The organism is Ruegeria sp. CF1, assembly GCF_056537445.1.
Map to the genome: position 1 here is coordinate 1 of NZ_JBQFRN010000011.1, position 112,533 is coordinate 112,533.

111 protein-coding genes, 2 tRNA genes and 1 riboswitch (1 of these 114 only partly in view) are annotated in these 112,533 nt (G+C 58.4%); of the genes, 46 read left to right on the forward strand and 67 right to left on the reverse strand.

What is annotated here, in order from left to right:
* Positions 1–340 precede the first annotated feature (340 nt).
* The 26 genes from ACRZ96_RS16815 to ACRZ96_RS16940 form a co-directional block, all read right to left on the reverse strand.
* Positions 341–1,021 carry a hypothetical protein gene (locus tag ACRZ96_RS16815; protein ID WP_480814859.1) on the reverse strand — a complete coding sequence of 227 codons (681 nt, stop codon included), beginning with the start codon at positions 1,019–1,021 and terminating at the stop codon, positions 341–343.
* Between the two features lie 147 nt (positions 1,022–1,168).
* Positions 1,169–1,579 (reverse strand): hypothetical protein, encoded by a 411-nt coding sequence (locus ACRZ96_RS16820; protein ID WP_480814860.1) that lies wholly within the window; start codon positions 1,577–1,579, stop codon positions 1,169–1,171.
* A gap of 115 nt (positions 1,580–1,694) precedes the next feature.
* Positions 1,695–1,904, reverse strand: coding sequence for a transcriptional coactivator p15/PC4 family protein (locus ACRZ96_RS16825; RefSeq protein WP_480814861.1), 210 nt, complete (start codon positions 1,902–1,904; stop codon positions 1,695–1,697).
* 312 nt (positions 1,905–2,216) lie between these two features.
* Positions 2,217–2,390, reverse strand: coding sequence for an AlpA family phage regulatory protein (locus ACRZ96_RS16830; protein ID WP_170408056.1), 174 nt, complete (start codon positions 2,388–2,390; stop codon positions 2,217–2,219).
* Positions 2,391–2,455: 65 nt separating this feature from the next.
* Complete coding sequence (locus tag ACRZ96_RS16835; protein WP_480814862.1) at positions 2,456–2,938, reverse strand: hypothetical protein; 483 nt, start codon at positions 2,936–2,938, stop codon at positions 2,456–2,458.
* Complete coding sequence (locus ACRZ96_RS16840; protein ID WP_480814863.1) at positions 2,931–4,142, reverse strand: tyrosine-type recombinase/integrase; 1,212 nt, start codon at positions 4,140–4,142, stop codon at positions 2,931–2,933. Before ACRZ96_RS16840 ends, ACRZ96_RS16835 begins: the two co-directional genes overlap by 8 nt.
* Positions 4,143–4,326: 184 nt before the next feature.
* Entirely contained in the window at positions 4,327–5,223 is an 897-nt protein-coding gene (locus ACRZ96_RS16845) for an FAD:protein FMN transferase (RefSeq protein WP_480707456.1), read from the reverse strand.
* The gene (locus ACRZ96_RS16850) at positions 5,220–5,735 is read right to left on the reverse strand and encodes a nitrous oxide reductase accessory protein NosL (protein ID WP_170648283.1); all 516 of its coding nucleotides are present in this window, start codon (positions 5,733–5,735) and stop codon (positions 5,220–5,222) included. The genes ACRZ96_RS16845 and ACRZ96_RS16850 overlap by 4 nt, the downstream gene beginning before the upstream one ends.
* Positions 5,732–6,553 (reverse strand): ABC transporter permease, encoded by an 822-nt coding sequence (locus ACRZ96_RS16855; protein ID WP_170408066.1) that lies wholly within the window; start codon positions 6,551–6,553, stop codon positions 5,732–5,734. Before ACRZ96_RS16855 ends, ACRZ96_RS16850 begins: the two co-directional genes overlap by 4 nt.
* Positions 6,550–7,443: an ABC transporter ATP-binding protein gene (locus ACRZ96_RS16860; RefSeq protein WP_170398101.1), complete on the reverse strand. Its 894-nt coding sequence runs from the start codon at positions 7,441–7,443 to the stop codon at positions 6,550–6,552. The genes ACRZ96_RS16855 and ACRZ96_RS16860 overlap by 4 nt, the downstream gene beginning before the upstream one ends.
* Positions 7,433–8,689, reverse strand: coding sequence for a nitrous oxide reductase family maturation protein NosD (locus ACRZ96_RS16865; protein ID WP_170466503.1), 1,257 nt, complete (start codon positions 8,687–8,689; stop codon positions 7,433–7,435). The genes ACRZ96_RS16860 and ACRZ96_RS16865 overlap by 11 nt, the downstream gene beginning before the upstream one ends.
* 2 nt (positions 8,690–8,691) lie before the next feature.
* Positions 8,692–10,599: a TAT-dependent nitrous-oxide reductase gene (nosZ, locus tag ACRZ96_RS16870; RefSeq protein WP_480571929.1), complete on the reverse strand. Its 1,908-nt coding sequence runs from the start codon at positions 10,597–10,599 to the stop codon at positions 8,692–8,694.
* Positions 10,600–10,614: 15 nt separating this feature from the next.
* Positions 10,615–12,738: a 4Fe-4S binding protein gene (locus tag ACRZ96_RS16875; protein ID WP_480707489.1), complete on the reverse strand. Its 2,124-nt coding sequence runs from the start codon at positions 12,736–12,738 to the stop codon at positions 10,615–10,617.
* A gap of 44 nt (positions 12,739–12,782) precedes the next feature.
* Positions 12,783–13,247: a DUF2946 family protein gene (locus tag ACRZ96_RS16880; protein WP_170737087.1), complete on the reverse strand. Its 465-nt coding sequence runs from the start codon at positions 13,245–13,247 to the stop codon at positions 12,783–12,785.
* Between the two features lie 102 nt (positions 13,248–13,349).
* Positions 13,350–13,613, reverse strand: a complete 264-nt coding sequence (locus ACRZ96_RS16885) for a hypothetical protein (protein WP_170398115.1) — start codon at positions 13,611–13,613, stop codon at positions 13,350–13,352.
* Positions 13,570–15,123: a nitrite reductase gene (locus ACRZ96_RS16890; RefSeq protein WP_170408077.1), complete on the reverse strand. Its 1,554-nt coding sequence runs from the start codon at positions 15,121–15,123 to the stop codon at positions 13,570–13,572. Before ACRZ96_RS16890 ends, ACRZ96_RS16885 begins: the two co-directional genes overlap by 44 nt.
* Positions 15,098–16,312, reverse strand: a complete 1,215-nt coding sequence (nirJ, locus tag ACRZ96_RS16895; RefSeq protein ID WP_480814864.1) for a heme d1 biosynthesis radical SAM protein NirJ — start codon at positions 16,310–16,312, stop codon at positions 15,098–15,100. The genes ACRZ96_RS16890 and nirJ overlap by 26 nt, the downstream gene beginning before the upstream one ends.
* Positions 16,313–16,315: 3 nt before the next feature.
* On the reverse strand, positions 16,316–16,798 hold the full coding sequence (gene ahbB, locus ACRZ96_RS16900; protein ID WP_480571920.1) for a siroheme decarboxylase subunit beta: 483 nt from the start codon (positions 16,796–16,798) through the stop codon (positions 16,316–16,318).
* Positions 16,795–17,244, reverse strand: coding sequence for an Lrp/AsnC family transcriptional regulator (locus ACRZ96_RS16905; protein WP_480814865.1), 450 nt, complete (start codon positions 17,242–17,244; stop codon positions 16,795–16,797). The genes ahbB (ACRZ96_RS16900) and ACRZ96_RS16905 overlap by 4 nt, the downstream gene beginning before the upstream one ends.
* On the reverse strand, positions 17,241–18,230 hold the full coding sequence (gene ahbB, locus ACRZ96_RS16910) for a siroheme decarboxylase subunit beta (RefSeq protein ID WP_480814866.1): 990 nt from the start codon (positions 18,228–18,230) through the stop codon (positions 17,241–17,243). The genes ACRZ96_RS16905 and ahbB (ACRZ96_RS16910) overlap by 4 nt, the downstream gene beginning before the upstream one ends.
* A gap of 1 nt (position 18,231) precedes the next feature.
* Complete coding sequence (locus tag ACRZ96_RS16915; protein ID WP_480814867.1) at positions 18,232–19,377, reverse strand: cytochrome D1 domain-containing protein; 1,146 nt, start codon at positions 19,375–19,377, stop codon at positions 18,232–18,234.
* Entirely contained in the window at positions 19,374–19,745 is a 372-nt protein-coding gene (locus tag ACRZ96_RS16920) for a c-type cytochrome (RefSeq protein WP_480454391.1), read from the reverse strand. The genes ACRZ96_RS16915 and ACRZ96_RS16920 overlap by 4 nt, the downstream gene beginning before the upstream one ends.
* The gene (gene cobA, locus ACRZ96_RS16925; RefSeq protein WP_170408092.1) at positions 19,738–20,499 is read right to left on the reverse strand and encodes a uroporphyrinogen-III C-methyltransferase; all 762 of its coding nucleotides are present in this window, start codon (positions 20,497–20,499) and stop codon (positions 19,738–19,740) included. Before cobA ends, ACRZ96_RS16920 begins: the two co-directional genes overlap by 8 nt.
* 189 nt (positions 20,500–20,688) lie before the next feature.
* Complete coding sequence (locus tag ACRZ96_RS16930) at positions 20,689–21,090, reverse strand: plastocyanin/azurin family copper-binding protein (RefSeq protein ID WP_170408094.1); 402 nt, start codon at positions 21,088–21,090, stop codon at positions 20,689–20,691.
* 54 nt (positions 21,091–21,144) lie between these two features.
* Positions 21,145–22,929 (reverse strand): NapC/NirT family cytochrome c, encoded by a 1,785-nt coding sequence (locus ACRZ96_RS16935; RefSeq protein WP_480772156.1) that lies wholly within the window; start codon positions 22,927–22,929, stop codon positions 21,145–21,147.
* A gap of 125 nt (positions 22,930–23,054) precedes the next feature.
* Complete coding sequence (locus ACRZ96_RS16940) at positions 23,055–24,731, reverse strand: cytochrome D1 domain-containing protein (protein ID WP_480571905.1); 1,677 nt, start codon at positions 24,729–24,731, stop codon at positions 23,055–23,057.
* A gap of 242 nt (positions 24,732–24,973) precedes the next feature.
* Here ACRZ96_RS16940 and ACRZ96_RS16945 point away from each other — a divergent pair, with 242 nt between their 5' ends.
* On the forward strand, positions 24,974–26,164 hold the full coding sequence (locus ACRZ96_RS16945) for an NnrS family protein (RefSeq protein ID WP_480814868.1): 1,191 nt from the start codon (positions 24,974–24,976) through the stop codon (positions 26,162–26,164).
* 15 nt (positions 26,165–26,179) lie between these two features.
* On the opposite strand, the gene ACRZ96_RS16950 is transcribed toward ACRZ96_RS16945, so the two are convergent.
* On the reverse strand, positions 26,180–27,292 hold the full coding sequence (locus ACRZ96_RS16950) for a Hint domain-containing protein (RefSeq protein WP_480707446.1): 1,113 nt from the start codon (positions 27,290–27,292) through the stop codon (positions 26,180–26,182).
* 272 nt (positions 27,293–27,564) lie between these two features.
* Between ACRZ96_RS16950 and ACRZ96_RS16955 the strand changes: the two genes are divergently transcribed.
* Genes ACRZ96_RS16955 through ACRZ96_RS16980 form a run of 6 tightly spaced genes read left to right on the forward strand, consistent with a single transcriptional unit; the run spans position 27,565 to position 32,983 of the window.
* Positions 27,565–28,014: a c-type cytochrome gene (locus ACRZ96_RS16955; RefSeq protein ID WP_170398152.1), complete on the forward strand. Its 450-nt coding sequence runs from the start codon at positions 27,565–27,567 to the stop codon at positions 28,012–28,014.
* Between the two features lie 16 nt (positions 28,015–28,030).
* Positions 28,031–29,398, forward strand: a complete 1,368-nt coding sequence (locus ACRZ96_RS16960) for a cbb3-type cytochrome c oxidase subunit I (protein WP_170398155.1) — start codon at positions 28,031–28,033, stop codon at positions 29,396–29,398.
* 5 nt (positions 29,399–29,403) lie between these two features.
* On the forward strand, positions 29,404–30,213 hold the full coding sequence (locus ACRZ96_RS16965) for a CbbQ/NirQ/NorQ/GpvN family protein (protein WP_170398158.1): 810 nt from the start codon (positions 29,404–29,406) through the stop codon (positions 30,211–30,213).
* Between the two features lie 9 nt (positions 30,214–30,222).
* Positions 30,223–32,145, forward strand: a complete 1,923-nt coding sequence (locus tag ACRZ96_RS16970) for a nitric oxide reductase activation protein NorD (RefSeq protein WP_480571890.1) — start codon at positions 30,223–30,225, stop codon at positions 32,143–32,145.
* Positions 32,142–32,690, forward strand: coding sequence for a cytochrome c oxidase subunit 3 (locus ACRZ96_RS16975; protein ID WP_480588184.1), 549 nt, complete (start codon positions 32,142–32,144; stop codon positions 32,688–32,690). The genes ACRZ96_RS16970 and ACRZ96_RS16975 overlap by 4 nt, the downstream gene beginning before the upstream one ends.
* A gap of 5 nt (positions 32,691–32,695) precedes the next feature.
* On the forward strand, positions 32,696–32,983 hold the full coding sequence (locus ACRZ96_RS16980) for a cytochrome C oxidase subunit IV family protein (protein ID WP_480707445.1): 288 nt from the start codon (positions 32,696–32,698) through the stop codon (positions 32,981–32,983).
* A gap of 60 nt (positions 32,984–33,043) precedes the next feature.
* Here the strand turns inward: ACRZ96_RS16980 and hemA are convergent, their stop codons facing one another.
* Positions 33,044–34,267, reverse strand: a complete 1,224-nt coding sequence (gene hemA, locus ACRZ96_RS16985) for a 5-aminolevulinate synthase (RefSeq protein WP_480707444.1) — start codon at positions 34,265–34,267, stop codon at positions 33,044–33,046.
* A gap of 185 nt (positions 34,268–34,452) precedes the next feature.
* Between hemA and ACRZ96_RS16990 the strand changes: the two genes are divergently transcribed.
* Entirely contained in the window at positions 34,453–35,154 is a 702-nt protein-coding gene (locus tag ACRZ96_RS16990) for a Crp/Fnr family transcriptional regulator (protein ID WP_170648312.1), read from the forward strand.
* Positions 35,155–35,187: 33 nt separating this feature from the next.
* Here the strand turns inward: ACRZ96_RS16990 and ACRZ96_RS16995 are convergent, their stop codons facing one another.
* The 14 genes from ACRZ96_RS16995 to ACRZ96_RS17060 form a co-directional block, all read right to left on the reverse strand.
* Entirely contained in the window at positions 35,188–35,445 is a 258-nt protein-coding gene (locus tag ACRZ96_RS16995) for a hypothetical protein (protein ID WP_170408114.1), read from the reverse strand.
* A 1-nt stretch (position 35,446) separates the two neighbouring features.
* Complete coding sequence (locus ACRZ96_RS17000; protein WP_170398176.1) at positions 35,447–36,151, reverse strand: NapC/NirT family cytochrome c; 705 nt, start codon at positions 36,149–36,151, stop codon at positions 35,447–35,449.
* A gap of 26 nt (positions 36,152–36,177) precedes the next feature.
* Positions 36,178–36,612 (reverse strand): nitrate reductase cytochrome c-type subunit, encoded by a 435-nt coding sequence (locus ACRZ96_RS17005; protein WP_170398181.1) that lies wholly within the window; start codon positions 36,610–36,612, stop codon positions 36,178–36,180.
* Positions 36,613–36,624: 12 nt separating this feature from the next.
* Positions 36,625–37,536: a quinol dehydrogenase ferredoxin subunit NapH gene (napH, locus tag ACRZ96_RS17010; RefSeq protein ID WP_480707443.1), complete on the reverse strand. Its 912-nt coding sequence runs from the start codon at positions 37,534–37,536 to the stop codon at positions 36,625–36,627.
* Complete coding sequence (gene napG / locus ACRZ96_RS17015) at positions 37,533–38,351, reverse strand: ferredoxin-type protein NapG (RefSeq protein ID WP_480707442.1); 819 nt, start codon at positions 38,349–38,351, stop codon at positions 37,533–37,535. Before napG ends, napH begins: the two co-directional genes overlap by 4 nt.
* Before the next feature lie 27 nt (positions 38,352–38,378).
* Positions 38,379–40,871: a nitrate reductase catalytic subunit NapA gene (napA, locus tag ACRZ96_RS17020; protein WP_170625402.1), complete on the reverse strand. Its 2,493-nt coding sequence runs from the start codon at positions 40,869–40,871 to the stop codon at positions 38,379–38,381.
* 17 nt (positions 40,872–40,888) lie between these two features.
* On the reverse strand, positions 40,889–41,161 hold the full coding sequence (locus ACRZ96_RS17025; RefSeq protein ID WP_170425561.1) for a chaperone NapD: 273 nt from the start codon (positions 41,159–41,161) through the stop codon (positions 40,889–40,891).
* Complete coding sequence (gene napF, locus ACRZ96_RS17030) at positions 41,158–41,667, reverse strand: ferredoxin-type protein NapF (RefSeq protein ID WP_170466521.1); 510 nt, start codon at positions 41,665–41,667, stop codon at positions 41,158–41,160. The genes ACRZ96_RS17025 and napF overlap by 4 nt, the downstream gene beginning before the upstream one ends.
* A 140-nt stretch (positions 41,668–41,807) precedes the next feature.
* Complete coding sequence (dxs, locus tag ACRZ96_RS17035) at positions 41,808–43,736, reverse strand: 1-deoxy-D-xylulose-5-phosphate synthase (protein ID WP_170819095.1); 1,929 nt, start codon at positions 43,734–43,736, stop codon at positions 41,808–41,810.
* Between the two features lie 14 nt (positions 43,737–43,750).
* Positions 43,751–44,617, reverse strand: coding sequence for a polyprenyl synthetase family protein (locus tag ACRZ96_RS17040; protein WP_170466527.1), 867 nt, complete (start codon positions 44,615–44,617; stop codon positions 43,751–43,753).
* Entirely contained in the window at positions 44,618–44,860 is a 243-nt protein-coding gene (locus ACRZ96_RS17045) for an exodeoxyribonuclease VII small subunit (RefSeq protein WP_010443127.1), read from the reverse strand. It abuts the gene before it with no gap.
* Entirely contained in the window at positions 44,857–45,783 is a 927-nt protein-coding gene (locus tag ACRZ96_RS17050; protein WP_480707440.1) for a histone deacetylase family protein, read from the reverse strand. Before ACRZ96_RS17050 ends, ACRZ96_RS17045 begins: the two co-directional genes overlap by 4 nt.
* 69 nt (positions 45,784–45,852) lie before the next feature.
* Positions 45,853–46,554 carry a response regulator gene (locus ACRZ96_RS17055; RefSeq protein ID WP_170513633.1) on the reverse strand — a complete coding sequence of 234 codons (702 nt, stop codon included), beginning with the start codon at positions 46,552–46,554 and terminating at the stop codon, positions 45,853–45,855.
* Entirely contained in the window at positions 46,551–47,063 is a 513-nt protein-coding gene (locus ACRZ96_RS17060) for a MarR family winged helix-turn-helix transcriptional regulator (protein ID WP_480707439.1), read from the reverse strand. The genes ACRZ96_RS17055 and ACRZ96_RS17060 overlap by 4 nt, the downstream gene beginning before the upstream one ends.
* A gap of 158 nt (positions 47,064–47,221) precedes the next feature.
* Here ACRZ96_RS17060 and ACRZ96_RS17065 point away from each other — a divergent pair, with 158 nt between their 5' ends.
* The 4 genes from ACRZ96_RS17065 to ACRZ96_RS17080 all read left to right on the forward strand — a co-directional run bounded on the left by ACRZ96_RS17065 (position 47,222) and on the right by ACRZ96_RS17080 (position 50,110).
* Positions 47,222–48,088, forward strand: a complete 867-nt coding sequence (locus tag ACRZ96_RS17065) for a branched-chain amino acid aminotransferase (RefSeq protein WP_170566675.1) — start codon at positions 47,222–47,224, stop codon at positions 48,086–48,088.
* A gap of 116 nt (positions 48,089–48,204) precedes the next feature.
* Positions 48,205–49,155: an AraC family transcriptional regulator gene (locus ACRZ96_RS17070; protein ID WP_480707438.1), complete on the forward strand. Its 951-nt coding sequence runs from the start codon at positions 48,205–48,207 to the stop codon at positions 49,153–49,155.
* 111 nt (positions 49,156–49,266) lie between these two features.
* Complete coding sequence (locus ACRZ96_RS17075; protein ID WP_480707437.1) at positions 49,267–49,632, forward strand: SPW repeat domain-containing protein; 366 nt, start codon at positions 49,267–49,269, stop codon at positions 49,630–49,632.
* Positions 49,633–49,900: 268 nt separating this feature from the next.
* Positions 49,901–50,110, forward strand: a complete 210-nt coding sequence (locus ACRZ96_RS17080; RefSeq protein WP_170398221.1) for a hypothetical protein — start codon at positions 49,901–49,903, stop codon at positions 50,108–50,110.
* Here ACRZ96_RS17080 and cobO read toward each other — a convergent pair.
* The 5 genes from cobO to ACRZ96_RS17105 all read right to left on the reverse strand — a co-directional run bounded on the left by cobO (position 50,107) and on the right by ACRZ96_RS17105 (position 54,053).
* Positions 50,107–50,706 (reverse strand): cob(I)yrinic acid a,c-diamide adenosyltransferase, encoded by a 600-nt coding sequence (cobO, locus tag ACRZ96_RS17085; RefSeq protein ID WP_170625409.1) that lies wholly within the window; start codon positions 50,704–50,706, stop codon positions 50,107–50,109. The genes ACRZ96_RS17080 and cobO overlap by 4 nt on opposite strands.
* A gap of 58 nt (positions 50,707–50,764) precedes the next feature.
* The gene (locus tag ACRZ96_RS17090; protein WP_170398226.1) at positions 50,765–51,700 is read right to left on the reverse strand and encodes a DMT family transporter; all 936 of its coding nucleotides are present in this window, start codon (positions 51,698–51,700) and stop codon (positions 50,765–50,767) included.
* A gap of 54 nt (positions 51,701–51,754) precedes the next feature.
* Complete coding sequence (locus ACRZ96_RS17095; protein ID WP_170613152.1) at positions 51,755–52,417, reverse strand: HD domain-containing protein; 663 nt, start codon at positions 52,415–52,417, stop codon at positions 51,755–51,757.
* The gene (gene aroC / locus ACRZ96_RS17100; protein ID WP_480707436.1) at positions 52,401–53,501 is read right to left on the reverse strand and encodes a chorismate synthase; all 1,101 of its coding nucleotides are present in this window, start codon (positions 53,499–53,501) and stop codon (positions 52,401–52,403) included. Before aroC ends, ACRZ96_RS17095 begins: the two co-directional genes overlap by 17 nt.
* 111 nt (positions 53,502–53,612) lie before the next feature.
* Positions 53,613–54,053: a 6,7-dimethyl-8-ribityllumazine synthase gene (locus ACRZ96_RS17105; protein ID WP_480707435.1), complete on the reverse strand. Its 441-nt coding sequence runs from the start codon at positions 54,051–54,053 to the stop codon at positions 53,613–53,615.
* Between the two features lie 72 nt (positions 54,054–54,125).
* Positions 54,126–54,272: riboswitch (FMN riboswitch) on the reverse strand.
* Positions 54,273–54,327: 55 nt separating this feature from the next.
* Here ACRZ96_RS17105 and ACRZ96_RS17110 point away from each other — a divergent pair.
* Positions 54,328–54,942 carry an FMN-binding negative transcriptional regulator gene (locus tag ACRZ96_RS17110; RefSeq protein WP_480707434.1) on the forward strand — a complete coding sequence of 205 codons (615 nt, stop codon included), beginning with the start codon at positions 54,328–54,330 and terminating at the stop codon, positions 54,940–54,942.
* Positions 54,943–54,964: 22 nt separating this feature from the next.
* Here the strand turns inward: ACRZ96_RS17110 and ACRZ96_RS17115 are convergent, their stop codons facing one another.
* Positions 54,965–55,411: a c-type cytochrome gene (locus tag ACRZ96_RS17115; protein ID WP_480707433.1), complete on the reverse strand. Its 447-nt coding sequence runs from the start codon at positions 55,409–55,411 to the stop codon at positions 54,965–54,967.
* Between the two features lie 484 nt (positions 55,412–55,895).
* Here ACRZ96_RS17115 and petA point away from each other — a divergent pair, with 484 nt between their 5' ends.
* Genes petA through ACRZ96_RS17130 form a run of 3 tightly spaced genes read left to right on the forward strand, consistent with a single transcriptional unit; the run spans position 55,896 to position 58,629 of the window.
* Positions 55,896–56,480 carry a ubiquinol-cytochrome c reductase iron-sulfur subunit gene (gene petA, locus ACRZ96_RS17120; RefSeq protein WP_170398293.1) on the forward strand — a complete coding sequence of 195 codons (585 nt, stop codon included), beginning with the start codon at positions 55,896–55,898 and terminating at the stop codon, positions 56,478–56,480.
* A 14-nt stretch (positions 56,481–56,494) separates the two neighbouring features.
* Positions 56,495–57,826 (forward strand): cytochrome b, encoded by a 1,332-nt coding sequence (gene petB, locus ACRZ96_RS17125; RefSeq protein ID WP_170398296.1) that lies wholly within the window; start codon positions 56,495–56,497, stop codon positions 57,824–57,826.
* Between the two features lie 17 nt (positions 57,827–57,843).
* Positions 57,844–58,629, forward strand: coding sequence for a cytochrome c1 (locus ACRZ96_RS17130; protein ID WP_170398299.1), 786 nt, complete (start codon positions 57,844–57,846; stop codon positions 58,627–58,629).
* A 144-nt stretch (positions 58,630–58,773) separates the two neighbouring features.
* Here ACRZ96_RS17130 and mtaB read toward each other — a convergent pair whose 3' ends face one another.
* Both mtaB and dapF read right to left on the reverse strand, forming a co-directional pair.
* Positions 58,774–60,030 carry a tRNA (N(6)-L-threonylcarbamoyladenosine(37)-C(2))-methylthiotransferase MtaB gene (gene mtaB / locus ACRZ96_RS17135; RefSeq protein WP_170648334.1) on the reverse strand — a complete coding sequence of 419 codons (1,257 nt, stop codon included), beginning with the start codon at positions 60,028–60,030 and terminating at the stop codon, positions 58,774–58,776.
* Positions 60,027–60,869, reverse strand: a complete 843-nt coding sequence (gene dapF / locus ACRZ96_RS17140; RefSeq protein ID WP_480707432.1) for a diaminopimelate epimerase — start codon at positions 60,867–60,869, stop codon at positions 60,027–60,029. The genes mtaB and dapF overlap by 4 nt, the downstream gene beginning before the upstream one ends.
* Before the next feature lie 209 nt (positions 60,870–61,078).
* Here dapF and ACRZ96_RS17145 point away from each other — a divergent pair.
* Positions 61,079–61,154 (forward strand) — tRNA-Lys (locus tag ACRZ96_RS17145).
* 293 nt (positions 61,155–61,447) lie between these two features.
* On the opposite strand, the gene ACRZ96_RS17150 is transcribed toward ACRZ96_RS17145, so the two are convergent.
* Positions 61,448–62,716 (reverse strand): cytochrome-c peroxidase, encoded by a 1,269-nt coding sequence (locus ACRZ96_RS17150; RefSeq protein WP_480707431.1) that lies wholly within the window; start codon positions 62,714–62,716, stop codon positions 61,448–61,450.
* A 15-nt stretch (positions 62,717–62,731) separates the two neighbouring features.
* Between ACRZ96_RS17150 and ACRZ96_RS17155 the strand changes: the two genes are divergently transcribed.
* Complete coding sequence (locus ACRZ96_RS17155) at positions 62,732–63,202, forward strand: tetratricopeptide repeat protein (protein WP_480707430.1); 471 nt, start codon at positions 62,732–62,734, stop codon at positions 63,200–63,202.
* A 30-nt stretch (positions 63,203–63,232) separates the two neighbouring features.
* Here ACRZ96_RS17155 and ACRZ96_RS17160 read toward each other — a convergent pair whose 3' ends face one another.
* Genes ACRZ96_RS17160 through ACRZ96_RS17185 form a run of 6 tightly spaced genes read right to left on the reverse strand, consistent with a single transcriptional unit; the run spans position 63,233 to position 68,810 of the window.
* Positions 63,233–64,294 (reverse strand): TRAP transporter substrate-binding protein, encoded by a 1,062-nt coding sequence (locus ACRZ96_RS17160; protein WP_170408182.1) that lies wholly within the window; start codon positions 64,292–64,294, stop codon positions 63,233–63,235.
* 25 nt (positions 64,295–64,319) lie between these two features.
* The gene (locus ACRZ96_RS17165) at positions 64,320–65,609 is read right to left on the reverse strand and encodes a TRAP transporter large permease (RefSeq protein WP_170398321.1); all 1,290 of its coding nucleotides are present in this window, start codon (positions 65,607–65,609) and stop codon (positions 64,320–64,322) included.
* Positions 65,610–66,197, reverse strand: a complete 588-nt coding sequence (locus tag ACRZ96_RS17170; RefSeq protein ID WP_170398319.1) for a TRAP transporter small permease — start codon at positions 66,195–66,197, stop codon at positions 65,610–65,612. It abuts the gene before it with no gap.
* Positions 66,198–66,250: 53 nt separating this feature from the next.
* A complete protein-coding gene (locus tag ACRZ96_RS17175; RefSeq protein ID WP_170408253.1) occupies positions 66,251–66,766 on the reverse strand; it encodes a flavin reductase family protein in 516 nt (171 codons plus the stop codon).
* Positions 66,766–67,656: an aldo/keto reductase gene (locus ACRZ96_RS17180; RefSeq protein WP_480707429.1), complete on the reverse strand. Its 891-nt coding sequence runs from the start codon at positions 67,654–67,656 to the stop codon at positions 66,766–66,768. The genes ACRZ96_RS17175 and ACRZ96_RS17180 overlap by 1 nt, the downstream gene beginning before the upstream one ends.
* Positions 67,656–68,810: an LLM class flavin-dependent oxidoreductase gene (locus ACRZ96_RS17185; RefSeq protein WP_480814869.1), complete on the reverse strand. Its 1,155-nt coding sequence runs from the start codon at positions 68,808–68,810 to the stop codon at positions 67,656–67,658. Before ACRZ96_RS17185 ends, ACRZ96_RS17180 begins: the two co-directional genes overlap by 1 nt.
* 105 nt (positions 68,811–68,915) lie before the next feature.
* On the opposite strand from ACRZ96_RS17185, the gene ACRZ96_RS17190 reads away from it, so the two are divergent.
* Positions 68,916–69,626 (forward strand): GntR family transcriptional regulator, encoded by a 711-nt coding sequence (locus ACRZ96_RS17190; protein ID WP_170398311.1) that lies wholly within the window; start codon positions 68,916–68,918, stop codon positions 69,624–69,626.
* 12 nt (positions 69,627–69,638) lie between these two features.
* Complete coding sequence (locus tag ACRZ96_RS17195) at positions 69,639–70,739, forward strand: Gfo/Idh/MocA family protein (protein ID WP_170398308.1); 1,101 nt, start codon at positions 69,639–69,641, stop codon at positions 70,737–70,739.
* Positions 70,740–70,748: 9 nt separating this feature from the next.
* On the opposite strand, the gene ACRZ96_RS17200 is transcribed toward ACRZ96_RS17195, so the two are convergent.
* A complete protein-coding gene (locus ACRZ96_RS17200; RefSeq protein ID WP_170398548.1) occupies positions 70,749–72,605 on the reverse strand; it encodes an SLC13 family permease in 1,857 nt (618 codons plus the stop codon).
* Between the two features lie 582 nt (positions 72,606–73,187).
* On the opposite strand from ACRZ96_RS17200, the gene ACRZ96_RS17205 reads away from it, so the two are divergent.
* Together ACRZ96_RS17205 and ACRZ96_RS17210 are read left to right on the forward strand one after the other, a co-directional pair.
* Positions 73,188–74,573 carry a bifunctional enoyl-CoA hydratase/phosphate acetyltransferase gene (locus ACRZ96_RS17205; protein ID WP_170802521.1) on the forward strand — a complete coding sequence of 462 codons (1,386 nt, stop codon included), beginning with the start codon at positions 73,188–73,190 and terminating at the stop codon, positions 74,571–74,573.
* Positions 74,573–75,745, forward strand: a complete 1,173-nt coding sequence (locus ACRZ96_RS17210; RefSeq protein ID WP_480707427.1) for an acetate/propionate family kinase — start codon at positions 74,573–74,575, stop codon at positions 75,743–75,745. Before ACRZ96_RS17205 ends, ACRZ96_RS17210 begins: the two co-directional genes overlap by 1 nt.
* Positions 75,746–75,958: 213 nt before the next feature.
* On the opposite strand, the gene gph is transcribed toward ACRZ96_RS17210, so the two are convergent.
* Positions 75,959–76,621, reverse strand: coding sequence for a phosphoglycolate phosphatase (gph, locus tag ACRZ96_RS17215; RefSeq protein ID WP_480814870.1), 663 nt, complete (start codon positions 76,619–76,621; stop codon positions 75,959–75,961).
* Between the two features lie 225 nt (positions 76,622–76,846).
* On the opposite strand from gph, the gene hemP reads away from it, so the two are divergent.
* Together hemP and ACRZ96_RS17225 are read left to right on the forward strand one after the other, a co-directional pair.
* On the forward strand, positions 76,847–77,014 hold the full coding sequence (gene hemP / locus ACRZ96_RS17220) for a hemin uptake protein HemP (protein ID WP_170398358.1): 168 nt from the start codon (positions 76,847–76,849) through the stop codon (positions 77,012–77,014).
* Positions 77,011–77,487 (forward strand): hypothetical protein, encoded by a 477-nt coding sequence (locus tag ACRZ96_RS17225; protein WP_480814871.1) that lies wholly within the window; start codon positions 77,011–77,013, stop codon positions 77,485–77,487. Before hemP ends, ACRZ96_RS17225 begins: the two co-directional genes overlap by 4 nt.
* A gap of 45 nt (positions 77,488–77,532) precedes the next feature.
* On the opposite strand, the gene ACRZ96_RS17230 is transcribed toward ACRZ96_RS17225, so the two are convergent.
* The 3 genes from ACRZ96_RS17230 to ACRZ96_RS17240 all read right to left on the reverse strand — a co-directional run bounded on the left by ACRZ96_RS17230 (position 77,533) and on the right by ACRZ96_RS17240 (position 82,386).
* The gene (locus tag ACRZ96_RS17230) at positions 77,533–80,598 is read right to left on the reverse strand and encodes an aminotransferase class III-fold pyridoxal phosphate-dependent enzyme (protein ID WP_480814872.1); all 3,066 of its coding nucleotides are present in this window, start codon (positions 80,596–80,598) and stop codon (positions 77,533–77,535) included.
* Between the two features lie 105 nt (positions 80,599–80,703).
* A complete protein-coding gene (locus ACRZ96_RS17235; protein WP_255612153.1) occupies positions 80,704–81,630 on the reverse strand; it encodes an NAD(P)-dependent oxidoreductase in 927 nt (308 codons plus the stop codon).
* 114 nt (positions 81,631–81,744) lie between these two features.
* On the reverse strand, positions 81,745–82,386 hold the full coding sequence (locus ACRZ96_RS17240) for a pyridoxamine 5'-phosphate oxidase family protein (RefSeq protein WP_480814873.1): 642 nt from the start codon (positions 82,384–82,386) through the stop codon (positions 81,745–81,747).
* A gap of 219 nt (positions 82,387–82,605) precedes the next feature.
* Here ACRZ96_RS17240 and ACRZ96_RS17245 point away from each other — a divergent pair, with 219 nt between their 5' ends.
* Together ACRZ96_RS17245 and ACRZ96_RS17250 are read left to right on the forward strand one after the other, a co-directional pair.
* The gene (locus ACRZ96_RS17245) at positions 82,606–83,763 is read left to right on the forward strand and encodes an acyl-CoA dehydrogenase family protein (RefSeq protein ID WP_170425647.1); all 1,158 of its coding nucleotides are present in this window, start codon (positions 82,606–82,608) and stop codon (positions 83,761–83,763) included.
* 217 nt (positions 83,764–83,980) lie between these two features.
* Positions 83,981–84,733 (forward strand): nuclear transport factor 2 family protein, encoded by a 753-nt coding sequence (locus ACRZ96_RS17250; RefSeq protein WP_480814874.1) that lies wholly within the window; start codon positions 83,981–83,983, stop codon positions 84,731–84,733.
* A gap of 7 nt (positions 84,734–84,740) precedes the next feature.
* Here ACRZ96_RS17250 and ACRZ96_RS17255 read toward each other — a convergent pair whose 3' ends face one another.
* Complete coding sequence (locus tag ACRZ96_RS17255; RefSeq protein WP_480707423.1) at positions 84,741–85,640, reverse strand: LysR substrate-binding domain-containing protein; 900 nt, start codon at positions 85,638–85,640, stop codon at positions 84,741–84,743.
* A gap of 217 nt (positions 85,641–85,857) precedes the next feature.
* Here ACRZ96_RS17255 and ACRZ96_RS17260 point away from each other — a divergent pair, with 217 nt between their 5' ends.
* From ACRZ96_RS17260 to ACRZ96_RS17270, 3 genes are read left to right on the forward strand one after another with little or no spacing between them, the layout of a single operon-like run.
* Complete coding sequence (locus tag ACRZ96_RS17260) at positions 85,858–88,050, forward strand: dehydrogenase E1 component subunit alpha/beta (protein ID WP_480814875.1); 2,193 nt, start codon at positions 85,858–85,860, stop codon at positions 88,048–88,050.
* Positions 88,047–89,081 carry an ACP S-malonyltransferase gene (locus tag ACRZ96_RS17265; RefSeq protein ID WP_480772145.1) on the forward strand — a complete coding sequence of 345 codons (1,035 nt, stop codon included), beginning with the start codon at positions 88,047–88,049 and terminating at the stop codon, positions 89,079–89,081. The genes ACRZ96_RS17260 and ACRZ96_RS17265 overlap by 4 nt, the downstream gene beginning before the upstream one ends.
* 41 nt (positions 89,082–89,122) lie before the next feature.
* Entirely contained in the window at positions 89,123–90,394 is a 1,272-nt protein-coding gene (locus tag ACRZ96_RS17270) for an NAD(P)/FAD-dependent oxidoreductase (protein ID WP_480814876.1), read from the forward strand.
* Positions 90,395–90,396: 2 nt separating this feature from the next.
* Here the strand turns inward: ACRZ96_RS17270 and ACRZ96_RS17275 are convergent, their stop codons facing one another.
* Positions 90,397–91,098: an SDR family oxidoreductase gene (locus ACRZ96_RS17275; protein WP_480572295.1), complete on the reverse strand. Its 702-nt coding sequence runs from the start codon at positions 91,096–91,098 to the stop codon at positions 90,397–90,399.
* A gap of 103 nt (positions 91,099–91,201) precedes the next feature.
* Between ACRZ96_RS17275 and ACRZ96_RS17280 the strand changes: the two genes are divergently transcribed.
* The gene (locus tag ACRZ96_RS17280) at positions 91,202–92,053 is read left to right on the forward strand and encodes a LysR substrate-binding domain-containing protein (RefSeq protein ID WP_480707420.1); all 852 of its coding nucleotides are present in this window, start codon (positions 91,202–91,204) and stop codon (positions 92,051–92,053) included.
* On the opposite strand, the gene ACRZ96_RS17285 is transcribed toward ACRZ96_RS17280, so the two are convergent.
* Positions 92,044–92,946 carry a LysR family transcriptional regulator gene (locus ACRZ96_RS17285; RefSeq protein ID WP_480707419.1) on the reverse strand — a complete coding sequence of 301 codons (903 nt, stop codon included), beginning with the start codon at positions 92,944–92,946 and terminating at the stop codon, positions 92,044–92,046. The genes ACRZ96_RS17280 and ACRZ96_RS17285 overlap by 10 nt on opposite strands.
* A 77-nt stretch (positions 92,947–93,023) precedes the next feature.
* Here ACRZ96_RS17285 and ACRZ96_RS17290 point away from each other — a divergent pair, with 77 nt between their 5' ends.
* From ACRZ96_RS17290 to ACRZ96_RS17310, 5 genes are all read left to right on the forward strand, one after another.
* Positions 93,024–96,236: a reductive dehalogenase gene (locus ACRZ96_RS17290; protein ID WP_480814877.1), complete on the forward strand. Its 3,213-nt coding sequence runs from the start codon at positions 93,024–93,026 to the stop codon at positions 96,234–96,236.
* 129 nt (positions 96,237–96,365) lie between these two features.
* On the forward strand, positions 96,366–97,232 hold the full coding sequence (locus ACRZ96_RS17295) for an FAD binding domain-containing protein (protein WP_170398402.1): 867 nt from the start codon (positions 96,366–96,368) through the stop codon (positions 97,230–97,232).
* Complete coding sequence (locus ACRZ96_RS17300) at positions 97,229–97,708, forward strand: (2Fe-2S)-binding protein (RefSeq protein ID WP_170408211.1); 480 nt, start codon at positions 97,229–97,231, stop codon at positions 97,706–97,708. Before ACRZ96_RS17295 ends, ACRZ96_RS17300 begins: the two co-directional genes overlap by 4 nt.
* Positions 97,708–99,963, forward strand: coding sequence for a xanthine dehydrogenase family protein molybdopterin-binding subunit (locus ACRZ96_RS17305; protein ID WP_480814878.1), 2,256 nt, complete (start codon positions 97,708–97,710; stop codon positions 99,961–99,963). The genes ACRZ96_RS17300 and ACRZ96_RS17305 overlap by 1 nt, the downstream gene beginning before the upstream one ends.
* On the forward strand, positions 99,956–100,201 hold the full coding sequence (locus tag ACRZ96_RS17310; RefSeq protein WP_170408213.1) for a MoaD/ThiS family protein: 246 nt from the start codon (positions 99,956–99,958) through the stop codon (positions 100,199–100,201). The genes ACRZ96_RS17305 and ACRZ96_RS17310 overlap by 8 nt, the downstream gene beginning before the upstream one ends.
* Before the next feature lie 28 nt (positions 100,202–100,229).
* On the opposite strand, the gene ACRZ96_RS17315 is transcribed toward ACRZ96_RS17310, so the two are convergent.
* Positions 100,230–101,102 (reverse strand): LysR family transcriptional regulator, encoded by an 873-nt coding sequence (locus tag ACRZ96_RS17315; RefSeq protein ID WP_170648399.1) that lies wholly within the window; start codon positions 101,100–101,102, stop codon positions 100,230–100,232.
* 99 nt (positions 101,103–101,201) lie between these two features.
* Between ACRZ96_RS17315 and ACRZ96_RS17320 the strand changes: the two genes are divergently transcribed.
* From ACRZ96_RS17320 to ACRZ96_RS17345, 6 genes are all read left to right on the forward strand, one after another.
* Positions 101,202–102,644 (forward strand): aldehyde dehydrogenase family protein, encoded by a 1,443-nt coding sequence (locus ACRZ96_RS17320; protein WP_480707415.1) that lies wholly within the window; start codon positions 101,202–101,204, stop codon positions 102,642–102,644.
* Positions 102,644–103,621 carry a membrane dipeptidase gene (locus ACRZ96_RS17325; RefSeq protein ID WP_480707414.1) on the forward strand — a complete coding sequence of 326 codons (978 nt, stop codon included), beginning with the start codon at positions 102,644–102,646 and terminating at the stop codon, positions 103,619–103,621. Before ACRZ96_RS17320 ends, ACRZ96_RS17325 begins: the two co-directional genes overlap by 1 nt.
* Positions 103,621–105,303, forward strand: a complete 1,683-nt coding sequence (locus ACRZ96_RS17330) for a hypothetical protein (protein WP_480814887.1) — start codon at positions 103,621–103,623, stop codon at positions 105,301–105,303. The genes ACRZ96_RS17325 and ACRZ96_RS17330 overlap by 1 nt, the downstream gene beginning before the upstream one ends.
* Entirely contained in the window at positions 105,300–105,929 is a 630-nt protein-coding gene (locus ACRZ96_RS17335; protein WP_170514563.1) for a DUF3726 domain-containing protein, read from the forward strand. The genes ACRZ96_RS17330 and ACRZ96_RS17335 overlap by 4 nt, the downstream gene beginning before the upstream one ends.
* Positions 105,930–105,942: 13 nt before the next feature.
* Complete coding sequence (locus ACRZ96_RS17340) at positions 105,943–106,953, forward strand: Ldh family oxidoreductase (RefSeq protein WP_170514566.1); 1,011 nt, start codon at positions 105,943–105,945, stop codon at positions 106,951–106,953.
* A 77-nt stretch (positions 106,954–107,030) separates the two neighbouring features.
* Entirely contained in the window at positions 107,031–108,848 is a 1,818-nt protein-coding gene (locus tag ACRZ96_RS17345; RefSeq protein ID WP_170664163.1) for a BCCT family transporter, read from the forward strand.
* 147 nt (positions 108,849–108,995) lie between these two features.
* On the opposite strand, the gene ACRZ96_RS17350 is transcribed toward ACRZ96_RS17345, so the two are convergent.
* Positions 108,996–109,070, reverse strand: a tRNA-Thr gene (locus tag ACRZ96_RS17350).
* A gap of 83 nt (positions 109,071–109,153) precedes the next feature.
* On the opposite strand from ACRZ96_RS17350, the gene ACRZ96_RS17355 reads away from it, so the two are divergent.
* The 5 genes in view from ACRZ96_RS17355 to hisD are tightly spaced (at most 60 nt apart) and all read left to right on the forward strand, a layout consistent with a single transcriptional unit that may run on beyond the window.
* Positions 109,154–109,309, forward strand: a complete 156-nt coding sequence (locus ACRZ96_RS17355; protein ID WP_170425679.1) for a hypothetical protein — start codon at positions 109,154–109,156, stop codon at positions 109,307–109,309.
* Positions 109,310–109,315: 6 nt separating this feature from the next.
* Positions 109,316–110,584, forward strand: coding sequence for a UDP-N-acetylglucosamine 1-carboxyvinyltransferase (gene murA, locus ACRZ96_RS17360; RefSeq protein ID WP_480814879.1), 1,269 nt, complete (start codon positions 109,316–109,318; stop codon positions 110,582–110,584).
* Positions 110,581–111,057, forward strand: coding sequence for a DUF2948 family protein (locus tag ACRZ96_RS17365; protein ID WP_480814880.1), 477 nt, complete (start codon positions 110,581–110,583; stop codon positions 111,055–111,057). Before murA ends, ACRZ96_RS17365 begins: the two co-directional genes overlap by 4 nt.
* Complete coding sequence (locus ACRZ96_RS17370) at positions 111,054–111,575, forward strand: GNAT family N-acetyltransferase (RefSeq protein ID WP_480796004.1); 522 nt, start codon at positions 111,054–111,056, stop codon at positions 111,573–111,575. Before ACRZ96_RS17365 ends, ACRZ96_RS17370 begins: the two co-directional genes overlap by 4 nt.
* A gap of 60 nt (positions 111,576–111,635) precedes the next feature.
* Positions 111,636–112,533, forward strand: the 5' portion of a protein-coding gene (gene hisD / locus ACRZ96_RS17375) for a histidinol dehydrogenase (protein WP_480814881.1). Its footprint extends 404 nt past the window's final position; the window shows 898 of its 1,302 coding nt (coding positions 1–898); the start codon lies at positions 111,636–111,638; the stop codon falls past the right edge of the window.

Here is a 112,533-nt window from a genome sequence, read left to right on the forward strand (position 1 = left end):
GAATAATGATTGCGAATTTCTGCCAAGTGCTTCTGCGAAGTCGCCAACTTTCTGTGTGCACAAATCCCGTGCGTTCTATCAGCGTCCATCTAGCAGTCGATCCAGTTCACGAGCCAGACGCACATGCTCGTTGATGTTTTTCCTCATCTCCTGAGCCGCTCTGGTGTACATACCGTGCTTGTAGGCCGGATTGGCCTTGCCAGGACCGTGACCACCGCCGGCACCGTGCATTCGGCAAACTGACCAACCTTTCACCGCAGGGTTTTTGCAAGGAAGGCCGGTGCGCTTAGATGTAGCCGTGCATCGTGGGGCTGCGTGTGCCCTTTCCATGGGGTTGGAGTCACTTTTTTTCATTGCCCCGCCCCCCGTGGTGAACGTCACCAACAATGGCTTGGCCACCTTCTTTCACTTCAACACGCTCTACCCGAACAGTTTGATCCGCTTTGGAGCGATACCGCTTTAACGTCTCGACTTGGCTTGTGAAAGTTCGAGCCAGTTTGTTGAGTGCGCGTTCGGCTGCATCTTGTTGCGGGATATGCTTTGAATGATTCAAGCGCCGCGCCATTACCATTGTGGCTTGGTGGATTGTTCCCATTTGAACCGCCAGCATCGCTTCGATTTGGTCCTTTGGCTGAACATCTGCGACAACAGACAGGACAAAATTCGAAGCAGGGGCCGACACGGTTTTGTCCCCATCCCCAAGCGGGATGATGTGGTTCATGATGCCTTCATAGAAGCGAAGGTCAGAAGTCCCTAGCTCATGCATCGTCATAGCGGTGCCCGACATACCGTCTAAGCCCTCGTGCTCGACAAAGACTTCTCTCGTTTCTTCATCAAAGTCCAAGTTCAAGTTCGGTGCTCTGACTTGAGCTCGCTTGTCGGCACGCACAGCGTTGATGACGGCCAACTCTGCTTCAGTTGCTTCTCTCTTGCCGACTTCCAGATCCGTTCCTGTCGAACTCGTGTCGTCCAAAGCGGGTTCATTCTTGGTATGCGTTCTCTGTTTGCTCTCGCTCTTCATTGCTCATGCCTCGTTGTGCTGGATAGTTGGTGCAGAAGGTGTCCGTTTCCCCCAGACCCCCTGGTAGATTAAGGATGTCATCATTATTGGGACGGGAGACCTGCCGAAATGGGGTGTTCTCGGCACAATTTTTGGGACGGGCCGTCATCATTTTTGTGCCGCCTCTGCTGTCCCCGGCACAAAATTTACGACGGTGTCGTCACGGTTTTGATGACGGGGTTTTTCTTTTCCGTTAGTCCCTTTGGGATTGTGAGTTGGGGCTTTCACAACCGGGAAATCCGCGCCGTCAGACCACTGCTTGTATAGTCTACGACCGCTGTTCCCATTCGCCGTTGGCAAAGAAATCTCTGTAAGTTCGAACTGCGGCGATGACGCTACTCCACTATCTCCCAATTTGGGTGGCTGGGTGACAGCGATAAAACCCTTGGCTTGTAGTTCGCGAAAGGCATTCGAAGTTGTGTTGCGTGTCACACCAAGGCACTCTGCGGCCTGCCGGACACTCATGCTGATCCTACCGTTGTTGTTGCTGTCCGGGCTTTCCATTCCAGCTTGAGCCACGGGTACAGCGCCTGCGCAGTTGATGAGAGAGCCCGCCAAGCGGGCTCCTCCATCATGTTTCGCGCCATCTTGGTCCAGTGCTCTCCGCGCTTCTCGTTGCGTTTATCCCGACCCATCAGTCGCCCCCGTCCTGCACCATCTCAGTCAGTGCGCGCTGAATGTCGGGGAGGAGGGCGGCGTTGAACGCCACTCCCTTTCGTGTGGGGTGTTTTTCTCCGTCTTTCGCGAGATACCAGACGCGAAGGTTTACGACGTCGCGGCCTATGTAATCTCCACGGGATACGTGGATTTCCTCCTGTGCGTTTTTTTGAATAACAATACTCATGACCGACGCCCTCCGTAGTACAGGGCGGCAACGACCCGTGCGGCGGCTTCCGAAAGACCATGTTTGCGACGAATGGTGCGGATTTGGAGGTCAACAGTTCTCATGCCGCCACCTCGTTCACCTGGATCAGCTCTACTTTGCTGACGAGGAAATAGATACCGAACTTCTGGCGTCCGGTGTCTGGTTTCTGCTGAGTACTCATTTTCTGTTCCTTGGTTGTTGCACCAAGGGCGAGAAACGGTTACAATCGCAACTATCCTACTAGCCGCAATTGCGTACCGCCCGCGCCCTACTTCTGGGTGCGGGTTTTGATTAAGCGGCAACCTGTTTCTCGATTGCGGCGTCGATATCGGCCTCATTCCAATAGAGGCGAGAACCGAACTTGATGGGTTTCGGTAGGCGACCAATTTCAATGTCGCGGTAGACGCTGGACCGGCTACGACCGCCGAGCTTGGACTGCAGGTCCGTGAAGGAAAGGAGGTTCATTTGTGCGCTCCATGATTGCTCATGGCACACACACTGAAGGATAGTTATCTATCAGTCATTTGCGGTTAAATGGCATCGATTTTTTCGCAAATCGCGGAATTCCAGTCTCTGTCAATTTCTAGAATTTTCTTTCCTCTAGAAATCGAAGATGCGTAGCTTCCACTTGGTGGAAAAGCTCTTTCTCGCATGGGCAATTTCAAGTGTTCTTCTACAGCAATCACCATGTTTATTAATGAGTTAACAGTGCAATTGAGCCGACTGCCGCTGAAAGTTTGGTTGACCATTTTCCACAGAAGAAACGCTCTTCGGGCGTCTATGGTGTCCAATTTGTTTTTCGGTGGGCGACCTCTCTTCACAGTCAAAGCGGATTTTATGGACCGCTCGATTTCCATGCAGTAACCAATGAAAGCCCATCTGGTCGCTTGTTTGGTTGCGCCAAGACCCATTCCAGGGACGTAGTCGACGCTAGGTTGCTCCCACTCCCATTCGACCCCGTCGTGCTCTGCTTGGACGTGGTCCAGTATTCCGCGAACTTTTCTTTTAGTCATGTCTCGCTCCAAGCTTTACCGGGTTTTGGTCGCCTTGGGTCATGTTCGATAGTAGATGGGCGGCCCATCGTTCCATCAACTCTCGCCGCTGCTCCAAGAAGTCAGTGCGCTTGTAAGACCGCTCGACAGAACCACCTACGACATGGCCCAGACAAGTTTCGGCAACCTCAAATGGCACGTATTGCGTCTCTGCTACCCAATCCCGAAACGACGACCTGAACCCGTGCGGACGCTCACTAAGCTTACGCCGCTTCATGAAAGTTCCCATAGTCATGTCCGATATCACACCGCGCCGAACACCCGGGAACAACAAGCCGTCCCGCGCAATTGGTTTGGCCTTTTCGATGACCGCCATGGCTTCTGTCGATAGAGGTACCCGGAAATCTTCAGTCGCATCCCTGCGCCCTTTCATTGCCTCCGCAGGTATTGTCCAAACATCGCCGTCAATCTGGTCTAGATGCAGGTTGCGCAAGGGATAGGACCGCACTGCAGTGAGTATCAGCAGGCGCAACGCAAATTCGGTCGTCGTACCGCCATCTAAGCTTTGATAAAAGGCCGGAACATCCATCCAAGGCATCGCAGGGATGTTTTGCGGCTTATGCCGTTGTTTGCCCAATAGGGCCTTGGCTTTATCCGTAGCCTGCAGGTCAATATCTAGCCCAAGAGCTGCAGCGTGACGCATCACGATAGACAACCGGTTCATTGCTTTTCGCGCAGTGTCTGCTTTGTCGTGCCAGATAGGGGCCAGCGTGTCCCGAATATCTTTCTGGTCTAATTCCACGACAGGTACTTTGCCCAGCTTCGGGAGAACATGCAGTTCTAGTGGTGTATACCAGCGACCTGCCTTGCCATCACCCTTTAGCTCTGCCTTGCGGCTCTCAAACGCATCCTCTGCGACGTCTTTCAACAGGTGAAGCTTACTGGCTTCCTCACGCTTGAGGCGCTCGCGCTCTTTGATTGGGTCTGTGCCTTTTCGCGCAACAGCCCGCCAGTTCTCGGCTTCCTGACGCACTTCTTTGAGCGACACCTCAGGAAAGGAGCCCAAACCCATCTCACGCCTGCGACCATGCACTGTGACACGCAAGAACCATTGCGCCCCGCCATCCTCTCGCCGATGGAACCACAGACCACCACCGTCGGAGTATTTCCCCGGCGGTACCGCCTTTAGCGTCGATGCGCTGAGCTTGTTCAACGGTCGTGACACTCATCCACCTCTCTATCCACCTTCTATATATAGTATACGGCGGGGCATAGTGGAACATGGTGGTGCAGTTAAATTACTGAAAAACAATCATTCCGTGAAATTCTGGGGCATGGTGAAACACTCTGAAACAAGGATTAGATGCCCTCTTGAGGCACCATCCCCTTACGACAAGCTTTACCCGCGCTCAGATACTCATCTCGACACGCGCGCCCGGAAAACGCGATATCAGCGCGTTTGCTTTGGCACGCGGGGTCAGGCATAGGGCGGTTGAGAGCCCGTCTGCCAATGCTGCCTGCGAGGCTGAGATTGATACAGCCTGATAGGGCGCACCCAACCCTTTCGGGTTCAGGATATGCCCCTGATCGCCCTGCAGCATGGTGCCTTCGGGGGCCGAGGTTGCGACGGCGCGGTCCTGCAGTGTGATCCGTTTAGCGACAGCACCGTCGGGCTTGGCCAGCCCGACGCGCCACGGCTCGCCATTGCTCCGCTGGCCAAGGGTGGCGACCTCGCCCATATCCACCAGCACATCGCGCAGATCGAAGGATCGCATCAAAGCGGCAATCCGGTCAGTGATCGCACCTTGAGCAATCCCGTTCAGGGTAATCGCCGAGCGTCCGGGATGCGGCAGGCGGATCTCACCGGCGCTTACGTGAACCTTGTCCCAACCAATCGTCTGGCGCGCACGTTCCACTTGCGACCCCGCCGCGCCACTCGCGAGCGCTAGCCACAGGGGCTGGATCGTCGGATCAAACACCCCGCCCGAAGCGTCGTGAAGCGTGGAACACAGGCTCAGCACCTCCAGCAGCTCAGGCGCCGGGGTGACCAGGTGGCCGATCCGGTTAAGCTGACTGATCTGCGAGTGCGTCCGGTAGAGGCTGAATATATCCTCCAGCCGATTCAGCTCTGCCTCGACCGCAGCAAAGATCGGCGCGGCCTGTGCGTCCGTCGAGCCTTCCAGCCTCAGGCTGGCGGGTGCGCCCAGCGCAATACCGCGCCATTGGGCGACGTTGCCAGCAGCGGCGGGTACGGCGGCGCAGGCGGCTGAGATGGCCAGGAAACGGCGGCGGGTCAGAAGGGTCATGCGGGCGTCTCCAGCGCGAGGTTCAAATCGACGGGGCCCAGCACTTCGGCATCGGGAATATCAGACAGTGGCAGGGCGGCGCCGCCATATTCGGCAATGAACGCCTCTGCCGCGGCGGGGTCGCCAAAGGGCACGACTTCGCGCGCACCCATGCCGCCGGCCACATCGGCGCCAACGACAAAGGTCGCGCCATCGGCTGCGATCCAGTTGGAAATCCCCGGTTGCCGCCAGCTGGGCGCGACGCTCATGTCACTGACATAGGCGGCCGTGATCTTGGCGTCACGTTCGGGGCTTTTCAGATAGGCCAGCATGTCGCGCACCTGCGCAAAGAACAAAGGCGCGGGATAGCCTTCCAGATGGATCTGCCCTTTGGGCCCGCCATGTTCCGCGATGTTCATCTGGCAGAAATAACTCAGCGCATCCGGGGTGAGATCAACCGGGTCGGGGGCCTCGGCCACCTCTTCTTTGCAGGCCGTCAACGCGACCAGAGCGATCAGGGCTAGGTATCTCATGGCTCAACTCTCCGAAATGCGAGACGCGCAAGGGCAAAGCCCAGCACCGGCCAGATCAGCAGCGAGGCGGGCGCGGCCCAGACCGGCAGGGCCTGCGCCGCCCCGGTCATGCCCGAGGCTATCGCGACGCCCTCGGTTGCGGCGATGTTCCACAAACGGAATGCGTCGGCCGGGTTGGCCACCATCACCCACGGAAAGACGGATTGGGTGAAGGTGCCGCCCTTGTCCATGACGACGGCCCCCAACAGGCCCAGATCATAGAGGACGACAAAAACCAGCCAGAGCCCGGCCGACAAACCTGCCGCCGCCGTGGCCCCCTTTGCCAGGGCGGACAGCAAGTATCCAAGCGCCAGAAAGACAGCGCCCAGCAGGATAGATGTGAGGATCAGGCGGACCAGAGCCATCAGGCTTTCCGGACCCGCGCCGCCAAAGAAGGCGGCCACTGCGCCAGCGGTGCCGAAACCGATGGTCATGGCAAAGGCCAGCGCGGCCAGATGGGCGGTGAACTTGCCGAGCAGGATTTCTCCGCGCCCCGCCGGGTAGGACAGCAGCAGCGACAGGCTGCCGCGATCCACGTCGCCGGCGATGGCGTCAAAGGCGATCATCAGCGCCAGCAGCGGCGCAAGATAGACCGACAGCGTGGTCATCGAGGCCACCGAAACGGTCAGCATGTCGACGCCTAAAGTGCCCGTTGGTGCGCTGCCTGCAAAGGTCAGCGCCAAGGCGAACAGAACCATGATCAGTGTTGCGACCAGCAGCCAGCGGTTGCGACGCAGGATCAGCATTTCTGTGCGGGTGATGGCGAGGAAGCGGGTCATTGCAAATCCTCCTGTGCGTAGTGGCGATAGAGGTCTTCCAGCTTGGGCGGGGTCATTTCCACATCCGCCACAGCGTCGCCCAATCCGGCGATCCGGCGCAGCGCCTCCATCTTGTCTTCGGGTGCGCAGAGCAATTCAACGGATGCCCCATTGATCCGGTTGCCACCCAGTTCGGCGGCCAGCACATCAGGATTGGCACTGGCGCGCACCTTCAGGCGGATCGGCAGACCGGCCAGAGCCGACAGATTGTTCAGCGTGTCATCAGCGACCATCCGGCCCTTGCGCATGATGGCGATGCGATCAGTACGGGCCTCGACCTCAGTCAGCGCATGGCTGGCAATTAGAACGGCTGTGCCTTGGGCAGCCAGCTCGTCGATGATGGCATAAAGGTCCTGCCGCGAGATCGGGTCCAGCCCGCTTGTCGGCTCATCCAGCAAAGCCACTTTCGGTTGACCCAACAGCACCTGCGCCAGACCCAGACGTTGCCGCATGCCTTTGGAATAGGTACCGATCCGGCGGTCCAATGCGTCGCTGAGACCAACGCGCTCCAACAGGCCAAGCACGTCGGCCTTTGCGCCTGAAAGCTGCGCAAACAGGGTCAACTGCTCGCGCCCTGTCAAAGCGGGATGAAACGACACCGCTTCGGGCAGATAGGCCGTCTCGCGACGCGCCTGCGCGCTGCCGGGGGTGGCATCTCCGATCCGAATGGCTCCGCCATGGATCGGCGTCAGGCCGAGGATGGATTTGATCAGCGTCGACTTGCCCGCGCCGTTATGGCCCAGCAGCGCAACGCGCTGACCGGGGGCAAGAGAGAGGGTGATATCGTCAAGAACGCGGGTTTTCCCTCGGTCCTTGAGAACATGGTCGATTGACAGGGCCTTATCCGTCATGAGGCACCTTTTTCATAGCTGGGGGTTCAGGGGCTTGCATCAATGGGTTGCTGTCCATCACGCCCCCCGGCAACAACGCCGGGAAGGCCGATTGCGACCAGCGCACCAGTTGCACGGCAGGGGAGCCGAGCAACAATTTGGCTGAGGGTTGGGTCCACAGCACATGGTCCATACTGTCATTGGGGCGATAGGGGGCATCGGCAATGCCGTTGCCATCCACATCATAAGCGGCGAAATCGGACCAGTAGTTGCCGCGTCCGTCTTCGGACCACTCGACCCATTTGGTCGAGACATATTTCACCTGCGTCCGGTTTCCGATGAATGAATTGCCAACGATGCGGTTGCGCTCGCTGCCAGCGGTAAAGTGGATTCCGATGCCGCACCCCTCAAACCAGTTATCAGTGAACTCGTTCTTGTTCGAGTTATAGAGGAAGGTGCATTTCTCTTTCGCACCTTTCACAACGTTTCCGGTGATGGTGCTTTTGTTGGCGTAGTTCAGCATGACGCCATGTTCGCGGTCGCCGATCGAGACGTTATTGGCCACGGTCACATTGGTCGTGAACATCACCGCGTAGCCCAGATCATTGCCGATCGAGACGTTGTCGCTGACCACCGAATTGTCGGCATACATGTAATGCACGGCAAAACGCAGATCGCGAAACAGGTTGCCGGTGAAGGTGTTCTTCTTCGACGAGTTTACAAAGATTCCGTCGCGGCCATAGCGAATATCGTTGTCCTCAACCACCGCACCCGGCGCGTTCCAGACATAGACGCCATTGCCACGCTCGTTCATGCGCTGGTCTTGCCGCCCTTCGATCCGGTTGCGGCGCACGATGCTGTCCTTGGCACCGTGAATATCGACGCCATAGAGATTGCCCAGCAGCACGTTATCCTCAACCACCGGCGCATGGGCCGTTTTGGTCAGCTGGATACCGCTATCGATCCCGTCATGGTCCGAGCCTGAGCCGATCACCGTCAGTCCGCGCACAGTCACGCCCGGCCCGGTCACGGTGATGACGCTGCCTTGGCCTTGGCCGTCGATGGTGGCCTGTCCCAGCCCATCAATTGTGATGGGCCGGTCCAGTACCAGTCGTTCGGCATAAACGCCGGGGCTCAGGCGGAGGGTGTCCCCATCCGCCGCCTGCGCCAGTATCTCGTTGATGGCCCCTGCCCGGTTGGGCACATCCCAATCCGCCGCCCAAAGGGGCGAGCCGAGCAGGAGCGGTATGAGCAGGGACCAACGCATGGTTATGCGCTCCGCGGCTCAACGAACATCCGGCCGCGCATCTCCATGTGCAGCGCGTGGCAGAACCACTGGCAATAGAACCAGTGCACGCCCGGACGGTCGGCAATGAAGGTGACCGAGGCGGTGGCCTGCGGCGCAACCTCCATCGCGATGCCGAAGTTCGACAGACACAAACCGTGGGTCACGTCATCCACGTCATCCAGGTTGGTGACATACAACGTTACCTCGTCACCCTGTTTGACGGTGAACTTCTCAAGGCTGAACACCGGCGCGGTCGAGGTCATGTAGACCCGCACCTTGTTGCCATCGCGGATCGGCTCCTCGGCACCCTCTTCCAGATCGACACCATCAGCCTCGGCCTGTTTGCGGGCATCTTCCCACATCGGGTCGTTGCGATCCCAGACATTGACCGGGTTCACCTTGGACCGGTGCACGAGGATCGAGTCATGCGGTTCCGCAAAGGTCGGCCCGTCATGGACCACCTTCATCTTATCACCCGAGATGTCGATCAACTGCTCGTTTTCCGGCTTCAGCGGCCCGACGTTCAGGAAGCGGTCCTTCGAGAACTTATTCATCGAAATCAGCCACTTGCCATCAGCCTCAGCCGTTTCGCCCATCGAGGTCGAATTGTGGCCCGGCTGATAATGCACATCCACTTTGTCGAGGATCGGATCAACATCCGCACCACTGTAGGCTTCGATGGCCTTGGCGATGTCCCACTTCACCACCTGGCTGTCCAGAAACAGGGTGGTGTAGGCGTTGCCTTTGCCATCAAACGCGGTGTGAAGCGGGCCAAGACCCAGCTGCGGTTCCGCCACGATGGCCGAGCGTGGATCGGCATTGTCGGCAAACAGCGCATCGACCTTTTCCACATCGATCACGGATACGGTCGGGGACAGCTTGCCGTTGATCATGATGTGTTTCTTGTCGGGTGCTGCGTTCACTCCGTGCGGCGAGTTCGGGATCGGGATGTAACGGGTCAGGTTACCGCCCGCCTCTTTGCGCCCGTCCACGACCTTGACGCCGTTCAGCTCCTGATAGTTGCCAGCAGCAATCGCGTCTTCGATGCCTTTCAGGTTGAACACGACCACGTGGTCCAGCTCATTCTCGGTCATCTCGGCCAGGTTCATACCCATTTCCGAGTTATACGAGGTCGAGAATGCGTATTTGCCCTGATAGTCGCAGTCAGTGTTGTCGAGGTTGCCCGACACCATCACCTGCCATGCGATCTCCATCGTATCACCATCAATGGCGGTGAAGATGTTCACATATTGCGACGGATCGTCGAGGATCTCACCATCATTGACCAGCGGGGCCTCGTGTTCGCCATTGGCGAAAATGTAACCGGTGCGCGGGTATTTCTGCGGACGCAGACCGTGGATGTCATGCGCGTTCGGGATTTCGATGATCTTGTCGCATTTCATCACGTCGCAGCGGATGCGCGCGACGCGTGTGTTGGCCTTGTCATTCATGAACAAATAGCGGCCATCATAGGTGCCATCGGTGAAGGACATGTGCGGGTGGTGCAGGTCGCCATTGTCATAGGTGACTTTGCCATTGGCGGCCAGGTACTGCTTGGTCTCGGGTAGCAGCCCTTCGGTCAGGATCTTCAGCGACTCGTTGGTTTGGCCCCAGCCGGTGGCCGAGCAGCGGTTGAATACCGGAATGCGCATCAACTCGCGCATCGACGGCACGCCGAGGATACGCACCTCGCCGGTCTGACCCGAGGACCAGAAGCCGTAATATTCGTCCAACTCGCCGGGCTCCAGCGCGGCATTGGCGGCGGCGCTGGCCTCTTTCGCGGTCATCAGGGTGCTGCCCAGACCGGTTCCGGCCAACACGGCGCCGGTTGCAGATGCACCCAGCAGTCCGCGGCGTGTGACGTTCAGTTTCTTATCGTGTTCCGACATGATCGTTCCTCCTTTTTAGGAAACGGTTTGCGGTTTGGCGTTCGGATGGTTCGCCGGTGGTTGTCCGAGGGGGGTTTTCGGTTGAACCGACCCTGTCTTGGCCCGCCGTTTCAACTGGCGGATAACGACGGGACATTTGTCCTCGGACTGGTAGAGCACCTGACAATGCAGGCAGGTGACGCACTCGTTCGGATTGATCTCACCGGTGGGGTGGATCGCCTGAACGGGGCATTCGTTGGCGCAGGTCTGACAGGGGGTGCCGCAATCCTTGTAGCGGCGCAGCCAGTCGAACATGCGGATACGGGCAGGGATCGCCAGCGCACCACCCAAGGGGCAGAGATAGCGGCAATAGAACCGTTCGATGAACAGCCCGATCCCCAGCAGGGTCAGCGCAAAGACCACGAAGGGCCAGTCGCGCATGAACTTCAGAATGATCGCGGTCTTGAACGGCTCGACCTCGGCATAGGTTTCAGCCAGCGGGATCGAGACAAAACTGATCCCGAACAGCACGAGGAAGATCATGTATTTCGCGGGCCAGAGCCGCTCATTCAGGCCCCAGGGCAGAGTCCATTGCGGCACCTTGAAGGCCCGCGCGATCTTGTTGGTCAGTTCCTGCAGCGCGCCAAACGGGCACAGCCAGCCGCAATAAGCACCCCGACCCCAGAACAGCAGCGCGGCAGCGACAGCGAACCATTGGATGAAGACCAACGGGTCCAGCAAGAAGGCATCCCAGGAGAAGCCGGTGCGCAAGCTGCCTGCCAGCGCCATCAGGTTCACCACGCTCAGCTGCGCATTGGCGTACCAGCCGATGAAGAACAGCGTCATGGTCAGGTATCCGATGCGGAACCAATAGAAGACGCGGGCGTTCATGGTGGCGTGGAACTGGAAGAAGAATGTCGCCGTCAGCACCAAAAGCATGACGCCCAGCACCCCGATCTCAACCGTGCGGTCCTTCCAGATGCGTTTCCAAAGCGCGGCCTTGGCTGCCGCCTCGCCGGTGGCGTCATCGACAACTACTGGCGCTGCAACGGGCAGCAGATACTGCTCGGGCAGTTTGTAGCCCAGATCGAAGGTCAGAAAGGTCTTCTCAACCGCGCCTACAGCCCGCTGCGCCAACAGTTGCAGGCGGAAGGGCTCGGCCGGATCAAACTCGGCCTCAGCGGGGATCTTGAAGATGTCCAATTCCGTGAAGCTTGGGGCATCGGGTGCCGCAACCTTGCCCAACCGGCGCTGCTGCTTGTCGAAGAATCGCACCGAATTGTCGCCTTGGATCAACTGAATCCGGTCGAAAATCCCGCCCCGGACATAGCCCGATCCCTTGAAGCTGTAGGCCCCACGCCCCAGCACCAGAATGGCCTGCTCGCCTTCGTCCAGCCAGTCGACCATGTTTTGATATTCGGCCTCACCCAGCAGCGACTTGCCGATCGACGGCACGGATACCAACGCCATATGCATATCAATATAGGTGTCATCTGGTTCGCCGGGTTCAGGGCGTTTGATGGCGCGCTGATCTCCGGTGGCTTCGAACGCAGCGTTGACCTGCCCGATATCCAACGTTAGTCGCCGGACCGAGCCGTTGCCGGACAGGGTGGTCCAGTCGTATACCGCATCCTGCGCCAGATCGACTTCGCGTTTCGGCCCATCGGCCTGCAGCGGAGACAAACCGCCCAACCCCAGCGCCCGCGCCACCTTGATGCCGCCGCGCACAAGACTGTCATCAATCACCATGATCGTGACGGTGGCCCCCGAGATGATATCGAGGTCATGCCCCTCACCGCCGGTTTCAGCCTCAACCTTCAAGTCCAGACCGGCATAGCCTTCGGTCAGCTCAACCATGCGCGCGTTGGGGATGCCAATCAGAACGATAGGCTCCGAGTGTTTGACCAGTTGCACACCGGTCAGCACCGCTTGATCATCGATGGCGGCGACCACATGGATCGGTTTGCCGGAATAGCCGGTGGTGCCAACGAAGTCAGAGGTTAGGAAGGCCCAGGCAACGGTCTCGCCGGCCTTCAGAACGGGTGCAACCGGAACGTCATCGCGGACCGGCCCAATGGCATCAGCACCGGGGGCCAGATCGGCGGGTTCAATCTCGGGCAGGAAGCTGGCGAGGCTGTCGGCATGGGCACTAATCGCCATCAGGCAGGACAGGGCAAGGGCCAGCACTATATGGATTGCGCGACTTACGACCACGGCGCACCTCCGATACTTAGGGTGGACGCCATGGACGCGCGCAGGGCGCGTTCAGCAGTTTCTTGGGTCGGGCGCGGAGGTCCCCGGGTTTCGGGCCACAGCTTATGCGACTTGTACAACATGGAAGATTTGCTGTTCTGAAGCTGTACAACACGGAAGTTTCCGATTTGCGGTATCTGCACCAGCTCGGGTGCGGGCGCTGCACTGGTGACAGCGCACAGCGCGCAATCGGCGCATTTTGGGCAGTACGCGGTCGGGTCTTCGGTGTCCTCCTCAAGATCAACTTCAACCCAGACCGCGCCGCCTTCCGAGCAGATCTCCATCCAGACACTTTCACCGGGACTCGCCAGCACCGGTCCAAAGGCCTGCAACAACAGAAGGAATATGCCTGCCAACCCACATGCCGCGCGAGTTGCGCGTACAGGGAGATTGTGCAGAGGGATCAGGGCAGGCATGGAGTCTCCGACTCGGAAAGCTATGCCTTTGGGGTATTGGATTCTACCGAGTCGCGACTTGACTTAGGTTAGGTGAAGCAAATTTCTGATTTTCTTTTCAAATCAATCGTCTGCCTCATCCATCAGGCCACGCACCCAGCGCCCTGCCAGCCATGAGGCGGGCACGCCCAAGGGGATGGACCATAAGATCGCAGGTACTGGTTCAATGGCACCAAACCCCGCGCTGTGCAGGATCAGCCCAGCCAGAAACAGGTTGATGGCCACGGTCAGAGCCGTGGCCGGATAAAGCAGGATGGCCAGCTTCCAGACCGGCCATTTGCCTTCAGTGGCTGGTGCCTTCCGAGAAGGTGATTTTGTTCCAGACATTGTACTTCCCAGACGGTTTGCGCATCGGCAGGCGGCGGACCTCTTCCAGCGTTTGCGCGTCATAGACGATCACCGCGCCGTCATCTTCCCAGATCGAAACCAGCGCGTGACTGCCATCCTTGGTGAATTCTACATGCGCCACGGTTTTGCCCGGCGCGGGGCGCAAAGTCTTTACGATTTCAAGGCTTTGCTTGTCGATCACATGCATCGCGTCCTTGTTCGGCCCAAAGAACACATCGGCCCAGACATAAGGCGAATTCTCATGGCTGCGCATGAAAAATCCTGGCCCTTCGGTTTTGATCCGCTTGACGGTTTCCCATGTTCCCATGTCGATCACCGAGACCGTGCCATCGGTCAGATGCGGCGTAGCCATCACGGTGGTGTCGCCCTGCTGCCAGGTGATCCCCGAACCTAAGTGAGGCATCCCCGGCAGGTCCAGATCTGCGATCTTATGACCGATCACCAGATCAATCACCTGCCCGCCCTTGCCATCACGCGAGGCGCCCATAACGTATTCATAACTCTGATCGAAAAAGAAATCGTCCAGGTAATCAGGCGTGGTGATCTTGCGCACGGGGAACGGGTCAGGGTTCTTGAACTGCCCCTCGATGCGGAAATCGTGGCCAATACCGGATTGCGGCGGGTTGGCCCCGTAGAACACCTCCCAAATCTCGGGGACATCCTTCAGCGCCAGAACAAAGCTTTCGCGCGGTGGTGCCTGATAAACGGCGGAAACACGGCTGGGAACGCCCTTTTTGCTTTTGACTTCAATGACTTTCGCGACCGACAAGTCCTCTGTCGACAGCAGGGTCAGCGAGTTCGGTAAATAGTTCGCTACCGCCACCCATTTGCCGTCACCCGACATGGCGATGTTGCGGCTGTTTAACCCCGCGCGCACGCGGCCCACCTGTTTCAGCGCCCAGATATCATATTTCTGCACCCAGCCATCGCGCGACATGATGAAGACATAGCGCCCATCGGGGCTGAACTTCGGCCCACCATGCACGGCGAACGGGGTTTCGAACCGATCCAGAACCTCGAACGTATCGCCGTCCAGCACACTGACATGATGATCGCCTGTTTCCACCACCAGCGTGATGTTCATCGGGTCGCTGTCCCAGACAGGCGCGTCAACCGATACGTACTCATCATCCAGAGTCCGGCTGGCCATGATATCGGCCTCGCCCCATTCGGGATCGGTCTCCAGCGGAGATTTCAACCATCCCGCCAGTTCCTCGATCTGCAACGCGTCCAACTCGTGCGAAAACGCAGGCATCTGGGTGGCCGTACGCCCTTCGGCAATCACCGCCGCCACGCGTGGCCCACGCATCCGTTTCAACGTCTCGGGGATCAGCGCCGGACCGACTCCACCCAGACGGTTTTCACCATGGCATGAGGCACAGAATTCGGCATAATCCGAAGGTGCATCAGCCCAAGCTGCGCCGGTCAGCAGCAGCGAGCAGAATGTGCCGATTTTCAAGGTGTCAAAAGAATTGATGCGCCGGATCATGGCTTTTCCCTCGGAACGGCGTGACCTGCAAACGCTCGCCTGCGCCCTGCACGCCGATTTCTTCGTTTGATAGATAGCAGGCCGGGTCCTCGGCCCACGGGTCGCCGGTCAGTTGCAAGGCACGGATGCGGGTGTTGCCGCCGCAGACATCCTTTAACTGACAAGCCCCGCAACGCCCCTTCAAAGGACGCGGACGGGTACGCAGCATGGCGAGCATCGGGTCATCGCTGGTCCAGAGTTCCGAAAACGATTTGGTCTTCACATTGCCAACAGTGTAATCGGACCAATAGGTATCGGGATGCACGCGGCCGAGGTTGTCGATATTGGCCACGCCCAGCCCGCTCGAGTTCCCACCCCACGCCGCCAGATGCTCGCGCACATGGGCGGCTTTGTCGTCGTCGAAATGCGTCCGGACCCAGTTCAGGAAATACCCGGCATCGGCATCGTTATTGCCAGTCACGATATCCAGCGGACGACCGCCTGAGACGGCTTCCCACGCGCGTTCCAACAACAAATCCAAACCCTTACGGGTGCGCAAATGCTCGGCATCCTCGCCTCGGTTCTTGTCACCGCGCCCGGCATAGACGAGGTGAGACAGGTAGAACTTGTCGACACCCTCGTCGTCGCACAGTTGCAGCAGGTCAGGCAGGTGGTGCTGTGTGCCCTCGGTCAGGCAGAACCGCAGACCCACTTTGATGCCGCGCTTCTTACATTCGCGAACACCGCGCAGGGCGTCGGCAAAGGCGCCTTCGACGCCCCGGAACCAGTCATTCGTGGCCCCGATCCCGTCTAGCGAAATGCCGACATAGTTGAAGCCCACGTCGGCGATCATGTCGGTGGTTTCGTCGTAAATCCGCGTACCGTTGGTCGACAGTGCCAGCATCGGCACCAGATCGCGGGCGCGTTTGGCGATGTCGAAGAAATCGAACCGGTCCAGCGGTTCCCCACCCGAGAGGATCAGGGCCGGGACGCGGAATTGGCCCAGATCCTCAAGGGTTACCATGGCTTGCTCGTGACTGAGCTCACCGGGGAACGGGACATCCGCCGAAACGGTGTAACAGTGGCGGCATTTCAGGTTGCAACGCCGTGTCAGGTTCCAGATCACCACCGGTTTCACCGGGCCGTGGCGGCGTTTGCGCACTGGGGTCGGTTTCACGAGCTGGTGCATGTATTCGGTCAGGCGGAACATGTCTCAGCCTTTCTTTTTCAGGCGCAGCCCGGTCTTTTTCAGGATACGCGTGGAATAGAGGATATCTTTGGCCCGGCAGGCATCGCCGAGGATTGTCGTGATCTGGGCGCGCTTGTCCTCGACCTCTTGCCCGTCCGATCCGTGAACCATGGCAAACAGATTGTAGGGCCAGTCGGGCAGGGCGCGCGGGCGTTCATAGCAATGGGTGACGAAGGGTAGCACACCAATCTGAGCGCCCAATTCAGCGACGCGGTCATCGTCGACATCCCACACAGTCATGCCGTTCGAGGTCATGCCCAGTTTATAGTGGTTGGGGGCAGCAGCGATGCGCCGGATGACACCACGCGATTTCATATCGGCCAGACGGGACATCAGAGTCCCTTCATCCAAACCCAGCGTCTCGGCCACCTGGGCGAAGGGGGCGGGCACAAGGGGCAGGCCGCCTTGCAGCGCCTCGATAATCTCTCTGTCTTTTGCGTCGATCATGCCGCCACCCGGAAGCCGATGAAGAATTCCTGAAGTTTGGGGAATTGCAGGACCGCGATCCCGGTTTCCCGTTCGATAGCCTCGGCTGTGGCTGCGATCCCCTCGGGTGTTTCGGTCGCCAGAACGAACCACATGTTCAGCCGGTGCGTGCGTTCATAATTATGAGCAACCTCGGGATGCGCATTGACTTTGGTCAGGACGGTTTCGAATTCACCCTGCGGCACGGCCATTGCGCACAAACAAAACGCACCCCCCATTGCAGCTGCGTCGAAGAACGGACCAAAGCGGGTGATTAGGCGCGCGTCTTTCATGCGGGTCAGGCGGGCCAACAGGTCGGACTCGGTGATTGCCAATTCCTGGGCAATTGCAGCGTAAGGATGCGCCGTCAGCGGCAGGTCATCCTGCATCCGGTTCAGGATCGCGCGGTCGGTGTCGTCGAGCGTCATGCGGCGGCCTCCTTCGGTTGGATCAATGCACCGGTCTGTTTGAAACAGCGGGTCGAGAACAGGACTTTGCGCTGCGCGCCAAATAGTTCGGGCAGGGCGGCGGCCCCGGCCAAAACCTCCATTGCCTCAGGGCGCGAACGCGCATGGATCATGGAATAGAGACGATAGGGCCAGACATTCTCGACCGGGTTGCGCTCATAGCACAGTGTCACACCTGGATGCGCTGCCAGTGCCGGGCCAGCGCTGCTGACCTGCTCGGCCGGCATATCCCAGACTACCATTGCATTGGCGGACCAGCCCAAAGCGCGGTGGCGTACGATGACCCCCAGGCGAGAGATGATCCCGGCCCGGTGCAAGGCGGCTACGCGATCCATCACGTCGTCTGTGTCGCGGTCCAGGGTTCGGGCCAGCGCCGCATAAGGATCTGAGACCAGCGACAGGCCGGAACTGAGGGCCTGCAACAGGGGGCGGTCGCCTTCTCGCATTGCCGAACGATCCACTTTTCGCGGGCCAGGGGCATTGCGGGTCTCGCCCGACATACGAAAGCCCAGATCAATGTTGAACGGCCGAACCAGCCGCAAATCCAGAACCCGCAGCCCCGAGCGCTGCGAGATCCTTGCGAGGGTGTCGTTCACATGCGCCCGGTCCGGGCCAGTGGCCACAAACCAAAGGTTCCAGTCATCCTCGCGCTGGTAATTGTGGTTCACACCTGGTTCCGCATCGATCAGCGCCGCGACCTCTTCCAGCCGTTCTTCCGGAGCCGCCACAGCCGCCAGCGTACTGGCGGAAACCGCGCCGGGTGCGATAGTCGCACCAACCCGCGTTATGCGCCCGGTTTTGCGCATCCGGGCCAGACGGTCGAGCACCTCTGCCTCTTCCAGCCCAAGGGCGTCGGCCAGAACCTGAAACGGGCGCTCTACGATGGGAAAGCCACGCTGGAAATCGTCCAAAAGACGGCGGTCGATCGGGTCGGTGATATGCTGCATGTCAAAGCCCCATTCTGTGCGCACGGGCGGTGAAGAAAATGCCGGATGGGCTGTCGGCGTCGATCTCGCGCAGTTTTTCAAACGTTTGCGTGTCGTAGACCATAACCTTGTTGGCGTCGCGCACGCTGATCCAGACCTCATGCCCTCGCGGAGTGAACTCCATATGCAGTACGGCAGGGCCGGGTTTGAATTCGTGAATGATCTCCTTGGTCACAGAATCAATAACCTGAATGGTGTCGTTCAGAGGGTGGGCAAAGTTCACCCAAACCTGCCGCCCGTCAGGACGGGCCATGGCAAAGACCGGCTGACCATGGGTCTGCGTACGTCCGGTTTCGGTCAGAGTGTCGGCGTCGATCCACAGCACCTCGTGATGGCCGACGGCGGGCAGCACAAATTCGCGCCCGGTCAGCGCCCAGCCTTCGAGGTGGGGCATCTTGTAGACCGGCATTTCCTCTTGTCCGCGCCCATAGTTGGGCAGCACGCGGATGGGTTCGGGCGTCTCGGCCCAAAGGTCCAGCGCGGTCAGGCCATCCTCGCCAAACAAGCCGGTGATATAGGTGCGGCCATTGGCGGTGATCAGCGCGTCATATGGGTTCTTGCCCATTTCGGGGATCTTGGTGATCGCGGGTGCGCCGTTGGAGAAATCAGCAATCCAGGTCTCGCCCGTGTCCCACATGGTAAAAACAAACCGGCGGCCGGGTGCATCGACCAATCCGATGGTTTTGCTATCGGTAGGAATGTCCGCGACCATCTCTAGCGTTTCCGCATCGAAGACGCGTACACCGCCAGGTTCATAATTCGATACAGCGACCAGCTCGCCGTCATCCGAAATGGCACCGCCAATGGCGTTGCCCGCCTGCACGACCCGGTTCACGATCTGGCGGGTGACGATATCCACCTTAGTCAGGCCGCCGTCTCGTCCAAATACATAGGCAAAGCGCTCATCGGGTGAATAGACCAGCGAGGCATGGGACAGATCGCCCAGACCTTCGATCCGCGCCAGCGCTGCGCGGTCGGATTGGTCCACCAGAAGAACCGAACCCTTGGCGCGTTCGATCACAAGTCCTAGGTCGCCGGTCGCCGTGGGTTCAGCCTGGGCGGTGGTCATGAGCAAAGTGGCGGCGAGGGTAAGGATGAGCTGTTTCATTGTGCCTCCTGTGCCAGCAGGTAACGGGCGATCCATTCGGCCTCTTCTTCGCTGATCAAGGGCCGCCATGGGGGCATCGCGGTGTCGGGGATGCCGTCGAGGATCACGCCGGTCAGTACCTCGGCATCGTAGTGTTCCAGTGTTTTGGACCGCAGATCGGGGCCGAGGCCGCCTTTCAGCGATAACCCATGGCATGAGCCGCAATCCTGATGGACAAGGCGTTTCAGTGCGTTGGGGTCAAGCGTGTCAGCAGCGAAGGCCGTGGTGGCAACAAGCACTGCGGAAGTGAGAACAGCACGTGCTGCCCATCCTTTGCGTCCTCTCACAGCCGGTTGCTGTGCCGGCCTTCCGGAACCGAACTTAGCCATGCGCCTGCTCCAAAAGGTCGGCCACAGGCCGTTCTGCATAAAGTGAAACTACCTTGCCGATGATGAACAGCGTGGGCGCCTTTAGCCCGGCCTTGCGCACATCAGCGGCCAGCCGATCCAGCCGGGATACCATCCGGCGCTCATCAGGTGTGGTCGCTTTGCCAACCGCCAAAACCGGAGTTGAGCCGGGCAGGTTCTCAGTCATCAGTCCCATGGCGATCTGGCCGATATTGGCGACGCCCATATAGACGACTAAGGTCGAGTCCGGGTCGGCCAGACGTTTCCAATCCAGATCCAGCACCTTGTCGGCCTGTCGGTGCCCGGTGACATATTGCACCGATGTCGCCAACCCGCGATGGGTCAGCGGCACGCCGGTGGAACAGGATGCCCCTTGGGCGGCGGTGATGCCCGGCGCGTATTCGACTGGGATGCCGTTTGCCATCAGATGCGCCGCCTCTTCCGAGCCGCGTCCGAAGATCATCGGATCGCCGCCCTTAAGGCGCGCAACGGTGTGACCGGCGCTGGCTTCCTCGACGAGGATTTCGTTGATGCGATCCTGCGGCACGGTATGACACTTGGGGGCCTTCCCAACCGGGATCAGCCGTGCGCCATCAGCGTGCAGATTGAGGATATCGGCCGAGACCAGACGGTCATAGACCACCACGTCCGCCTCTTGCAGCATCCGCAGCGCGCGCAGGGTCATCAGTTCGGGGTCACCGGGGCCTGCGCCAATCAGAAAAACCTTACCGCTCATGTGCAAACTCGCTTGGTCTGAATGTCTTCGGAGCCCGGAATTCCTGTGCGATCAGAGGACGTTGCTGGGTGAGCCGGGCGTGTCATGCGGCCAGACTGGCGTAATCGGAAAGGAACCTCCTTGACTAAAGTTAAGGAGCGCGGGAATTGCCCCGCGCTCCTTTCGGCTTGCCTGTATGATTGCCTCGGCTCAGGGTTCGACGGTGATCATGCCGATCATGTTCTGTGTCTCCCAATGTGGGCCACACAGATAGTCCTGCGGACCCGGGGTGAGGAAGGTCAGGTCAACCGTCTCCTCAGGAAACAAACGGTCGCTTTCGGGCTCGCTGCCGTCTTTCAGCAGGACCGAGTGACTGGTGCGCTTATCGACATTCACCCAGCGCACGGTTGTGCCCGGTTTCACGGTTAGCTCGGCTGGGCAGAACGTGTATTTGTACATCAGCACCACATCGGCATCCTCAACGGCGGAGGAGGGCTGACCGAACAGCTCGACATAGCGCTCTTCGGCTTCGGCACACAGCGCGGCGGTGTCCTCTGCCCATGCGGGCGCGGCCAGAAGCAGCAGCGCAGGGAGAAGGTGTTGGGGTTTCATTGTCCAAGTCTCCTCTTTTGAGCGGAAGGGACCGGATCGCCCGGTCCTTCTTCCTTATTGTTTGACGACGTTGATGAAGGCGTTGTCGTCGTCCAATGCCAGGCTGGTATCCAGCGTCACGTGGTGGAACCGTGCGGCGGCAAAGTCATCGTGGATGGCAAAGCCCACCGTATAGGTCTGACCGGCCTCCAGCGGCACGTCACCGGCTGCGCCCGAGTTCAATGGGCGGGTGAAGACCACGGTCCACATACCTGCATCAAGGCTGGCCGAGGCGGCGATCTCACCGTCATTGACCACGCGCTGTTCCAGCAGATAGCCGTTGGTGGCGCTACCGTCCGCGTAGACGCGCATCAGGTCCAGATAGGTGCCATCGGCCAGATACTGCTCGATCTGATCGGCGGCCTGCAGCTTGTCCCAGCCACCCAGCGCCTTACCGCGGCGGCCTTTGATCTCGACCTCGGTGCGGCTTTCGCTGATGTATTTGGTCACAGTGTCCTGCGTGCTCAGCCGACCCGAGACATCGCCGTTTGCGGCAATCGCCTCGGCACCCGGGTCAAAGGGCATGTAGCTGTTGTCTGCATGGCACGAGGCCCAGCAGCCGACCTGATCGCCCAGCTCAATCCCAGTGCCGGTGATCATCATGGCCACCTTGATCTGGTTGTCCGGGTCCATCTTGCCGCCATCGACAAAGGGGGCGGGGTTGTGGCCCGCATCCGGCCATTGCAGACGGATATACAAGGTCTCATCATCATGAGCGGCTTGCACGGTCGCATCGATCACACCACGTTTGCCCGGGATCGGGGTTGGTTCCAGATCCCCACCGGCCACGATCTTGTTGCCGATCGCGTCCAGTTCGGCAGCGTGACAGGTGGTGCACTTGTCTCCGCCCTTGGTCAAAGGACGTGCTCCTCCGTGGGATCTGCCGTTCTGAACCCATTCAAACGAGGCCTGACCGGGATAGAACAGTTTCATATCTGCACCGGGGACAGCGGCCCAATCGATATTTGTGCCAACATCGCTGCCGCCACCTGCCGGGGCTGCGGCTTCTTCGCCAGAAGCTTTGGCACGCTCTTCCGCGACGGCTGCGTCAACCGCTGCTGCGATCTGGGCCTGTACGGCTTCTTGCTGGGCTACACGCGCGGCTTTCTCAGCCTCGGCATCGGCAGCTTCCTTGGCTTCGATGCGTTCGAGACTGGCCAGGTATTCGGCCGGGATTTCGCGAATGAAATCTGGGTTCGGCGCTTCAAGCTTTTCCAGATACTCTTCGTCGGCCCGATCGCGGGCGTCCGAGTGCGCAATCCCCTTGTGGCAGTCAATACAGGTCTGACCGACGGTCATCGCGTTTAGGTGCTGCTGACGGGCGCGGGGTTTCTGGAACTCGGGCATCATCGACTCGAAGTCATGGCAGTTGCGGCACTCGCGCGAGTCCGTGGATTTCATCCGCTCCCATTCGTTCATAGCCAGATGTACGCGCTTGGCTTCAAACTTTTCGCGGGTGTTGATGGTGCCGACCACCTTGCCATACAGTTCTTTGGACGCCTTGATCTTGCGGATGATCTTGTGGGTCCAGTCCTTGGGCACGTGGCAGTCGGAACAGACCGCGCCCACCCCCGAACGGTTCACGTCGTGGATCGTGCCGGTGTATTCCTCGTAAACGAAATCTCGCATCTCGTGGCACGAGACGCAGAATTCCTTGGTGTTGGTAGCTTCCATAGCGGTGTTGAACCCGCCCCAGAAGATGATGCCGGCGGCAAAGGCCGCAGCGATCCCGGCCACGGGCATTCCCCACAGGAAATACCGGCGCCAGATTGGTTTTTTCTTTTCCGGTTCGGAGGTCATATCCGGTCTCCGTTTTGGCTTCTTTTTCTGGCCCTGGATGTCAGGCCTGTGGATTTGGCTGATGAGTCAAACGAGGAAAGGGCGGGCGAGGGGCCCGCCCTTTCCGGTGCTGAGTACAAAACCCGTCAGGTGACGTGGTTCGAACGGTTGTAGACGTTGAACTTGCCGGTGGGTGCAAACAGTCCCTTCACGCGGCCGATCTCTTCCAGCGTCTTGGCGTCGAAGATCACGATCTCACCATTTGGCTCTTTCGAGGTCGAGCGGTTCCACTTGGACACCCAGACCTCGGATCCGTCTTGGTTGAACTCGAAGTGGACGGCGACGTTTCCTTCCTCTTCTGTGATCTGGATCGTTTTCACGATCTCACCGGTTGCTTTGTCGATGACCTGCACCGATTGCTGGATCTCAGGCTCGGGGTGCTTGGTCTGGTCGGCCCAGATGTAGTCCGAGTTCGGATGGGTCCGGATGAATAGACCGGGTCCGTCGGTTTCCACCTCATAGCAGACCTTCCAGGCATCGTCCGGGCGGCCTTCGGGGTCGTTGCCCCAAACGGTAACCGTGCCTTCGCCCAAGTGGGTCGTACCGGCAACAGGACCGCAATTCGGGTCATCCCAGTTGGCGCCCGGGCCGGGGTGCGGCAGCGGCGCGGTATCGATCATAGCTTCCAGCTTATGAGTCTCGGTATCGACCACGACCATCTTGTTCGACGCGTTTGCGGCGATCTGGAAATAACGGCCGGTCGGATCAAAGAACCCGTCATGCAGGAACTTTGCGCTGTCGATCTTGTCGATACGCAGGTTGTCCAGATCGGAGTAGTCCACCTGCCAAAGCTGACCGAGCTCCTTGACGGCCACGATCCATGTGGGCTCGTTCGGGGTGGTGTAGATGGCGGCCACGCGGGCCTCTTCCACATAATCCCCGTCCACGTTGTAACCCCGGGTCGAGACAACCTTCTTCGGCTCCATGGTTTCGGCGTCGACGATGGCGAAATGAGGGGGCCAATAGGCGCCACCGATGACGTATTTACCATCGCCCGATACGGCCACGTCGCGGGCGTCGTAACCAATGGTAACCTCGGCAACCAGCATGTTTTCAGGCTTCTGCCACAGGTCGATCTTGGTCATCTTGCCGTCACGGCCCATGGTGTACCAGAAGCGGCCCGGATTTTCGGGTTCTTCCAGTTTATGGTGCTCGGACGCTTTCAGGACGTGCACCGCATAACCGGTCGGGATATGCGCCAGCACTTCCTTGGTGTCACCGTCGATCACGGCCACCTTGCCCACGTCACGCTCGATGACCACGAAGAAGTTTTCCCAGTTGCGGCCATGCAGCGGCTCGGTCGGGTAGTCTTCGGGTTCGACATAGACCTTGCGGGTCGCCATCATCTGCTCAAGCGACATTTCTGGCGGTTGGGGTGGCTCCATCTGGATGTAAGTCGCCATATCGCGGATTTCTTCTTCGGACATCACGTCCGAGAAGTTGTTCATCCCGCCTTCGGTGCCCCATGCGATGATTTTTTCCAGCCGCTCCTGCCCCAGTTTCAGGGTGCCCGACTCGGTTACGGTACCATCGTCATTCTTCGTTTCAACCAGAGGCTCAAGGCTTTTGCCGGTTGCCCCTTTGCGCAACACACCGTGACAACCGGCGCAGCGCTCAAAGTAAAGTTGTTTTGATGATTCAAAGGCTTCCTTGCTCAGGGTTGGCTCTTCGGCAAAGACTGGCGCAGCGACGCTGCCCAGCAACATTGCCAAACCGACCCCTAAGGCGCGGCCAGTTCTGTTGTAGCTGATTCCAAGTGACATGATCACTCTCCATTTGCTGGTGAGGCAGGTCCTAGGGTGAAACATCACGGCTTTGTCATCCTTGACGAAAGTCAACGGAAGGGGTGCAAACTGGAAATTGAGGGGCAGGAATGAGCCATAAAACAAAGGGAAAACCTGAGTTTCAGGGACATGTTTTTCGGATGCTTGATTTCGGTTAAGTCCATCGCTGGTCGGCCTTGCTAAACCTGTTCCAACAGCCATTGAGGCCGAGGAGAACAGGCATGTCGGCAGTGATCGCGCGCGTATTGGGCGAGGGGTTTCGCATCTTTTTCCTGTCCGCCGGACTTTTTGGTCTGTTCGCGGGAGGCGCGTGGGGTTTTTGGTTGATGACGCAGACCGGGTTGGTCGGATACGAAGACCCAACCTATTCCATGAGTCCCCCAATGTGGCACGCGCATGAGATGATCTTTGGCTATGCCACAGCAGCTCTGGGCGGGTTTTTTCTGACGGCTGTTCCCAACTGGACCGGGACCCCAGAGGCGCGCGCCCGGTTCATCATGCTGGCTGCAGGTCTCTGGTTGGCCGGGCGGGTAGCGATGTGGTTCTCCGGTGCGCTGCCGCCTGTTCTGGTCGCTGTGTTCGATCTGGTCTTTGTTCCAATTCTGGCGGCAAAGATTGCTACTCAGCTGATCCGACGCCCCAAACCGCAGAACATGGTATTCCTTTTGCTGCTCAGTGCGATCTGGATTGCCAACTTGTTAACCCATTTAGAGTGGATCGGTGCGACCAGCGATACGCTGGACATCGGATTGCGGGCGGGGTTGCTGACGCTTTGCAGCCTAATCGCGATACTTGGTGGGCGCATTACGCCAGCTTTCACCCGAAATGCGATGAAACGCGCGGGAGAGCCCGAATCCAACTGGCCTATTTCGGTAGGAGCGTTTGATAAAGCCGCCATGGGGCTTGCACTGTCACTGCCGCTGAGCGTGCTCGTCTTTGGAATCGGACCTGTATCAGGCGCTATCGCGCTGATGCTTGGCGTTGCTCAGATCCTGCGCATGGCACGTTGGCGCGCACGCTGGGCACTGCGGCAGCCGATCCTGATCGCGTTGCATCTGGGGCTGGGCATGCTGGCGCTGGGCCTGATCCTGTGGGGGCTGGCAGTGCTGGGGTTCGGCAGCGAGATCGGGGCGCTGCATATTTTGGGCATTGGTTGCGTCGGCGGCATGACCCTTGCCGTGATGAGTCGGGCCGCCCTTGGCCATAGTGGCCGTGCCCTCGTGGCCCCGCCACCCATGGCGATCGCTTACGGTTTGATGGCGGCAGCCGCAGTTTTGCGCTGGATCGGGTCGGCGTTTGACCAGGGATATCTGGTTGCGATGCTGGCCTCAGATGGGCTGTGGATCTGCGCCATCGTCTTGTATCTGGTTGCGATGTGGCCCGCGTTGACCGGGCCACGTCTAGCGGCCTGAGCAACGGTTTTTAGATCAAGAAGGTCGGAGCAACGCCCTGTCATTCTTAATATGTCGTTGCAGCAAAGTATGGATTTGTCTTCCGCGTTTTGGAATCTGGCGGGCTGCGATTGGTTGATGGTCTGGCAAAGCTAACTCTGGGAAGAGCGCAACAATTTCGGCCAGCGCCTCGGGCTGTATTCCTTTCAAGGCTTGTTTGCCTGTGAATAGGCTTTCTGACGGCGCGCCTTCCGCCAGCACGATCTCATGCCGGTCGAACAGAATATGGAAATACACCACGCCCTGAGCTGTCTCGTCGACGGTTATGCCGGGTATGCCGACCAGCTTATGGGCTGGGACCAGAACCTCCTCGCTGTCGAACATGCGAACGGCGATACTCGAACGGATCAACATGCGATGCTGCGGCGAGACCAACAGATCACGTCGCGGCAGGTTGCTTCCCAGGCTGCCCGCTGCGATTCGGATCGGGCGCAGCTTGGGATTGAGCGCAAATTCAGACCTATCCAGAGCGCGCGCGCCGATCCAGCGAATTGGTTGTGGTCCATGATCCAAGGTGACAACCTTGTCACCAGCGGAAAGCGTTTCTATCGCGACATCACCATCAGGTGTCGCAATAAGCGTTCCGGCTGAGAAACAAGGAACATCAACGATGGAATCGGGGTCAGTCGTGTCCGGTGCGTTGCTCGGTGTAACGTTGACGACGCTCATCGAATACGTCACCCCGGGATCTAGGGGCTCAGAGGTTATGTAGCCAGCGTTGGTTCCTTCAACCTCGACAAGGTACACAGTGATCGTACCACCACTGGGATTCGTCAGAATGTAGGATTCTTCCAGATAGATGTCGCCGCTCAGAAACGTTGTCGAACCATCAAGGTTTGTTACTGTTCCGGTCTGTGTATCGTCGTCGCCATTTTCGTTGTTGAATCTGTCGCCGTTGAAAACATCCCCGGTATCGGGAACTGGCGGGCCAAACCCATTTCGAATGAAACCACCGGCCTCGTCCTCAACATTGAATACCCTTCGGTCCGTCGCGGGGTCATAGCTTGCGTCCAGGGTGATCGTATCAGGCCCAATTGTATTCACCGTAATGACGCCGGGTGCGTATCCGATGTATGAGTAGTTCGCCATTCTTTAACCACCACGCTTCAGGTGCCATCTAAGCACCTCTATTCACCAATAAATCGAGAACGCTCGCTTCAACTTTTCGAACGTCCGGAAACATGCTGTTCTAAGTACTATTTTTCAAGGCAATCTGAGGGCATTTTAGTGATACTGACGCAATTATGACCACAGGTGTCCAATTCCGCGCTTACTTTGGCATGCTTGACTTTCGTTAAGGCAGCCCTGCGACCCACCCGCCATTGTCATCAGACTAGCTAATCTGCGCAAAGGAGAGCGCAATGCGAGAAGTCATGACAAAGAGCATGGCTCGCAACATATTCTATGGCGGGTCACTGTTCTTCATCCTCATCTTCCTGGCCCTGTCGGCCCACTCGCACTGGTACATCGTCAACTCCGAGAATTCGGCGAAGCTTGATGACAGTGTGGTTCGGGGCAAACATGTCTGGGAAAAACATGCCTGCATCAACTGTCACACGATCCTGGGCGAGGGCGCCTACTACGCGCCGGAAGTCGGGAATGTGATGACCCGCTGGGGTGTGCTGGACGACCCGGAATCGGCCTTTGAAGCGCTCAAGGGCTGGATGGAGGCGCAGCCGACCGGCATTCCCGGTCGTCGGCAGATGCCCAATTTCAACCTCAGCGACGAAGAGATCCGCGATCTGACCAACTTCTTGATCTGGACGGACAACATCGATGCGCAGGGCTGGCCGCCCAACGAGGCAGGCTGAGAAAGGGAACGGAGCAATGAAATACGAATCCCAAAAAATCGCCTACGCCTACTTCGCAGTAGCGATGGCCCTGTTCGCGGTACAGGTAATCGGCGGCCTGCTGGCCGGTTTCATCTATGTATTCCCGAACTTCCTGAGTGAGCTTCTGCCGTTCAATATCGTACGGATGCTGCACACCAACTCTCTGATCGTCTGGCTGCTGCTGGGCTTCTTCGGTGCGGCCTACTTCCTGATCCCCGAAGAGACCGAGCGCGAGATCCATTCGACCAAACTGGCCTATCTGCAGTTGATCATTCTTGTGGTTGGCACGCTGGGCGTGGTCGTGACCTATGTCTTCAACCTGTTCGAAGGCAACTGGCTGCTGGGCAAAGAAGGACGCGAGTTCCTTGAACAACCCAAATGGGTCAAGGCGGGCATCGTCGTGGCCGCGCTGATGTTCCTTTACAACGTGTCACTGACCGTTCTGAAGGGCAAGAAGACGGCGATTTCGAGCATCCTTGTTCTGGGCCTCTGGGGTCTGGCGCTGTTGTTCCTGTTTGCTTTCTACAACCCGGGCAACCTGTCCTTGGACAAGCAATACTGGTGGTATGTCGTCCACCTATGGGTCGAAGGCGTATGGGAGCTGATCATGGCCTCGATCCTGGCCTACCTGATGCTGAAGCTAACGGGCGTTGACCGTGAGGTGGTCGAGAAATGGCTCTATGTCATCGTCGCCGCCGCGCTGTTCTCGGGCATCCTTGGGACAGGCCACCACTACTATTGGATCGGTACACCCGGCTATTGGCAGTGGATCGGTTCGATCTTCTCAAGCCTCGAGGTGATCCCGTTCTTCGCGATGATGGCCTTTGCCTTCGTCATGGTCTGGAAGGGCCGTCGTGACCACCCTAACAAGGCTGCTCTGCTGTGGTCACTGGGCTGTGCAACGCTTGCCTTCTTCGGTGCCGGTGTCTGGGGCTTCCTGCACACGCTGCACGGGGTGAACTACTATACCCATGGCACGCAGATCACCGCAGCCCACGGTCACCTGGCTTTCTACGGTGCTTATGTCTGCCTCAACCTGGCGATCTTCAGCTATGCGATGCCGATCCTGAAGAACCGTGATCCCTACAATCAGGTTCTGAACATGGGCTCGTTCTGGCTTATGACCAGCGGCATGGTCTTCATGACCTTCGTCCTGACCTTCGGTGGTACCGTGCAGACTCACATGCAACGTGTGGTCGGTGACTACTTCATGGACGTGCAGGACCAGATCGCGATCTTCTACTGGATGCGTCTTGGCTCTGGTGTGGTTGTGGTGCTTGGTGCGCTGCTGTTCATCTACTCGATCTGGGTGCCCCGGAAAGAGGTGATTGAACCCGGTGCCTCTGAAACCCCTGCGGAGTAATGGATATGGATGGCTCCATGAAACTGAATGAGGGGGCGGCGAACGCCCCCTTCTACCTCGCCCAAAGCGATGAATGCGATGTGTTCACCGCCGCCTACAACAACGACCTGCCGGTCTTGCTGAAAGGCCCAACAGGTTGCGGCAAGACCCGCTTTGTGGCCCACATGGCCGCCAAGCTTGGCCGGCCGCTTTACACCGTAGCCTGCCACGATGACCTCGCCGCCGCCGACCTGATCGGTCGCTACCTGTTGAAGGGCGGCGAAACCGTCTGGGTTGATGGCCCTCTGACTCGTGCGGTGCGCGAAGGCGCGATCTGCTACCTTGATGAGGTGGTCGAAGCCCGCAAGGACGTCACCGTTGTGCTGCACCCGCTGACCGATGACCGGCGCATCCTGCCGATCGACCGCACCGGTGAAGAGCTTGAGGCCGCACCCGGCTTCATGCTGGTGGCCTCGTACAACCCCGGATACCAGAATATCCTGAAAACCCTGAAACCCTCGACCAGGCAGCGGTTCATCTCGCTGGAATTCGACTTTCCTTCGCCCGAGATGGAGGCCGAAGTCGTCGCGCAAGAAAGCGGTCTGCCGCTTGAACGCTGTAAACCGCTGGTACGCCTTGCAGGTAAGTTGCGCGGGCTTAAGGGTCAGGACCTTGAGGAAGGCGTGTCCACCCGGCTGGTCGTTTATGCCGCGACGCTGATCGCACAGGGCATGTCCACCGACCGCGCCATCCTCGCCGCAATGATCGAACCTCTGACTGATGATGAGGATATCAAACGCGGGCTCCTCGATCTTGTCACGGCTGTCTTTGGGTGAGGCCGGCCGATGGTCAGGATCGATTTTGAGCCATGGGAACCCGAAGAAACGATCGGGAAACTGTGGCACACCCTTGCCAGTCGCCTTGATGCACCTGAAGTGCATGATGGAGCCGCGGTCGACCTCTCAGAGGTCGCAGGGCGGCTGGCAGTCCTCTTTCGAGGACTTGGGGGTAGTCCGGGCGTAGAATTGCGCCCGGTCTCGCCCGAGATTTCGCGCCACCGTCTGGGGTGGCGTCGTCGTCTGGCAACCGAGGCCGAGATGATGCCGCGTGCGTCGTTCGATGGCGAAGTTCTGCGTTTGCCGGATCGGCTGGCGGTGTTTCCCGCGCGTGAAGCCAACGGTGCGCTTTATGTCTGGCTGGCCGCCGCCGCTGCACATGCCGGAACTCGTATCGACGAAGACGACCCGTTGCGCGCCGACCTGCATGCGCTTGTCGCCGCCCGACAGATGGTCGAGGCGGCGTTGCACAACGCCCCCGGCCTGCGCCCGCTTTATACCGAGCTGTGCAAGGGCGTTCTGTATCAACGCGACATTTCCGGGCTGCCACCCGTCGAGGCAGCGGTTGAAGAACTGGTCCGCCACATGCTGGGCGACCCCGCGCCTTTGTCGCCAAAGGCTGAACATCTTCTAGCGTTGGATGACGACCTCACCGCCCCGCGCAGCTATCAGCATTTCCGGCCTGTCCCGCTGTGGCCCGAGTTGCGCCCGGTCGGGTTCTCCGAACATAACGAAGTGGAGAACCCCGAAACCGAAGGACCGCCCGAGGAATCCGGCGAAAAAACCCACCGTGCCCGCCGCCGCAAATCGGATCAGGCCAACCGCAGCGACAGTTTCATCCTGCACAAGTTCGAAGCGATCCTCAGTTGGGCTGAGTTCCTGAACATCAACCGGCGCATCGACGATGACGATCCTGATAACGCCAAGAAAGCCGCCGATGATCAGGAAGAGATTGGCTTGGGTCAGATCTCGAAGGCGCCGCCGACCAAACTGAAACTTCATCTGGACCTCGCTCCGGAGGACGTGAACCGCGAACGCCTGTCGGGACGGGTTTTGTATCCCGAATGGGACGTGCGCATCGGCCAATACTTGCCCGATCATGTCAACGTTCTGACCTCGGATGCCGAGATTCGCGAAGATGCCGCCGAGTTCGGCAAAGACCCCGCCACTGCCCGCCGCATCCGCGCCGTGAAACGCCAGTTCGAGGCGCTGCGCCCGGGCCGCGTGATGACGCGTGGTCATCTGGATGGTGACCAATTGGATATCGAGGCAGCCGTTCGGGCGCAGGTAGACCGTTGTGCCAATGGCGAAGGCACCGAACGCATTTGGATGCAATCGCGCCCCGAGGCGCGCGATCTGGCGGTGTCTATCCTGCTGGATGTCAGCCGCTCGACCGAAAGCGCCGTCACAGGCCGCGCCGTAATCGACATTGAACGCGAGGCTCTTGCGGCACTCGCCTGGGGTCTGAACGCCTGCGGCGACGATTTCGCCATCCACGCCTTCAGCTCGCTGAAACGCCAGCGGGTTTACGTGCAGCGCTGTAAACGCTTCGATGAGCCGATGGGTAGTTTGGTGGAACAGCGCATCGCCTCGCTGCGCCCCGGCCACTATACCCGCCTCGGCGCCGCAATACGCCATTGTTCCGCCGATCTGGCCAGCCAATCGCGCAAACGCCGGTTGCTATTGATCATCACTGACGGCAAACCCAACGACCTGGACCATTACGAGGGTCGCCACGGTATCGAAGACACCTGCATGGCCGTGCGCGAGGCGCGTAGGGCAGGGCAATCGGTCTTTGGCGTTACCATCGACAAAACCGGCAAAAGCTGGTTCCCGCGCATGTTCGGTCAAGGCGGCTTCGCCGTCATCCCCGACCCGCACCGGCTGATCATGGCCCTGCCTCAGATCTACCGCCAACTGGTTGGAGCATGAGCGACGCCTCTTTGATCGATGAGCTTCCGGGCGAGCTGCTGATGTGGGTTCTGATCATCTCGGAATTGCTGGTTTTCGGCGCGGGCCTGATTGCCTTCATGGGCGTGCGCCTGACCGACCCGACAGGATTTGCCGAGGCTCAATCGCACCTTTACCGGACAGGGGCGGCGCTCAACACGGTGGTGCTGGTCACCTCGGGCTATCTGGCGGCTCAGGCGCTGCAGTGGCGAAAAATCGCGCGCCGGGGCGTGGCTCGAATGGCCTTGATCACTGCCGCCGTGCTGGGTGTCGTGTTCTTGATCATCAAAGGTGCGGAATACGCGGGCAAAGCTGCACATGGGATCACCTATGAGACCCACCCATTTTTCCTGTTCTATTATCTGCTGACCGGGTTTCACGCCGCACATGTGTTGGCAGGGGTCGGTATCCTGCTGCTGGTCGCCTGGCGTGACGATCCACGCAACATTGAGGCAGGTGCGCAGTTCTGGCACATGGTCGATCTAGTCTGGATCATGCTTTTCCCCGTGATCTACCTGCTGGGATAATTCCGATGCCTGCAGCACCATCTTTTCCCAAATACTGGCGAAGGGCGCTCCATAGTTCGCTCACACGTGCATGGCTGACCCTTTTGGTGCTCAGCGTCGCATCAGCACTGTTGACTGTGCTGCCCATCCCGCCAGCCGTTCTGGCGGGGTGTATTCTGGTCCTCGCATTGGCGAAATGTCGCGTTATCCTGGCTTGTTATCTTGATCTCGTAAACAGCCCGGCCTGGCTGCGAGGTTTCACCATGGTGCTGACGGGCTTTGCCATCATTGTCTTTGCCCTCTACCTGATCTGACTCAAAAAAACGCCGCCTCCGGGGAGACGGCGAAGTTTTACGCTAGGGGGCGCTTCTTGGTTACTGGGCTGCCATCGGCATGCGCGCAATCTGACAGCGTTGCCAGAGTGTGGACAGCGCGCCAACCAGATGCTCGATATCCTCATCCGTATGTACCGGAGACGGCGTGATCCGCAGACGCTCGGTCCCTTTTGGTACGGTGGGATAATTGATCGGCTGAATGTAGATGCCGAACTCTTCCAGCAGCGTGTCCGAGATAAACTTGCACTTCACCGGATCGCCAACCATCACCGGGATGATGTGGCTGGGGTTAGGAATATGAGGAATACCTTCCGCATCCAAACGAGCCCGAACCTGCGATACACGGGCTTTCTGCAGGTCGCGCTCAGCATTCGATTGTTTCAAATGCCGGATCGAGGCCGCGGCCCCGGCCGCGATCGATGGTGGCAGGGCGGTGGTAAAAATAAACCCGCTGGCGAAGCTGCGCACGAAATCGCACAGCGCAGCCGAGGCAGCAATATACCCGCCCACCACACCGAACGCTTTACCAAGCGTGCCTTCGATCACCGTCAGGCGATCCATAAGGCCTTCTCGTTCAGCGATACCACCGCCGCGTGGCCCATAGAGGCCAACGGCATGAACCTCATCCAGATAGGTCATCGCGCCGTATTTGTCGGCGAGATCGCAAATCTCTTTGATGGGGGCGATGTCACCATCCATCGAATAGACCGACTCGAACGCGATCATCTTCGGCGCATCGGGATCAGCTGCGGCCAGTTTGGCTTCAAGGTCATCCAAATCGTTGTGTTTCCAGATCACCTTCTGCGCCCGCGAGTGGCGGATGCCTTCGATCATCGAGGCATGGTTCAGTGCATCAGAGAATACGATCAGGCCGGGGATTTTCGCGGCGAGAGTGCCAAGGGCTGCCCAATTCGAAACATACCCGGAAGTAAACAGAAGCGCGGCTTCCTTTCCATGCAGATCGGCCAGTTCGGCCTCAAGCAGCACGTGGTCGTGAGTGGTGCCTGATATGTTTCGCGTGCCCCCGGCCCCCGCGCCACAGCGATCCAATGCGTCATGCATTGCATCGATAACTGATGGGTGCTGACCCATGCCAAGATAGTCATTCGAACACCAGATCCGCACATTTCGCTGGACAGATCCATCCGTCTGACACGCGTTCGGGAAAGAACCACAGCGACGTTGCAAGTCTATGAAAACACGATAGTTCCCTTCATCCCGAAGGTCACTGAGGCTTTGACTGAAATAACGCTCGTAGTCCATGTTACGTGCTCCCCGGAATACTGGCTTTGAGCCGAGAATAGGGCAGCGAACCAAGCCGCAACATGACAATAGTCAAGTTTAGGCAACATAAAACTATGGTGCACAACTGCCGGCTCTGGCATAGCGTGGAACAGGGATGGACCGACCGCGCCCATGCGCCGGCAGGAAATAACAGGGGTATTCTCTTGTCTCACGAAGCACAAAAAGCGATCGCACGTCAGTCGCTGCTGCTGCGCAGTTTACCGGAACAGCATGTGGAAACACTGCTGAGCCACGCGATCTGGCGTCAGTATGACCGTGGTGAGACAATATTCCTGCAGGAGGAAAAAGCGCAGGCCATCCACGTCGTGCTTGAGGGTTGGGTCAAGCTGTTCCGCATGACCCCCACCGGGGCCGAAGCCGTCGTGAGCGTCTTCAAACGTGGTGACAGCTTTGGTGAGGCCGTAGCTCTGCGTAACGTTCCCTATCCTGTATCCGCCGAGGCCGTATCGGCCTGTGATGTCATGCATATCCCCAGTCCGATCCTGATCTCATTGATGAGAGAGGACCCTGAGATCGGTATTTCTATTCTGGCCGCGACCTTTACCCATCTTCACTCGTTGGTGGCGCAGCTAGAGCAACTCAAGGCTCAGACCGGAGCGCAACGCGTGGCCGAGTTTTTGTTGAATCTCTGCGACAGCGACAAAGGCGGATGCGAGGTTTTGCTGCCCTACGACAAGATGCTCATCGCAGGCCGTCTGGGGATGAAGCCGGAAAGCCTGAGCCGGGCGTTTTCGCGGCTCAAGGCGGTGGGTGTGAAGATCAACCGCAACCACGCCGAAATCTCGGATATCGCGCGTTTGCGGGACTATGCGGAAAGCGATCCGGCGGAAAACTGGGGGCGGTGACCCCGGAATTGCCGCCGGGCCCGACCAACCACTTCAGACGGTTGCGCCCTTGCGGCGAATGGCGGTGCCCAGACTTCCGGCGCAGAGACCAACGATAATTGCGATCAGCAGCGCTATCGTTCCAACGTGGGAAATCTGCCAACCGGCAAAGAGCAGAGGTGCGATCAGGCCAACCAATCCACCCATCAGTGCGCCCAACCAGTATTGGCGCGTCATCATTCCCAGTGCCAGACCCAGAATGCCGGGCAGACCCAGTACGTTACCGCCGATGGTTCCAAGTATCTCTAACATCTCAGTCCCCACCTTGTTCCGAGCTTTTGTTCAGGAACGCGCGGATGTCGTCCCCTGATGCTGCAGCGTGTTCCTGCAGAACCTCACCATCTACCTCTTTCGCAATCTTCTCATACGTTTCCAAATAGTTGGGTGGGAGACTGTGTGCGATGCCCTGGTGGCAATCGATGCAGGTCATGCCGGTGTCGATTGCGCGCTGGTGTTCGCTGGCTGCGCGGGTTTCCTGAAGGGTGAAGTCCATATAGTCAAAGTTGTGGCAGTTGCGGCATTCCCGGCTGTCGGATTCCTTCATCTTCTTCCATACGGCCGACGCCATGGAAAGACGATGGTCCTCATACTTCTCTTTCGTGCTGATGGTGCCTGCCAGTTCGTGGTAGACGTCCTTCACGGCCATGATCTTGGCCTTGATCTTGTGGTTCCACTCGTCCGGAACGTGGCAATCGGAACAGATGGCCCGCACGCCGGAATCGTTATTGTAATGGACCGTTTCCCGATATTCGCCCAGATTGGTTTCCATCGTGTGGCAGGATACGCAGAACTCTTCCGTGTTGGTCAATTCCAGTGCCCAGTGGAACCCACCCCAGAACAGGATGCCTGCCAGAAACCCGGCCAGTAGTGTAAAGCCGACACTGAGGACGGCGATCGGGCTCCAGAACCAGGTCCAGAGGCGCCGGATGAGTCCTTGTTTTTCTTGGGAGTCGGACATGTCGCGCTCTCCTTTTCGACCTGTGTTCAGTTTCCGGAGGAAGGTTCAAAAGTGTTATCGACCAGAGGCAGCGCATCGGCCTGTGGTACGTGGCACTGATTGCAGAAATACCGTGTGCCGGCGATCTGATCCAACTCTCGCCCTTCGCGGTCCAGATAGTGAGTCATCGACAACGTCGGAGCGTTGCGTTCACCAGCCTTGGTCCAGTCATGGCAGGAGAGGCACTGATTGGTGCGCAGGTCGATCTGGTACTGTTCGATCGAATGTGGGATCAGCGGCGGCTGCTGGCGATAATTACGCTGCATTCGGCCTTCGACTGTCCGATGCACCTGATCCAGGACGGCGGGCTCATCGACTTCGGCACCGCGTAGGCTGTTAACTCCGGCAGACTGCGCGAGGGCCAGGCCACCGAGGAGCAGCGGCGGGATCAGGGCAAGGCCCACTAGGATCGGCTTTTTCATCTTCTCACTCCTTCAAAAAGGTCTTGAGGCGCGCGGCTGGGGCGCGGCGGTTGATTCCGGTGGCGCGACGGTCAGGGCGTCGAACCGATGGGTGAATTTGAAAACGTCTTCAGCGCAGACATCGATGCAGCGTCCGCAATTGGTGCAGTCGGGCGACAGGATCAGCGGGTTGTCTTTGCCTTTCAGCGCCGGAGAGATCACATGGTTTTCCGGGCAAACCGCGTAGCAGTCCATGCAATCGTCACAGGCGTTGCGATTGGCGGCGCTGACCCGCAGCATCGTCTTGCTGCCCACCAGTCCGTAGAATGCGCCTACGGGGCAGACATGGCCGCACCATCCATGGCGCGAGACAAGCAAGTCAAACAGGAAAATCGCGGCGACCATCGTCCAGACGAAGCCCATGCCAAAGATCAGTCCGCGATGCAGCATGGTGATCGGGTTGACCAGTTCCCATGCAATTGCGCCGGTCAGGCCGGACACGACCAGCACGGTGGCCATGATCCACAGCCGCGTTCCGCGTTTGGGCTGCCAGCCTTTTTGCAGGCCCAGCTTGCGGTGCAGCCAGTGCGCGCCGTCGGTTACAGGGTTGATCGGGCAGACCCACGAGCAATAGACGCGGCCTCCGACCAACGCGTAGGTCGCCAGAACGATGACGGCACCAATGGCGGCGGTCAGCTCGGGCCAGTGCCCTGCGATCAGACTTTGCAGCAAGACGAACGGATCGGTCAGGGGCAGTACGCCTAGGGTCAGCGACCCGGCCAGAGTGCCCTGCACGATCCAGAGGCCGAACCACGGGCCCAACAGGAACAGTACCAGGAAGAACACCTGGCTGGCGCGGCGCAGCAGCAGGTATTTATGGGCACTCAGCCAACCTTTGGCGGCGATAGCTTCATGCCCCAGCGGCATGTTTGTGCGGACGGTCATTGAGTGAACTCCGGCAATTTGAAGCTGGGCTCAAACCCGCCCGGTGCGACAAGGTTATCGGTGCCCGGCCCCGGCAGGCGATCAGGCAAATCGATGATACCTTCGACGACGGGCGCGCCTTTGGCTTCTTTCTCTTCCCAGCCCTTGCGGTAGTGATCGGCGCTGCTGCCCCGAGCCAATCGGGCGGGAAGAACTTTGATCGCCGCTTCGGGCAGAACGCAGCTTTTCTCGCAAACGCCGCAGCCGGTGCAATGATCGGCGTGAACGGTTGGAATGAAGATTGCATGACTGCCCGAGCGGGCGTTGTGTTCGGTCTCCAGCGTAATGGCCTCGTCGATGACGGGGCAGACGCGGTAACAGACATCGCAGCGCAGGCCGAAGAAGTTCAGGCAGTTTTCCTGATCGACCAGAACGGCGACACCCATCTTGGCGTCGTCGATATTGTCCAGTCCGGGGTCCAGCGCCCCGGTCGGGCAGGCAGCGACGCAGGGGATGTCGTCACACATTTCGCAAGGGATATCACGGGCGGTGAAATACGGCGTGCCGGTGGCCACCGCATCGACACCCAGCTCGGCCAGTTTCAGCGTGTCATAGGGACACTCTCGTACGCACAGACCACAGCGGATGCAGGCTGACAGAAAGTCTTTTTCCGGCAAGGCACCGGGGGGGCGCAATGCCTCGGCCGGCAACGCCCGTGCGTCCCGCGCCAGCCAGGCCAGCAAGGAACCGGCTGCTACGCAGCCGCCCGCTGCGCGCGCCGAGTCCTGCAGGAACCGGCGCCGCTGCGGCGAAAGGGGAGTGCCAACACGAGACATGGGGACGACCTTTGCCTTGCCAGCCTTTTACGCGCGCTCGACCTTACAGGCGCATTTCTTGAAGTCGGTCTCTTTCGAGAGCGGGCAGGTCGCGTCCAAAGTCAGCTTGTTTGTCAACTGGCCTTCGTCGAACCATGGCATGAACACCAGGCCACGCGGCACTTTGTTCCGGCCTCGGGTTTCGACCCGGCTGTTAACTTCGCCGCGGCGGGTGGAAAGAACGATCTCCTGCCCGCGGCGCAGACCGCGGTCGCGCGCATCATCCGGGTGCATATAGACAACGGCGGCGGGATAGGAGCGGTGCAGTTCGGGCACGCGGCGGGTCATCGAACCTGAATGCCAATGTTCCAGCACACGCCCTGTGCAGAGCCACAGGTTGAATTCCTCATCCGGTACCTCGGGGGCGGGTTCGTATGGCGCGAAGATGATCTTGGCCTTGCCGTCCTTATGACCATAGAATTTCACGTCTTCGCCTTCAGGCACATACGGATCATAGCCTTCTCGGAAGCGGTACAGTGTTTCCTTGCCATCCACGACTGGCCAGCGCAGGCCACGCGCCTGGTGGTAGGTTTCGAATGGGGCCAGATCGTGCGCGTGGCCGCGCCCAAACTCGGCATATTCCTCGAACAGGCCCTTTTGCACGTAGTAGCCAAAGTGCTCGGACTCGTCGTTGTCGAATCCTTCTGCGGTCTCTGACAGCGGGAACTTGTCGATCGTGCCATTGGCGAACAGCACGTCATACATGGTCTTACCACGATGTTCTGGCATGGTGGCCAGCAGTTCCTCGCCCCAAACCTCTTCAACGGTGAAGCGTTTGGAGAACTCCATCAACTGCCACAGATCGGATTTCGCTTCGCCCGGAGCTTTGACCTGTTGCCGCCAGAATTGGGTGCGACGCTCGGCGTTGCCATAGGCGCCTTCCTTCTCGACCCACATGGCGGTAGGCAGGATCAGGTCAGCCGACAGGGCTGTTACAGTAGGATAAGGATCGGAGACGGCAATGAAGTTCTCCGGGTTGCGATAGCCGGGATAGCCTTCTTCGTTGATATTGGGCGCGGCCTGCATGTTGTTGGTGCACTGCACCCAATAGGCATTCAGATCGCCGTCCTTCAGCTTGCGGTGCTGCAAAACGGCGTGGAACCCGGGTTTGGGTGGGATGGTGCCCGCAGGAATTTTCCACGCGGTCTCGCAAATCTCGCGGTGTTTGTCGTTTGCAACAACCATATCAGCTGGCAGACGGTGAGCGAAGGTTCCGACCTCACGTGCCGTACCACAGGCCGAAGGTTGACCGGTGAGCGAGAAGGGCGAGTTTCCGGGTTCGGAAATCTTACCCACCAGCAGGTGCACATTGTACATCAGCGAGTTCACCCACGATCCGCGAGTGTGCTGGTTGAAGCCCATGGTCCACAGACTCATCACTTTGCGGTTGGGGTCGGCATATTGCTGGGCCAGACGCTCAAGCTGAGCGGCAGGAACACCGGAGAGTTCCGATGTGTATTCCAGCGTGTATTCCGATACCGCTTCGGCATATTCTTCGAAGCTGATAGGCTCCATCTTGCCAGAGTTTGGATTCTCTGCCTCTTCCTGCAGCGGGTTGTTATCGCGCAGTCCATAGCCAATATCGGTGGCGGTCTTGGTGATGTTGACGTGTTTGTTGACGAACTCTTCGTTCACCGCGCCGTTCTGGATAATGTAGTTGGCGATATAGTTCAGGATCGCCAGATCGGTCTGCGGCGCAAAGACCATTCCATTGTCGGCCAACTCGAACGAGCGGTGTTCATAGGTCGACAGTACATGCACTTCGGATCCCGGTTTGGTCAGACGTGTGTCGGTCAGGCGTGACCACAGAATCGGGTGCATCTCGGCCATGTTCGAGCCCCAGAGCACGAACGTGTCTGCATGTTCAAAATCGTCATAGCAGCCCATTGGTTCATCAATGCCGAAGGTGCGCATGAAGCCGACAACCGCCGAGGCCATACAGTGGCGCGCGTTCGGGTCGATGTTGTTGGACCGGAAACCAGCCTTCATCAGTTTGGCAGCAGCGTAGCCCTCCCAAACGGTCCACTGGCCCGAACCGAACATGCCAACGCTGGTCGGGCCTTTCTTGGCAAGGGCCTCTTTCCACTTGGCAGCCATGACGTCGAAGGCTTCGTCCCAGCTGACGGGTTCGAACTCACCATTCTTGTCATATTCGCCGTTGGTTTTGCGCAGCATCGGCGTGGTCAGGCGGTCTTTGCCGTACATGATCTTGGACAGGAAATAGCCCTTGATACAGTTCAGACCGCGGTTCACCGGCGCATCCGGATCGCCTTGCGTGGCGACCACGCGCCCGTCTTTGGTGCCAACCAGAACCGAGCATCCGGTGCCGCAGAACCGGCAGGCGGCTTTGTCCCAACGGATATCAGGGTTGCCGACCTGAGCGCTGGCTTGTCCGGTCGCAAGGGGAAGTCCTGCGGCTGATGCTGTCGCAGCGGCGGCGGTTGATTTCAAAAAGGTCCGGCGGGATTCAGAGATGGTCATGACATGGGTCTCCGGCTTTAGATCTGGCGAGAAGCGTTAAGGTGCGGACGGGTCTCCGCGAGGTCTTCGAAATGGTGGTAGGTCAGGGTCAGAGAGATCACACCCGGGATCTGATGCAGATCCATGATCGTCTCAGACGCCATTTTTTCCGGCGTATCCTCGACCACAACAACAATGCGGCCATCCTCGGATGCCGCGTGAACTTCTGCCCCGTTTGTACCTGCAATCGCGGCCTGTGCACTCTGCGTGGTTTCGGGGGTTACATGGACGAGGCATCCACAGATATTCATAAGGCTACCTCCTGAGTGGGCGGGGTGTGGCGTTCAAAGCTGACAGAACCGGCAGGGCAGGCGCTGGCACAAGCGCCACAGCCGGTACAAATATCGGTGTCGAGTTGGGGTTCAGCACGACCACCGGTTTGCAGCCGAAAGCGGATCGCATTGTGGTCGCAGACATCCTGACAGACCCGACAGCTGACACCATTCATCGACAGGCAAGAGGCCGACACCGCAGCGCGCCAAGGCCAATCGGCCACGTGTTCAGGATTCAGCGCCCCGGTCGGGCAAGCGTTGGCGCAATCACCGCAAAAAGTGCAGGGGCCTGCATCCAATTGCACAACAGGCCAGCCTTGCGTGTCGAAACGGATGATATCTTCAGGGCAGGCCTCGCGGCATTCGTCGCATTGGGTGCAAAGCTCAAGAAACTCGTTCACCGCACCCGGTGGGTGGATGGCTGATGTATCCTCGCGCAGCACTTTCCCTTTCAGGAATGCGCGTCGGCTGGCTAGCTTGTTCATTCGCTCGCGACCTTTGAGTGATCGACAGGGGTTGGCCTGCCTGACTCGGGTGTTAGCGTAGCACAGCGTGTAAGGAATTGACCTAGATCATTTTTGAACTGCTTATTTTTTCAGCATCCAGGGGCGGCAACACCCGAATATCAGGCGCGTTTCTCACCGATTGTAGCAACGCCAAGAACCGAAAGCACCTTTGCCTCGATCTGTTCTGCGTTCATTCCTGCGACGGCGTACATATCCGCCGGGCTCGCCTGATCGATGAAGATATCCGGCAGCACCATCGAGCGATACTTCAACCCTTCGTCAAACACGCCCTCATCCGCAAGCAATTGCGCAACATGGCTGCCAAAGCCGCCGATGGCCCCTTCCTCGATGGTGATCAGTGCCTCGTGATTGGCAGCCAGATCAAGGATCAGGTCCCGATCCAGCGGTTTGGCAAAGCGTGCATCGGCGATGGTGGGCTTGATCCCGCGCGCCGACAGCGCCTCTGCCGCTTTCTGCACCTCGGCCAGCCGCGTACCGAAAGACAGCAGCGCCACTCGGGCACCTTTCTGGATCAACCGGCCCTTGCCGATCTCCAATACTTCTCCGCGCTCGGGCAGATCAACGCCCGCTCCTTCGCCGCGAGGATACCGGAAAGCGATCGGGCCATCGTCATGTGCCACCGCAGTGGCGACCATGTGCATCAATTCGGCCTCATCTGCAGCCGCCATGACAACCATACCCGGAAGGTTGGCCATGTAAGCAATATCAAACGACCCCGCATGGGTCGCACCGTCTGCCCCAACCAGACCCGCACGGTCGATGGCAAATCGCACCGGCAGGCGTTGGATCGCCACATCATGCACAACCTGATCATAGCCACGCTGCAGGAAGGTTGAATACATCGCACAGAAAGGCTTCATCCCCCCGGCGGCCAACGCAGCCGAGAAGGTCACGCCATGCTGTTCGGCAATCGCTACGTCGAAACAGCGCGACGGATAGCGCTCGGCAAACAGGTTCAGCCCGGTACCGTCCGGCATCGCGGCTGTAACCGCGACGATCTTGTCATCCCGCGCTGCTTCATCGACCAGTGTCTTGCCAAAGACCGAGGTATAGGAAGGCGCGTTCGAAGGCGCCTTTTTCTGCTCGCCCGTCACCACATCGAACTTGGCGGTCGCGTGACCCTTGTCGCGGGCCTGTTCGGCGGGGGCATACCCCTTGCCTTTCTTGGTCAACACATGGATCAGGATCGGTCCGCTTGCCTTCGCCTTGACCGCACGCAGAACCGGCAGCAACTGGTCCAGATCATGCCCGTCGATCGGGCCAAGATAGGAAAAGCCGAGCTCTTCAAATAGCGTCCCGCCCATGGCCATGCCCTTCAGCATATCCTTGGCGCGCTTTGCCCCTTCGCGGAAGGGTTCCGGCAGCAACGACACCGCACCTTTGGCAGCAGCTTTCAGATCGTGAAATGGTTCTTCGGCATAAATGCGCGATAGATAATTCGATAGGGCACCCACCGGCGGTGCAATGCTCATCTCATTGTCATTGAGAATTACGATCAAGCGTTTCTTCAGGTGGCCTGCGTTGTTCATCGCCTCAAAGGCCATGCCGGCGGACATAGAGCCATCGCCGATCACAGCGATCGCATCGCCCAGCCCTTCAGGCGTAACGCCGCCCAGATCACGCGCGACAGCAAAGCCTAGCGCGGCACTGATCGAGGTACTGGAATGTGCAGCGCCGAATGGATCATAGGCGCTTTCACTGCGCTTGGTGAATCCGCTTAGGCCGTCTTTTGTGCGCAGGGTGCGAATTCGGTCCCGGCGTTCTGTCAGAATCTTGTGCGGATAACACTGGTGACCTACGTCCCAGATGATCTTGTCTCGTGGCGTGTCGAATACCGCGTGCAGCGCCGTGGTCAGCTCGACGACACCCAGACCCGCGCCCAGATGCCCTCCGGTCACCGAAACTGCTGAAATCGTCTCGGCCCGCAACTCATGTGCGACCTGATGCAACTGCGCATCTGAAAACTGCTTCAGATCCGCTGGGCGGCTCACAAGGTCCAACAAGGGCGTATTCGGGCGGTCAGACATTTGGTGTTCCTGGCTTAGCTGTCCCGGGCAATAACGAAGCGGGCAGCCTGCTTCAAGGTTTCTGCAGCGGAGCCATGTTCGTCCAGCGCAGCACAAGCCTGTTCCACAAGCTCAATTGCACGGGATCTGGCGGCGTCCAAACCCAGTAGCGAGACAAAGGTCGCTTTGCCCGCCTCGGCGTCTTTCTGCAGCCGCTTTCCGGCCTTTTCGGCATCTCCTTCGACATCCAAAATGTCATCCGCGATCTGAAAGGCAAGCCCAAGCGCCTGGGCATATTGGCGCAATTGGGTGGGATCGGCCTGCGCCAATCGCGCACCCGCACAGGCGGACCATTCGATCAACGCACCGGTCTTGCCCGCTTGCAGATGTGTAATCTCATCCAGTGTCAGCGGCTCCGCCGCCGTCTCAGCGGCGATATCCAGCGCCTGACCCAGAACCATACCCTGTGCGCCGCTCGCTTTTGCCAGTGTTAGAGCCAGTTCAGCGCGTATTTCAGCATTTCCGACCTCTGGCCGCGTGCAAAGCTCAAACGCAAGTGTCTGCAGCGCATCCCCGGCCAGAACGGCGGTGCCCTCATCCCATTTCACGTGCACCGTCGGGCGTCCACGCCTCAGGTCGTCATCATCCATGCAAGGCAGGTCGTCATGGACCAGAGAGTATGCATGCAGCGCTTCGATACCCGTCGCTGGCCAGATTGCCCGAGCTGTATCGACGCCAAGCAACCGCGCGCTTTCCAATACCAGAAACCCTCGCAGACGCTTGCCGCCCTCGGTGGCATAGGCCATGGCCCGTGTCACATCCAGATCATCCAGCGCGCTCAGAACCAGATCGAAATGGCTCTGAATCAGCGTGGCATCCTGTGCCAGCTTTTCACGAAACATTTACTGACCTTCGACAGGCGTCGTCCCGGTTGGCTGGCCATCTGCGTCCAGAGTGATCGCGGCCACTTTTTCCTCAGCACGCTTCAGCTCATCCTCGCAGCGCTTCTTCAATGCGGCGCCACGTTCGTACAGCGCAATCGATTGATCCAGCGCCACATCACCACGTTCCAACTGGCCAACCACGGCCTCAAGCTCTTTCATCGCTTGTTCGAACGTCATTTGTTCAACTGGGGTATCGGTCATCGTGCTGCCTTTATCAGTTCTTCCACATGGGCGCGTGTCGCCTCGGCCAATGCGTTCAGATCATAACCGCCTTCCAGAGTCGAGACGATACGGCCATCACACACGTCATCGGCAATCTTGCACAGCTCCGCCGTGATCCAGGCGAAATCGCCAGTGGACCAATTGAGATTGGCCAACGGATCATCCTGATGCGCATCAAACCCAGCGGAAATAATGATCAGTTCCGGCCTAAACGCCCGCAGACGCGGAAAGGCTTGCGCTTCATAGGCTGCCCGCATCTCGGCCCCACCCGTGCCCGGAGCCAATGGTATGTTCAAAACGGTTTCATAAGCACCGGTCTCATCCGGGCGGCCCGAGCCGGGCCATAAGGGCATCTGCTGGCTGGTAATCACCAAAGCGCGTTTCTCGTCCCACAGCAGGTCTTGCGTGCCATTGCCATGATGCACGTCGAAATCCACCACTGCCACGCGGTTCAACCCGTGATGATCCAACGCGTGCTTTGCAGCCAGCGCGGCATTCCCAAACAGGCAGAACCCCATGGCCGTCTCGGTCTCGGCATGATGCCCCGGAGGCCGAATAGCGCAAAACGCGTTCGGCGCTTCGCCGGCCAGAACTATATCAACGGCCCGCACGGCGGCACCCGCCGCACGAAAGGCTGCATCAACAGATCCCGGAGACATGAACGTATCCCCATCAATCTGTTTGAACCCATCCGGGGGCCTGTGGTCGAGAATATCGCTGATATGGTTCTGCGGATGCACCCTTAGCAGATCATCATCCGCCGCCAACGGCGCCGTCACACGCTGAAGATCCAGCCCTTCAAGTGCATGTAGGATATGCTCTAACCGCGCCACCCGTTCCGGATGTCCCTCAGGTGTCACATGGTGCAAACAATCTGCATGGGTCAAAAGGGCGGTTTTCATCAGGATCCCATCTTCATCTGGCTAAAAATACCTTCGCCGAAGGCCTAAGATCGCCGCGCAGCGGCAAAATCAATCCGGTGCCAACATATACCCTGCACCCCGTACGGTCTGCAGATACCGGGGTTGCTTCGGATCTTGCTCAAGCTTCCGACGCAAGCGGGTGATCTGTACGTCCACAGCGCGCTCCTGTGCCTGACCTTTGTCACGCCCCAGATCTTCGACCAGCTTGGCTCGGCTGATCGGTTCGCCGGGTTGAGCCGAGAATATTTTCATCAACTGGCTTTCGGTCGCGGTTAGGCGCACCGGGTCTTCGCCCTGCCACATCTCACCGCGTTCGATATCATAGCGAATGGGCCCAAGATGTAGAATCTTCGCCGCCGTGTCCTGTGCAGGTGTCTCTGGCATCCGACGCAGAATGGCGTTGATCCTCAGCAGCAACTCTTTCGGCTCGAATGGCTTGGCCAGATAGTCATCCGCACCCGCCTCAAGCCCGGCAATCCGATGCTCGGTCTCGCCCTTGGCCGTCAACAGCAGGATCGGGGTGGAATGGGTGTCGCGCAGGGATCGGGTCAGGCTAACGCCGTCTTCGCCGGGCATCATCACATCCAGCACAATCAGATCGAAATCCAGCCCCGACAAAACCCGCCGTGCGTGCGCTGCATCCCGCGCCGCGGTTACAAGAAAACCGCTGCGCATCAGGAATTTCTTGAGCAAATCACGAATACGCTCGTCATCGTCGACGATCAGAAGATGGGCGTCCATTTCGCTCATGAAGTCGTATCCCGCAGTTTCGTATATGCACGACGCATATCAGCATCCATCATCGCTTCAAGCACTTTGCGAAACCCGGCCACCGCTTCGGGGCCCGCATCTTTGTAGGCCGCACGCATCCGGGCGCGCTGGGCGTCAGATAGTTTGGCCTCGAGTGCCTTTCCTTTATCCGTCAGAAATAGGTGGCGTTCGCGTTTGTCCACTGTTCCGACCCGGCTTTCGACCAACCCATCTTCAATCAGGCTGCGCAAGACGCGATTCAGCGATTGTTTCGTGACACCCAATATGGCCAGTAAGTTGTTGACGGTTGTACCCGGCGCACGGTTGATGAAGTGGATGGCCCGATGATGAGCACGGCCATAGGCCAATTCAGTCAGGATACGGTCCGGATCAGCGGTAAAGCCGCGATAGGCAAAAAACATGGCCTCGATGCCCTGCCTCAGTTGTTCATCTGTCAGAAACAACAGGCTTTCTCCGCCAAAGACCGGGGCGGGACGGATTTCGGTCATGTTGGGCCTCATTCGCAATATAATCTGACTTTATGTCAGCCTTATTGACATTCCAAGAGCGCACAGGTATCGAATCGCAGTTTTTGCGCAACATTGTGTCCGATACGGACCTAAACGGCGCAACATTCGGAAATATCGACCGGTTCAGGAGGTTTCGCATGGCTGGATATGACGATCGCGACGGTGTCATCTGGATGGATGGCGAATTGGTGCCCTGGCGTGAGGCCAATGTGCACATCCTGTCCCACGCGATGCATTATGCGTCTTCGGTGTTCGAGGGTGAGCGCGCTTACAACGGCAAGATCTTCAAAAGCCGCGAACATTCCGAACGCCTGATCGCGTCGGCAGAGGCGCTGGATATGCCGATGCCATACTCGGTCGATGAGATCGAGGCCGCCAAGGAAGAAGCGCTCAAAGCCAGTGGTCTTCAAGATGCGTATGTACGTGCGCTGGTCTGGCGTGGCTCGGGCGAGGATATGGGTGTGGCGTCCGCCAAGAATCCGGTTCGGATGGCCATCGCTGTTTGGCCTTGGGGTGCCTATTACGGTGACGCTAAGATGCAAGGCGCCAAGTTGGACATCGCCGAGTGGAAACGACCCAGTCCGGAAACCATTCCAGTCCATGCCAAGGCAGCAGGTCTTTACATGATCTGCACCATTTCCAAACACAAAGCTGAGGCCAAAGGCTGCTCGGACGCTTTGTTCATGGATTATAATGGCAACGTCGCCGAGGCGACGGGGGCAAATGTCTTCTTCGTTCAGGATGGCGAAGTGCACACCCCGCTGGCCGATTGCTTCCTCAACGGCATCACTCGTCAGACGGTGATCCAGATGCTGAAAGACAAGGGCATCACTGTTCATGAACGTCGGATCCGTCCCGAGGAGATGGCCGATTTCGAGCAATGCTGGCTGACTGGCACTGCAGCCGAGGTTACACCTGTCGGGCAGATCGGCGATTATACCTTCGAGGTCGGCGATCTGACCCGCGAAATCGCCGAAGATTACGAGAAATTGGTCCGCGCGTAAGTTAACACCGTATTGAACCCCCGCTCAGGCGGGGGTTTTGATTGCAGATCATGCAAATATGCATGCAGATCGTTCGAAGGTATGGACGCTGCCGGGCCAAGCCGTATTGTTGGCTCATGTTAGATCTTCTCAGCGATATCCTTACACGCCTGTCTCTGCGTGGCACATTTTATTTCCGCACATCCTTTACTCCGCCGTTTGGGATACAGGTGCCGGGCTTCGAGAACGTGGCCCGGTTTCACTTTGTGCAACGCGGTGAATTGAAGGTGCACCTGACAACAACCGGCGAGACCTTGCGGTTGCGGCAGGGTGATCTGATCCTTATTCCCCACGGTGCGCCGCATGCGCTGCTGTGTAATGAAGTCAAACCCTATGATGCCTTGCCCCTTGAGCAGGTGTTAGAGCTGTCAGGCTACAAAGGCGATGGTGTCCTGGTTTATGGCGGTGAGGAAGATGAGCGCGATACGCAACTGATTTGCGGACATTTCTCATTCACCGGGCCAGCCGGGCGAAACGGAACCGGTCATATGCTGATCGACCGGTTGCCACCTTTTATACTGATCGAGAATTACGGTGAAGAAGCGGGTGCCTGGATCGAGGCGACATTGCGCATGATCGGATCTGAAGTGTCCGGTGCTCGTATCGGCGGTGACCTGATCGCGCTGAAACTGTCCGAAGTGCTGTTTGCGCAAGCGATCCGGGCATACCTTGAACATCAAAGTCCTCATGATGCCGCGCTTGCCGGATTTGCCGATCCGCGCATCTCGCGGGCGCTGACTGCATTTCACCAGTCTCCGGCGCAGGAGTGGAGCGTTGCGATGCTCGCGCGAGAAGCAGCAATGTCACGCACCGCATTTGCGCAGCTTTTCTCACAAAAGATGGGGACTACCCCGATGCAGTACCTGACGGACTGGCGGATGCAGATCGCGTGCCATGGGTTGACCGAAAATCGCTGGAACGTTGCGGATGCCGCAGCAGAAGTGGGATACGCGTCCGAGGCTGCGTTTTCACGCGTGTTCAAGAAGCAGGTCGGACTGTCGCCCGCCGCGTACCGTGCGATGCACTAATCGTACTGATCAATTGAACGATCTGCAATAAATGCAAAACGAACTGAGATGTTGCGTTCAATCGCGTGCCCCTAATCTTTGATCATCACTGATTGAAGAAAGGAAGTTCACATGTCCCTGCGTTTTGTCACCCGCTCTGTCCATGCCTATCTTGACTACCCGGTTGCGATTGCGCTGATGATTTTGCCTTTTGTACTGGGGTTGGGCCAGTCCAACCCGCTGGCACTCTGGCTGTCCGTTGTGACCGGCATTGCAGCATTCTTACTGACCGTTCTGACAGATCATCACCTTGGGATTTGGCGGGTTCTGCCATACAAGTTTCACTTGGCTGTTGATTTGCTTGTCGGCGTCACCTTCCTTTTGGCACCCAGCCTGTTTGGGTTTTCTGGGCTTGATGCGTTGTTCTACTGGGTGAACGGGGCCGCAGTCGTTGTAGTGATCTCGCTCAGCGCGCCCGAACAGAGCGCTATTGCTTGAAGTGAGTCAGAACCGTAGCGATCAGCTGGGCCATGCGGGCATCCGGATGGCCCTTTTTTGTTTTAGACACTAATAAGGCCAAATTTGCCCAATAGGTCGCCCCTTTTGCATCAGGTTTTCAGGCTTGAATTTTCCGACAAAAACTATCAGATATAACGCAACGCCAGATGACACCATCAAGCAACTGGTTCCGGGGCGATCTGTGGGCTCAGCAAAAGCAGATGTGAAGGCCCGCCATCGCCCCGGGAACGACCAAAGGAGCCCGCGATTGCGTGATCGATTTGAAGAACTGATGGCCGATCCCTGCTGTGCATCGTGTGATTGCGACGCGCTAACCTCAGAAGTCGCGGCCTATCTCGATCACAAGACCTGCAACGCCGAGCGCTGCCGGGCGCTCGAAGAACGCTCAGCCGCAACGATGTACGCAGTCAGGCGCGATTCGATGCGCGCGCTGAATGAGGGTGGTGCGCGGGCCTAGAAATCCACACCACGTTGGGCTTTGATGCCAGCTTGGAACGGGTGTTTTTCTTCGGTCATCTCGGTTACCAGATCCGCATAGTCCCTGAGGGCTTGCGGGGCATCCCGGCCAGTCAGGAACACGCTGGTTTTGTCTGATCGGGTCTGAAGCCCCTCAATAACAGTGTCTACTGAAAGGTATTCGTAGCGCAGGGCGATATTGATCTCGTCGAGAACAACCAGATCGTAGTCGCCGCTTTTCATCAGATCACAGGCCTTGTTGAAGGCCGAAGTCGCTGCCGCGATGTCGCGCTCGCGGTCCTGCGTATCCCAGGTGAACCCTTCGCCCATCGTGTGCCAGGTGACCAGATCGCGTCCCTCAAAGAACCTGCGCTCACCGGTTTTCCACTTGCCCTTGATGAACTGAACCACAGCCACTTTCTGGCCCCAGCCCAATGCCCGGATCACCACGCCAAACGCAGCCGAGGATTTTCCCTTGCCCTTACCTGTATTGATCAGCACCAGTCCCCGGCCGGGATCGACCGCTTCCGAGACTTTCTTGCGGTGCTTGGCTTGCACCTCTTGCATCTTTTCTTTGTGGTTCTGTGCGTCGCTCATCGGGAAACCTCATAGGTGTATCGCGACCCAACCTAGGGAAAGATTGCGAAAGGTAAAGTCAGGCTTTGGGATCCGTTGCTGATCGCGCTTTGGTCCGATCAAGGCCAAGTTGTCGTTCACGCAGGATCACCACGACGTTGCCTGCAATCACCAACGCCGCGCCGCCCAGCATCACCAGGGTTGGCAACTCATCGAACCAGAAATAACCAATGACAATGGCGAACAGCATTGTGGTGTAGTCATAAGGTGCCAGCATTGACGCTTGTCCAAACTTGTAGGACGAGGTCACCAGAATCTGCGCCACTCCGCCGATCAGGCCGATTGTTACCAGCAATGCGGCTTGCTCCCATGTCGGGATAACCCAGCCCCAAAACACTGTGAGACCCGAAAGCAAGGTCGCTGTGAGAGAGAAATAGAACACGATTGCGGCGGGATGATCCACCTGTACCAGTTGTCGAATATGTATCTGCACAAAGGCACGGGCAACGGTTGCAGCCAGCACGCAAAGCGCACCTATTGTTGCGGCGGTTTCGGCAGTGCCTGAACCCAGCCGGGGCCAGATCATGATCAGAACGCCGACGAGGCCAAGCGCGACGGCCCCGATACGAATCATTCGTATCCGCTCGCCCAACATGATTGCAGCCAGAATCAGCGTGAAGATCGGGGTTGCATATCCGATGGCGGTTACCTCGGGCAGCGGCAACAGGCTAAGACCAGTAAAGGTCAGTCCCATGGCCGAGGTTCCCAGAACCCCGCGCCAGAAATGGCCCATCGGCTTCTTGACGACAAAGCCGTGCACCAGCTCTCCTCGCCAGACCAGCCAGGCGATGATAACCGGAATCGCGAAAAGCGAGCGGAAAAACACCATCTCTCCCGGCGGGAAATCATCTGACAAAGCCTTGACCAATGCAGACATCGTCGTGAACAGCACGAGCGCACTGAGCTTGAGCGCCACGGCCAATGCCGGACGATGCGATGTTAAGGATTTCGCCATGGTCGCGAACCTGCGCCTTTGAGGCGGAAAGATCAACTGGCCAAAGTTGCCGTATCAGAGATTGGACCAGTCTAGTGGAAGCTGAGCTCCAATTTCCTCTGACAGGTCCTTTAGAAACCTCATCATCCGCGCGGCTCGGTCCTGCGCGATGGCCCTGCCTTTTTCGGTCAGCATATCATTGGGTAAGCGCAGCAGTTTTATTTGCCAGTGATCGATTGAAAAAATCAGGTCATTAGGTAAACGGTTTTCGGCAAACGGATCTGACGGGTCATAAAGGGTGCGTCCCAGGGCGCCCGAGACTGAAAAGTTGCGGGCAATACCGATAGCACCCAACGCATCCAGACGATCGGCATCCCGTAGTATTCGCGCCTCGGGTGTTTCGGGCGGGATGTTAGCCGAAAAGCTATGGGCGGCAATCGCGTGCTGCACGGCTCCAATTTCAGTGGTGGAATAGCCGAATTCTTCAAGAATAGGCTCTGATTCAGCGGCGGATCGCATCGAGGCCAGATGCCGATCCGGGTCATCTTTTGACAGGTTGATCAGATCATGCAGATAACACGCCGCCAGCAAGACACGCGGGTTGGTTTCATCATCCGCAATCGCCTGCGCATTAACCCAAACCCGATCCAGGTGCGCCAGATCATGCGCCGGATCCGTCTGCATCCGTTGCCTGACGACAGCGCGCAGCGAAGCGCGCAGATCAGCCAATCCGTCCACGGTTCTCGCCGATTTGACCACGATGCAGGAGCAGGTGATCGAGGATCACGCAAGCCATCATTGCCTCACCTACCGGAACGGCGCGGATGCCGACGCAGGGGTCGTGGCGGCCTTTGGTAATGATCTTGGTCTCTTCGCCGGATTTGGTGATGGTCTTGCGGGTGGTCAAAATGGACGAGGTCGGCTTGACCGCAAAGCGCACCACAAGATCCTGGCCGGTCGAAATGCCGCCCAGAATACCGCCAGCGTGGTTCGAGCTGTATTGAGGGCCGTCCTGTCCCATGAATATCTCGTCGGCGTTGGCCTCGCCAGTCAGTTCGGCGGCGCTCATGCCTTCACCGATTTCAACCCCTTTAACGGCGTTTATCGACATCATGGCTGCAGCCAGATCAGTGTCTAACTTGGCATAAACCGGCGCGCCGAGCCCCGCCGGAACGCCGCGCGCGACCACTTCGACCACTGCGCCGACCGAGTTGCCGGATTTGCGCAGGTCGTCCAGATAAACGGCCCAATCTTCGGCTGCTTTGGCGTCGGGCGTCCAGAATGGATTCTGTTCGATCTGCGACCAGTCGAAATTGGCACGGTCGATCTTGTGCGGACCGATCTGGGTCATATAACCGGTGATTTGAACATTCGGAGCGATCTGTTTGATAGCCTCACGCGCGAGTCCTCCGGCCGCCACACGTGATGCCGTTTCCCTCGCCGAACTGCGCCCGCCGCCGCGATAGTCACGGATCCCGTACTTCTGCCAATATGTGATGTCGGCGTGTCCCGGACGAAACTTGTCCATGATGTCGCCGTAGTCTTTCGAGCGCTGATCGGTGTTCTCGATCATCAACTGCACCGGTGTGCCTGTGGTCTGGCCTTCGAAAACACCAGACAGGATTTTGACCTGATCGGGTTCGCGCCGCTGTGTGGTGAATTTGTTCTGACCTGGTTTGCGCTTGTCCAGCCAATGCTGGATCATGCCTTCATCGATCGTGACGCCCGGAGGGCAGCCATCTATGGTCGCACCCAAAGCGGGCCCGTGGCTTTCACCCCAGGTGGTAACGCGGAAGAGGTGGCCAAAACTGTTCATCGACATGGGGCATGCTCCTTTGAGCGATGTGATTAGCGGGGAGTGCCTTGGTCCTCAAGCGGATTTGCATTTGCAGAGAAGCAAGCGCCGCCCTGTGGGCGGCGCGATTGGAATAAATCAGGCGGCTTGAGCCACCGCGGCGCGGGTTGCGTTGATCTTGAGCGCTGCATGAGCTGCCTCGCGCCCTTTCTCGATGAAATGCGCGCGATAGATGGCGTTGTGGTGATCCGTTTCCTGATACTGATGCGGTGTCAGCGAGACCGACAGGACCGGAACACCTGAATCGAGCCCGGCCCGCATCAAGCCATCGACAACCGCTTGTGCGACGAAGTCATGCCGGTAGATGCCGCCATCCACTACAAAGGCAGCGCAGGCTACGGCGGCGTAGCGCCCCGTTTGCGCCAGGTCACGGGCCAGCAGGGGCATCTCGAAAGCGCCCGGAACGTCGAATACATCAACCTGATCGGCTGGAATTAGTTCGAGAAACCCATCCAGCGCGCGATCCACGATATCTGAATGCCAGTTGGCTTTGACAAAAGCATAGCGGGTGTGTGTCATCATGATCTCCTTTCGTAACAGACACGTCACCCAAGGCGATCACGAGCAGGCACACCGCATTACCGGCGTGCTGCACGTTCTCTTTCATCCGGACTGTAACCGTCGGCTCTGGCTTCTCACCAGATCTGCTGACACCCCGGAGACCGGGGCCGCTCGCGGGCTTACGGGTCATGCCCGCATACCGCCGGTGGGGAATTTCGCCCCGCCCTGAGAACGAGTGGGACCTTGCCAAGGAGATATCGCTTCTGCAAGAGAAATTGGCAGGAGGACGAATATGCATCCCAATCCCACCTTTCGCGCCGAGACGCGCGAGCGTCACATCGAGTTTGCGCGTGACCGCGCCTTTGGTGTTCTGGCGGTGTCGACATCGGGTGTACCGTTGTTAAGCCACGTTCCCTTTCTTCTGAACGAGGATGCTTCATCGGCTGACCTGCATCTGGTCCGGTCAAATCCGATTGTTAGGGCGCTGAAACAGCCGCAACCTGCGAAGATCGCTGTGTTGGGGCCGGATGGGTATATCTCGCCTGACTGGTACGAAGTCGATGATCAGGTGCCGACCTGGAACTATGTAGCGGTGCATCTGACTGGAGTGCTTGAGATGCGGCCAACGGACGACCTGCGAAATCTGCTCGACCGGCAGGCGGCAGACTTTGAAAATCGCCTGCTGCCAAAGCCGCCATGGTTGGCGTCTAAGATGACACCAGACGCGCTGGATAGAATGATGCGCATGATCGTTCCCTGCCGACTCATGATCTCGGATATCGACGGCACTTGGAAGCTGAATCAGAACAAGCCCGATGAGGCGCGACATCGCGCGGCTGATCACGTGCACTCAGCAGGACTTGGCAGCGAGGTGGCGCGCTTGGCCTCGTTGATGCGCAAGGCCTGAGGCACGCGTTCTCGCCTTCCATTCATTGAGCGCTGAATGTGGCGAGATAAGCAGCGATGTCATCTGCGCCTTTTTTCAGCTTGACGCTCATGTTCGGGCGGGCGGTGTCATCACCCAGATATTCCTTGATGAACCCGATCGGATCCCGAGAATAGGCGGCGATGTTTTCTTCAGTCCACACAAGCCCTTCTTGCCCGGCGCGGATCATGTCGTCGGTGAACATCCCGATGGGCAAACGTTCACTTCCATAAAGATAATCGTTCTCAGTTCCGGCGGTGCGGCCAACTACGCCAAAGAGATTCGGCCCGGTGATGCCGCCTTTGACCAGAACCTCGCCATTTTTGATGATCGCATGGCACGAAGAGCATCTGTTATAGAGCTGTTCGCCTTTCGCCGGATCGCCGGCTGCGATCGCCTGTACTGAAGTCAGAAACGAAACAAAAACTACGGTTGCTGCTATCTTGAGCATTGAACATCTCCGGCTGGGAATATTGCGCCTGTGGCCTTTCACGCATTCCCGTTTAGAGTGCAATCGAATTCTGGTAGATAATCACGTGTTTGAAATATCTATTTTATATTAATAATTTAAGAGAAATCGTATCGCGCTAAAATAGAAGGAATACAGTGTTCTTAAGGTAGAGCTGCACGTGAAATCGGCGGCGTTCGCATAGGGTGAGGAGATTTCAATTTGGGGATCTACCAGCGCGGGTCGATGTCGAATCACGTCCCATCTGCCTGGCGCAATTCGCCGCTCTGAGGGTTAAAATCTGCATTTGAGATTGAAATTTTGCCCTTTCACCGTGACATGAATGCTTAGATGCGGCGTATTGCGCGTTTAAGAGCGCTGGACGAACTCTATTCTCCCCGATAGATACCCCGTTTAAGACGCCGCACTTGTGCGGTGCGCGAGCTTTATGCCCGTTCGCGGGCGCCAGATAATCGGAGATAACCTCGTGTCCCAAGCTGAAGACCACGAAGGCACCCGCAGAGATTTCCTCTACTACGTCGCTGGCGGCGCAGGTGTCGTTGCCACCGGGGCTGCCGTTTGGCCCCTGGTAAATCAAATGAACCCATCGGCAGACGTTCAGGCGCTGTCCTCGATCCGTGTGGATGTGAGCGGGGTAGAGCCGGGTACGCAGCTGACTGCAAAGTGGTTGGGTAAGCCTGTTTTCATCCGTCACCGCACAGGTGCCGAGATTCAGGAAGCTCAGGAGCAGGACGCTGAAGGTGTCGACGCGCTGCCTGACCCGCTGGCTCGTAACTTCAACCTGAACGCCGACGCACCAGCGACCGATGCCAATCGCGTCATGCCTTCGCCCGAAGGCGAAGGAGAAGGGGCGTGGATCGTTCAGATGGGTGTTTGTACACACTTGGGTTGTGTGCCGCTTGGCGATGCTGGCGACTTTGGCGGTTGGTTCTGCCCCTGCCACGGCTCGCACTACGATCTTGCCGGTCGTATCCGCAAAGGCCCCGCGCCTGAAAACCTGCCCATTCCGCCCGTTGAATGGGTGGACGCCACCACCATCAAGCTCGGCTAAGGGAGACCTAACTTATGTCCGGAATTCCCCACGATCATTACGAGCCGAAGACAAATGGCGAGAAGTGGCTGAACAGCCGTCTGCCCATCGTCGGCCTGCTTTATGACACCCTGATGATCCCAACCCCCAAGAACCTGAACTGGTGGTGGATCTGGGGCATCGTCCTGGCGTTCTGCCTGGCGTTGCAGATCGTCACCGGTATCGTTCTGGTGATGCACTACACCCCGCATGTTGATCTGGCCTTTGCCAGCATCGAACACATCATGCGCAACGTGAACGGCGGCTATATGCTGCGCTATCTGCACATGAACGGCGCATCGCTGTTCTTTGTAGCAGTCTACATCCACATCTTCCGCGGCCTGTTCTACGGCTCGTACAAAGCCCCGCGTGAGATTACGTGGATCATCGGGATGCTCATTTACCTGATGATGATGGGCACTGCGTTCATGGGCTACGTTCTGCCCTGGGGGCAGATGTCCTTCTGGGGTGCGACCGTGATCACCGGCCTGTTTGGTGCGATCCCGTTTGTTGGTGATGCGATCCAGACCTGGTTGCTGGGCGGACCTGCGGTGGACAACGCCACTCTGAACCGCTTTTTCTCGCTGCACTACCTTCTGCCGTTTGTTATCGCGGCGCTTGTGATCGTGCATATCTGGGCCTTCCACACCACAGGCAACAACAACCCGACAGGTGTTGAGGTTCGCCGTGGCTCGAAAGCCGAGGCAGAGAAAGACACGCTGCCGTTCTGGCCCTATTTCGTGATCAAGGACCTGTTCGCGCTGGCGGTCATTCTGGTCGTGTTCTGGGCCATCGTGGGCTACATGCCGAACTACTTGGGTCACCCGGATAACTACATCGAAGCCAACCCGCTGGTTACTCCTGCGCACATCGTCCCTGAATGGTACTTCCTGCCATTCTACGCGATCCTGCGTGCGTTCACTGGCGAAGTCTGGGTCGTTCAGTTCGCCAGCTTCATCACCGGCGGCATCATCGACGCCAAGTTCTTTGGTGTGATTGCGATGTTTGGTGCGATCCTGGCCATGGCCCTAGCCCCTTGGCTGGACACCTCGACCGTGCGTTCGGGCAAGTATCGTCCGATGTTCAAATGGTGGTTCTACCTTTTGATCATCGACTTCTTTGCTTTAATGTGGCTGGGTGCGATGCCCGCGGAAGAGCCCTATGCGACCTTCTCGCTGATCGCTTCGGCTTACTGGTTCGCCTATTTCTTCGTGATCCTGCCGATCCTGGGTGTCATCGAAAAACCCGAGGCGCAGCCGGAAACCATCGAAGAAGACTTCAACGCGCATTATGGCAAGGCAAACGCCGACGCCACGCCGGCCGAGTAAGAAGAGGGACCGGAAACATGTTCAAGAAACTTGCAATCGGTGCCGCGTTCGCTTTGGCCCTTGCGCCCGCCTCGACTTTTGCGGCAGGTGGCGGTGAGCAGCACATCGAAGATTTCGACTTCTCGTTCGAGGGACCGTTTGGAACCTGGGATCAGAACCAGCTTCAGCGCGGCCTACAGATCTATACCGAGGTCTGCGCAGCCTGCCATGGTCTGCAATATGTACCTCTTCGGACCCTTGAAGATTTGGGGTATTCGGAAGAGCAAGTCATCACCTACGCGGCCGACAACTTCGAGGTGTTCGATCCCGAGCTGGACGATTTCCGCCCGGCAATCCCGACCGACCACTTCCCGGCCAACAACGGTGTCGGCGCGCCTGACCTGAGCCTGATGGCGAAGGCCCGTGCCGGTTTCCATGGTCCTTACGGTCTGGGCATCAACCAGCTGGTCAAAGGCATGGGGGGCGCGGAATATATTGCCTCGCTTCTGGATGGTTATACCGGTGAAGAAAAGGAAGAAGCCGGTACTGTTCTCTATGAGAACAAGGCCTTCCCCGGTGGTTGGATTTCCATGGCTCCGCCGCTGGCAGAAGATCAGGTTGAATTTGCCGACGGACATCCTGCAACCGTTGAGGCAATGTCCGAAGACATAGCAGCCTTCTTGATGTGGAGCGCCGAGCCGAAAATGATGGAGCGCAAAAATGCCGGTTTCGTCGGTGTTCTGTTCCTGACAGTTCTGTCTGTTCTGCTGTACCTTGTGAACAAGCGCCTGTGGGCACCGATAAAGGGCAAACGTCTGGACTAAGGTCGACGTATAACTAAAAACTAAACCCCCGCGCCATCACGGTGACGGGGGTTTTTTTTGTTGCGATGGTGTGGAAGGGGCCAGCCCCTTCTTGGCCTGCGGCCAATTCATCCCCGAGGTATTTTGGGCCAGATGAACAACGGATCACACTTGTAATTGAGCTTTGCTGTGCCCCCGTATCGTCGCGATTACGATCTCGCCTTCGGGTTGGGCGTTGCCGAAGGTTACTTCGGTGAATTGTTCGGTGCGGCCCATTGTGGGATTTTCCATCAGGATATTGTGGGTTTTGCCGATCTGTGCCGTCAGATGCTTGATGACTTGTGCATCGCCAGCGGCGCGTAGGCGCGCGGCGCGTTCTTTGATGACATTGCCGTTGATCTGTTGCGGTATGCGGGCTGCCGGAGTGCCTTCGCGTTTGGAATAGGGGAATACATGCAGCCAGGTCAGGTTGCACTCGGTGACGAGCTTGAGGGAATTCTCGAAATGAGCCTCGGACTCGGTCGGGAAGCCAGCGATGATGTCCGCGCCAAAAGTCATGTCGGGTCGTAATTTGATGGCGTCTTCAGTGAAACGAATCGCATCTTCGCGCAGGTGGCGGCGTTTCATGCGCTTCAGGATCAGATCGTCGCCATGCTGCAAGGACAGATGTAAATGGGGCATCAGGCGCGGCTCGGTCGCGATGGCATGCATCAGGTTCTCGTCGACTTCGATCGAGTCGATTGAGCTGATGCGCAGACGAGACAGATCGGGCACCAGTTTAAGGATGCGCATCACGAGATCGCCCAGTTTCGGCTGAGCGGGCAGATCCGCGCCCCATGAGGTCAGATCGACCCCGGTCAGAACAACTTCGTTGTAGCCCCTATCGACCAATCGTTTGATCTGATCCACCACAACGCCCGCAGGGACGCTGCGAGAATTGCCCCGGCCGTAAGGGATAATACAGAAGGTGCAGCGATGATCGCAGCCATTCTGAACCTGTACATAGGCGCGTGAGCGGGTTCCGAAGCCATCAATCAGATGCCCGGCGGTTTCCGTGACAGACATGATGTCGTCAACCTGAATCGCCTCGGTCTGACCGATGAAATCGGCGGCCATGCCTTTCCAGGTATCCGGTTGCATCTTTTCGGTGTTGCCGATGACCGCGTCTACTTCGTCCATAGCAGCAAAGGTCTGCGGCTCGGTTTGCGCCGCGCACCCGGTGACGATCAGACGTGCCGAGGGGTTTTCGCGGCGCAGCTTGCGAATCTCCTGCCGCGCCTTGCGGACGGCCTCGGCGGTCACCGCGCAGGTGTTGACGATCACAGCATCCGTTAGGCCAGCCTGCTGCGACAGTTCTTTCATCGCTTCGGTCTCATAGGCGTTCAGGCGGCAGCCCAGAGTGCTGAACTTAGGCGGGTTCATTCCAGTGACCTCAGGTATTCAGGCGTCAGCGTGCCCGAAAACACATGGGCTGTGGGTCCCGTCATCCAGACCCCATCCTCGCGCCAGTCGATCCAGATTGTGCCGCCATCCAGGTCAACTTGTACTTTGCGCCCAGTGAGACCTCTGCGTGCTGCAGCGACGGCCGTGGCACAAGACGATGACCCCGAGGCCAGAGTGATCCCCACTCCTCGCTCCCACACCCGCATGCGGATGTGGTCGGGTGTGACTATCTGTGCGACCTGAACATTGGTGCGTTCGGGATAGAGTGGATGGTATTCGTAACGCTCGCCGAACTCTTCCATCGGAATGGCCTCGGCGTTGTCGACAAAGAAAGTGCAGTGCGGGTTGCCCATGCCGGTCGCTGTTGGACCACCTTCTATCGGCAGTTCCAGCGTGTCCATCTCTTCCGCCAGGGGAATCTCGTTCCAAAGAAGTTGGGGGTGCCCCATATTCACCGACGTCAGTCCATCGCCAGCGTCGCGGGCCTGCAGTGTGCCGCGTTCAGTTGTGAGCGTGAGTTCGGATTTGCCCGTCTCGTCCATCAGAAACCGAGCGATACAGCGCGTGGCGTTGCCACACGCAGCCGAAGTCGACCCGTCGACATTGTAGAACACCAGATGCGCATCCGCTTCGCCGCGTTCGATCACCGCCAACTGATCGAATCCCACGCCGAACTGCCGGTGCCCGATTCCCCTGGCAAGGGCCGGGGTGACCGGCACGGCATGCGCGCGCGCATCGACAACGACAAAGTCGTTGCCCAACCCGTGCATCTTCATAAAGGCCAAACCGGTGTCGAGTATCTGTTGCATGGCGGGCATATAACGCCGGTCCGGACATGAATCCACCCTGTCGCGTAGATTCCTGAAAAAAGGGGTTGACCCCCCAGTTCCACCTGCCTAATTAGGCCGCCTATCGGGGCGCCGAACTCATACGAATGACGGCGAACTGAAGTACGAAATAAGGTCTTGAACCCGGTCGGGTATTTACCTTACAGAGTGCTGCGGATCGAAGAGATCCTAAAAAGAGTGGGCCGTTAGCTCAGTTGGTAGAGCAACTGACTTTTAATCAGTGGGTCGCAGGTTCGAATCCTGCACGGCTCACCACTTTTTTCAAAGAAAATAGATGCTTGCCTCCTTGGTGGCAAACCGTCCGTCCGAATGTCAGAGTCGGACGGCAGTTACCGCGTTTACGCGCGTGTATTCCAGATTGGCAACAGAGAAAGAGACCGGTGGAGTACGATAAGCGTCGCTACAAACGCCGTAATCGGATCGAGTTCATATTCGGCAGCCTGAAGGATTGGCGACGCGTAGAGAACCGATATGACCGAAGCCTGGTATTCTTTCTCTCAACAATCGCACTTGGCGCATTAGTTGTTTTCACGCTATGAGACTTGGCTCTAGGGCTCAAACCCATCTGGCACACCGAACAGTGGCGCATCCAGTGTGGTCCCGGTCAATGCACCCATGAACGCCACCAGATCTGCGACCTGGGCATCGGTCAGTTCCAGCGGTTCGATGTCAATTTTCTGGCGATGACGCTCCATCTCGAACCGGTCCTGCCAGACGATGAAATCAACATTCTCAAGCCACGGCACGTTGGGCAGCCCGGCCAAATCAGGGGTCCAGGCAGCGAGGCTCTGAGATGGGTTCAAGTGGTGGCGAATAATGCCTTCCAGATCGGGAAAGGCACCGTTGTGACCATAGGGCGCCGTCTCTGTCACATTGCGCAGCATCGGTGTGCGGAAACGATAGGCGTCCTCAAGACGGTTGCTTTCACCCATATGACCCACGTCGCGGGCATAGGGGTCCCATTGGCGGGTCTTGCCCGGTCCAAATGGCGGCAAGCTCAGCGCGTGGAATTTTTGATCCGATAGCAACGGGCCGGAATGGCAGTTTGCGCAACCTGCCTCACCATAGAACAAGGTCATACCATCGTATTGCTCTGGCGTCAGAGCGGCATGGTCTCCGGCCAGATATTGATCAAACGGGCTGTTGGTGCTGCGCCACTCCAGTGCCATGAATGCGGCCAGCGCGTTGGTGATCTGAGTTATCGTGATGTCCTCGGTCGTGTCGATGTCATCGAACGCCTTGACCATGGCGGGCCCATAGCGCGGATCGGTGCGTACCCGTTTGGCGAGGATCGGCCAGCCCTTGTCGATGCGGTCATGCACCGCGCCGGTGACCTGATTTTCGGCCACATTCCCGGCCATTTCAAACTGCGAAGTCAGCGGGAAAAGCGCCTGCGCGGCCAGCAGCGAATTCAAGCCGTCCGGCAACCACTCCTGCGCGGGTGAGTTGAAACCGTTACCGTAGACGTCAGAGATACTCAGACGGCCATCATGGAAAACCGTGTGAAGTTCCTTTGCACCAAGGTTCCAAAGCCCCGGCGAATTGCGGGGAATTCGCTTGCGGATTTTGTCCGTTCCGATGCCCGGCGTCCGGTCTGGCCCCAAGCCCATCCCGCCTTCTCCGATGCCAAGCGACAAGCCGTCCGAGGTGCCGAAATCCGGGTGATGGCAATGGGCGCAGCTTATGTTCCGGTTTCCCGATAAAATGGAATCGTAAAACAGTTGATGACCGATAGCGGCCTGTTCCATATCAAAGGGGATGAAATCGTCATCCGTCAGCGGGCGCGGCAGATCCTGAGCAGCCACAGTCCCTGCCAAAAGGAAAGAAATCCCATGCGCCAGTTTGTATTTGCCCTTTGCCTTCTCGCGACCCCAGCGCTGGCTGAACTGGAACAAGCACGCGATCTGATGGAGGCCGGAGAGTTTGAGGCTGCGCGCGAAGAGTTGATGCCAGCAGCGCGATCCGGCAATGCCGAAGCCGAGGAGTTGATCGGTGTGATGTACGGGTTGGGACTTGGAGTCGAACAGGACTATGAACGCGCGTTTGAATGGTACTTGCGCGCCTCGATGAAAGGTCATCCCGGAGCGCAATCTGGTATCGGTTGGTACTACGAGTTGGGTCTGGGCATGCCCGCGCCTGATCTGGTTCGAGCGTACATGTGGTATACGCTCAGCGCCATCGGCGGCGACCCCGATGCGGCGATCAGCCTTGAAGAAGTGGTCAAAAAAATGTCGCCGGAGCAGATCGAGAAGGCGCATCTTCTGGTCAACGACTACAAAGGGTGGATGTACCCGTTTCGGTGAGGGCCGGACCCCAGAGCCCGGCCCAGCAATTCAGTTCAGATCCGCATCACGTGAGGCATTAACATCCGCCTCGGCTGCTGCCACAGCGTCAGTCAACGCTACAAAGATCTCATCACCACGTGCCACATTGGACTGGAACCAGTCATAGACCGGGGTTGCGGCTTCTTTGAACGCAGCTTTCTGGTCGGGTGTAAGGACATAAAGGTCACCACCGCCGGCAACGAAATCCTCATACGCCTGGATCGACTTGCGCTTGGGTGAGGCAAAGGTCGCCTGCTGCAGCGCATAAAACCCGTCGACTACCACGCGGCGCATATCTTCTGGCATCTCCTGGAACTTGGCGTTGTTCATCCACCACAGCGCACCCATGTAGGCATGCCCATCCAGCGTGACATATTGCAGGCCTGCATCAGGGAACTTCATACCCATGATGTCAGTGATGCCGTTTTTCGAGCCCTCAACCACGCCGGTCTGGAAGCTGGTGAACAGTTCTGGCCACGGGATCGGGGTCGGTGATGCACCCAGTGCTTTGACCAGCTCCTGCGGCAGGTCGGCAACCACGGTGCGGATTTTCAGACCTTCCATGTCAGCCGGCTCGGCGACACGGCGTTGTGTATTGGCGAAGTTGCGCCAGCCACCTGTATTGCCGATTGTCATCAGACGGATCGCACCGCCGGAATCCTCCAGCGCCATGTCGCGCATCTGCCGGGTGAAATCACCAGATAGGACATGTTCGGCAATGCGGTCATCGGCCATCAGGTAAGGCAGGTCCAGAACCTGCACGTAAGGGAAGATGCCCGAGGCCCCTCCAGAGGTTGAGATGTAGATGTCGATCGTACCGTCTGCCACGCCCTGCAGACACTCAGCACCGTTCGAGCAGAGCTGCGTACCGATGAACAGCTCAACCTCAATGGCTCCGTTCGAGGCCGCCTCAACGTAGTTCTTGAAAACGACCAGACCGTCATAGTCTTCGTCGTTTTCATTCGAGTTTGCTGTGGCGCGTAGCGTGTAGTCGGCGGCTGCCGCGGCAATCGCAGACGCGGCCACTAGCGACGTGGCCACCGCTGCGGTTTTGATAAATCTTCTGAGCATGCGTTTCCTCCCTGTGATACTCAGTTCAGTTTGCAAATCCCGTTATCCTCGGGATCGTCATGGATAGTGCGGGGATGTATGTGATCAAGAAGATCACGATGATTTCGACCGCCAGAAACGGCAGGATTGCCTTGGCGATGGTTTCAACCCGTTCCCGAGACACGGCGGCGGCTACGAACAGCACCAGCCCCATGGGCGGGGTGGCCAGACCGACAGTCAGGTTGACGCTCATGATAATGGCAAAATGGATCGGGTCTACACCGAGGCTGGTGAAGATCGGACCGAGGATCGGGCCAAGGATGATAATAGCGGGGCCTGCATCCAGGAACATTCCGACGATGAACAGCAGCAGGTTGATCAGGAACAGCAGGATCAGCGGGTTTTCCGACAGGCTGAGGATTAGCGAGGCCAGCTGCTCCGGCGCATGGCTAAGACTAACGACCGTCTTGAAGGCCATTGCCGCCCCGACCAACAACAGGACGACAGCTGAGGTCATGCCTGCGTTGCTGAGCACTTCGGGGACTTCTTTCCACGTCAATGTGCGCAGGACGAAGAAACCGATGATGAAGGCATACCCTACGGCGACAGCGGCAGCCTCGGTCGGGGTAAAGATGCCACCCAGTATTCCGCCCAGGATGATCACAGGGGTCATCAGTGGGAAGAACGCCTTTAGGCTGGCCTGACGGCGTTCCGGCCAAGTGTATTTACGGCTGGCGACCGGGAAGTCGTAGCGATCCGCCATCAGCTTGATCATGAGCATCAAACCGACACCGACCATGACCCCAGGCACGATGCCAGCGAGAAAGAGCGCAGCCACACTTTCACCCATGACATAGGCATAGATGATCATGATGCCCGAGGGCGGGATGATCGGCCCGATCACCGAACTGGCTGCCGTGATCGCGGCGGCAAATTTGCGGGTATAGCCTTGCTTCTCCATCGCCGGGATCAGCATTGACCCAAGCGCCGAAGTATCAGCGACAGCGGACCCTGAAAGGCCCGCGAACAGGATCGAGCTGAGGACGTTCACATGCGCAAGGCCGCCCCGCAGGTGGCCCATCAGGGCCTGGCTGAACTCCACAAGTCGGATGGTAATGCCGCCCCGGTTCATCAGTTCTCCGGCCAGCATGAAGAAAGGGATCGCCATCAGCGGGAAGCTATCCATACCGTTATAGACATTGCGATAGAGCAGCGTAATGTCGTTGGTCTGACCGCTAAGCCATAGCAGAATGCCGGGCGCTGCCAGCAGTGCGAAAAAGACCGGCAGGCCGATCAGCAGGAAAATCAGGAAGGTGGGCAGGAACCAAATCAGCATTTATTCAGCCCCCACCGCAGCTTCGGGAATTTCAGGCAAAAGATGTGCTCCGCCCAGCATGGTTACTATCGACCGCAAGATCAGTTCGATATTGACCGAGATCAGCAGGATGATCCCAACCAGCAGCGAGGCCATCATCCAACTGCGCGGAATACGGTACCATTCATCGAACCCGAAAGAGGTAGGCAGGTACAACGCCGCAGTGGCGAACCGGCCACCAAAGCCCGTAACCTCAGACCAGCCGATATTGACCGCAACCAGCAACACGGCCAGCGAGATCAGCAGCAGGAACAAATTGAGCGATTGACCAAGCACGCGCGGCAGGAAACGTGCAAGCATATCGATGGCGACGAACCCTCCGCGACGGAAAGCTGTGGGGGCCATCAGGCCCGTCATCCAGAGCATGCAGAACCGGGCAGCCTCATCCGGCCATGGCAGGGCGTTACCCAAGACATATCGGAAGAACACCTGAATCAGGATCGCGATAACCATAACTGCAATCGCAACAACACCGACCGCGCGGCCCAGACGCAGCACGGTTTCGTTCACGAATGCAATCGGCGTCAACGCCGATGCCAGTCCGCCCATGCGGATCCTCCCACTGTCAGCTGCGGGTTTGACCCGCAGTCTTCATATCGCGCTTAGCTCTGCGCGAATTGGCCGAGTTTTCCGGCAAAGAACGTCAGCGCGTCTCCATCCGCCATGCTGACTTTCAGAACTTTGCCCACCACGATCACATGATCGCCTGCATCGTGATAAGCGTGCTGCTCGCATTCGAACCGGGCAAGACTACCCGGCAACAACGGGGTGCCGTTTTCACAACGGTCATGTTCGATATCACGCAGCGCATGGGCGTCTTTTGAACAGCCAAAGCACAGCTCGGCCTGTTCAGCAGACAGAACGTGCACACTGAAATGACGCGCCGCGTGAAAATAACGAAACCGGCGCGAATTGCGGTCGCCCGCCCACATCACCAGCGGCGGATCCAGCGACAGGGACGAAAAGCTGTTGGCGGTAATGCAGATTGGCCCATCCTCACTGTCGCAGGTCACGACAGTAACTCCGGTGGCAAAACGGCCAAAAGCATCGCGCAGGGTTCGCGTGTCGTCCTTATGCGGGACGAATGTATGGTTCATATCGCGCGAGATTGCGTTCATCATGGCACCTCATGTCCCAGCGCCGCCTCATACAGGCGGTACCAGCTTTCACGATCCAGCTTGACCTTCAACGCATCCGACGCGCGCTTGATACGGCCCAGATTATTTGTGCCCAGAACAGGCAGAATGTTTGCCGGATGCGCGAGCAGGAAGGCGACGGCCACAGCGGCTCGGTCCACACCAAATTCTGCGGCGATCTCATCTGCAACAACACCGACCGGAGGGTTTCCGGCCATCAAAAGGCCCCCGCCAAGCGGGGACCACGCCATCAGCGGATGTCCATGCTGTTGATGGAACGCCAGATCGCCGTTAGTAAACGGACCGATCTCTCCAAGCGAGATTTCAATCTGATTGGTGACCAACTGGGTTTTCATTGCCGACTGCAGCAGAGACCAATCCCAAGGGCGGAAGTTTGACACGCCTACAGCCCCGACCTTGCCACTCGCAACCACCTCGTCCAGCGCTGCACCGGTTTCAGTGTGGTCCATCATTGGATCAGGGCGGTGGATCAATAGCAGGTCGATGTGGTCAATCGCCATTTCCGACAGAGACGTATCCACCGATTTCAGAACATGCGCGCGCGACGTGTCGTAGTATTTGACCTTGGCCTCCGCATAGCGACCCATTGGCGCGACGATGTCACATTTGGTGACGATCTCCATCTTCTGGCGCAGGCTGGGATTGGCGCGCAAGGCGTTGCCCAGAACAGCTTCGGCTGCGTATCCACCGTAGATATCTGCCTGGTCGAAGGTGGTGATCCCTTGATCCAGACAAGCCTGTATCTTGGCCTCGACATGCGCTGTCGAGGTGTCACTGTCATCACCCAAGCGCCACATGCCATAGACAAGGCGGCTCATTTCCAGCGTGTCAGATAGTTTCACACGTTGCATTAGCGACGAACTCCGTTGCCCAGCGGGGTTGCCGGGGTGGTTGCTGGCACGCGCCCGTAGGCTTCGGGAAGCGAGCAGGTTTTCAGGTTGGGCATCACGCGGGAGCCAAAATGCTTGGCCTCGTCGATGTGCGGATAGCCCGAAAAGATGAAGGCGCGAATGCCCATCTTCTGATACTCTTCGATTTTAGACATAACTTGATCGGTCGAACCGACCAGCGCAGCACCACAGCCCGACCGTGCGCGTCCGACGCCGGTCCAAAGGCCGGGTTCGACATAACCATACTCATCCGCCAGATCGCGGTTCTTGGATTGATGCGCCACACCCAATGATGTCGCGTCCAACGCCCGCTCGCGGATCGCGCGACCGTATTCGTCATCCAGTTTCGAGACGATGTAGTCGGCGTATTCCTGTGCCTCAGCCTCGGTATCCCGCACGATCATGTGGACGCGCAGGCCGTAGTCCAGAGTACGATTGTAATTCTCGGCAACTGCATGAACGGCTTTCATCCGCTCGGCCAACTGATCCTTTGTTTCCGGCCACATCAGGTAGACATCGCAATGTTCACCGCACAGGTCCAAAGCAGACGGCGAGTAGCCGCCGAAATACAGCAGTGGGCCACCGGTCTGGTAAGGCCGAGCCGGGTCGGTGGTCAGGCCTGAAAAGTTATAGACCTCGCCCGCATGGTTGATTTCGTCCTGCGTCCAGGCCTGTTTCAGGATCTCGACCACTTCGCGCGAACGCTGATAGCGGTACGCACTGTCGGCTTTCTCGCCCGGGAAATCGGACGAGATGATGTTAACCGTCAGCCGCCCCTTTAGCATGTGGTCCAGCGTCGCGATGGTACGGGCCAGCATGATGGGCTGCATTTCGCCACAGCGCACGGCGGCCAGCAGGTTGATCTTTTCAGTGATCGGGGCGCAGCCTGCAACAAAGCTCAACGTATCCTGACCGACCTGGTACGATGACGGACACAGGATGTTGCGAAAGCCTTGCGCCTCGGCCTCTTTCACGATGCCTAAACAATGCTCCCAACTGGATCGCAGATCACCATCGGGCACACCCAGAAACTGGTAGTCATCCGAGCAAAGCGCTGCAAACCACGAAACCTCGGCCGCATCCAGGTCGGGGGATGTGATGGGGACGATGGTCATTTGATTCACGCTCCGTACATCTTTGACTTTCCTCTTGCGTAGCAAGCGCATTGATGTAGATCAATAGTGTATCAATTTTTCCTGCGACCGAGTGAAGCGCCCTCAATGTCCGCCAACAGCCGCAATCCAAATGCCCTGCCGATCTATGTCCAGATCTCAGAGCTTCTGATCCGCGATATTGCTGCGGGCCGTCTGATTGATGGTGAGCGTCTTCCACCTGAACGGGACATGGCTTCGAACCTAAATGTCTCGGTCGGGACCTTGCGAAAATCCCTCGCCGAGCTTGAGAAAAAAGGCATGTTGGAGCGTATTCAGGGTTCGGGCAACTACATCCGCGAGACCGGAACGCAGAACAGCGTCTATGCTATGTTCCGGCTGGAACTGCCCGAAGGCGGCGGGTTGCCGCGTGCCGACATCCTGTCGGTTGATCATCTCAAGAAGCCTGCGAAACTGCCGAAGTTCGGCTTGTCTGATAGCGGTTCGCGTGTACGTCGGATGCGTTATCTGAATGACACAATCATCGCGGTCGAAGAAATCTGGCTGGACGAATCAGCCGGGACCATCGACCAGAACCTGCTGTCCGACTCGCTTTATCGCTATTACCAGCAACAACTTGGCTTCTGGATCACACGGGCAGAGGATCGCGTTTCTGTCAGTGCCCTGCCCGACTGGACACCTGAAGGCTTCACCAAACCTGCGGGCCAAGCCGCAGGGTATATCGAACGGTTCAGTTGGTCTGAGAAAGCTGAACCTATCGAGTTTTCAAAAACATGGTTTGATCCAGATCGAGCCACATATGTTCAACGCCTGAAATAAAAGGAACTGCGCATGACCCGGACCACCAATTACGGGCTGATCGGATGCGGCATGATGGGGCAGGAACACCTGCACAACATTGCTCTGCTTGAGGGCACACGAGTCGCCGCAATCTTCGAACCCGACCCGGAGATGGCGTATAAGGCGCAGGCGATTGCACCCGACGCGCAGATGATGTCTTCCCTTCAGGACCTTCTGGCAGTCAATGATCTGGACTGTCTGGTCATCGCCAGCCCCAACCACCTGCATGTTGATCAACTGGCCGAGATTGCGGAAACCCGCCCCCTGCCCCTGTTGATCGAGAAACCATTGTTCACTGATCCTGCCGATCTTGCACGGCTTGAGCAGTTAGAGCGCAGTTATCCGCACCCGATCTGGGTCGCGATGGAATATCGCTATATGCCCCCGATCACGGCGCTGATCGATGAAGCAGCGACCGCCGGTGGTGGGATCAAGATGCTCACGATCCGCGAACACCGTTTTCCGTTCCTCGAAAAGGTCGGCAATTGGAACCGGTTCAACCGTAACACTGGCGGTACATTCGTCGAAAAATGTTGCCACTTCTTCGACCTCATGCGCCTGATCCTGCAATCAGACCCGGTTCGCGTTTCCGCAAGCGGAGGCCAAGCCGTCAATCATTTGGACGAAGTTTATGACGGCGATACTCCAGATATTCTGGACCACGGCTATGTCATTGTCGATTTTGCTTCGGGCGCGCGCGCGATGCTCGAGCTTTGCATGTTTGCTGAGGGTTCGCGGTATCAAGAAGAAATCTCGGCCATTGGGCGCGATGCCAAGATCGAAGCGCTTGTGCCCGGCCCGGGCCGCTTCTGGCCCGAACATCTGGGCGACGCGCCTGTGCCACAGCTGATCATCAGCCCTCGCGCACCGAAAGGCCCAATCCAGCGCGACATCCCCGTTGATCCCGAGTTGCTGGCGGCTGGCGACCACAATGGCTCGACTTATTACCAGCACAAAGGCTTTCTGGAGCTGGTCAGGGGCGAGCGCGCCAAACCCGAGGTCTCACTGCGTGATGGGATCTGGGCTGTGCGTATCGGCCTTGCCGCACAACAGGCGTCAGAGCAGGGCCAAACGATCAGCCTAGCTGGGTAATTAACAGGGTCAGAAAATCACATTCAGCATCAACAGTGAGACGATCAAGAAGATGATCGTCATGATCCCGCCCGAACGGACGAAATCGGTCACTTTGTACCCAGCTGGCCCCATGATCAGCGCATTCACCTGATGGGTCGGGATAATGAAACTGTTCGAGGTCGAAATCGCGACGGTTAATGCAAAGACCGCCGGGTTGGCACCCGCCGCAACCGCAATTGAAACCGCAAGGGGCACCAACAGAACCGTTGCGCCGACGTTTGACATGACCAGAGAAAATGCCGTCGCCAGAATGGCGACGCCCGCCTGTAGCGCCCAATTCGGCCATCCATCCAAGATGATCATGATCTGCTGCGCAATCCATGCCGCAGTCCCGGTATTCTGCACCGCCTGACCCAACGGGATCAGACACGCCAGCAGAAAGACCGTGTTCCATCCAACTGCTCGATACGCCTCGTCAACACTGAGCACCCGGGTCAACATCATTCCTGCGGCTCCGGTCAGCAAACAGAGCGACAACCGCACATCCGTGAACAGGATCAGTGACAATGAGATCAAGAAGAACAAGAGCGCCCAGCCTACTTTCTGCGGGCGCAATTCATCCTGCGGGAAGTCCGAGGTGACCACAACAAAATCCGGATCACGCTTTATCCGCATTAGGTTGTCCCAGCGGGTATGAGCAACCAACATGTCGCCAGCCTTGAACTTCTCAAGCCCGATCTGGGTGGATTCATGCGTCTCAGTCTCGACATGACTCAGCGTCTCTTCACCCCGGTGGATGGCGAGCAAAGACATTCCGTAGGTTTTACGGAACAGCAATTCGCGAGGGCATTTGCCGATCAGCTTGCTGTCAGGCGTCACGACCACCTCTGCTACCCCAGCATTCGTGGGTGCGAACTCTTCGACAAACACATCCAGATCAGGCAGCACCGTCAGCCCGTACTTTTCGGCAAACTCTTCGACAACCCAGCGCCGACCCACTATCGCCAATCGACAGGGTGCGGCAATCTCGGCTGTTAACACCTGAACCATCGAGGTCTTGCCACGGTAAAAGGTCGAGATGATATAGAGGTGATTTTCAAAGTTGATGTCGGCCAGAATCTGCCCGACCAGCGGGCTGTCGGCCGGAACCACAACCTCGAACACATCAGCCTTCAGCCCGTAGACCCGCTGAAGATATTCCTGAGTCCCGCGCCCGGTACCCGTACTCTCCGACCCTGAATCGCCCGGCAGCACCCAACGCCCCAGCAGCAGGAAATATGCGATCCCCGTCAGGATCAGCACCGCACCGATGGGGGTAACGGAAAACAATCCAAAGGGTTCCATCTTCTGAGCTTCGGGCAGTCCTTCGTTTGCAGTTTGGATCAGGTCATTCAACAGAATAAGCGGCGAGGACCCGACCATCGTCATTGTCCCCCCCAGAATGGCACAAAACCCCATGGGCATAAGCAAACGTGACAACGGAATACCCGATCGCGATGAGATACGGCTAACCACCGGTAGGAACAACGCCGCCGCCCCGACATTTTGCATGAATGATGAGATAACACCGACTGTGCCCGAAACGATCGGCAGCACTCGGTTTTCAGACTTACCACCATATTTCAAAATGACGGACGCGACCTTGTTCATTAGGCCCGTTTTATCCAAACCCGCCCCTACGATCATGACCGCAATGATCGAAATCACGGCATTGGACGCAAACCCGTCAAACAGATGAGGAACATTTGCCAGATTTTCGAGACCCGGTGCATAACTCAGCAGACCCACAATGACCAACACCAGGATGGCCGAAAGATCGATCCTTACAATCTCGGACACAAACAAGAACACCGTGAAGGCCAAAAGCGCCGAGACCACACCCATTTCGTATGTAAACGCCAATTGCTCCACTGGGATCACCTGGTTCCAAAAGCAAATCTAATAGGCATTTCTAGGCAATCAGCGCGGGCCTGTCATGGACTTTGTCTGTTTGGTCGAAATCCATGATTGCAATAACAACCGGCGACGTAGGGTCAGGCTTCATAACCGTTAGATGACGATAGCCCCGAGAGCGAAGGCTGCGAGACAGGCCCTTGGGCAGCGGTCATTGCCCCTCTCGCTCCAGTACTTTCATCGACTGCATAGCGTCTTGTGTGGGCTATAGGCTGCAGAAGCGTTATGCCAGCGCAAATCATTGCGGTTGATGAAAATCATTCCGCGCGACACACGCCTTTCGTCGACTTGGGGTTTTCCATGCGGCTTCGGAAAGAAGAGTTTCAGACCAGCAATCTGCGTGATGCTCGGTCAGAAAAGACTAACCAGATCAAAACTCTGTTCTCCATGTCGTGAAGTATGCAGTGCGATCAAAAATCGATGCATCATGACACGATAAAACCCACCGAACGTCATTGGAAATTTACCTGAAATCTCATAATGATCGGTGCAAAACAGCCGCCGAGAGTTTCAATGCAGTATCACAACAAGCCCTTTGATCAGCTTCAGATCGGTGACACCGCCGAGCTGACTCGGTTCTGCACAGAGGATGATTTTTATGTCTTCGCATCGAATTCCGGCAACCATAACCCTTTGAACCTGGCCGACGAAGATGGGGACGGTGATAACGTAAACGAGGCGATCGCGCCCGAGATGTTTCTTGGGGCTCTGATCTCGGCCGTTTTGGGGAATATCCTGCCGGGCGCGGGTACGCTGTATAAGTCGCAAAGCTTGGATTTTAGCGCCCGGGCATATGCGGGTGAAGAACTGCTGGCCAGAGTTACGGTTATCGAAAAACGCGATAACCGCGAGGTAGTTCTGAAAACTCAGGTGATGCGCCCTAGTGATGAGGCGCTGATCGTGTCCGGCATCGCGGTCGTGATCGCTCCGGAGAAAGAACTGTCATTCAATGAGATTGAAGTGCCTGGTCTGGTCGTCGAGCGGCACCGGCATTTTGATGCACTGCTCGATCGCTCGCGCCCGCTGCCTCCGATCCCCACGGCAGTTGTCGCCCCAGAAGAGCCCAACTCGCTGGGGGGGGCCTTATTGGCGGCGCGTGAAACCATCATCAAGCCGGTCCTGATAGGTGACCCCGACAAGATTGCTGCAGCAGCGCGTGAGATTGAGTTGCCCTTGGGTGACGTCGAGATCGTTCCTGTTAAGGACCATCTGGACGCCGCCAACAAAGCGGTTGATCTGGTTGTCGAAGGACATGCTGAAGCATTGATGAAGGGGCATCTTCATACGGACGAACTGCTACGGGCGGCGTTGCGGCGGGATCGTGGACTTCGCGCGGGGCGCCGATTTACGCATGTCTTCGTCATGGATATACCCGGCCAGCCGCATCCCTTGCTTGTGACCGATGCGGCCATCAATATCGAGCCGGATCTGGAAACCAAGATCGACATCACGCAGAACGCGATCGATCTGGCAATCTCAATCGGAATTGGCGCTCCGAAAGTGGGTGTTCTGTCGGCGGTCGAGACGGTGAATCCGGCTATCCGGTCGTCGATTGATGCCGCATTGCTGTCGAAGATGGCCGAGCGGGGGCAGATCAGGGGTGGCTTGGTCGATGGGCCGCTTGCCATGGACAACGCGGTCAGCCTGGCCGCGGCGCGCACCAAAGGGATCGTGTCCGAGGTGGCCGGACGGGCAGACATTCTTGTCGTACCCAATCTGGACGCAGGCAACATGCTAGCCAAGCAACTGACGTATATCGCGCACGCCGAGGCTGCCGGGGTGGTGCTGGGCGCGCGCGTACCGATTATCCTGACCAGTCGCGCAGATGGTGAAAAGGCGCGGCTGGTTTCCTGTGCCGTCGCGGCCCTGCATGCGGCGCGGATGTCGGGTAAGATCTGATGGACCATATCATCACACTGAATTCAGGCTCGTCCTCGCTGAAGTTTGGGCTGTTCTCCGCGGGCGAAGCAGATCCGATCCTTGTCTGTTCGGGAGAAGTGGAACGCATCGGCAGCCCTGCGGCGCGCATCAAAGCAGAGACCACGGATGGCCGTGTGCTTGCCGATACCGCTTCTGAAGCGCTGTGCGATCAGGCCAGCGCCTTGGACTATATTCTGGATTTGCTGGAACGGCAGTTCCCGTCGGCGGGCGTGACCGCAGTTGGACACCGCATCGTGCATGGCGGCCCGGATAATGACAGGCCCATTCTGCTGACCCCCGAAAGCTTGCAGATGCTGGAAAAACTCGAGCCTTTTGCGCCCCTGCACCAACCTTACAATCTGCAGGGCGCACGTACTGCGATGGACAGGTTCCCCAATGCCAAGCAGGTTGCCTGTTTCGATACCGCTTTTCACCGCCACCACCCTTGGGTCAATGACACCTTCGCATTGCCGACCGAGTATTACGATATGGGCGTTCGCCGCTATGGCTTCCACGGTCTGAGCTATGATTACATCTCGGACCATCTGGCCAAGACTGCGCCGCTGATACATGGCGGACGGGTGGTTGTGGCGCATCTCGGCAACGGTGCCTCGATGTGCGCTATGATCGGAGGTCGCTCGGTCGGTTCAAGCATGGGGTTCTCGGCCATGGATGGTTTGCCGATGGGAACGCGTTGTGGCCAGCTGGATCCGGGTGTTGTGCTGTATCTGATGGATCAGCAAGGCATGAATGCGGATGAGATTTCGGATCTTCTGTATCGTAAATCCGGGTTGCTTGGCCTTTCCGGAATGACCAATGATATGCGTACGCTTGAGGCGTCGAATACGCCGGGTGCACGCAATGCCATCAACTACTACACGTTCCGGATACGCCGCGAGCTGGGCGCTTTGGCCGCTGTGTTGGGAGGTCTGGACGCCGTCGTGTTTACCGGCGGGATCGGTGAGAACTCGACCTATATCCGTGATCGTATCTGCACTGACATGGGGTGGTTGGGTCTTGAACTGGACCACGATGCAAACGCGGACAATCTGCGCGTCATCTCGACCGACCTGTCACGTGTGAAACTGATGGTCATTCCGACGAACGAGGAACTGGTGATCGCGCGTGCCGCGGCTGAGAAAGCCGCATAAATCCCAGTTTTTAGGCTTCTGCGCGCAAAATAATTTGGAAGATCGGGGAAAAAATCGCAGCACTACGGGAATCCCCCAATTTCGCGATCCGCGCAGGTGCGTTAACTTTTCATTAACTACCGGGCCAGTGCGCCCAATCCACTTTCACTAATTTCCCCCGATGAGGGGCTGGCTTCTTACCCCCTTGGCCGGCCCCTCGACCTTTTTTGGGGTCTATGCCTGCGTCAGGATTTTCCGAACAAGTGCAGGCAGTGCGGTACTGTTATCATAGCTGAGCGTGTGCGGCATGTCCGAAACCGGTGACTTTCGATATCCCTGTTCAAACAGCAAAAACGGGACCTGAGCCCGTTGCGCAGTTTCTGCATCAACCTCACTGTCGCCAACGAAGATCTGTGGGCCTGCGGCTTGAAGGGTCTTGAAACAGGCGTGCAAGTGCTCTGGATCGGGTTTGCGTATATCCAGCGTGTCTCCACCAAATACCGTGTTGAAATAGGGTAGCAGGCCAAGTTCGCCCAGCACATGCCGGGCAGGGGCTTCGGGTTTGTTGGTGCAGACCCCAAGCGCACAGCCCATATCTCGAAGCTCGTCCAGCGCCTTGATCACGCCGGGATAAACTACGGTTTGATCGCAGGCGCCTGCATTGTAGTGCTTCAGAGTAAGCTGTGTTAGGTCCTTGTGAAGCGTTGGCTCCAGCCCGCAATGCGTCATCGCCCGCTCGACCAGCTTGGGTAATCCGTTCCCGACGAATCCCCGGATCGTATCCTGAGGCAATGAGGCCTGCCCCTGATCGTGCAGCATTCGGTTTACCGCAGCAGCAAGGTCGGCAAGGCTGTCTATCAGGGTGCCATCCAGATCAAATACGACAACTGCTGCCATCTGCGAATCCGCCTTTGTTTGTTGATATCCAATGCCTAGGTCGTGCTGTGCGACGGCGCAATAGAGACCCGTGGGAGCGATTGAAAAAACAGCAGCTTGACAAACCTTACTATTTTTATCAGATTAATCACACGAACAGATAGCCAGCCCAAAACAGGGTCAGCCAGATCAAGCGAAACGAAGACAGACAAGGCCAAGTGCCACAGATGCTCTGGAGATGCCCCAATGAACGCGCAAACCCCTACCTCGACCCTTAGCTACGCTGTTTCGATGCTTCCGGCCCACAAGGCGGAAGACCTCACCAATGGCGGCAATCTGGCCCATATCGAGCTGGGCGATCAGCTTTATACGCTGCGTATCACCCGCGCAGGCAAACTGATCCTGACAAAATGAGCGCACCTTCTTCGCGTGGCGGGGCGGCTGTTGGCCGTCTGGCTGACCTGAACCCCATTGAGGCCGGAGCCGTCATGTATCTGCGGCTTTGGGGTGATGGGGTCGAAGGCCGGGCAAATGCCGCAAGCGATTTTGACATCGCGCTGGGTGCAGATCAGGGACGCGCCACGATGCTGACGCTGGACCGGCTGTGTTCACTTTGTGCACATCACGGTCGCCGTTCGCTGGTGCGTCATGGGCTGGGATGTGCATGTCTGGGCGCTGATGAGAATTGTTTTGCCCAGATGATCGGTGCCGCCTCTGAAGGGGCGCGTGAAGATGCAATGATGATGGCCTCGCTGATCGTACGGCCCGATTTCGCCCCGGCACTGGCCTCGTTGTCCGAGGAACTGGGCTTGGCGTTACGCCGGATGACCGTTTCGATCCCTTTGCCGACGACCGGGCACCACCCCCCACATTCAGTGCTCCACTGATCGACGGCGACAAAACCCCAGCAATTTCGCTGGGGTTTGTGTTTCTTAGCAGCAGCCGCAGCCCGCATGATGATGATCGTGATCGCACATGGGGGCAGGGCTGTAGTCACCCACTTCGCCAAGAACCTCCCGCAGCGTCCAAAGAATCATGTCGACGTCCTCTGCTTCGATGGTTAGCGGTGGCCGGATTTTCAGGATATTGTCCTTGGGTCCCTCGCTACCGATCAGAATGCGATGATCGCGCATCCGATTCTTGACGTAGCTGCAAATCTCACCGCTTTCCGAGCCATCCGGGTTAATCAGTTCCACACCCAAGAAGAGGCCGATACCGCGCACATCGCCGACACAGCCAAAGTCAGCTTCGATCTGTTTGAGGCCATCCAGCAGGTGAGCCCCCATCACACGGGCGTTCTCTTGCAAGCCTTCATCATCGACGATGTCCAACACCTCTTTCCCGATTCTGCAGGACAGGGTTGAGCCGCCGAAGGTCGAGAAAAACTCGATCCCGTTGTCGAAGCTTTCGGCGATCTCTTTGGTAGTGACCAGCACACCCAGCGGGTGGCCGTTGCCGATGGGCTTCCCCATTACCACGATGTCAGGCAACGCGCCCTGATGTTCAAAGCCGAAGTAATAGTCGCCCAGGCGCCCGAGGCCAGTCTGGACTTCATCGGCAATGCAGACCCCTCCGGCGGCACGGATTTTTTCATATATCGCAGACAGATAGCCTTTTGGTGGAATGATCTGTCCCCCGACTGAGGGGAATGTTTCAGCGATGAACCCGGCTAGGCCTTGCCCTTTTGCCTGCAATGCCGAAATCGCCGGATCAATCAGGTCAGCAAACTTCCGGGCACGCTCGGGGTCATCACGCCGGAACGAACCGCGATAGTCATCCGCGACCTCAACCAGTTCCACCCAATCTGCCTGCCCAATACCGCCAGGTTTGTTGAATTTGTAGGCCGAGATCGCCACCGCAGCGTTTGTGTTGCCGTGATAGCCGTGATCGGGCGTCACGATCCCTTTTGCCCCGGTATGCGCGCGCGCCAGACGCAGAGCCAATTCGTTGGCCTCAGTCCCTGAGTTGACGAAGAAACAGACCTCAAGGTGATCCGGCAGTTTCGACAATACCTTGTCGGCAAAGGCGGTTTGCGCCGGGTGCAGATAGCGCGTGTTCGAATTCATGCGCTTCAGCTGATCCGCTGCAACCGCCTGAATACGCGGATGCGCATGGCCTACATGCGGAACGTTGTTGTAGGCATCCAGATAGGGTCGCCCCCATTCATCGAACAGGTGATGCCTCCAGCCACGCACCAGCATGACCGGGTCGTCGTATGTCAGGCTGAGATTGCCGCCGAAGTGTTCGCGCCTGTCCTGTAGGATCGCCTGCTTGTCGGTTGGTCGATAGAAAATCTTTTCATCAGGCAAGTTCAACAGTGCTGCGGGGTTGGGGCAGACCGCGTGCCAAAGCTCGAGCTCATCAGGATCCGCTACGCCCGGCCAGTCGGCCTGCATACCGTCGGTCGTCAGCGCCAGTTGGAAATGCACATGCGGGGCCCATCCGCCATTCTGACTGGCATCGCCCAGACGGGCAAAAGCTGCACCCTGAGCCACCGGGTCACCTGGTTTCAAACGCTCACTCACCTCAGGGTCCAGATGGCCATAAAGCGTGTAGAATGCATCCCCTTCGGGCGTTTCGTGGTGCAGGATCACAACCCCGCCATAGTCGAGATGCGCGTCCCTGTTTTCAACGGCTTCGACCCGACCGCTGAGAGGTGCATGCAGCACTGTTCCGGCGGGTGCAAACACATCCACGGCCAGATGCACTGTGCGCCGATCCGACGCTTTCCACGGTCCCTTGCGAAACCCCGGCTCAGCATAGATCAGGCGAGGCTCGCTGTAATACCCAAGCCAGGGACCTTCCCCAAACTCCTCACCGACCCGCGCCGCCTCGTCCAGCGGCATGTGGAACGGGTTTTGCGGCCAGGTCGAGTTCTCCACCGACAGTGAGCCCATTGGCGTGTCGCTCAGATCCTGCCCGAACATCTGCGCGAAATGTCCACGATGGTTGGACAGATAGGCATGGATGCGCTCGGCCCCATCCACAACGGGCAAGCCACACGCGGCGCGCAATCGGGCGGGCATGAGTGCGCCATTGATTGCCTCATTTTCAATCAATCGCCACGCCGGGGCCTGGCTGATCGTGACATACGGATCATCCGGGTTCTCAATCGCCATCAGCGTCGAATTCACCACGGACACCGCCAACCGTGCTTGCAACAAAGGCCAGATCAGGTCGATCTCATCCGGGCGTAACCGATTGGCGGCGTGATAACCGCGTACCAGCGCAGCCAATGCGCGCTCGGGTTTAGGGTGCTCCAGAACGACATAGGCCCCGGCAATAGCCAGATCGCAAACGCGCGGCGCCGCGCACATGTCGCCAAGATCGATCAGACCCGAGATGCTGCGTCGTTCGCCCAGATTGCCTTCAACAAGGATATTGTAATCATTGGCATCATTGTGAATCGCCTGTTTTGGCAATGCACCCAGTTGATCAGAGATCGCCTCAAAATCCGCTGTGATTTGTTGAACGCGCGCGCGTCGTGCCGGATCAGAGATGGCCTCTAGTTGGTCGACGATCCAACTCGCCCGCGTCAAATCCCATTTGAAATCGGCGCGATGCAAGCCCTCGTGGGTGAACCCCTCCAGCGCCCGGTCGGTTGCGCCCAGAACACGGCCCAGTTTTAGTATTAGGTCTTCGGTCTTGGGCGCGCTGCTTGCATAGCATGCCCCCGGCAGTCGTTCCTGCAGCCAGACCTGTCGCGGTTGCCCATGCGCGTCGGCAATCTCAGGCAACATCATCCCGTTCAAATCGGGATAAACGGCAGGAAAGGGCAATCCGGGCGCTGCTGCGCTGAGATGTCCCAGCGCCTTGATCTGTAGATCGACCAATGCCGCATCGCACCCCGCGTGCATCACCTTGAGCACATAATCCTGCCCGTTGGTGGCTTCGACCAGAAAGTTGAGGTCGTACTCCCCATCCAGACGCGTCAGACGGGCGTCCAGACCCCAGTGTTCACGCAGGCGACCAGCCCAGAAAGTGTTCAAGTCGCTCATGCGCTATCTCTTGCAACTGCCACGGTGATCCTCTTCATCTGGCCAAAAATATCTTCGGGCGGAGTCGCGCCCTGGCGCGATGGGGCAGACAGCCCCCCCCTTTGCTCAGTCCAGTGCTCGCAACCGTTTGAACAACGAGGACGTATCCCACCGGCCCCCGCCAAGTTTCTGCACGTCTTTGTAGAACTGGTCGACCAGCGCCGTCACTGGTAGTGAAGCCCCGGTCTCATTGGCGGTATCTAGACAGATTCCCAGATCCTTGCGCATCCAGTCGACTGCAAAGCCATGCTCAAAATGGTCATCCAGCATGGTCTCATACCGGTTCGCCATCTGCCAGCTGCCTGCCGCGCCTTGGCTAATCACCTCGACCACAGCCCGACCATCCAGCCCAGCCTTTTCGGCAAAATGTAATGCTTCGCTCAGGCCCTGCACCAGCCCTGCAATCGCGATCTGGTTGCACATTTTGGTCATTTGACCCGCGCCGCTGTCCCCAATGCGGCGGCAGATTTTGGAATAGACCTGCATCACTGGCTCAGCAGCACGATAAGCGTCCATGTCACCGCCGCACATGATCGATAGCACACCATTTTCGGCTCCCGCCTGACCGCCCGAGATCGGGGCGTCCACAAAAGCAACCCCCTGTGTCATGCCAGCCTCGTACAACTCACGCGTGACCTTGGCCGAGACGGTGGTGTGATCAACAAATACCGCACCCTTGGCCATTCCGTGAAAGGCGCCATCTTCACCTGTGCAAACCATACGCAGATCGTCGTCATTGCCAACGCAGGCCATCACGAACTCTGCCCCTTCTGCGGCTTGCCGCGGTGTCAGGGCCATCGCGCCGCCATGCTGGGCGACCCAAGCCTCGGCCTTGGATGCGGTGCGGTTGTAGACGGTGACTTCGTGGCCGGCAGCCTGAAGATGCCCGGCCATCGGGTAGCCCATGACGCCTAGGCCAAGGAACGCAACTTTTGCCATGTGATGATCCTCTCTGTTATCCGCTCCTGCCTCGAGCGGACGGCAGGTCGTGATGTTTAGAAAGGACAAAGCAAAGCTTGGGCCAAAGGGCAACCCTGCGTCACAATTTGCTGCCCAGATCCATAGGGATCGCGCGCCATTCGTTTCACATCTGAACTGGCGCGGATTTCAGCTTCGTATATCGCCAGCAGCTTTGAGCTCAGCCAATTCCCGCAGCAAACGCTGGTTTTCTGCTTGCAGAACAGCCAGTTGCTGACCCAGATCATTCAGATGTGGCCGAAGCTCGGCCTCGGTAAAGCGCGACGTGATGTGGCGGGGGCAATTCCAGTCAAACGCTTCAACTTTGATGATCGCGGCCCGTTCTGCCTCGGTCTCGGAGCCTTCGATGTAAAGATCAGTTGCTGCCGCGGCACCTTCCTTGAATGTCATCCGCCCAAGAATCTTGAGACGGCGCTGGTTCGCGTAATCCATCAAGATCAACGCCACATGGTCGTTTCCATCCAGGTTGCCGCGCGAGATATATTGTTTGTTACCAGACAGGTCCGCATAGCCGATGGTGTGCGGGTCCAGCACCTTCAGAAACCCTATCGGCCCACCGCGAAACTGCACATAAGGCCAGCCGGTTTCTGAGACGGTGGCCTGATAGAACCCGTCGCGGGCGCGAATGAACGCCTCTTCGGTCGGTCCGATTTGGTGGCCCTGTTTTGGTCCTAGGCTCAGGAATTTCGCGTAGGTCGCTGCGGATCCCATGCGTTCTTGATGGGCGCGAACGGCGGGTGTGAAGGTCAGTTCAGAAAAGGCGCGGGGCATTATGCTGTCTCCTGGGTCTTCCGGGGCGTTTGCGCAATATGGTCGATGATGGCCTGCTCTGTCAGGCGTGGGAACACAGATGTGAACGTTTGGCCCCAAATTCGGCAACGGTGCCAAGGACGTTGCGTAGTATCTGTCCTGGACGCCACGTCACATGGATTGGAAGGAATCACACACCCGGCTAGTTTTGGGCAAACACCTGATCTGGAGAGCTATTTGATGTCGCTTTTTACCAGCACCGCCGCCTGGGTTACTGACGAACACCGAATGTTTGCTGAAATGGCGGGCCGGTTCATGGATGATGCCTTGGTACCCAATACCGAGAAATGGGCCGAGAACGGGGCGGTTGATCGTACCTTTTGGTTGCAGGCGGGAGAGACGGGTCTGATGGCCGGTTCGATTGCTGAGGAATATGGTGGCGTCGGCGGCGGGATGGGTTTCGATTCCGTTACTTTGTATGAGCAGACTGCGCGCGGGGACGCAGGATGGGGATATGGCATCCAGTCTATCGTGACCCACTACATCACCGCTTATGGCAGTGAGGATCAGAAACAGAAGTGGCTGCCGAAACTGGCCTCGGGTGAGATGATCGGCGCGCTGGCCATGACCGAGCCGGGCACGGGATCGGATGTGCAAGCCGTGAAGACGACCGCTGAGAAGGATGGCAATTCTTATCGGCTCAACGGGTCCAAGATATTTATTACCAACGGGCAATCGGCTGATCTGGTTATCGTGGCTGCCAAAACTGACAAGTCGTTAGGGGCGAAGGGTGTCTCTCTGATTGTGGTCGAAACCGACGGGGCTGATGGATTCCGGAGGGGGCGGAACCTCAAGAAACTGGGAATGAAGGGCAACGATACGGCTGAGCTGTTCTTTGAAGACGTAAAGGTGCCAATGACCAACCTGCTGGGCCCGGAAGAGGGGCAGGGGTTCTATCAACTAATGAAGCAGTTGCCGTGGGAGCGGCTGACCATCGGGATCATGGCGCTGGGCGCGATCGATTTCGCCATATCGCAGACGGTGGAATACGTGCAGGAGCGCAAGGCGTTCGGACAGCGGGTGATGGATTTCCAGAACACCCGTTTCAAGTTGGCCGAGTGTAAAACCAAGGCCGAGGTGCTGCGCAGTTTCGTCAATGACTGCATTGGTAAACTGGAGGCCGGTGAATTGGATGCTGCGACGGCCTCGATGGTGAAATACTGGGGCTCTGAGGTGCAGAACGAAGTGATGCACGAATGCCTGCAACTGTTCGGCGGCTATGGGTTCATGATGGAATACCCAATCGCGCGGCTTTATGCAGATGCGCGGGTCCAGATGATTTATGGCGGGACGAATGAAGTCATGAAAGAACTCATCGCCCGTTCGCTGGACGTCTGAACCAAAACACTCCCGCCCGTCTTCGACATTCCTAGCGGAACGTCTCATCCCGTTGGGCCAGGCAAGCGCGGGCGCAGCCCGCGCTTGCCTGGCCCCGCTACCGTCCGCCGGACGCAAGGCCGAAGGCCGCGCAGGGTTTGGCTGTTGCTGGCGTTGATGCCTGACACTTCGCCTGTCATTGTGATCACGGAATAGTCAGACTTGGAGGGAACCTGGTATGGAGAAGTCCAACAAAGATCGCATATCTGCCCTGCTCAAAAGCATCGAAACGGGCGATCCGGGCCCGGTGTCGGTGGTAGATGAAGCCCGATATATCCAGCACAATCCGCAAACCCATGAAGGCAGCGAGGGTCTTGCATCCCTATTCAAACGGCTGTCTCAGACCTCACCGCGCGTGAATATCGTACGCGCCTTTGAAGACGGCGATTTTGTCTTCGCACATACGGAATATGATTTCTCACGGCGGAATATCGGCTTCGAAGTGTTCCGGTTCGAAGACGGGCAAGCGGTTGAGCATTGGGACAATATCCAGAAGCGGTTGGGGCCAAACAGCTCGGATCACAGTATGGTGGATGGTCCGACTGAAGTTCGGGATGTCGAGAAAACCGAGGAGAACCGGGCCTTTGTTCGCGCCTTCGTCGAAACCGTGTTGATTGCCGGGGATCTCGACCAGATAGAGGCCTGTATCAATACTTCCGCTTACGTAGAACACAGCCCGCAGCTCTCGGATGACTTGACTGCCTTGAGGACCGCATTGGCCGATAGGAACGCCCTAAACTATCAGTATCTGCATCGGGTATTGGCGGAAGGGGATTTTGTACTGACCGTGTGCGAAGGTGAATATCAGGGCACTCACAGCGCATTTTATGATCTGTACCGCGTTGCGGATGGCAAGATCGTCGAACACTGGGACACGGTTGAGGCCATCGCACCACGCAGCGAATGGAAGAATGATAACGGTAAGTTCTGAGGTTGCGTTAGGCGTGGGCGTCTGCCCCAATCTGTTCACTGATCCAGGCTTGGAAAGACCGTAACGGCTCGGGCATCGAGCGGTCATGCGGCCAGACCAGATAATAGCTGCCAAGGCTCACGCGCGGTCCGTCCCATGCCTGGACAAGCCGCCCGGTGCGCAAATCATCCTGCACCAGATATGACGGTAACAGAGCCACGCCCAACCCATGAATCGTGGCCTGAATCATGGTCGAAAACTGATCGAACAGCATCCCCCGCAGGCCGGTGACGGGCTGGCCCTGTATCTCAAACCAGCGCTCCCAGGCATCCGGACGCGACTCCAGATGCAGCAGTGGCGCGGCGCGGAGAGCATCCAAGTTACTGAAATTGAAGGCGGTAAGGGCAGGGGCGCAGACCGGCAGGACCTCTTCCCGCATGATCGGCAGATACTGAACGCCCGCCCAATCCTGCTGACCGAAATGGATCGCGGCATCAAATGGCTCAGTCGTAAAATCAAACGGTTTGAGGCGGGTCCCCAGATTGACAGTAACCTCGGGATGACCTCGCGCAAAATGCTGCAGGCGGGGTGCCAGCCAGTGCATGCCGAACGCTGGAAGGATCGACAGGTCAAGTGACCCGCCCGCCGGATTGGCTTTGAGTTTCAGTGCGGCCTGCGCCAGATTCTGAACAGCAGACCTTGCGGTTTGCACATAGACTTTGGCTGCAGGCGTCAGGTGCAGTCGCATCTGGCTACGCTCGATCAACTGGACTCCCAGCTGATCCTCCAACGTCTTCAATTGCCGGCTGATCGCGCTTTGTGTCAAGGACAGCTCAGCTGCAGCAGCAGATGCGCTGCCTAGCCGATCTACGGCTTCAAGCGCAAGCAAGGACGAGATTGAAGGCAAGAAACGGCGGGGTGCAATCATATGACAATTCCTCATACCTATTGAACGCAATAGCACTGGTTTTTTCCTGCCGCCAGAGCGATGACTGGTGCGCCACATCACCTTTGTGGCCGAGAGGGTGCCGCGCCATCCGCGATCTTGAAATTCACGTCGGAGCGCGGGACAAATCAGCAAGCGGGTCGCACCCGCGCAGAGGTTCCCCAAGGCCGATGACACCAACAAGACAAAAGCGAGAGACATGGACCGCGCCCAGATCGTACATGAGAATTTCCTGACCCGTGTCGCAAATCGTGATTTTCCCGACGGAGCCCCGCCGCGCGTCGGTCTGGGCTATGCTGAAGCCGTTTCGCTATTCCGGTCGCAAGTTCTCAGCCGCGCGTTGGATCGGACCAGCCGGGCGATGCAGAAGGCAGGGCAGGGGTTCTACACCATCGGCTCATCTGGCCACGAAGGGATGGCCGCCGTCGCGCACGCATTGCGCCCAAGCGATATTGCCTTACTGCATTACCGGGATGCTGCGTTTCAGATCGCGCGTGCCGAACAGGTGCCGGGCCAGCAGATCGCGTGGGATATGCTGCTCAGCTTTGCGTGCTCGAAAGAGGACCCGACCTCGGGCGGGCGGCACAAGGTGTTGGGATCAAGGGCGCTGATGATCCCGCCGCAGACCTCGACCATCGCCAGCCATTTGCCCAAAGCCGTTGGTGCGGCTTATGCGCTGGGGGCAGCCCGGCGACATGCGCCCGAACATCGCGTGTTGCCGGAAGACGGGATTGCGATGTGTTCATTTGGGGATGCCTCGGCCAATCACTCCACCGCGCAGGGGGCGATCAATACGTCAGGCTGGACCAGTGTGCAATCGACACCGCTGCCGCTGCTGTTCGTGTGTGAAGACAACGGGATCGGGATTTCGGTCAAAACGCCCAAGGGCTGGATTCAGGCGTCGATGGAGCATCGTCCGGGGATCAAGTATTTTCAGGCCAATGGGTTGGACATTTATGAAACCCATGCGGTCGCGAAAGAGGCTGCAGATTATGTCCGCAAGCGCAGGAAACCGGCCTTCCTGCATCTCAGAACCGTGCGGCTTTATGGCCATGCCGGGGCGGATGTGCCCACGACCTATCTGCCGAAAACTGAGGTTGAGGCGGATGAGGCCAATGATCCGCTTTTGCACACCGTACGACTGCTGGATCAGGCGGGTGCATTGTCGCCGGATCAGGCGTTAAAAATCTACAGCGATACCTGCACCCGAACGGATCGTGTGGCTACAGAGGCTGCCAGCCGTCCCCATCTTGCCAATGCGACCGAAGTGATGGCAAGCCTGATCCCGCCTAAGCGCTCTTGCATACCGACCAACGGCCCGAGCGCTGAGGCGCGTGCGAAGACCTTTGGCGCAGATATGCGCGCGATGGATGAGCCGCAGCCGCTCAGCCGCCTGATCAACTGGGCGCTGACCGATCTGATGTTGGAACATGCCGAGATCGTTTGCATGGGCGAAGATGTGGGCCGCAAAGGTGGCGTTTATGGCGTCACACAAAAGCTGCAGCAACGCTTTGGTCCGGACCGCGTGATTGATACGCTGCTGGATGAACAATCCATTCTGGGTCTCGCGATCGGTATGGGCCATAACGGTTTCATCCCGATCCCCGAGATCCAGTTTCTGGCCTATCTGCACAATGCCGAGGACCAGATTCGGGGCGAAGCCGCAACTTTGCCGTTCTTCTCGAACGGGCAGTTCACCAACCCTATGGTGCTGCGGATTGCGGGGCTGGGATATCAGAAGGGCTTTGGCGGGCATTTCCATAACGACAACTCTCTGGCCGTCTTGCGGGATATCCCTGGTGTCATCATCGCCTGCCCGTCGACCGGGGCCGATGCAGCACTGATGCTGCGCGAATGCGTGCGGTTGGCGCGCGAAGAGCAGCGGGTCGTGGTGTTTCTTGAACCGATCGCACTCTACCCGATGCGCGATCTGCATGCGGCGCAGGATGGCGGGTGGATGACCATCTATCCTGCGCGGGATCAGAAAATTGCGCTGGGCGAGGTGGGAGTACACGGGAACGGTACCGATCTCGCCATCGTGACCTATGGCAACGGGCATTACCTGTCGCAACAGGCCCTGCCAGAAATTGAGGCGGCGGGTCTGAAAACCCGGATTATCGATATGCGTTGGCTAGCTCCTCTGCCAGAAGAGGCTTTGCGCGAAGCCACCAAAACATGCGCGCATGTTTTGATCGTCGACGAATGCCGCAAGACCGGCAGCCAGTCCGAGGCGCTGATGACTTTCTTCGCCGAACAAAGTTCTTCTACTCGAACTGCCCGCGTTGTGGCCGAGGATTGCTTTATTGCAACTGGCCCCGCCTATGCCGCACCTCTTCCTTCGAAAGACGATATCGTTGCCGCAGCGCTGGCTTTGACAGGAGCAGCCTCATGACCCGCACCGCCGTTGTGATCTGCCCGGGCCGGGGCACTTATAACAAGCCTGAGCTGGGCTATCTGCACCAACATCATTCGGATCGTATGGACTTGTTCCGCAGCTTCGACGCCATTCGCGCCGGAACCGGACAGGATGCGATTACTGCCTTGGATGGGGCTGATCGCTTTAGCGTCGGGAAGTACTCGCGCGGCGATGTGGCCTCACCCCTGATCTATGCTGCCGCGTTGGCCGATGCGCAGGCATTGGCCAACGATATTGAAGTCGTCGCCGTCACTGGTAACTCGATGGGCTGGTATATTGCGCTAGCCACCGCAGGGGCATTGACCCCTGGGAACGGGTTTCGCGTGGTCAATACGATGGGCACGCTGATGCAGAAGCACCTGATCGGCGGTCAACTGGTTTACCCATTCGTCGATGAGACATGGGCGAATGATCCTGCCCGCAAAGCCGCATTGCTGGATGAGGTGGCGAGGATCGATGCGTCGCGCGATCATTCTCTGGCGCTTTCGATCGATCTGGGCGGGATGCTGGTATTGGCAGGCAATGAGGCGGGTCTCACGGCGTTTGGGGCGGCACACCCCACCGTGCAGGATCGGTTCCCATTGCGGCTGGCCAATCACGCCGCCTTTCATACGGCGCTGCAGGCCCCGGTGGCGGCGGAAGGTCGGGCGCAATTGAGTTCTGATCTTTTTGCTCAGCCCAAGTTCCCGATGATTGACGGGCGTGGCAAAATCTGGTGGCCCGGCGCAACTGACACGAGTGAGTTGTGGGACTACACGCTGGGCCATCAGGTGACCGAGACCTATGACTTCACCCATGCGATCCAGACGGCCGCACGCGAGTTCGCGCCCGATCTGTTCATCGTCACCGGCCCCGGTGCAACGCTGAGCGGCGCGGTGGCGCAGTCACTGACACTGGGGCGCTGGCGGGGCATGACCGACAAGGCGTCATTCCAGTCGCATCAGGAGGCGGATCCATTCCTCATCGCCATGGGGCGGGCTGACCAGCGCGCCCTTGCAACCAACTGAGACCAGCCTGATGATCGGCGAAACTTTGGCGAGGCCCGGGCATGCGCGACTATGATCAATCGTTATGGCGGCAGACCTGTCGCGAGCGTATCGACACGCAAAAGCTGTCTGATGACGTAAGCGTTGATCTTGCCGTGATCGGCGGTGGTTACACCGGGTGTTCTGCGGCCTTGACCGCAGCAAAAGCGGGGGCTTCGGTGTGCCTGCTCGAAGCGCATCAGATCGGCCATGGTGGATCGGGGCGGAATGTCGGTCTCGTCAACGCAGGGCTTTGGCTGCCACCCGATCAAATTCGGTCACATCTGGGGCAAATGGCGGGGGATCGGTTGATCGATCTGCTGGCTAACGCGCCGTCAGACGTGTTCGAGTTGATTGAAGCGCACGGGATTGACTGCGAGCCTGAGCGGCAAGGCACGTTGCACTGTGCTCATTCGGCCTCGGGCTTTGGTGATCTACGTACACGCCACGCACAGCTGAGCGCTTCTGGTGCGCTGGTCGAATTGCTCGATCCTGACGCGTCGCGCCAGCGGACGGGCAGTCCGGCAGTCCACGGCGCATTGTTTGACCCCCGCGCGGGTACAATTCAGCCGCTGGGCTATGCGGTGGGACTGGCCCGCGCCGCACAGAATGCGGGGGCGCAGATATATACGCAAAGCCCGGTTCGATCTTTGCGGCAGGAAGCCGGGGCTTGGGTGCTGCAGGGGGATGGTGGAACCGTACGCGCAAGATCGGTTATTCAGGCGACCAACGCTTATCATCAGGGCATCGCCGATATGGCGCCCGACTATGTGCCGGTCTATTACTTCCAATACGCCACCGCGCCGCTGTCTCATAACCTGCGGGCCAGCATATTGCCCAAAGCAGAGGGATGCTGGGATACGGGCCTGATCATGACATCCTTCCGATTGGACCATGCAGGACGGTTCATCATTGGCGGCATGGGCGATCTGAGCAGCGCCGGAGGATTTGCACACAAATCCTGGATCAAGCGCAAACTGGCTGCACTTTATCCGCAATTGGCGGATCAGCCGTTGATTGAGGGCTGGCATGGGCGGATTGCCATGACTTCGGATCATATTCCCAAAATCACTCTGATCGGTCCAAATGCGTTAGCAGCGCATGGGTTTTCGGGGCGTGGGATCGGGCCGGGCACCGTGTTCGGGCGTTTGATGGCCAAAAGCCTGCTCAAGGACGATCCGTCCTTGCTGCCGGTTCCGTCAGTGGCTGAGTATAGCGAAAACTGGACTGGTCTGCGCCGCGCTTTCTTCGAAACCGGCGCGGCGCTGACACATCTTGTTAAGGCGCGGTTCTGAGTTCAGACAGACCGGGTGATACCGCCATCGACGCGGATGTTCTGCCCGGTTATGTAGCCTCCGCCTTCGGAGGCGAGCATAGCCACGACCGAGGCGATCTCATCATAGCTGCGCCCGTAGCGGCCCATCGGGATGCGTGTGCGGAACTCTTCTTTTTCCGGAAGGCTGTCGATGAACCCGGGCAAGACGTTGTTCATGCGGATGTTGTCGGCGGCGTATTTGTCCGAGAACAGCTTGGTAAACGCCGCCAGCCCGGCGCGGAATACGCCCGAGGTAGGAAAAACCGGGTCCGGTTCAAACGCAGCAAAGGTTGAGATGTTGATAATCGATCCACCGCCCTGCGCTTGCATGATAGGGGTCACCAACCGCGTAGGTCTTACGGCATTCATGAAATAGACATCCATGCCGGTGTGCCAGTCCTCATCGGTCAGCTCAAGCACCGCAGCGCGGGGCCCGTGCCCGGCTGAGTTCACCAGCACATCGATCCGCCCCCAATGGGACATTGCTGCATAAACCAGTTTTTGCAGGTCATCATTTGACTGGTTCGAGCCGGTGATGCCCACACCGCCCAATTCATGTGCCAGCGCCTCGCCCTTGCCCGACGAGGACAGGATGCCGATTTTGAAGCCATCAGCCGCCAGTCTACGCGCGGAATCCGCGCCCATGCCGCTGCCGCCTGCGGTGATCAAAGCTACTTTTTCCATCTTCACGCTCCTATGCCTTGTTTCGCAAGAAGATGGCGCAGTAACCTCGATTTGACCAATCAGTTCTGTTGCGCAGTGACAGTAGAAAATCTACAGTTTAGCTATGCCCGCTCTTCCACCTCTCAACGCGATGCGCGCCTTCGAGGCCTCGGCACGCCATCTGAATTTTCGTCTTGCTGCGGAAGAAATCGGCGTAACCCAAGGGGCCGTTGCGCAACAGGTGCGCGGCTTGGAAGCGCGGCTAGGGACGGCGCTGTTCGAACGCCTTCCGCGTGGGTTGCGCCTGACCGAAGCGGGGCGTCGGTTCCACGCGCCGCTGCGTCGGGCGTTTCGGCTGATTGAAGAGGCTGTCGATGAGCTGGCTGATCAGCGGCAGATCACGATCTCGGTCACGCCCAGCTTTGCCTCAAAATGGCTGGTTCCGCGTCTGAACGATTTTGTGACCCGCTACCCCGATATCTCGGTGCAGGTTGACGCGCGCGAGCGGTTGGCGGATTTCCAGTCTGATGGAATCGATATTGCAGTACGCCAGAGCCGTTCACAGGTTGCTCGAGATCTGCAAGCAACACCTTTGTTCTCCACCGAATTCGTTGTCGTGGGCAGTCCGGACCTCGCATCGCAAATTTCAGGTCCAGACGACCTGATGCAACACGTTTTGCTCAGTGATTCCCATGGGCTGTGGCCGTTGTTTCTTGAACGCGCCGGGGTCGAGGGGAAGCCACGGATGATGAGTTTCAGCCAGACAAGTCTGGCGATAGACGCCGCTGTCTCGGGGCAAGGCTTTGCACTTGCCAATGCGCCACTTGTGTCTGCGGAACTGACTTCGGGTCGGTTGGTGCAGCCGCTCTCTGAGGTGCTGGTTGACGATCTGAGCTTTTTCATCGTCACCCCGCAGAAACCGCGCCAACCGGAACTGGTGAAACAAATGCGCGACTGGTTGCTATCTCAGGTCTGAAGCGAGGCCGCAATCGCGTCGATCCGGTCGCGTAACCAACGATGTGCCGGGTCGTTGGCCGAGCGTTGGTGCCAGACCATATAGATTGACACTGCTTCGCATTTGAACGGCAGTGGCGCACTGTCCAGCGTGGCAAGCGGCCCGCATTTCATCAACTCCGTATCGGTCGAGATCAGGTCGCTGCCTTTCACGAATGGCGGGATCGCGTTGAAATGCGGCAGGGTTACGACGGGCGGTCTGATCTGGCTTTGATCCACGCCACGCATCACGGCACGGGCGTTGCGCCCGTCGGCAAATCGCACCTCGACATGATCGCTATTGCAATAGGACCGCCAATCCTCAGGCGGATCACGGAGAGCGGCATCATAGAATACCAACAACGGGCTGGTGATCAGCCGCTTCTGAAAGATATCCGGCCCGTCCGGTGGCAGCGGGGTGAGCATCAATTGACACCGGTCGCTGCGCAGCAAGTCCGGGTCGGGAACACCCGACGGGATGAACTCCAGCCGCAACCTGACGCCTTCGGCGCGTGTCGCCCGCAGAAGTTCGGGAAATATCAACTCACGCGGCATGTCGTTGGTGGCGATCTGAATGTCCATCTGTTCGGACAGCGGATCAAACGGGCGACCTTCTGTCAGGGCGCGCATGTTGTCCAGCACCTGTTGCACCGGCTCTTTCAACGACAAAGCGCGTTCGGTCGGGGTCAGCCCCTGACCGGATCGGACAAATAGTGGATCGCCCAGCACTTGCCGCAACTTGCCCAGCGTATGGCTGATGGCCGATTGCGTCACCCCTAACCGGTCGGCAGCTTTCGACACCGAGCTTTCTTCGAGTATCGTCAGGAACACCCGTAGGACCTTGCCGTCCAGATCTGTGAAATCAATTCTGCTCATATCATTTATGATTATTCATGAATGGTTTTGGTGTCCATGCCGGGGTAGGGGAAAGGGCAGCTAACTGGAGGCGCGCGATGGGGATCCGCTTTTTCTCGGACAAGAACAGGCCTGTTCACATGGGTCCGTTCCCGCTGGAACGGCTGGCGCGGCTGGATCGGATGCCTGATCTGGCGCAGGTCGAACCGATGTGTGCGCTTAGCTTTCGCAAGCCCGAGCAGCCCGAAAGCATCGTGAATGCGATGGGCGAGTTTCAGGCGATGATGGATGCAATTCGGGATGGATTTGTGAACCCCGTCGCATCGGAAATTCCTGCCAACCCAGCAGATCGTGCCAATCATCTGAAAGCGTTTGGCTATTTCAACGATGCGTCGATGATGGGCTGCGGGCCGCTACCCGCGGAGGCGATGTTGGCTGAGCCTCGGCGCAACCCGGATATCGACCGGCTGGCACATGCGCTTAGGACGCGGCAAACCAAAACGCTGGCCTCGGGCATCGATGTGATCATGGCGGATCTAAAAGAAAGCATGGAGGCCGCGCCACGCCCGATGGACCGTCATCGCCATACGCTCGTGTTTCTCTATGAGTTCAACCGCGATCCGGACCCCTCGGAGCCCGGGTCCGATTGGATCATGGATGCGCAGGATCACCGCGCCTGTTTGCTTGCCACCGAGAATGCTGTGGTCATTGCCAACTACATCCGCCTCCTGGGTTTCGATGCGCGGGCGCATACGGCGATGTCCTCTGAGGTTGATCTGGGCAAGCTGGCAGTTGCTGCGGGTCTGGCCTCGGTTGAGGATGGTGCGGTTGTGGTGCCTTGGTTGGGTAAGCGGTTCGGATTGGCCGCTGTGACCACCGAAATGGAGATCGCGCATGACCGACCCTTGCGACCGCTGGCCGAACAACCGTGGTTCCGCACGCAAGGACCTGCATGGTGGCTGGGTGCAGGCTTCGCCAAGAACGCTCTGAACCGGGATGCCTATGCCAAGCGGCGCTATGTGGACGGGGCACATCCTTTTGAAAACCTCAAACGAGTCGACACACCGACCACCTATATCGACGAGCAAAACGTAGCCCGGGTGCCCAAACGCGCAGACATGTTTGCGCGGGCTCAGTTCGGCGACATGGGAAAATCGCTGCAGGATGCGACAAAGGGCGGGCATTACGTGCGCAAATCCGCCCCCAGCTTCGCCCAACGCCGCGCGCTGGGCGCATTTGTTTTGCTGCAGGACGGTGACAGCGCCGAGGCTGTACAGCCCACAGATACCGAAAGAAATGCCGCGAATATCAAGGCTGCAACCTATTTCCTTGGGGTCGATGCGGTCGGGCTCAGCCGGTGCCCCGAGTGGAGCTGGTATTCCCATGACGCCACCGGAGAAGAAATCGTTCCGCCCCATGATCAGGCGATCAGCATGATCATCGACCAGGGCTATGAGACGATGGAAGGCGCCAGCGGGGATGACTGGATCAGCGTGGCCCAATCCATGCGCGCCTACCTGCGGTTTTCACTGCTGGGGGGCGTGATCGCGCAGCAAATCCGAAATCTCGGCTACAAGGCCAAGGCGCATACGGTGATGGATGGCGAGGTGCTGCAACCGCCGCTGCTGCTGTTGTCGGGGTTGGGCGAGGTCAGTCGGATCGGTGAGGTGATCCTGAACCCCTATCTTGGCCCGCGCCTGAAATCCGGTGTCGTGACAACCGACATGCCGATGACGCATGACAAGCCCATCGATTTCGGCCTTCAGACGTTTTGCGAAAGCTGCAACAAATGCGCTCGGGAATGCCCTTCGGGCGCGATCACTGCCGGGCCAAAGCTGATGTTCAACGGCTATGAAATCTGGAAATCCGACAGCCAGAAATGCGCCACTTACCGTATCACCACGCCCGGGGGGGCGATGTGCGGACGATGCATGAAGACCTGCCCATGGAATCTCGAAGGTATATTCAAGGAACGCCCGTTCCGATGGGCCGCGATGAATATTCCGCAGGCCGCGCCTGCATTGGCCAAACTGGATGATGCGGTCGGCAATGGTGGTCTAAATAACATCAAGAAATGGTGGTGGGATATCGAGCTGGAACCTGACGGGGCCTATCGCCCGTCGCAGCACCCATTGAACCGGCGGGACCTACAAAAAGACCTCGATTTGAAGTACGAGGATCAGACGCTTGCGGTCTACCCCGCTCCGCTCGCTCCGCACCCATGGCCCTATCCCTTCAACATGGACCGGGAAGCCGGAATTGCCGCCTATGAGGCGATGGTCACAGCTGAAGACTACAAAGCGCGCAAAACGGCAGGCGATATGTCTGTGATCCACCGTTATCAGGTCGCAGGGGACGCCCCGGTGATGCGGGTGGAACTAACCAAGGTCGACAAGATGACCTCGGATGTCACCAAGTACGAGTTCTCAACCCTCGACGGTGCGCCCTTGCCGAAATGGACTGCGGGCGCGCATCTGGACGTGCTGGTTTCGCCCGAATTCCTGCGGCAGTACTCGATGTCGGGCGATCCCTCCGACCGCAACACTTATCAGATCGGCGTGCTGCGCGAGGATGAGGGGCGCGGCGGCTCGGCCTTGCTGCATCGCATCTTCAACGAAGGGCGCAAGGTCTTCATCTCAAAGCCGATAAACCATTTTGATCTGGACGAGACTGCAACCAAAACCTTCCTGATGGGCGGTGGTATTGGCATCACGCCGATGATTGCTTTTGCCCACCGACTGTATGCGATGGGCAAACCGTTCGAGTTACACTATTCCGCCAGCACACGAGCAGGTGCCGGATATCTGGATGATCTGGCGGCTGTGCCATGGGCCGATCACGTGCACTATCACTTCTCGGACGAGGGCACACGGGCCGATCTGGAGGCTGTTCTGGGCGGATATCAGGACGGATGGCACGTTTATACCTGCGGCCCTGACCGCTATATGGACGGCGTCATTCACGCAGCCGAACGGCAGGGGTTTCCGGAAGGTGCACGGCATCTCGAATATTTCTCGGTGCCGGAACAGCCCGAATATGAGAACCATCCGTTCACTCTGAAATTGGCGAAATCGGGTCGGGAGTTGACTGTACCCGCTGACAAAGATGCGGCGCAGGTACTTAATGAGGCGGGCTTTCACGTGGATGTGAAATGCGCTGATGGGATCTGCGGGGTCTGCAAATGTGACGTGATTTCAGGTGAGATCGAACACCGCGATTTCGTTTTGTCCAACAAACAACGCGAAGGTGCGATCATACTGTGCCAAAGCCGGGCGGCCCGGGCAGACGGGGTGATCGAGATCGATCTGTGATTGCTCTCGATAAAACGACATTTTGAATCCCAAAAATTGGTCGTTCCAGCCATGGACGCCGCCGACTTGCTGCACTAACGTCCCCGGCGAACCCCAGTCTATCCTGATCAACAGGTGCGAGGTACTTTCATGGATTATCACAGCCCCGCCAGCTTTGCCGAGGCGTCGGCTCTGGCCGCAAATGCAACGGGCATCACTCGGTTTCTGGCAGGCGGCACCGATGTGCTGGTGCAGTTGCGCTCGGAATTGGTGACGCCCGATACGCTGATCGACATCAAGAAGATCGATGGCGTTAGCGAAATTACCCGCAATGCCGATGGCAGCTGGACGCTGGGCGTCGCCGCGACCGGCGCCGAGATGAGCGAGCACGCCGCGTTGGGCCGCGATTGGCCGGGTGTGGTCGAGGCGATGGATCTGATTGGATCGACTCAGGTACAGGGGCGTGCGACGCTGACCGGGAATCTGTGCAATGGCTCTCCGGCGGCGGACTCGGTGCCAGCGATGGTTGCGGCAGGCGTTACAGTCACCGTGACGGGCCCGGACGGCACACGAGAGGTGGCGGTCGAAGACATCCCGACGGGACCCGGCAAGACCTCACTGGCCAAAGGCGAACTGATCTCGGCGGTCAACATTCCAGCGCGTGGCGACAACGCCGGTGACGCCTATCTGCGCTTTATCCCGCGCACCGAGATGGATATCGCGGTGGTTGGTGTGGGCGTAAACTTACGACTGGATGGCGATACCATCACCGAGGCGCGCGTCTCACTGGGGGCTGTCGCACCAACCGTCTTGCTGGTTGAAGACTGCGCCAAAGCGCTGATTGGCAGCGCGTTGGATGACGCGGCGCTGGACGCGCTCGCTGCAGCGGCCTCGGCTGCCTGCAACCCCATTGATGACAAACGCGGCACTATTGCATTCCGCACCGAAGTTGCTGGCGTTCTGGCCAAGCGCGCCGCAAAAATCGCCTATGCCCGCGCAAAGGGAGAAGACGTATGAGTAAGTTCCACGTATCCACCACCGTAAATGGGGACGCGGTTGAATACCTCTGCGACCCACGCGAAACCCTGCTGGACTGTCTGCGCGACAAGCTGAACCTGACCGGCGCGAAAGAGGGCTGCGGCACCGGCGATTGCGGTGCTTGTTCGGTCAGCGTCGATGGCCGTCTTGTGTGTTCATGCCTGATGTTGGGCGTCGAGGCTGAAGGTAAGCAGATCGAAACGGTTGAAGGGATCGCGGACGGCGACGTCCTGCATCCGCTGCAAAAGAAGATGATCGAGTATGCCGCCCTGCAATGCGGCATCTGTACCCCGGGCATTCTGGTGGCGGCCAAGTCGCTGCTGGAAAAGAACCCCAATCCCACCGAAGAGGAAACCCGGTACTGGCTGGCAGGCAATCTCTGCCGCTGCACTGGCTATGACAAGATTATTCGCGCCGTGATGGATACGGCGGCTGAGATGCGGGAGGCTTCGTAATGGCACTGGACGATCGCAAATCTGACTTCACGTTTGTCGGCACCCGACCAGATCGCCCTGACGGTCTTGACAAGGTGACGGGCCGCGCCAAGTTCGGTGCGGATATCTCAGCCCCCGGCATGTTACATGGCGCCATCCTGCGTTCACCCCATGCCCATGCGCGGATCGTCAAGATTGATGCTTCAAAGGCCGAGGCCCACAAAGACGTCAAAGCCGTTGTTACCCGCGCCGATTTCGCCGATGTCCCCTTCAAGCCGGGGCTGGAAGGGGAATTCTGGAACGTGCTGGAAAATGTCATGGCGGGCGAAAAGGCTCTATATGACGGCCACGCGATTGCAGCAGTTGCAGCGACATCAGCCTTGGCGGCGCGCGATGCGCTGAAGTTGATCGAGGTTGAATATGAAGTTTTGCCCCATGTCACAGATGTGGACAAGGCGATGGCCCCCGACGCGCCTGTCATCCGCGAAGGTGCGGCGGACTACTCGGTGCCTGAGGGGATGCACCCCAACGTGGTGCGCTATCACGAAAGCGGCCACGGAGATGTCGAAGCGGGATTTGCCGAGGCGGATCTGGTAATTGAGGACAGCTTCGTTACCGAGGCAACCCATCAGGGTTACATTGAACCTCATGCCTGCATGGGGTCTCTGGGTACTGACGGCAAAGGTGAGCTTTGGTGCACCACCCAGGGCCATTGGATCGCACAGAAAACCTGCGCGGCGTTGCTGGGCATCGAAACCTCACAACTGCGTGTGACCGCGTCTGAGATCGGCGGCGGCTTTGGTGGTAAGACCACTGTGTTCATCGAACCGGTTGCGTTGGCGCTCAGCCGCAAGGCCAACCGCCCCGTAAAGATCGTGATGACCCGGTCCGAGGTGTTCCGTGCGACCGGCCCGACCTCATCGGCGTCGATGGATATCAAGATCGGCATGAAAAAGGACGGCACCATCACAGCAGCCGAAGGCATCTTCCGCCTGCAGGGTGGTGCCTTCCCGGGTGCACCCGGCGACATGACCGCCATGTGTGCCTTTGCGCCCTACAACCTGACCAACGTTCGCCAGGTCGGCTATGACGTGATGGCCAACCGCCCGAAACAGGCCGCCTATCGCGCGCCGGGCGCTCCGATGGGTGCGTTTGCGGTCGAATCCGTTCTGGATGAGCTGTGCAATCAACTCGGCCTCGACCCGGTGGATGTGCGCCTAAAAAACGCCGCGCATGAAGGCACCAAAGCCAGCTATGGCCCGACCTATGAGCGTATAGGTCTTGTCGAAACGCTTGAGGCCGCCAAGGCGCATCCGCATTACTCGGCCCCTTTGAAGCCGGGGCAAGGGCGCGGCATTTCCTGTGGGTTCTGGTTCAACCATGGTGGTGAGACCTCGGTATCTCTAGCACTGTCCGAGGACGGCTCGGCCCAAGTCATGGTCGGTACGCCGGATATCGGCGGATCACGCGCGTCAATGGCGCTGATGGCGGCCGAGGTTCTGGGCATTCCCTACGAGAGCATTCGCGTCACCGTCGCCGATACGGCAACGCTGGGTTACAATGATGTGAGCCACGGCAGCCGCGTGACCTATGCCTCGGGTCTGGCGACAATCAAGGCGGCGCGCCACGCGGTCGAGCAGCTATGCGCCCGCGCAGCGGCCAGTTGGGGAATCCCGGTTGATGCGGTGAAATGGGAGAACGGCTGTGCCGTGCCCTCAGGCCCCAATGCCGGTGACTTCGATCCGCGCCCGCTGGCCGATATCACCGCCCATATGGGCGCGACCGGCGGCCCGATCTCGGGCCATTTCGAGGCCACGCCGGAAGGCGCGGGTGTATCCTTTGGCACCCATATCGTGGATGCCGAGGTCGACCCGGAAACCGGCAAGACCAGCATCACCCGCTACACGGTCATTCAGGACGCGGGCAAGGCGATCCACCCGACCTATGTCGAAGGCCAGTATCAGGGCGGAGCTGCGCAGGGCATCGGTTGGGCGCTGAACGAGGAATATATCTATGGTGAGGATGGCCGCTTGCAGAACTCGATTTTCCTCGATTACCGCATCCCGGTCGCCAGCGATCTGCCGATGATCGACACGGTGATTGTCGAAGTGCCCAACCCCGGCCACCCGTTCGGTGTGCGTGGTGTGGGAGAGACCGGCATCGTGCCGCCCTTGGCCGCCATCGCCAACGCGGTCTCCAACGCGGCCGGTGTACGCCTGAAGCAACTGCCAATGTCCCCGCCGCGCATTCTTGCCGCGCTCAAGGACAATGGTTGAGGTCCACCTCTGGTCCAGCCTCCGGTCTTTGACCGGGGGTCGCGAGGTGGTCGAGGTTGAGGCCGCCACCACGGGCGAATTGCTGCAGGAACTGGTGCGTATACATCCCCGGCTGCAGGCACCGATCGATGCGGGGGTCTCGGTGGCGTTGGACGGGCGCATCATCGCGACCGGACTGTCCGAGCCGATTCCGGAAGGTGCTGAGGTTTATCTGATGCAGCGTCTCAGGGGCGGTTGAAGGCGAAAGGTCTAATCGACCCCCTCCCTCACGCGAAATCACGGGACAGGATGAACGCGCAACACTGCTCGGTCAGATATTGGAAGCGCGAACGCTCGCGGACATAGAGATACACTTGCCTTTTGTCGTGAAGGTCCGTGATCGGGCGGTAAGACACCGCCTCCGGCAAGAATTCGGCAACGGTTTGAGGAAGCACTGTGATCCACTCGCCCGATCGCACCAGCGTGATCAATGAATGCGTGTTGTGAATTGTGATCTCGGCGTTTTTGATTGCCGTATGGAAAGCCGGCGTTTGAATCAGATCGCACAACGTGTTTCGGACAAAGGGCGCGGTGGCGATGTCGGGGATATTCAGCGGTTCTGCGCGTGTGATCAGAGGATGATCCGAGGCAGCGACCAATCCAAAGGAGTCCTGAAATAGCGGAATGGTTCGGATGCCGTTCAGGGCGTGATACCCGGATGCGATTCCGATATCTGCCTGATCCTGAGCGATAGCATCCAACACCTGCTGCGTGTCGGTGTCGCGCAGCTCGATCTTCACCCCGGGGGATTCGCTGCTCATGTGGTGCAATAGTGGTGGAAAGATCAACGCGCCAACCGACGGGACGGATACGATCCGGATCAATCCCTGTTCAGCCAGCGCGGCGGCCTCGATATTCTGGACGGTCTGATCGAATTGGCGCACTTGCCGCAAGCCCAGATCGAGTACCTGCTCACCCAGCGGGGAAAGCTGGTTCTTGCGCTCGCCTTCGAACAGCTTTTTGCCCAGATGGTCTTCGAGCTGCTTCAATGTCATCGAGACGGCTGATTGCGTTCGACCAAGGCGGTCGGCGGCCTCGGACAGGTTCCCGGTCTGGGCCACCGTGCAAAAGCAACGCAGCATTTCAATCTTGATTGCCAAATTCAGTTTCCTTGAAGTTTGTTTAAGTTATTTGAGTTTGACTGATGTGCATCGGAAAATCCATCCTGTGACAAACGAATTCTGACTCTGGGGCGCATTGTGACCAAACTGAACCTGATCGCTGGCGAATGGCTGGCAGGCGAAAGCGAAATCGAAAACCGCAACCCTTCTGATCTGACTGACCTGGTTGGTATGTTCGCGCAAGCCAGCAGCGACCAACTTGAAGCGACGCTGGATCAGGCACGTGTCGCGCAAGCTGAATGGGCTGCCTATGGGCTGGAACGTAAGCAGGCAGTTCTGAACGCCATCGGTAACGAGCTGATGACCCGCGCCGAGGAACTGGGCACGTTGCTCAGCCGGGAAGAGGGCAAACCGCTGGCCGAAGGTAAGGGCGAGGTCTATCGAGCGGGTCAGTTCTTTACCTACTACGCCGCTGAATGTCTTCGTCAGATTGGGGAAAACGCCGACTCCGTTCGCCCCGACATCGAGATTGATGTGCGCCGCGAAGCGGTGGGTGTTGTCGCCATTATCAGCCCGTGGAACTTTCCCACCGCGACCGCTTCGTGGAAGATTGCGCCCGCGCTGTGCTATGGCAACGCTGTTGTGTGGAAACCGGCCAACATCACGCCTGCCTCGGCTGTGGCCCTGACCGAGATCATCGAACGTCAGGACATTCCCAAGGGTCTGTTCAGCCTGGTGATGGGCTCGGGCCGTTCGATTGGCCAACGTCTGGTCGAAAGCCCCAAGGTCAACGCGATTTCCTTCACCGGTTCGGTTCCGGTCGGCAAGGGCATCGCGGCGGCGGCGATCCAGAACCTGACCAAGGTACAGATGGAGATGGGGTCGAAAAACGCGCTGGCCGTGATGGACGACGCCGATCTGGATCTGGCGGTGACGCTGGCGCTGGGTGGTGCATTCGGCGGCACCGGTCAAAAATGCACCGCCTCGTCGCGGCTGGTGGTTCACGCGGGCATCCATGATGCCTTTGTCGAAAAGCTCGTCGCAGGTGCGCAGGCGATGAAGGTTGGTCACGCGCTGGAGCAGGGCACTCAGATGGGTCCCGTCGTAAGCCAGCAGCAACTAGGCGAGAACCTCGCCTATGTCGATCTGGGTAAATCTGAAGGGGCCGAACTGGCCTGCGGTGGACAGCGCCTAGAGATGCCGCATGAGGGCTTCTACATGTCGCCGGGCGTGTTCCTGAACACCACCAACGACATGCGCATAAACCGCGAGGAAATGTTCGCGCCGCTGACCAGCGTGATCAAGGTCGGCAGCTATGACGAGGCGCTGAGTGTGGTGAACGACACCAATTTCGGCCTGACCTCGGGCATCGTGACTAAATCGCTGGCCCGTGCCACCCATTTCCGCCGCAATGCGCGAACTGGTGTGGTGACGGTGAATCTACCTACGGCAGGCACCGATTATCACGTACCCTTTGGCGGTCGCGGCGACAGCTCGTACGGGCCGCGCGAACAAGGCAAAGCAGCGGCAGAGTTCTATACCACCGTCAAGACCGCCTATATCAGCGCAGGCCCCGTCTGATGCGTATCGACGCGCTGCAATATGCCAACTGGTCGGAGAAGATTTTCCGCCAACTGCGCGAAGGCGGCGTGGATGCGATCCACGTCACCATCGCTTATCATGAGAATTTCCGTGAAACCGTTCTGAACTTTGAGAAGTGGAATCGCTGGTTCGAGCAATACCCGGACCTGATCATGAAAGGCCGTTGGGCCAGCGACATCGACATCGCGCGCGAAACGGGGCGGACGGTTGTGTTCTTCGGGTTTCAGAACCCATCCCCGATCGAAGACGATATTGGTCTGGTTGAGGTTCTGCATGATCTTGGCGCCCGCTTCATGCAGCTGACCTATAACAACCAGTCGCTGCTGGCGACCGGCTGTTATGAGGCCGAAGACACCGGCATCACCCGCATGGGCAAGCAGGTGATCAAAGAGATGAACCGCGTGGGCCTTGTTGTCGATATGAGCCATTCGGCGGATCGGTCGACCATCGAAGCGGCGGAATTGTCCGAGCGCCCCATTGCCATCACCCATGCCAATCCGCACGAATGGTCACCTGCTTTGCGCAACAAGCGCGATGCGGTGATCCGGGCGGTGACGGAAAATGGTGGGATGCTGGGCTTTTCGGTCTATCCTCATCACCTGAAGGACAAGTCCGACTGCACGTTGGAGAGTTTCTGCGAGATGATCGCCCGCACGGCAGATACATATGGCGTCCAGCATCTGGGGATTGGCACCGACCTGTGTCAAGATCAGCCCGACAGTGTGGTTGAATGGATGCGCGTGGGGCGCTGGACAAAACAGATCGACTATGGCGAGGGTTCGGCCTCGGCCCCCGGTTTCCCGCCAATGCCGGGCTGGTTTCGGGACAATCGCGACTTCGGCAACATCGAGTCCGGCTTGCGCGCCACTGGCATGAACTCCGACGAGGTCGCGGGGATCATGGGCGGCAACTGGTACCGCTTCTTTGCCGATAATTTTGAGCCACAAGGCACATGATGGACCAAAACCCGCATATCGCACGCCGCGACCCGGCCACTGTGATGCGCCTGTCCCGTCTAGGATCGTTGCATCAATGCCGTCTAAGTTTCATGCGGCAATTGACCCGTCGGATGGCTGCCGAAAACTGGACGTTCACCCGCCCAGTCTTCCAGATTGATGAAAAGGGCGTCGGTCACGCGGTCTACACTGCACAAGGTCCGGAACGCGCTTATTCGTTGGTGGCGTTTGCCCATGATCTGCCACCCGAGCAACGCTCGGATCGTGTGATCGCCGAGGCATGGGACGCGACCTTTGCGTTGTTTGACGGAATTCCTGACCCGGAAGACATTGAGCGGCTTTCGCAAAACGTACCTCTGCAAGAGGCCGGGCGTGTAAGCGAAAGCGAGCTGTCCTTGTCACGGGCCAACCGCTCGGTGCGTCTGTGGGCACATGTCGTGGATCGTCTTGCCACCGGTCAGCAGCCCGACCTCGAACAGATTTACAAGGTCGGTTACCTGATGCGGACAACCGCCGTGTATGGCTCGGGCAAGTTCGGCGCGGCAGATCGTGAGAGGATTGCAGACCGAGGCGAAGTCAGCGCGCCATTTCAGGCCGAGATGCTTTCGGTCTACCTGACGCGGACCTTCGTGCGCGATCTGGTGGAACATATGGCCCGCGCCAGGGGTGGCGACCAGACCGCAGAGTTGAGCCCGGAAATCGCGCGTTGGCTGGGTATAGGCAATTCGACCGGGCTAGGTATGGCACCTTTCATCGTCAATCACCCGATCCTGTTCAACAACTGGATCATGGTCCGGGAAGAGGCGATCTCGCGGGTTCGGTCCATTGAGACCGCAACAGAGGCAGAAGCGGCCAAGTTTCGCAACATCTTCGCCCGTAGCAAATTGTCGATCTCGTGGTGGAAGTCCGAGCATCCAATCCAGATCGAAAAGCTCGCGGCGCTGAATGCTGACTTGTGCGCAATATCGGACTATCTCGACAAGACCGATCTGACGGGCAATCAGCCGTGGGACCGCTTGATATTGTGGTCTCAGGCTACGCTCAGCGAAGAAGGGCAGGAGTTGTTGGCCTCGCTGATCCTTGAACCCTACGGTGAACTGGTCGATGGGCTGACCAGCTGTATGGCAGACAGCAACGGTGCGGCGCATGTGATTGATGGCACGATGACCGTTGGCGCGGTGCGCGACCTGATCCGCGCCAGCTTTGGCTGGGCAATGGGTCTGGACTGGAACGCGCCCGAACACTGCGCGCGCGCTTGGTATGTGTCCGAGGAAAAGCTCGAGCCCCGGCTGGGTGAGCGGTTTGACGAACCGATTGCAGACTACGAACAGCCACTTGCCCCGGCGCGCGACGCGGCTCTGGCCGAAAGCGCGCTTTCGGAATGGGCGGATGGTGCACCCATAGCCGAGTTCCTACTTGAACACCCTGAATACCGCCACACGATCCGTCGCGCGCAAATGAGCCACGTCGCGCCTTACGGCGAAATTCGCGACAACACGATCAGCGCGGATGTTCTGCCGATCGACATGCTGCGTGCCAAACTCTCGTTCTTTGGTGCCACGCATTTCGATCCTCGTTCAGACCGCTGGGTACGTATCTGCATGTATGCTGGCGCACCTTATCCCGAAGAGTTAAGCAGCAAGACTGCCGATCTGTGGGTCTATCCGGAGCTTGGACCGTGAACGTATCGCTGAATGAGGTCGAAGCCACGGCCAAACGCGCCGCGCGCGGAGCCGGATACCCCTGGGGACTGGCGGAAGAGGTCGGCAAAGCCACACGTTGGCTATGCGCGCACGGGATTGATGGCACGAATTCCCTTGCGCAATTGTTGGAGCAAGGTCTGGCGGCCTCGCTCAAGAATCACCGCCCGGTTGAGATGCAGTCGGCTTGGGCGGGGCAAGGCGTGCTTTGCCCGATCATCACGGGCGCTTTGCTGTCTGATCGGTCTGACCTGCTGCACGCAGGTCCCATACGTATTCAGAAGCTCGCAGTACCTGTTTTTCTGCTGCCCTTCGTAGCCTCGGCGGCACGCGCCCAGAATAACGTGATCACGCATACGTGCGATCTGTTCAGGGCCGCAACGGATGGCGATCGTCTGGAGGCGGGGCAGGATTGGCCATCGTTTTCTGATCACACCCAGATCACGCTGGGCGGCCAACTTACCACCCCTCGACCGCACGTGACCCGCGCATCCCCGGACCCGGTTTGCTGGGACACCCTCAACCGATTTGCCCATCGCACCTACGCGCCTGCTACCGAAGAATCCCGACTGTTGGGTGCCGGCGCTGGCCTGTCCGACAATGACTGAATGAGAGAGCGACATGATCGAAACCCGTACCCTTAGCCTTGCTGAAATCGAGGATATTTCTTTCCGTGCATTGGTGTCCGCGGGCACCAGCGAAGAAAACGCGCGCCCATTGGCAATTGCAACCGCCGCAACCGAGGCGGACGGGGTGGCGAGCCATGGTCTGGCCTATATCCCGATCTATTGCGAACATGTTCAGTGCGGCAAGGTAGATGGGCAGGCCACCCCTCAGCTGTCCCAGCCGCGCCCCGGCGTAGTGACGGTCGACGCCGCGACCGGGTTCGCCCACACGGCGATCGACACGGGATTTGAGGTGTTGACCAATACGGCGCGCACTCAAGGCGTTGCGGTGCTGGCGATCCGCAACAGCTATAACTGCGGCGTTCTGGGGTATCACACCTACCGGCTGGCGCAGGCTGGTTTTGTGGGACTTGGGTTCACCAACGCGCCCGCCTCCATCGCGCCGTCCGGTGGTGCCAAACCGGTGGTCGGAACCAACCCATTTTCAATCGCGGTCCCTGGAAACGACGGCCAACCCGCATTACTGATCGATCAAAGCGCCAGCACCATCGCCAAAAGCGAGGTCATGAAACACGCGCGCGAAAGCAAACCAATCCCGGTTGGCTGGGCGTTGGACGCAGATGGCAACCCTACGACCGACCCGAATGTTGGGCTTAAGGGTTCCATGGCCCCATCGGGTGGGTACAAGGGGGTTGGCGTTGCCCTGATGACCGAGGTTTTGGCTGCAGCGCTGACCGGTGCCACGCTTGGGATACACGCCTCACCTTTTTCGGGAACCGCCGGTGGGCCTCCGAAAACAGGTCAATTCTTTATTGCAATTGACGCTTCTGCGACTGCGGATGACGCATTTTCTTCCAGAATTGTCGATCTTGTCGAAGCGATCCGATCTCAGAACGGCGCACATTTGCCCGGTGACGGCCGCCAGGCAAAGCGTTTGGTGGCCAAGAACGATGGTGTGGCTGTCAGTGTAGCGACCCTCGACAAAATAGAAGCTCTGCTGACGTAGGGCTCGATGGCGAAGCTCCGGGACGCTCATGAAGATCTTTCTGGAAATCAGGACACGTGCGAATAGGGAGGAAACACATGTCTATGAAGGAACCTTTTACCGATCTGGAGATCAAGCGATCTTCGGGCGGGTTTTATGAAGGGCACAGTGTTGAGATTGCCTTGCTGAGCAAGTCAATCATGGTCGCGCTGGTTATCTGGGCGCTTGTCTGGCCCGCAAATGCAAACGGAGTTCTTGGAAGCCTGAACTCGCGTCTGCTGGAAGATTTCAACGCCTTCTATATCATTATTGTCGGCTTTTTTGTCTTTTTCCTGTTTGTCGTGGCGGCGCTGCCGCAAACCGGTAAGCGGCTTATGGGCCCAGAGGGCGAAAGACCAGAATTCTCGGATTTCTCATGGTTTTCGATGATGTTTGGCGCGGGCTTGGGCGTCGGTCTCATGGTGTTCGCTACCGCTGAGCCTTTAGGGCTGTGGGGATCGAACCCGGTTGTCATCGCGGGCGATGTCGTCGGCAATAGCGAAGACGCATTGCAGTCAGGATATCGCTACACTTTCTTGCATTACGGGTTTCACGCCTGGGCGATCTATGTGGTGACCGGCCTGTCGCTGGCCTATTACGCCTACACGCGCAACATGCCCCTGACTATTCGCACCGCGCTGACACCTCTGTTCGGCAAGCTGATGAACGGCTTCCTGGGCCACGTCGTGGATGTACTGGGCGTGGTGGCAACCATTTTGGGTGTTTCAGTTACCATCGGGTACGGGGTTTCGCAGTTCATCGACGGCCTATACGCCATTTCGGGTATGGAATGGATGATGGATCTGACCGGTGACGCACCGGCCCCCAGCACTGTTGGTCTGCTGGCTGGCCTCATTGTGATCATGGGCCTCTCGATCATCTCGGCTGTCTCTGGTGTTGGTCGTGGCGTCAAGTACCTGTCTAACCTGAACCTGGTGTTGTCGCTGATCCTGTTGCTGGTCTTTGTTGTCTTTGGGTCGTTCCTGTTCGCGATGACGACTTACGCAACTGCATTTGTCGATTACATCCAGCACTTCATTTCGCTCAGCTTTGGTGCTTTCAATCCGCAATCGGCGGCGGCGTTTGATGCTGCCCTGCCGAGTGAAGCAGCGCCGTTTGCCGATGCGCTTTATGCCGGTGCGACCAATCCTTGGGGATCGTTTGACGGGTTCAAATCTGGCCTGGAAGGCGACGCCGCCGCGCTGCCGGAATCTGTTCTGGCTTCGGTCTACGCCGCAGGTGATCCGGGTCGGCAGTTTGGCTGGCAAGCGGGCTGGACCACGTTCTACTGGGCCTGGTGGATCGCGTTTTCGCCGTTCGTCGGCCTGTTCCTAGCGCGCATTTCCAAGGGACGCTCTGTGCGTGAGTTCATCATCGGTTGTGTCTTTGCCCCTGCGCTGGTCTGCTTTGCGTGGATGACCATTCTGGGTGGCACCGCGATCGATCTAGAACTGAATGGCACCGCCGAAGGCGCCATCATCGGGGCGTCGAACACCGCCAAGCTGTTTGTCACCTTGCAAGAGATGATCACCGGTGGGCTGTTGTCTGGCATCACCGTGATGTGCGTCGTCCTGATCATGACCTTCCTGGTCACCTCGGCGGACTCGGGCATTCTGGTGATGAACACCATCATGTCTGGCGGAGATCAGAACATCGGTAACAAGCACAAGATCGTCTGGGGCCTTATCCTGACAGCGGTGATTGGCGCTCTGATCCTGGCTGCGGGTGAAAACAATCCGATGGACGCCTTGCGAAATGCGATGATCATCGGTGCGCTACCCTTTACGATGGTCATGGGCCTGATGTGCATAGCGCTCGCCAAGGCGCTTTATCGCGATGGTCTGAGGCAAAAGCAGACCACAGCACCTGCGGAATAAACCTAGGCACGGGCGGTTGTGATGCAACCGCCCGCTGTCATCAGGCGCTTGTGCGCGCGTCAACTTCAACCCAATTCAATGAAAATGCCAGTGGCAGAGACGCCACGTGATCGTGCACCACTCGAAGCATTATGTCGGACGTGAAGATGGTGCTGCTGGAGAGAATTGAACTCTCGACCTCTCCCTTACCAAGGGAGTGCTCTACCTCTGAGCTACAGCAGCGCTGTGGGCGGGTGATTAGACTCAAACGAAACGCGGCGCAAGGGTGTCTGGACGGTTTTTTTCTACTCCTGTAGAGAAAGGCAATGGCAGACAAAAATTCACCTAAAAAACACGGCAAGTCCGGGGAAACGCGCGAAGACCGTCTAAAGGCGGCGCTAAAAGCGAATATGGCGCGGCGCAAGGCTCAGGCCAAGGCGCGAGCCACCTCCGGGGACAAAGCCGGCAAGGACGAGGGATAAGAGCAAATGGATTCGATTCTGGTAACGGGCAATGGCCCGCTGAACGGGCAGATTCCCATTGCGGGGGCCAAGAATGCGTGTCTGACGCTGATGCCCGCGACCTTGCTCAGCGAAGAACCGCTGACGTTGACCAATGCGCCGCGTTTGAGTGACATCAAGACCATGACGGCGCTGCTGCGGTCGCTGGGGGCCGAGGTGTCTTCGCTGCAGGATGGTCAGGTCATTGCGATGTCCAGCCATGACCTGAACAGCCACACGGCGGATTATGACATCGTGCGAAAAATGCGCGCTTCGAACCTGGTGTTGGGGCCGATGCTGGCGCGGCTGGGGCAGGCCGTGGTGTCGCTACCTGGTGGATGTGCCATTGGCGCGCGCCCGATGGATTTGCATGTCGAAGGGCTTGAGGCGCTGGGCGCCGAGATCGAGCTTAAAGATGGCTATCTGCACGCGAAGGCGTCGGGCGGGCTGAAAGGTGCTGTGCATGAGATGCGCTTTGCCTCGGTTGGCGCGACCGAGAACATCGTCATGGCCGCCACGCTGGCCAAGGGCACCACGGTGCTGAAAAACGCCGCGCGCGAGCCCGAGATTGTCGATCTGGTCGAATGCTTGCGCAAGATGGGCGCTCAGATTTCGGGTGAGGGGACCTCGACCATCGAAATTCAGGGTGTCGATCGTCTGCTCGGCGCGACCCATCAGGTGGTGACCGACCGGATTGAGCTGGGCACTTATATGCTGGCCCCGGCGATCTGCGGGGGCGAGGTTGAGCTGCTGGGCGGGCGCATGTCGCTGGTCGAATCCTTCGCCGCCAAGCTGGATGCGGCGGGGATCAGTGTTTCTGAAACCGACAAGGGGCTGAAAGTTTCTCGTAAGAACGGGCGTGTGACCTCGGTCGATGTGGTCACCGAACCCTTCCCCGGCTTCCCGACCGATCTGCAGGCGCAGATGATGGCGCTGATGTGTACTGCCGAAGGTGTGTCCGTTCTTGAAGAGCGCATTTTCGAAAATCGCTTTATGCATGCGCCTGAACTGGTGCGCATGGGCGCGAATATCGAGGTCCATGGCGGCACGGCCACCGTAACCGGGGTCGAACGATTGAAAGGTGCTCCGGTGATGGCGACAGACCTGAGGGCCTCGGTCTCGCTGATCCTTGCCGGAATGGCGGCGGAAGGTGAGACGGTTGTCAGCCGGGTCTATCATCTGGACCGCGGATATGAACATGTGGTGCGCAAGCTGGAAGGCGTGGGCGCAAAGATCGAACGGATTAAGGGTCAATGACAGACGCAAGTTTCAAAGATGGCCGCGAGGCACCGCTGAACCTGGGAGCCGAGGATGCCGATGACCTGCGGGTGATTGCGACCCTGACGCAGGATGCGGTTTTCCCGGTGACCGAGATGAAATGGCAACCCGGCCAGCGCCGCTTTGCGCTGTTGCTCAATCGCTTTCGCTGGGAAGACAAGGATGCCGCTGCCCGGCGCGGTCGCGCCTACGAGCGGGTGCAGGCCGTTTTGATGTTCGGCTCGGTTCTGTCGGTAGCCAGTCAGGGCATCGACCGCAGCGACAAGGACATGATCCTGTCTCTGCTCTCGGTCGAATTCGAGCCAAGCGAGGATGGTGCGGGGCAAATCCTGTTGACCTTGGCAGGCGACGGCGCGATCCGCCTGTCGGTTGAGGCCATCGATGCAACGCTCAAGGATGTGACGCGTCCCTACAAGGCGCCTTCTGGGCAAGCGCCCCATCACCCCGAGTGAAGAATAAACGTGGCATTGCTCAGGCCTTCCCGAATCCGCCACGCGGCATCGCGGTGCGGCGGGCAACCGTGTTTGATGTATTCGACATCAGCCGTGTTCTGATCCGATCGATCCGTGACCTCTGTCGGGCGGATCATCTGGATAATCCCGAAAACCTTTCCCGCTGGTCTGCCAATAAGGATCCGGCTTCGGTCCGAAACTGGATCGATAGTGGAGCAATCCTTTGGGTCGCTACGCAAATGGGAGTGGTTACTGCAGTGGGCGGTCTAAGTGGCGAGGGTGAGATATCTCTGCTCTATGTCGATCCCGATCACGCAGGGCGCGGGCTCGGAGCAGCGCTGCTGCACCGGTTGGAAGAGGAACTGCAAGCACGTGGCGCCTCTGAGGCGCATCTGCACGCGACCAAAACGGCACATTCGTTCTATCTGGCGCACGGCTGGCATGATGTCGGCGACCCGACGGAATGGCACGGCATCCCCCAATTCCCGATGCGCAAATCGCTGCACCCAGCGGCCTAAGGGTTGAGGCCACCCGGCCCGGGCGATAAGACCCGTTGAAACGCTTCCGGAGTCTCTCACATGCCCGCTTTCCTCGATACGACCTCCGCCGATTTCGAACCTGCATTTCAGGCGCTGTTGTCCGCCAAGCGCGAGGACAGCCCCGATGTGGATGCGGTCGTGGCGCAGATCATCGATGATGTGCGGACCCGTGGTGATGCTTCGGTGATCGAACTTACCGCGAAATTCGACCGGCTGGAGCTGACGCCCGAGACCATGGCCTTTTCATCCAATGAGATCGCCGAGGCCGTTGCGCAGGTCACGCGCCAGGACGGGGCCGCGTTGGAACTGGCTGCAGAACGCATTCGTGCATATCACGAAAAGCAGATGCCCGAGGATCATCAGTGGACCGATGAGGCAGGCGCAACACTCGGCTGGCGCTGGTCGGCGGTGTCGGCTGCAGGGCTTTATGTGCCGGGCGGATTGGCGTCCTACCCGTCGTCAGTTCTTATGAACGCAATACCTGCGAAGGTGGCGGGCGTAGACCGGTTGGCCATTGTCGTCCCCACACCTGAGGGTCAGGCAAACCCGCTGGTCCTGCTGGCGGCACAACTGTCGGGCGTGGATGAGATTTATCGCATCGGCGGCGCGCAAGCTGTGGCCGCGCTGGCTTATGGCACCGAAACCATTGCGCCGGTCGATAAGATCACCGGACCGGGCAACGCCTTCGTGGCCGCCGCGAAACGCCGTGTATTCGGCAAGGTCGGCATCGACATGATCGCGGGCCCCTCGGAAATTCTGGTCATTGCAGACAAGGACAACGACCCCGACTGGATCGCGCTGGACCTGCTCAGCCAGGCCGAGCATGACGAAAGCGCCCAATCCATTTTGATCACGGATGACGCAGAATTTGGTCAAGCCGCGACGCAAGCGGTGGAAAAACGTCTTGAGACCCTGCAACGCCGCGCCATCGCCCGGG

What these genes read in the sequence shown, in the direction of transcription:
- ACRZ96_RS16815 (WP_480814859.1), bottom strand. Translation starts at nt 1,021, where the DNA reads ATGAAGAGCGAGAGCAAACAGAGAACGCATACCAAGAATGAACCCGCT.
- ACRZ96_RS16825 (WP_480814861.1), bottom strand. Translation starts at nt 1,904, where the DNA reads ATGAGTATTGTTATTCAAAAAAACGCACAGGAGGAAATCCACGTATCC.
- ACRZ96_RS16830 (WP_170408056.1), bottom strand. Translation starts at nt 2,390, where the DNA reads ATGAACCTCCTTTCCTTCACGGACCTGCAGTCCAAGCTCGGCGGTCGT.
- ACRZ96_RS16835 (WP_480814862.1), bottom strand. Translation starts at nt 2,938, where the DNA reads ATGACTAAAAGAAAAGTTCGCGGAATACTGGACCACGTCCAAGCAGAG.
- ACRZ96_RS16845 (WP_480707456.1), bottom strand. Translation starts at nt 5,223, where the DNA reads ATGACCCTTCTGACCCGCCGCCGTTTCCTGGCCATCTCAGCCGCCTGC.
- ACRZ96_RS16850 (WP_170648283.1), bottom strand. Translation starts at nt 5,735, where the DNA reads ATGAGATACCTAGCCCTGATCGCTCTGGTCGCGTTGACGGCCTGCAAA.
- ACRZ96_RS16855 (WP_170408066.1), bottom strand. Translation starts at nt 6,553, where the DNA reads ATGACCCGCTTCCTCGCCATCACCCGCACAGAAATGCTGATCCTGCGT.
- ACRZ96_RS16860 (WP_170398101.1), bottom strand. Translation starts at nt 7,443, where the DNA reads ATGACGGATAAGGCCCTGTCAATCGACCATGTTCTCAAGGACCGAGGG.
- ACRZ96_RS16865 (WP_170466503.1), bottom strand. Translation starts at nt 8,689, where the DNA reads ATGCGTTGGTCCCTGCTCATACCGCTCCTGCTCGGCTCGCCCCTTTGG.
- nosZ (WP_480571929.1), bottom strand. Translation starts at nt 10,599, where the DNA reads ATGTCGGAACACGATAAGAAACTGAACGTCACACGCCGCGGACTGCTG.
- ACRZ96_RS16875 (WP_480707489.1), bottom strand. Translation starts at nt 12,738, where the DNA reads ATGGCGATTAGTGCCCATGCCGACAGCCTCGCCAGCTTCCTGCCCGAG.
- ACRZ96_RS16880 (WP_170737087.1), bottom strand. Translation starts at nt 13,247, where the DNA reads ATGCCTGCCCTGATCCCTCTGCACAATCTCCCTGTACGCGCAACTCGC.
- ACRZ96_RS16885 (WP_170398115.1), bottom strand. Translation starts at nt 13,613, where the DNA reads ATGTCTGGAACAAAATCACCTTCTCGGAAGGCACCAGCCACTGAAGGC.
- ACRZ96_RS16890 (WP_170408077.1), bottom strand. Translation starts at nt 15,123, where the DNA reads ATGATCCGGCGCATCAATTCTTTTGACACCTTGAAAATCGGCACATTC.
- nirJ (WP_480814864.1), bottom strand. Translation starts at nt 16,312, where the DNA reads ATGTTCCGCCTGACCGAATACATGCACCAGCTCGTGAAACCGACCCCA.
- ahbB (WP_480571920.1), bottom strand. Translation starts at nt 16,798, where the DNA reads ATGATCGACGCAAAAGACAGAGAGATTATCGAGGCGCTGCAAGGCGGC.
- ACRZ96_RS16905 (WP_480814865.1), bottom strand. Translation starts at nt 17,244, where the DNA reads ATGACGCTCGACGACACCGACCGCGCGATCCTGAACCGGATGCAGGAT.
- ahbB (WP_480814866.1), bottom strand. Translation starts at nt 18,230, where the DNA reads ATGCAGCATATCACCGACCCGATCGACCGCCGTCTTTTGGACGATTTC.
- ACRZ96_RS16915 (WP_480814867.1), bottom strand. Translation starts at nt 19,377, where the DNA reads ATGAAACAGCTCATCCTTACCCTCGCCGCCACTTTGCTCATGACCACC.
- ACRZ96_RS16920 (WP_480454391.1), bottom strand. Translation starts at nt 19,745, where the DNA reads ATGGCTAAGTTCGGTTCCGGAAGGCCGGCACAGCAACCGGCTGTGAGA.
- cobA (WP_170408092.1), bottom strand. Translation starts at nt 20,499, where the DNA reads ATGAGCGGTAAGGTTTTTCTGATTGGCGCAGGCCCCGGTGACCCCGAA.
- ACRZ96_RS16930 (WP_170408094.1), bottom strand. Translation starts at nt 21,090, where the DNA reads ATGAAACCCCAACACCTTCTCCCTGCGCTGCTGCTTCTGGCCGCGCCC.
- ACRZ96_RS16935 (WP_480772156.1), bottom strand. Translation starts at nt 22,929, where the DNA reads ATGACCTCCGAACCGGAAAAGAAAAAACCAATCTGGCGCCGGTATTTC.
- ACRZ96_RS16940 (WP_480571905.1), bottom strand. Translation starts at nt 24,731, where the DNA reads ATGTCACTTGGAATCAGCTACAACAGAACTGGCCGCGCCTTAGGGGTC.
- ACRZ96_RS16945 (WP_480814868.1), top strand. Translation starts at nt 24,974, where the DNA reads ATGTCGGCAGTGATCGCGCGCGTATTGGGCGAGGGGTTTCGCATCTTT.
- ACRZ96_RS16950 (WP_480707446.1), bottom strand. Translation starts at nt 27,292, where the DNA reads ATGGCGAACTACTCATACATCGGATACGCACCCGGCGTCATTACGGTG.
- ACRZ96_RS16955 (WP_170398152.1), top strand. Translation starts at nt 27,565, where the DNA reads ATGCGAGAAGTCATGACAAAGAGCATGGCTCGCAACATATTCTATGGC.
- ACRZ96_RS16960 (WP_170398155.1), top strand. Translation starts at nt 28,031, where the DNA reads ATGAAATACGAATCCCAAAAAATCGCCTACGCCTACTTCGCAGTAGCG.
- ACRZ96_RS16965 (WP_170398158.1), top strand. Translation starts at nt 29,404, where the DNA reads ATGGATGGCTCCATGAAACTGAATGAGGGGGCGGCGAACGCCCCCTTC.
- ACRZ96_RS16970 (WP_480571890.1), top strand. Translation starts at nt 30,223, where the DNA reads ATGGTCAGGATCGATTTTGAGCCATGGGAACCCGAAGAAACGATCGGG.
- ACRZ96_RS16975 (WP_480588184.1), top strand. Translation starts at nt 32,142, where the DNA reads ATGAGCGACGCCTCTTTGATCGATGAGCTTCCGGGCGAGCTGCTGATG.
- ACRZ96_RS16980 (WP_480707445.1), top strand. Translation starts at nt 32,696, where the DNA reads ATGCCTGCAGCACCATCTTTTCCCAAATACTGGCGAAGGGCGCTCCAT.
- hemA (WP_480707444.1), bottom strand. Translation starts at nt 34,267, where the DNA reads ATGGACTACGAGCGTTATTTCAGTCAAAGCCTCAGTGACCTTCGGGAT.
- ACRZ96_RS16995 (WP_170408114.1), bottom strand. Translation starts at nt 35,445, where the DNA reads ATGTTAGAGATACTTGGAACCATCGGCGGTAACGTACTGGGTCTGCCC.
- ACRZ96_RS17000 (WP_170398176.1), bottom strand. Translation starts at nt 36,151, where the DNA reads ATGTCCGACTCCCAAGAAAAACAAGGACTCATCCGGCGCCTCTGGACC.
- ACRZ96_RS17005 (WP_170398181.1), bottom strand. Translation starts at nt 36,612, where the DNA reads ATGAAAAAGCCGATCCTAGTGGGCCTTGCCCTGATCCCGCCGCTGCTC.
- napH (WP_480707443.1), bottom strand. Translation starts at nt 37,536, where the DNA reads ATGACCGTCCGCACAAACATGCCGCTGGGGCATGAAGCTATCGCCGCC.
- napG (WP_480707442.1), bottom strand. Translation starts at nt 38,351, where the DNA reads ATGTCTCGTGTTGGCACTCCCCTTTCGCCGCAGCGGCGCCGGTTCCTG.
- napA (WP_170625402.1), bottom strand. Translation starts at nt 40,871, where the DNA reads ATGACCATCTCTGAATCCCGCCGGACCTTTTTGAAATCAACCGCCGCC.
- ACRZ96_RS17025 (WP_170425561.1), bottom strand. Translation starts at nt 41,161, where the DNA reads ATGAATATCTGTGGATGCCTCGTCCATGTAACCCCCGAAACCACGCAG.
- napF (WP_170466521.1), bottom strand. Translation starts at nt 41,667, where the DNA reads ATGAACAAGCTAGCCAGCCGACGCGCATTCCTGAAAGGGAAAGTGCTG.
- dxs (WP_170819095.1), bottom strand. Translation starts at nt 43,736, where the DNA reads ATGTCTGACCGCCCGAATACGCCCTTGTTGGACCTTGTGAGCCGCCCA.
- ACRZ96_RS17040 (WP_170466527.1), bottom strand. Translation starts at nt 44,617, where the DNA reads ATGTTTCGTGAAAAGCTGGCACAGGATGCCACGCTGATTCAGAGCCAT.
- ACRZ96_RS17045 (WP_010443127.1), bottom strand. Translation starts at nt 44,860, where the DNA reads ATGACCGATACCCCAGTTGAACAAATGACGTTCGAACAAGCGATGAAA.
- ACRZ96_RS17050 (WP_480707440.1), bottom strand. Translation starts at nt 45,783, where the DNA reads ATGAAAACCGCCCTTTTGACCCATGCAGATTGTTTGCACCATGTGACA.
- ACRZ96_RS17055 (WP_170513633.1), bottom strand. Translation starts at nt 46,554, where the DNA reads ATGAGCGAAATGGACGCCCATCTTCTGATCGTCGACGATGACGAGCGT.
- ACRZ96_RS17060 (WP_480707439.1), bottom strand. Translation starts at nt 47,063, where the DNA reads ATGACCGAAATCCGTCCCGCCCCGGTCTTTGGCGGAGAAAGCCTGTTG.
- ACRZ96_RS17065 (WP_170566675.1), top strand. Translation starts at nt 47,222, where the DNA reads ATGGCTGGATATGACGATCGCGACGGTGTCATCTGGATGGATGGCGAA.
- ACRZ96_RS17070 (WP_480707438.1), top strand. Translation starts at nt 48,205, where the DNA reads ATGTTAGATCTTCTCAGCGATATCCTTACACGCCTGTCTCTGCGTGGC.
- ACRZ96_RS17075 (WP_480707437.1), top strand. Translation starts at nt 49,267, where the DNA reads ATGTCCCTGCGTTTTGTCACCCGCTCTGTCCATGCCTATCTTGACTAC.
- cobO (WP_170625409.1), bottom strand. Translation starts at nt 50,706, where the DNA reads ATGAGCGACGCACAGAACCACAAAGAAAAGATGCAAGAGGTGCAAGCC.
- ACRZ96_RS17090 (WP_170398226.1), bottom strand. Translation starts at nt 51,700, where the DNA reads ATGGCGAAATCCTTAACATCGCATCGTCCGGCATTGGCCGTGGCGCTC.
- aroC (WP_480707436.1), bottom strand. Translation starts at nt 53,501, where the DNA reads ATGTCGATGAACAGTTTTGGCCACCTCTTCCGCGTTACCACCTGGGGT.
- ACRZ96_RS17105 (WP_480707435.1), bottom strand. Translation starts at nt 54,053, where the DNA reads ATGACACACACCCGCTATGCTTTTGTCAAAGCCAACTGGCATTCAGAT.
- ACRZ96_RS17110 (WP_480707434.1), top strand. Translation starts at nt 54,328, where the DNA reads ATGCATCCCAATCCCACCTTTCGCGCCGAGACGCGCGAGCGTCACATC.
- ACRZ96_RS17115 (WP_480707433.1), bottom strand. Translation starts at nt 55,411, where the DNA reads ATGCTCAAGATAGCAGCAACCGTAGTTTTTGTTTCGTTTCTGACTTCA.
- petB (WP_170398296.1), top strand. Translation starts at nt 56,495, where the DNA reads ATGTCCGGAATTCCCCACGATCATTACGAGCCGAAGACAAATGGCGAG.
- ACRZ96_RS17130 (WP_170398299.1), top strand. Translation starts at nt 57,844, where the DNA reads ATGTTCAAGAAACTTGCAATCGGTGCCGCGTTCGCTTTGGCCCTTGCG.
- mtaB (WP_170648334.1), bottom strand. Translation starts at nt 60,030, where the DNA reads ATGAACCCGCCTAAGTTCAGCACTCTGGGCTGCCGCCTGAACGCCTAT.
- dapF (WP_480707432.1), bottom strand. Translation starts at nt 60,869, where the DNA reads ATGCCCGCCATGCAACAGATACTCGACACCGGTTTGGCCTTTATGAAG.
- ACRZ96_RS17155 (WP_480707430.1), top strand. Translation starts at nt 62,732, where the DNA reads ATGCGCCAGTTTGTATTTGCCCTTTGCCTTCTCGCGACCCCAGCGCTG.
- ACRZ96_RS17160 (WP_170408182.1), bottom strand. Translation starts at nt 64,294, where the DNA reads ATGCTCAGAAGATTTATCAAAACCGCAGCGGTGGCCACGTCGCTAGTG.
- ACRZ96_RS17165 (WP_170398321.1), bottom strand. Translation starts at nt 65,609, where the DNA reads ATGCTGATTTGGTTCCTGCCCACCTTCCTGATTTTCCTGCTGATCGGC.
- ACRZ96_RS17170 (WP_170398319.1), bottom strand. Translation starts at nt 66,197, where the DNA reads ATGGGCGGACTGGCATCGGCGTTGACGCCGATTGCATTCGTGAACGAA.
- ACRZ96_RS17175 (WP_170408253.1), bottom strand. Translation starts at nt 66,766, where the DNA reads ATGAACGCAATCTCGCGCGATATGAACCATACATTCGTCCCGCATAAG.
- ACRZ96_RS17180 (WP_480707429.1), bottom strand. Translation starts at nt 67,656, where the DNA reads ATGCAACGTGTGAAACTATCTGACACGCTGGAAATGAGCCGCCTTGTC.
- ACRZ96_RS17185 (WP_480814869.1), bottom strand. Translation starts at nt 68,810, where the DNA reads ATGACCATCGTCCCCATCACATCCCCCGACCTGGATGCGGCCGAGGTT.
- ACRZ96_RS17190 (WP_170398311.1), top strand. Translation starts at nt 68,916, where the DNA reads ATGTCCGCCAACAGCCGCAATCCAAATGCCCTGCCGATCTATGTCCAG.
- ACRZ96_RS17195 (WP_170398308.1), top strand. Translation starts at nt 69,639, where the DNA reads ATGACCCGGACCACCAATTACGGGCTGATCGGATGCGGCATGATGGGG.
- ACRZ96_RS17200 (WP_170398548.1), bottom strand. Translation starts at nt 72,605, where the DNA reads ATGGGTGTGGTCTCGGCGCTTTTGGCCTTCACGGTGTTCTTGTTTGTG.
- ACRZ96_RS17205 (WP_170802521.1), top strand. Translation starts at nt 73,188, where the DNA reads ATGCAGTATCACAACAAGCCCTTTGATCAGCTTCAGATCGGTGACACC.
- ACRZ96_RS17210 (WP_480707427.1), top strand. Translation starts at nt 74,573, where the DNA reads ATGGACCATATCATCACACTGAATTCAGGCTCGTCCTCGCTGAAGTTT.
- gph (WP_480814870.1), bottom strand. Translation starts at nt 76,621, where the DNA reads ATGGCAGCAGTTGTCGTATTTGATCTGGATGGCACCCTGATAGACAGC.
- hemP (WP_170398358.1), top strand. Translation starts at nt 76,847, where the DNA reads ATGAACGCGCAAACCCCTACCTCGACCCTTAGCTACGCTGTTTCGATG.
- ACRZ96_RS17225 (WP_480814871.1), top strand. Translation starts at nt 77,011, where the DNA reads ATGAGCGCACCTTCTTCGCGTGGCGGGGCGGCTGTTGGCCGTCTGGCT.
- ACRZ96_RS17230 (WP_480814872.1), bottom strand. Translation starts at nt 80,598, where the DNA reads ATGAGCGACTTGAACACTTTCTGGGCTGGTCGCCTGCGTGAACACTGG.
- ACRZ96_RS17240 (WP_480814873.1), bottom strand. Translation starts at nt 82,386, where the DNA reads ATGCCCCGCGCCTTTTCTGAACTGACCTTCACACCCGCCGTTCGCGCC.
- ACRZ96_RS17245 (WP_170425647.1), top strand. Translation starts at nt 82,606, where the DNA reads ATGTCGCTTTTTACCAGCACCGCCGCCTGGGTTACTGACGAACACCGA.
- ACRZ96_RS17250 (WP_480814874.1), top strand. Translation starts at nt 83,981, where the DNA reads ATGGAGAAGTCCAACAAAGATCGCATATCTGCCCTGCTCAAAAGCATC.
- ACRZ96_RS17255 (WP_480707423.1), bottom strand. Translation starts at nt 85,640, where the DNA reads ATGATTGCACCCCGCCGTTTCTTGCCTTCAATCTCGTCCTTGCTTGCG.
- ACRZ96_RS17260 (WP_480814875.1), top strand. Translation starts at nt 85,858, where the DNA reads ATGGACCGCGCCCAGATCGTACATGAGAATTTCCTGACCCGTGTCGCA.
- ACRZ96_RS17265 (WP_480772145.1), top strand. Translation starts at nt 88,047, where the DNA reads ATGACCCGCACCGCCGTTGTGATCTGCCCGGGCCGGGGCACTTATAAC.
- ACRZ96_RS17270 (WP_480814876.1), top strand. Translation starts at nt 89,123, where the DNA reads ATGCGCGACTATGATCAATCGTTATGGCGGCAGACCTGTCGCGAGCGT.
- ACRZ96_RS17275 (WP_480572295.1), bottom strand. Translation starts at nt 91,098, where the DNA reads ATGGAAAAAGTAGCTTTGATCACCGCAGGCGGCAGCGGCATGGGCGCG.
- ACRZ96_RS17280 (WP_480707420.1), top strand. Translation starts at nt 91,202, where the DNA reads ATGCCCGCTCTTCCACCTCTCAACGCGATGCGCGCCTTCGAGGCCTCG.
- ACRZ96_RS17285 (WP_480707419.1), bottom strand. Translation starts at nt 92,946, where the DNA reads ATGAGCAGAATTGATTTCACAGATCTGGACGGCAAGGTCCTACGGGTG.
- ACRZ96_RS17290 (WP_480814877.1), top strand. Translation starts at nt 93,024, where the DNA reads ATGGGGATCCGCTTTTTCTCGGACAAGAACAGGCCTGTTCACATGGGT.
- ACRZ96_RS17295 (WP_170398402.1), top strand. Translation starts at nt 96,366, where the DNA reads ATGGATTATCACAGCCCCGCCAGCTTTGCCGAGGCGTCGGCTCTGGCC.
- ACRZ96_RS17300 (WP_170408211.1), top strand. Translation starts at nt 97,229, where the DNA reads ATGAGTAAGTTCCACGTATCCACCACCGTAAATGGGGACGCGGTTGAA.
- ACRZ96_RS17305 (WP_480814878.1), top strand. Translation starts at nt 97,708, where the DNA reads ATGGCACTGGACGATCGCAAATCTGACTTCACGTTTGTCGGCACCCGA.
- ACRZ96_RS17310 (WP_170408213.1), top strand. Translation starts at nt 99,956, where the DNA reads ATGGTTGAGGTCCACCTCTGGTCCAGCCTCCGGTCTTTGACCGGGGGT.
- ACRZ96_RS17325 (WP_480707414.1), top strand. Translation starts at nt 102,644, where the DNA reads ATGCGTATCGACGCGCTGCAATATGCCAACTGGTCGGAGAAGATTTTC.
- ACRZ96_RS17330 (WP_480814887.1), top strand. Translation starts at nt 103,621, where the DNA reads ATGGACCAAAACCCGCATATCGCACGCCGCGACCCGGCCACTGTGATG.
- ACRZ96_RS17340 (WP_170514566.1), top strand. Translation starts at nt 105,943, where the DNA reads ATGATCGAAACCCGTACCCTTAGCCTTGCTGAAATCGAGGATATTTCT.
- ACRZ96_RS17345 (WP_170664163.1), top strand. Translation starts at nt 107,031, where the DNA reads ATGTCTATGAAGGAACCTTTTACCGATCTGGAGATCAAGCGATCTTCG.
- ACRZ96_RS17355 (WP_170425679.1), top strand. Translation starts at nt 109,154, where the DNA reads ATGGCAGACAAAAATTCACCTAAAAAACACGGCAAGTCCGGGGAAACG.
- murA (WP_480814879.1), top strand. Translation starts at nt 109,316, where the DNA reads ATGGATTCGATTCTGGTAACGGGCAATGGCCCGCTGAACGGGCAGATT.
- ACRZ96_RS17365 (WP_480814880.1), top strand. Translation starts at nt 110,581, where the DNA reads ATGACAGACGCAAGTTTCAAAGATGGCCGCGAGGCACCGCTGAACCTG.